This window comes from Ramlibacter sp. WS9 (genome assembly GCF_003797765.1).
In the GTDB taxonomy this organism is placed as follows: domain Bacteria; phylum Pseudomonadota; class Gammaproteobacteria; order Burkholderiales; family Burkholderiaceae_C; genus Ramlibacter.
Genome location: NZ_RKMB01000003.1, coordinates 337,610 through 448,563 on the forward strand (window position 1 = coordinate 337,610; position 110,954 = coordinate 448,563).

At 64.7% G+C, this 110,954-nt stretch carries 112 protein-coding genes and 1 pseudogene (2 of these 113 running past the window's edge); 46 read left to right on the forward strand and 67 right to left on the reverse strand.

Annotated elements, in window-relative coordinates:
• A protein-coding gene (locus EEB15_RS07510; RefSeq protein ID WP_141509188.1) for a Ku protein crosses the window boundary here: on the forward strand, window positions 1–759 show its 3' portion. Its footprint begins 225 nt before the window's first position; the window shows 759 of its 984 coding nt (coding positions 226–984); its start codon lies beyond the left edge, outside the window; the stop codon is at window positions 757–759.
• A 10-nt stretch (window positions 760–769) separates the two neighbouring features.
• Window positions 770–1,162, forward strand: a complete 393-nt coding sequence (locus EEB15_RS07515; protein WP_141509189.1) for a BON domain-containing protein — start codon at window positions 770–772, stop codon at window positions 1,160–1,162.
• Window positions 1,163–1,187: 25 nt separating this feature from the next.
• Here the strand turns inward: EEB15_RS07515 and EEB15_RS07520 are convergent, their stop codons facing one another.
• Window positions 1,188–1,391 (reverse strand): KGG domain-containing protein, encoded by a 204-nt coding sequence (locus EEB15_RS07520; RefSeq protein WP_141509190.1) that lies wholly within the window; start codon window positions 1,389–1,391, stop codon window positions 1,188–1,190.
• 95 nt (window positions 1,392–1,486) lie between these two features.
• Complete coding sequence (locus tag EEB15_RS07525; RefSeq protein ID WP_141509191.1) at window positions 1,487–2,395, reverse strand: acyltransferase; 909 nt, start codon at window positions 2,393–2,395, stop codon at window positions 1,487–1,489.
• A gap of 83 nt (window positions 2,396–2,478) precedes the next feature.
• Here EEB15_RS07525 and EEB15_RS07530 point away from each other — a divergent pair, with 83 nt between their 5' ends.
• Window positions 2,479–2,685, forward strand: a complete 207-nt coding sequence (locus tag EEB15_RS07530) for a hypothetical protein (RefSeq protein WP_141509192.1) — start codon at window positions 2,479–2,481, stop codon at window positions 2,683–2,685.
• Between the two features lie 8 nt (window positions 2,686–2,693).
• Window positions 2,694–3,149: a hypothetical protein gene (locus tag EEB15_RS07535; protein ID WP_141509193.1), complete on the forward strand. Its 456-nt coding sequence runs from the start codon at window positions 2,694–2,696 to the stop codon at window positions 3,147–3,149.
• An 8-nt stretch (window positions 3,150–3,157) separates the two neighbouring features.
• On the opposite strand, the gene EEB15_RS07540 is transcribed toward EEB15_RS07535, so the two are convergent.
• Window positions 3,158–5,476, reverse strand: a complete 2,319-nt coding sequence (locus EEB15_RS07540) for a YgiQ family radical SAM protein (RefSeq protein ID WP_141509194.1) — start codon at window positions 5,474–5,476, stop codon at window positions 3,158–3,160.
• A 100-nt stretch (window positions 5,477–5,576) separates the two neighbouring features.
• Entirely contained in the window at window positions 5,577–5,774 is a 198-nt protein-coding gene (locus EEB15_RS07545) for a hypothetical protein (protein ID WP_141509195.1), read from the reverse strand.
• Between the two features lie 255 nt (window positions 5,775–6,029).
• On the opposite strand from EEB15_RS07545, the gene EEB15_RS07550 reads away from it, so the two are divergent.
• On the forward strand, window positions 6,030–6,926 hold the full coding sequence (locus tag EEB15_RS07550) for a crotonase/enoyl-CoA hydratase family protein (protein ID WP_141509196.1): 897 nt from the start codon (window positions 6,030–6,032) through the stop codon (window positions 6,924–6,926).
• Between the two features lie 22 nt (window positions 6,927–6,948).
• Here the strand turns inward: EEB15_RS07550 and EEB15_RS07555 are convergent, their stop codons facing one another.
• From EEB15_RS07555 to EEB15_RS07570, 4 genes are all read right to left on the reverse strand, one after another.
• Window positions 6,949–7,263, reverse strand: coding sequence for an Ldh family oxidoreductase (locus EEB15_RS07555; RefSeq protein WP_158290031.1), 315 nt, complete (start codon window positions 7,261–7,263; stop codon window positions 6,949–6,951).
• Window positions 7,264–7,437: 174 nt separating this feature from the next.
• A complete protein-coding gene (locus tag EEB15_RS07560; RefSeq protein ID WP_141509198.1) occupies window positions 7,438–8,946 on the reverse strand; it encodes a tripartite tricarboxylate transporter permease in 1,509 nt (502 codons plus the stop codon).
• Between the two features lie 6 nt (window positions 8,947–8,952).
• Window positions 8,953–9,426: a tripartite tricarboxylate transporter TctB family protein gene (locus EEB15_RS07565; RefSeq protein WP_141509199.1), complete on the reverse strand. Its 474-nt coding sequence runs from the start codon at window positions 9,424–9,426 to the stop codon at window positions 8,953–8,955.
• Between the two features lie 60 nt (window positions 9,427–9,486).
• On the reverse strand, window positions 9,487–10,470 hold the full coding sequence (locus tag EEB15_RS07570) for a tripartite tricarboxylate transporter substrate binding protein (protein ID WP_141509200.1): 984 nt from the start codon (window positions 10,468–10,470) through the stop codon (window positions 9,487–9,489).
• 122 nt (window positions 10,471–10,592) lie between these two features.
• Between EEB15_RS07570 and EEB15_RS07575 the strand changes: the two genes are divergently transcribed.
• Window positions 10,593–11,150, forward strand: a complete 558-nt coding sequence (locus EEB15_RS07575; protein WP_141509201.1) for a DUF924 family protein — start codon at window positions 10,593–10,595, stop codon at window positions 11,148–11,150.
• On the opposite strand, the gene EEB15_RS07580 is transcribed toward EEB15_RS07575, so the two are convergent.
• Window positions 11,151–12,056: a LysR family transcriptional regulator gene (locus EEB15_RS07580; RefSeq protein WP_141509202.1), complete on the reverse strand. Its 906-nt coding sequence runs from the start codon at window positions 12,054–12,056 to the stop codon at window positions 11,151–11,153.
• A 113-nt stretch (window positions 12,057–12,169) separates the two neighbouring features.
• On the opposite strand from EEB15_RS07580, the gene EEB15_RS07585 reads away from it, so the two are divergent.
• Window positions 12,170–12,808, forward strand: coding sequence for an NAD(P)-dependent oxidoreductase (locus EEB15_RS07585; RefSeq protein WP_141509203.1), 639 nt, complete (start codon window positions 12,170–12,172; stop codon window positions 12,806–12,808).
• A gap of 17 nt (window positions 12,809–12,825) precedes the next feature.
• On the opposite strand, the gene EEB15_RS07590 is transcribed toward EEB15_RS07585, so the two are convergent.
• The 4 genes from EEB15_RS07590 to xth all read right to left on the reverse strand — a co-directional run bounded on the left by EEB15_RS07590 (window position 12,826) and on the right by xth (window position 16,426).
• On the reverse strand, window positions 12,826–13,863 hold the full coding sequence (locus tag EEB15_RS07590; RefSeq protein ID WP_141509204.1) for a response regulator: 1,038 nt from the start codon (window positions 13,861–13,863) through the stop codon (window positions 12,826–12,828).
• A 94-nt stretch (window positions 13,864–13,957) separates the two neighbouring features.
• Complete coding sequence (locus tag EEB15_RS07595; protein WP_141509205.1) at window positions 13,958–14,689, reverse strand: hypothetical protein; 732 nt, start codon at window positions 14,687–14,689, stop codon at window positions 13,958–13,960.
• A 52-nt stretch (window positions 14,690–14,741) separates the two neighbouring features.
• Window positions 14,742–15,611 (reverse strand): alpha/beta hydrolase, encoded by an 870-nt coding sequence (locus tag EEB15_RS07600; protein WP_141509206.1) that lies wholly within the window; start codon window positions 15,609–15,611, stop codon window positions 14,742–14,744.
• Entirely contained in the window at window positions 15,608–16,426 is an 819-nt protein-coding gene (gene xth / locus EEB15_RS07605) for an exodeoxyribonuclease III (RefSeq protein WP_141509207.1), read from the reverse strand. The genes EEB15_RS07600 and xth overlap by 4 nt, the downstream gene beginning before the upstream one ends.
• A gap of 129 nt (window positions 16,427–16,555) precedes the next feature.
• On the opposite strand from xth, the gene EEB15_RS07610 reads away from it, so the two are divergent.
• The 5 genes from EEB15_RS07610 to EEB15_RS07630 all read left to right on the forward strand — a co-directional run bounded on the left by EEB15_RS07610 (window position 16,556) and on the right by EEB15_RS07630 (window position 19,827).
• A complete protein-coding gene (locus tag EEB15_RS07610; RefSeq protein ID WP_141509208.1) occupies window positions 16,556–16,789 on the forward strand; it encodes a hypothetical protein in 234 nt (77 codons plus the stop codon).
• Window positions 16,790–16,886: 97 nt separating this feature from the next.
• Window positions 16,887–17,363 carry a hypothetical protein gene (locus EEB15_RS07615; protein WP_141509209.1) on the forward strand — a complete coding sequence of 159 codons (477 nt, stop codon included), beginning with the start codon at window positions 16,887–16,889 and terminating at the stop codon, window positions 17,361–17,363.
• A 126-nt stretch (window positions 17,364–17,489) separates the two neighbouring features.
• A complete protein-coding gene (locus EEB15_RS07620; protein WP_141509210.1) occupies window positions 17,490–17,771 on the forward strand; it encodes a hypothetical protein in 282 nt (93 codons plus the stop codon).
• 378 nt (window positions 17,772–18,149) lie between these two features.
• Complete coding sequence (rsgA, locus tag EEB15_RS07625; protein WP_233259392.1) at window positions 18,150–19,217, forward strand: ribosome small subunit-dependent GTPase A; 1,068 nt, start codon at window positions 18,150–18,152, stop codon at window positions 19,215–19,217.
• A 19-nt stretch (window positions 19,218–19,236) separates the two neighbouring features.
• The gene (locus EEB15_RS07630) at window positions 19,237–19,827 is read left to right on the forward strand and encodes a hypothetical protein (protein ID WP_141509211.1); all 591 of its coding nucleotides are present in this window, start codon (window positions 19,237–19,239) and stop codon (window positions 19,825–19,827) included.
• A gap of 18 nt (window positions 19,828–19,845) precedes the next feature.
• On the opposite strand, the gene tagF is transcribed toward EEB15_RS07630, so the two are convergent.
• The 20 genes from tagF to tssA all read right to left on the reverse strand — a co-directional run bounded on the left by tagF (window position 19,846) and on the right by tssA (window position 45,468).
• Window positions 19,846–20,469, reverse strand: a complete 624-nt coding sequence (tagF, locus tag EEB15_RS07635; RefSeq protein ID WP_141509212.1) for a type VI secretion system-associated protein TagF — start codon at window positions 20,467–20,469, stop codon at window positions 19,846–19,848.
• Entirely contained in the window at window positions 20,466–23,975 is a 3,510-nt protein-coding gene (tssM, locus tag EEB15_RS07640) for a type VI secretion system membrane subunit TssM (protein WP_233259405.1), read from the reverse strand. The genes tagF and tssM overlap by 4 nt, the downstream gene beginning before the upstream one ends.
• A gap of 24 nt (window positions 23,976–23,999) precedes the next feature.
• Window positions 24,000–25,301 (reverse strand): type VI secretion system protein TssL, long form, encoded by a 1,302-nt coding sequence (tssL, locus tag EEB15_RS07645; protein WP_141509214.1) that lies wholly within the window; start codon window positions 25,299–25,301, stop codon window positions 24,000–24,002.
• Window positions 25,302–25,335: 34 nt separating this feature from the next.
• Complete coding sequence (gene tssK / locus EEB15_RS07650) at window positions 25,336–26,673, reverse strand: type VI secretion system baseplate subunit TssK (RefSeq protein WP_141509215.1); 1,338 nt, start codon at window positions 26,671–26,673, stop codon at window positions 25,336–25,338.
• 61 nt (window positions 26,674–26,734) lie between these two features.
• Window positions 26,735–27,121, reverse strand: a complete 387-nt coding sequence (locus EEB15_RS07655) for a DUF4280 domain-containing protein (RefSeq protein WP_141509216.1) — start codon at window positions 27,119–27,121, stop codon at window positions 26,735–26,737.
• A gap of 9 nt (window positions 27,122–27,130) precedes the next feature.
• Window positions 27,131–27,886, reverse strand: a complete 756-nt coding sequence (locus EEB15_RS07660) for a PP2C family serine/threonine-protein phosphatase (protein WP_141509217.1) — start codon at window positions 27,884–27,886, stop codon at window positions 27,131–27,133.
• A 9-nt stretch (window positions 27,887–27,895) separates the two neighbouring features.
• The gene (gene tagH, locus EEB15_RS07665; protein ID WP_233259406.1) at window positions 27,896–29,503 is read right to left on the reverse strand and encodes a type VI secretion system-associated FHA domain protein TagH; all 1,608 of its coding nucleotides are present in this window, start codon (window positions 29,501–29,503) and stop codon (window positions 27,896–27,898) included.
• Between the two features lie 53 nt (window positions 29,504–29,556).
• On the reverse strand, window positions 29,557–30,357 hold the full coding sequence (locus EEB15_RS07670) for a hypothetical protein (RefSeq protein ID WP_141509219.1): 801 nt from the start codon (window positions 30,355–30,357) through the stop codon (window positions 29,557–29,559).
• Complete coding sequence (locus EEB15_RS07675) at window positions 30,357–32,045, reverse strand: hypothetical protein (RefSeq protein WP_141509220.1); 1,689 nt, start codon at window positions 32,043–32,045, stop codon at window positions 30,357–30,359. The genes EEB15_RS07670 and EEB15_RS07675 overlap by 1 nt, the downstream gene beginning before the upstream one ends.
• Window positions 32,045–34,009, reverse strand: a complete 1,965-nt coding sequence (locus EEB15_RS07680) for a type VI secretion system Vgr family protein (RefSeq protein ID WP_158290033.1) — start codon at window positions 34,007–34,009, stop codon at window positions 32,045–32,047. The genes EEB15_RS07675 and EEB15_RS07680 overlap by 1 nt, the downstream gene beginning before the upstream one ends.
• 113 nt (window positions 34,010–34,122) lie before the next feature.
• Window positions 34,123–36,867: a type VI secretion system ATPase TssH gene (tssH, locus tag EEB15_RS07685; protein ID WP_141509222.1), complete on the reverse strand. Its 2,745-nt coding sequence runs from the start codon at window positions 36,865–36,867 to the stop codon at window positions 34,123–34,125.
• 21 nt (window positions 36,868–36,888) lie between these two features.
• Entirely contained in the window at window positions 36,889–37,920 is a 1,032-nt protein-coding gene (gene tssG / locus EEB15_RS07690) for a type VI secretion system baseplate subunit TssG (protein WP_233259393.1), read from the reverse strand.
• Window positions 37,917–39,788, reverse strand: a complete 1,872-nt coding sequence (gene tssF, locus EEB15_RS07695) for a type VI secretion system baseplate subunit TssF (protein ID WP_141509224.1) — start codon at window positions 39,786–39,788, stop codon at window positions 37,917–37,919. Before tssF ends, tssG begins: the two co-directional genes overlap by 4 nt.
• 27 nt (window positions 39,789–39,815) lie before the next feature.
• On the reverse strand, window positions 39,816–40,316 hold the full coding sequence (tssE, locus tag EEB15_RS07700; RefSeq protein WP_199236477.1) for a type VI secretion system baseplate subunit TssE: 501 nt from the start codon (window positions 40,314–40,316) through the stop codon (window positions 39,816–39,818).
• A gap of 26 nt (window positions 40,317–40,342) precedes the next feature.
• Complete coding sequence (locus EEB15_RS07705; protein WP_141509226.1) at window positions 40,343–41,149, reverse strand: type VI secretion system accessory protein TagJ; 807 nt, start codon at window positions 41,147–41,149, stop codon at window positions 40,343–40,345.
• Between the two features lie 6 nt (window positions 41,150–41,155).
• Window positions 41,156–41,623, reverse strand: a complete 468-nt coding sequence (locus tag EEB15_RS07710) for a type VI secretion system tube protein Hcp (RefSeq protein WP_158290034.1) — start codon at window positions 41,621–41,623, stop codon at window positions 41,156–41,158.
• A gap of 106 nt (window positions 41,624–41,729) precedes the next feature.
• Window positions 41,730–42,215: a type VI secretion system tube protein Hcp gene (locus tag EEB15_RS07715; RefSeq protein WP_141509228.1), complete on the reverse strand. Its 486-nt coding sequence runs from the start codon at window positions 42,213–42,215 to the stop codon at window positions 41,730–41,732.
• A gap of 93 nt (window positions 42,216–42,308) precedes the next feature.
• A complete protein-coding gene (tssC, locus tag EEB15_RS07720; protein WP_141509229.1) occupies window positions 42,309–43,799 on the reverse strand; it encodes a type VI secretion system contractile sheath large subunit in 1,491 nt (496 codons plus the stop codon).
• Between the two features lie 62 nt (window positions 43,800–43,861).
• On the reverse strand, window positions 43,862–44,368 hold the full coding sequence (gene tssB / locus EEB15_RS07725; RefSeq protein WP_199236478.1) for a type VI secretion system contractile sheath small subunit: 507 nt from the start codon (window positions 44,366–44,368) through the stop codon (window positions 43,862–43,864).
• A gap of 47 nt (window positions 44,369–44,415) precedes the next feature.
• Complete coding sequence (gene tssA, locus EEB15_RS07730; RefSeq protein ID WP_141509231.1) at window positions 44,416–45,468, reverse strand: type VI secretion system protein TssA; 1,053 nt, start codon at window positions 45,466–45,468, stop codon at window positions 44,416–44,418.
• Window positions 45,469–45,604: 136 nt separating this feature from the next.
• On the opposite strand from tssA, the gene EEB15_RS07735 reads away from it, so the two are divergent.
• Window positions 45,605–46,147, forward strand: a complete 543-nt coding sequence (locus tag EEB15_RS07735) for an OmpA family protein (RefSeq protein WP_141509232.1) — start codon at window positions 45,605–45,607, stop codon at window positions 46,145–46,147.
• Window positions 46,148–46,166: 19 nt separating this feature from the next.
• Here the strand turns inward: EEB15_RS07735 and EEB15_RS07740 are convergent, their stop codons facing one another.
• The 4 genes from EEB15_RS07740 to EEB15_RS07755 all read right to left on the reverse strand — a co-directional run bounded on the left by EEB15_RS07740 (window position 46,167) and on the right by EEB15_RS07755 (window position 54,859).
• On the reverse strand, window positions 46,167–47,960 hold the full coding sequence (locus EEB15_RS07740) for a serine/threonine-protein kinase (RefSeq protein WP_141509233.1): 1,794 nt from the start codon (window positions 47,958–47,960) through the stop codon (window positions 46,167–46,169).
• A 9-nt stretch (window positions 47,961–47,969) separates the two neighbouring features.
• Window positions 47,970–52,451: a YDG domain-containing protein gene (locus EEB15_RS07745; protein WP_141509234.1), complete on the reverse strand. Its 4,482-nt coding sequence runs from the start codon at window positions 52,449–52,451 to the stop codon at window positions 47,970–47,972.
• Window positions 52,452–52,521: 70 nt separating this feature from the next.
• Entirely contained in the window at window positions 52,522–54,207 is a 1,686-nt protein-coding gene (locus EEB15_RS07750; RefSeq protein ID WP_141509235.1) for a ShlB/FhaC/HecB family hemolysin secretion/activation protein, read from the reverse strand.
• A 112-nt stretch (window positions 54,208–54,319) separates the two neighbouring features.
• Entirely contained in the window at window positions 54,320–54,859 is a 540-nt protein-coding gene (locus tag EEB15_RS07755; RefSeq protein WP_141509236.1) for a hypothetical protein, read from the reverse strand.
• A gap of 229 nt (window positions 54,860–55,088) precedes the next feature.
• Here EEB15_RS07755 and EEB15_RS07760 point away from each other — a divergent pair, with 229 nt between their 5' ends.
• Window positions 55,089–56,435 carry a tetratricopeptide repeat protein gene (locus EEB15_RS07760; protein ID WP_141509237.1) on the forward strand — a complete coding sequence of 449 codons (1,347 nt, stop codon included), beginning with the start codon at window positions 55,089–55,091 and terminating at the stop codon, window positions 56,433–56,435.
• Window positions 56,436–56,449: 14 nt separating this feature from the next.
• On the opposite strand, the gene EEB15_RS07765 is transcribed toward EEB15_RS07760, so the two are convergent.
• The 8 genes from EEB15_RS07765 to EEB15_RS07800 all read right to left on the reverse strand — a co-directional run bounded on the left by EEB15_RS07765 (window position 56,450) and on the right by EEB15_RS07800 (window position 61,985).
• Window positions 56,450–58,594, reverse strand: a complete 2,145-nt coding sequence (locus tag EEB15_RS07765; RefSeq protein ID WP_141509238.1) for an AAA family ATPase — start codon at window positions 58,592–58,594, stop codon at window positions 56,450–56,452.
• A gap of 422 nt (window positions 58,595–59,016) precedes the next feature.
• Entirely contained in the window at window positions 59,017–59,373 is a 357-nt protein-coding gene (locus EEB15_RS07770) for a hypothetical protein (protein WP_141509239.1), read from the reverse strand.
• Between the two features lie 115 nt (window positions 59,374–59,488).
• The gene (locus EEB15_RS07775; protein ID WP_141509240.1) at window positions 59,489–59,824 is read right to left on the reverse strand and encodes an RcnB family protein; all 336 of its coding nucleotides are present in this window, start codon (window positions 59,822–59,824) and stop codon (window positions 59,489–59,491) included.
• Window positions 59,825–59,910: 86 nt separating this feature from the next.
• Entirely contained in the window at window positions 59,911–60,360 is a 450-nt protein-coding gene (locus EEB15_RS07780; RefSeq protein ID WP_141509241.1) for an SRPBCC domain-containing protein, read from the reverse strand.
• Entirely contained in the window at window positions 60,255–60,695 is a 441-nt protein-coding gene (locus EEB15_RS07785) for a helix-turn-helix transcriptional regulator (protein WP_141509322.1), read from the reverse strand. The genes EEB15_RS07780 and EEB15_RS07785 overlap by 106 nt, the downstream gene beginning before the upstream one ends.
• A gap of 15 nt (window positions 60,696–60,710) precedes the next feature.
• Window positions 60,711–61,112: a VOC family protein gene (locus EEB15_RS07790; RefSeq protein WP_141509242.1), complete on the reverse strand. Its 402-nt coding sequence runs from the start codon at window positions 61,110–61,112 to the stop codon at window positions 60,711–60,713.
• A gap of 13 nt (window positions 61,113–61,125) precedes the next feature.
• Window positions 61,126–61,626 carry a VOC family protein gene (locus EEB15_RS07795; protein WP_141509243.1) on the reverse strand — a complete coding sequence of 167 codons (501 nt, stop codon included), beginning with the start codon at window positions 61,624–61,626 and terminating at the stop codon, window positions 61,126–61,128.
• 11 nt (window positions 61,627–61,637) lie between these two features.
• A complete protein-coding gene (locus tag EEB15_RS07800) occupies window positions 61,638–61,985 on the reverse strand; it encodes a GFA family protein (protein ID WP_141509244.1) in 348 nt (115 codons plus the stop codon).
• 123 nt (window positions 61,986–62,108) lie between these two features.
• Between EEB15_RS07800 and EEB15_RS34450 the strand changes: the two genes are divergently transcribed.
• Window positions 62,109–62,240 (forward strand): hypothetical protein, encoded by a 132-nt coding sequence (locus EEB15_RS34450; protein ID WP_255466301.1) that lies wholly within the window; start codon window positions 62,109–62,111, stop codon window positions 62,238–62,240.
• Here the strand turns inward: EEB15_RS34450 and EEB15_RS07805 are convergent.
• Both EEB15_RS07805 and EEB15_RS07810 read right to left on the reverse strand, forming a co-directional pair.
• On the reverse strand, window positions 62,232–62,831 hold the full coding sequence (locus EEB15_RS07805) for a LysE family translocator (protein ID WP_141509245.1): 600 nt from the start codon (window positions 62,829–62,831) through the stop codon (window positions 62,232–62,234). The two genes, EEB15_RS34450 and EEB15_RS07805, sit on opposite strands and share 9 nt — an antisense overlap.
• A 1-nt stretch (window position 62,832) precedes the next feature.
• Entirely contained in the window at window positions 62,833–64,041 is a 1,209-nt protein-coding gene (locus EEB15_RS07810; protein WP_141509246.1) for an aminotransferase class V-fold PLP-dependent enzyme, read from the reverse strand.
• 91 nt (window positions 64,042–64,132) lie between these two features.
• Between EEB15_RS07810 and EEB15_RS07815 the strand changes: the two genes are divergently transcribed.
• Entirely contained in the window at window positions 64,133–64,924 is a 792-nt protein-coding gene (locus EEB15_RS07815) for an AraC family transcriptional regulator (protein ID WP_141509247.1), read from the forward strand.
• Window positions 64,925–65,084: 160 nt separating this feature from the next.
• On the opposite strand, the gene EEB15_RS07820 is transcribed toward EEB15_RS07815, so the two are convergent.
• Together EEB15_RS07820 and EEB15_RS07825 are read right to left on the reverse strand one after the other, a co-directional pair.
• Window positions 65,085–66,248: an acyl-CoA dehydrogenase family protein gene (locus EEB15_RS07820; protein WP_141509248.1), complete on the reverse strand. Its 1,164-nt coding sequence runs from the start codon at window positions 66,246–66,248 to the stop codon at window positions 65,085–65,087.
• Window positions 66,249–66,265: 17 nt separating this feature from the next.
• Entirely contained in the window at window positions 66,266–67,354 is a 1,089-nt protein-coding gene (locus EEB15_RS07825) for a dipeptidase (protein ID WP_158290035.1), read from the reverse strand.
• 95 nt (window positions 67,355–67,449) lie between these two features.
• On the opposite strand from EEB15_RS07825, the gene EEB15_RS07830 reads away from it, so the two are divergent.
• From EEB15_RS07830 to fabG, 3 genes are all read left to right on the forward strand, one after another.
• On the forward strand, window positions 67,450–68,655 hold the full coding sequence (locus tag EEB15_RS07830) for an acetyl-CoA C-acetyltransferase (RefSeq protein ID WP_141509250.1): 1,206 nt from the start codon (window positions 67,450–67,452) through the stop codon (window positions 68,653–68,655).
• A 4-nt stretch (window positions 68,656–68,659) separates the two neighbouring features.
• Entirely contained in the window at window positions 68,660–70,819 is a 2,160-nt protein-coding gene (locus EEB15_RS07835) for a 3-hydroxyacyl-CoA dehydrogenase NAD-binding domain-containing protein (RefSeq protein ID WP_141509251.1), read from the forward strand.
• Window positions 70,820–70,884: 65 nt separating this feature from the next.
• A complete protein-coding gene (gene fabG / locus EEB15_RS07840) occupies window positions 70,885–71,634 on the forward strand; it encodes a 3-oxoacyl-ACP reductase FabG (RefSeq protein WP_141509252.1) in 750 nt (249 codons plus the stop codon).
• 2 nt (window positions 71,635–71,636) lie between these two features.
• On the opposite strand, the gene EEB15_RS07845 is transcribed toward fabG, so the two are convergent.
• Window positions 71,637–73,319, reverse strand: coding sequence for an FAD-dependent oxidoreductase (locus EEB15_RS07845; RefSeq protein ID WP_141509253.1), 1,683 nt, complete (start codon window positions 73,317–73,319; stop codon window positions 71,637–71,639).
• Between the two features lie 106 nt (window positions 73,320–73,425).
• Here EEB15_RS07845 and EEB15_RS07850 point away from each other — a divergent pair, with 106 nt between their 5' ends.
• The 6 genes from EEB15_RS07850 to EEB15_RS07875 are packed head-to-tail and all read left to right on the forward strand — an operon-like array spanning window position 73,426 to window position 77,851.
• Entirely contained in the window at window positions 73,426–74,367 is a 942-nt protein-coding gene (locus EEB15_RS07850; RefSeq protein ID WP_233259394.1) for a bifunctional helix-turn-helix transcriptional regulator/GNAT family N-acetyltransferase, read from the forward strand.
• Between the two features lie 8 nt (window positions 74,368–74,375).
• Complete coding sequence (locus tag EEB15_RS07855; protein WP_255466302.1) at window positions 74,376–75,287, forward strand: DMT family transporter; 912 nt, start codon at window positions 74,376–74,378, stop codon at window positions 75,285–75,287.
• A gap of 30 nt (window positions 75,288–75,317) precedes the next feature.
• Window positions 75,318–75,782, forward strand: a complete 465-nt coding sequence (locus tag EEB15_RS07860) for a GyrI-like domain-containing protein (protein WP_141509255.1) — start codon at window positions 75,318–75,320, stop codon at window positions 75,780–75,782.
• On the forward strand, window positions 75,779–76,672 hold the full coding sequence (locus EEB15_RS07865; RefSeq protein ID WP_141509256.1) for a GyrI-like domain-containing protein: 894 nt from the start codon (window positions 75,779–75,781) through the stop codon (window positions 76,670–76,672). Before EEB15_RS07860 ends, EEB15_RS07865 begins: the two co-directional genes overlap by 4 nt.
• A 7-nt stretch (window positions 76,673–76,679) precedes the next feature.
• On the forward strand, window positions 76,680–77,282 hold the full coding sequence (locus EEB15_RS07870) for a chromate transporter (RefSeq protein WP_141509257.1): 603 nt from the start codon (window positions 76,680–76,682) through the stop codon (window positions 77,280–77,282).
• Window positions 77,279–77,851, forward strand: coding sequence for a chromate transporter (locus EEB15_RS07875; RefSeq protein WP_141509258.1), 573 nt, complete (start codon window positions 77,279–77,281; stop codon window positions 77,849–77,851). The genes EEB15_RS07870 and EEB15_RS07875 overlap by 4 nt, the downstream gene beginning before the upstream one ends.
• A 3-nt stretch (window positions 77,852–77,854) precedes the next feature.
• On the opposite strand, the gene EEB15_RS07880 is transcribed toward EEB15_RS07875, so the two are convergent.
• From EEB15_RS07880 to EEB15_RS07925, 10 genes are read right to left on the reverse strand one after another with little or no spacing between them, the layout of a single operon-like run.
• Entirely contained in the window at window positions 77,855–78,244 is a 390-nt protein-coding gene (locus tag EEB15_RS07880) for a DUF2784 domain-containing protein (protein WP_141509259.1), read from the reverse strand.
• 18 nt (window positions 78,245–78,262) lie between these two features.
• A complete protein-coding gene (gene pyrF, locus EEB15_RS07885) occupies window positions 78,263–78,967 on the reverse strand; it encodes an orotidine-5'-phosphate decarboxylase (protein WP_141509260.1) in 705 nt (234 codons plus the stop codon).
• A complete protein-coding gene (locus tag EEB15_RS07890; protein ID WP_158290036.1) occupies window positions 78,964–79,497 on the reverse strand; it encodes a GNAT family N-acetyltransferase in 534 nt (177 codons plus the stop codon). The genes pyrF and EEB15_RS07890 overlap by 4 nt, the downstream gene beginning before the upstream one ends.
• A gap of 2 nt (window positions 79,498–79,499) precedes the next feature.
• A complete protein-coding gene (locus EEB15_RS07895; RefSeq protein ID WP_141509262.1) occupies window positions 79,500–79,919 on the reverse strand; it encodes a GFA family protein in 420 nt (139 codons plus the stop codon).
• A 24-nt stretch (window positions 79,920–79,943) separates the two neighbouring features.
• Window positions 79,944–80,906 (reverse strand): GNAT family N-acetyltransferase, encoded by a 963-nt coding sequence (locus EEB15_RS34580; RefSeq protein WP_141509263.1) that lies wholly within the window; start codon window positions 80,904–80,906, stop codon window positions 79,944–79,946.
• A gap of 24 nt (window positions 80,907–80,930) precedes the next feature.
• A complete protein-coding gene (locus EEB15_RS07905; protein WP_141509264.1) occupies window positions 80,931–81,434 on the reverse strand; it encodes a GNAT family N-acetyltransferase in 504 nt (167 codons plus the stop codon).
• A 2-nt stretch (window positions 81,435–81,436) separates the two neighbouring features.
• A complete protein-coding gene (locus EEB15_RS07910) occupies window positions 81,437–81,955 on the reverse strand; it encodes a GNAT family N-acetyltransferase (protein WP_199236480.1) in 519 nt (172 codons plus the stop codon).
• On the reverse strand, window positions 81,952–83,325 hold the full coding sequence (locus tag EEB15_RS07915) for a tetratricopeptide repeat protein (protein WP_141509265.1): 1,374 nt from the start codon (window positions 83,323–83,325) through the stop codon (window positions 81,952–81,954). The genes EEB15_RS07910 and EEB15_RS07915 overlap by 4 nt, the downstream gene beginning before the upstream one ends.
• Window positions 83,326–83,355: 30 nt before the next feature.
• Window positions 83,356–83,826: a DUF3574 domain-containing protein gene (locus EEB15_RS07920; RefSeq protein WP_233259395.1), complete on the reverse strand. Its 471-nt coding sequence runs from the start codon at window positions 83,824–83,826 to the stop codon at window positions 83,356–83,358.
• Entirely contained in the window at window positions 83,799–84,611 is an 813-nt protein-coding gene (locus EEB15_RS07925) for a porin (RefSeq protein ID WP_141509266.1), read from the reverse strand. Before EEB15_RS07925 ends, EEB15_RS07920 begins: the two co-directional genes overlap by 28 nt.
• A gap of 305 nt (window positions 84,612–84,916) precedes the next feature.
• Between EEB15_RS07925 and EEB15_RS33615 the strand changes: the two genes are divergently transcribed.
• The 14 genes from EEB15_RS33615 to EEB15_RS07990 all read left to right on the forward strand — a co-directional run bounded on the left by EEB15_RS33615 (window position 84,917) and on the right by EEB15_RS07990 (window position 101,549).
• Window positions 84,917–85,087 carry a hypothetical protein gene (locus tag EEB15_RS33615; protein WP_158290037.1) on the forward strand — a complete coding sequence of 57 codons (171 nt, stop codon included), beginning with the start codon at window positions 84,917–84,919 and terminating at the stop codon, window positions 85,085–85,087.
• A 14-nt stretch (window positions 85,088–85,101) separates the two neighbouring features.
• Window positions 85,102–87,105, forward strand: a complete 2,004-nt coding sequence (locus tag EEB15_RS07930; RefSeq protein WP_141509267.1) for a proton-conducting transporter membrane subunit — start codon at window positions 85,102–85,104, stop codon at window positions 87,103–87,105.
• Window positions 87,106–87,137: 32 nt separating this feature from the next.
• Entirely contained in the window at window positions 87,138–88,031 is an 894-nt protein-coding gene (locus EEB15_RS07935; RefSeq protein ID WP_158290038.1) for a respiratory chain complex I subunit 1 family protein, read from the forward strand.
• Complete coding sequence (locus tag EEB15_RS07940; protein WP_141509269.1) at window positions 88,028–88,639, forward strand: hypothetical protein; 612 nt, start codon at window positions 88,028–88,030, stop codon at window positions 88,637–88,639. The genes EEB15_RS07935 and EEB15_RS07940 overlap by 4 nt, the downstream gene beginning before the upstream one ends.
• Window positions 88,636–90,069, forward strand: coding sequence for a complex I subunit 5 family protein (locus EEB15_RS07945; RefSeq protein ID WP_141509270.1), 1,434 nt, complete (start codon window positions 88,636–88,638; stop codon window positions 90,067–90,069). Before EEB15_RS07940 ends, EEB15_RS07945 begins: the two co-directional genes overlap by 4 nt.
• Complete coding sequence (locus EEB15_RS07950; protein ID WP_141509271.1) at window positions 90,069–91,550, forward strand: NADH-quinone oxidoreductase subunit C; 1,482 nt, start codon at window positions 90,069–90,071, stop codon at window positions 91,548–91,550. Before EEB15_RS07945 ends, EEB15_RS07950 begins: the two co-directional genes overlap by 1 nt.
• A gap of 79 nt (window positions 91,551–91,629) precedes the next feature.
• The gene (locus EEB15_RS07955; protein ID WP_255466303.1) at window positions 91,630–92,307 is read left to right on the forward strand and encodes a 4Fe-4S dicluster domain-containing protein; all 678 of its coding nucleotides are present in this window, start codon (window positions 91,630–91,632) and stop codon (window positions 92,305–92,307) included.
• Between the two features lie 188 nt (window positions 92,308–92,495).
• Window positions 92,496–94,511, forward strand: coding sequence for a hydrogenase 4 subunit B (gene hyfB, locus EEB15_RS07960; RefSeq protein WP_141509273.1), 2,016 nt, complete (start codon window positions 92,496–92,498; stop codon window positions 94,509–94,511).
• A complete protein-coding gene (locus EEB15_RS07965; protein ID WP_141509274.1) occupies window positions 94,508–95,455 on the forward strand; it encodes a respiratory chain complex I subunit 1 family protein in 948 nt (315 codons plus the stop codon). Before hyfB ends, EEB15_RS07965 begins: the two co-directional genes overlap by 4 nt.
• 1 nt (window position 95,456) lies before the next feature.
• The gene (locus EEB15_RS07970; protein WP_141509275.1) at window positions 95,457–96,116 is read left to right on the forward strand and encodes a formate hydrogenlyase; all 660 of its coding nucleotides are present in this window, start codon (window positions 95,457–95,459) and stop codon (window positions 96,114–96,116) included.
• A 13-nt stretch (window positions 96,117–96,129) separates the two neighbouring features.
• Window positions 96,130–97,587, forward strand: coding sequence for a hydrogenase 4 subunit F (locus EEB15_RS07975; RefSeq protein WP_141509326.1), 1,458 nt, complete (start codon window positions 96,130–96,132; stop codon window positions 97,585–97,587).
• Between the two features lie 4 nt (window positions 97,588–97,591).
• A complete protein-coding gene (locus tag EEB15_RS07980) occupies window positions 97,592–99,142 on the forward strand; it encodes an NADH-quinone oxidoreductase subunit C (protein WP_141509276.1) in 1,551 nt (516 codons plus the stop codon).
• Window positions 99,142–99,672 (forward strand): NADH-quinone oxidoreductase subunit B family protein, encoded by a 531-nt coding sequence (locus EEB15_RS07985; protein ID WP_141509277.1) that lies wholly within the window; start codon window positions 99,142–99,144, stop codon window positions 99,670–99,672. Before EEB15_RS07980 ends, EEB15_RS07985 begins: the two co-directional genes overlap by 1 nt.
• A gap of 2 nt (window positions 99,673–99,674) precedes the next feature.
• Window positions 99,675–101,549 carry a zinc ribbon domain-containing protein gene (locus tag EEB15_RS07990; RefSeq protein ID WP_141509278.1) on the forward strand — a complete coding sequence of 625 codons (1,875 nt, stop codon included), beginning with the start codon at window positions 99,675–99,677 and terminating at the stop codon, window positions 101,547–101,549.
• A gap of 64 nt (window positions 101,550–101,613) precedes the next feature.
• Here EEB15_RS07990 and EEB15_RS34195 read toward each other — a convergent pair whose 3' ends face one another.
• Window positions 101,614–101,853, reverse strand: coding sequence for a CopG family transcriptional regulator (locus tag EEB15_RS34195; protein WP_141509327.1), 240 nt, complete (start codon window positions 101,851–101,853; stop codon window positions 101,614–101,616).
• 331 nt (window positions 101,854–102,184) lie between these two features.
• Between EEB15_RS34195 and EEB15_RS08000 the strand changes: the two genes are divergently transcribed.
• Window positions 102,185–102,796, forward strand: a complete 612-nt coding sequence (locus EEB15_RS08000) for a hypothetical protein (protein WP_141509279.1) — start codon at window positions 102,185–102,187, stop codon at window positions 102,794–102,796.
• 49 nt (window positions 102,797–102,845) lie between these two features.
• Here EEB15_RS08000 and EEB15_RS33960 read toward each other — a convergent pair whose 3' ends face one another.
• Window positions 102,846–103,115, reverse strand: coding sequence for a hypothetical protein (locus EEB15_RS33960; RefSeq protein WP_199236481.1), 270 nt, complete (start codon window positions 103,113–103,115; stop codon window positions 102,846–102,848).
• Between the two features lie 44 nt (window positions 103,116–103,159).
• Here EEB15_RS33960 and EEB15_RS34585 point away from each other — a divergent pair.
• The 3 genes and pseudogenes from EEB15_RS34585 to EEB15_RS08015 form a co-directional block, all read left to right on the forward strand.
• Window positions 103,160–103,309: pseudogene (locus EEB15_RS34585) on the forward strand (phosphate acyltransferase); the annotation flags it as partial.
• A complete protein-coding gene (locus EEB15_RS08010; protein ID WP_141509281.1) occupies window positions 103,302–104,093 on the forward strand; it encodes a fused MFS/spermidine synthase in 792 nt (263 codons plus the stop codon). The pseudogene EEB15_RS34585 and the gene EEB15_RS08010, both read left to right, overlap by 8 nt.
• Before the next feature lie 9 nt (window positions 104,094–104,102).
• Window positions 104,103–104,366, forward strand: coding sequence for a hypothetical protein (locus tag EEB15_RS08015; RefSeq protein ID WP_141509282.1), 264 nt, complete (start codon window positions 104,103–104,105; stop codon window positions 104,364–104,366).
• Between the two features lie 36 nt (window positions 104,367–104,402).
• Here the strand turns inward: EEB15_RS08015 and EEB15_RS08020 are convergent, their stop codons facing one another.
• The gene (locus tag EEB15_RS08020; protein WP_141509283.1) at window positions 104,403–104,864 is read right to left on the reverse strand and encodes a hypothetical protein; all 462 of its coding nucleotides are present in this window, start codon (window positions 104,862–104,864) and stop codon (window positions 104,403–104,405) included.
• A 145-nt stretch (window positions 104,865–105,009) separates the two neighbouring features.
• Between EEB15_RS08020 and EEB15_RS08025 the strand changes: the two genes are divergently transcribed.
• A complete protein-coding gene (locus EEB15_RS08025; protein WP_141509284.1) occupies window positions 105,010–105,474 on the forward strand; it encodes a DUF3237 domain-containing protein in 465 nt (154 codons plus the stop codon).
• A gap of 15 nt (window positions 105,475–105,489) precedes the next feature.
• Here EEB15_RS08025 and EEB15_RS34590 read toward each other — a convergent pair whose 3' ends face one another.
• From EEB15_RS34590 to rlmB, 3 genes are read right to left on the reverse strand one after another with little or no spacing between them, the layout of a single operon-like run.
• On the reverse strand, window positions 105,490–105,897 hold the full coding sequence (locus EEB15_RS34590; protein ID WP_370283447.1) for a hypothetical protein: 408 nt from the start codon (window positions 105,895–105,897) through the stop codon (window positions 105,490–105,492).
• A complete protein-coding gene (locus EEB15_RS08040) occupies window positions 105,898–106,632 on the reverse strand; it encodes an NAD-dependent deacylase (RefSeq protein WP_141509285.1) in 735 nt (244 codons plus the stop codon).
• Window positions 106,633–106,651: 19 nt separating this feature from the next.
• The gene (gene rlmB, locus EEB15_RS08045) at window positions 106,652–107,386 is read right to left on the reverse strand and encodes a 23S rRNA (guanosine(2251)-2'-O)-methyltransferase RlmB (protein ID WP_141509286.1); all 735 of its coding nucleotides are present in this window, start codon (window positions 107,384–107,386) and stop codon (window positions 106,652–106,654) included.
• A gap of 67 nt (window positions 107,387–107,453) precedes the next feature.
• Here rlmB and EEB15_RS08050 point away from each other — a divergent pair, with 67 nt between their 5' ends.
• Window positions 107,454–108,326: a DUF3365 domain-containing protein gene (locus EEB15_RS08050; protein ID WP_141509287.1), complete on the forward strand. Its 873-nt coding sequence runs from the start codon at window positions 107,454–107,456 to the stop codon at window positions 108,324–108,326.
• 13 nt (window positions 108,327–108,339) lie between these two features.
• Window positions 108,340–110,583 carry a protein kinase gene (locus tag EEB15_RS08055; RefSeq protein ID WP_141509288.1) on the forward strand — a complete coding sequence of 748 codons (2,244 nt, stop codon included), beginning with the start codon at window positions 108,340–108,342 and terminating at the stop codon, window positions 110,581–110,583.
• 6 nt (window positions 110,584–110,589) lie between these two features.
• On the opposite strand, the gene EEB15_RS08060 is transcribed toward EEB15_RS08055, so the two are convergent.
• Window positions 110,590–110,954, reverse strand: the 3' portion of a protein-coding gene (locus tag EEB15_RS08060; protein WP_141509289.1) for an ABC transporter ATP-binding protein. 307 nt of this gene lie beyond the right edge of the window; the window shows 365 of its 672 coding nt (coding positions 308–672); its start codon lies beyond the right edge, outside the window — the gene reads right to left on this strand; the stop codon is at window positions 110,590–110,592.

The window sequence follows — 110,954 nt, forward strand, 5'->3', positions numbered from 1 at the left end:
TACGTGGTCGTCTCCCCTGAAGAGATCAAGGCGGCGCTTCCCAAGTCGACCCAGACCATCGAAATCGAGGCCTTCGTCGGCGCCGGCCAGATCCCCAGCACCTACTACCACAAGCCCTACTACGTAGCCCCGGCCGCCAAGGGAAACAAGCCCTACCTGTTGCTGCTGGAGACACTGCGGGCCACGGGCAAGGTGGGCATCGCCAAGGTCGTCATCTCCACGCGCCAACATCTGGCTGCGCTTTTTCCTGCCGAAGAAGGCCTGGTGCTGGAGTTGCTGCGCTGGCATGACGAGGTGCGCGACACCGCAGGGCTGCCCCTGCCGAACAAGAGCGACGCCAAGGTCAGCCCGAAGGAATTGAAGATGGCCGAGCAACTGGTGAACGAGTTGGCCGGCAAATGGAACCCCGAGGAATTCCACGACGAGTTTCGAGAGAAACTCGAACAGGTCGTCGAGGCCAAGGTCAAGGCCGGCAAGGGCGAACACATCGTGAAGCCGATCGAGGGTGAGGAAATGAAGCCACAGGCCGATATCATCGACCTCACTGAATTGCTGCGGCGCAGCTTGCGCAAGGGTGCGGGCAAGGCCGGGGCTGACGAAAACGACGCGCAGGACGAAAAGCAGGCGCCGCGCAAGACCAGCACGCGCCGCAAGGCTGCCAACGACGAGGCTCCGCCTCGCAAGCGGGCGGCCGCGGCCAGGACGCGCGCGCACGCGACGGCCAGCGTCAAGGCGAAACCGCGCAAGAAGGCAGCTTGAGGACAACGCGATGAAACGTGGCTTGAATGTGGGTGCGGCCTTTGTGGCCGGCGCCCTCGCAATGTTTTTGCTGGAACGGTACCTGACGCGCGCGCAGCGCGTGGCTCCGGCGGGCCGCATCGCGCAAGCGCGCTCAGGCCCGGACGACGACGCGCGACTGCGCGAAGAAGTGCGCGCGCGGCTGGGGGGCTGGGTGAGCCACCCCAGGGCGATTGAAGTCGAAGTTCACAACGGCGTTGTCCGCGTCAGCGGGCAGGTGCTGGCCGCGGAAATCGAAGGGTTGCTGATGCAGCTCACCGGCCTGAACGGCGTCCACAAAGTGCACAACGCGCTTTCCGTGCTGCGTGACCCGAGCGGGTTTGCCGAGGCGACGCGAACGGATTCGCCGTCGCCGCTGCACTGACTTCTCAGCGGAAGGCGCAATGCGTTTACGTGGGCTTGTCGGCGTGCTGGTGGCGCTTCTTGCCGGCGGCGCGGGCTTCTTCACTGCTGAACTGGTGAGCCCGGCCACTGGCGTGCGCGGCACGGCCGCCCAGGCTGGCGATCTCGCGTTTCTTTTCAGGCGACATGGCAGCGAAACCACGGAGGCGGCGCTGCTGGGCGGGAACGGTGTCCTGAACGGTTTCTTGCATGGTTTTCTCCGTGTAAAAAATTGAAATGCCATGCTGCTCCAAGCTCAGCCATGCTCGTGTAGGACAAGGCCTTGCCTTGTTGTGCAGCCCATCTGTCAAGGAACGGGCACACGGGCGGTAACCAGTTCCTCCATCTGGCCGTCCTTTTCCGCCCACAAGCGCTCGAGCCACTGCTGGACCTGGCCCCGGAACACAGGGTCGCCCGCGTAGTCGCCAAGGCAGAACTCGGGCGGTATCGGTATCTGCCGCGCCCGGACGACGATTTCGCGCGTGCGCCCGCACAAGAACTCCCAGAACGTCGGCCGCCCACCCGGGTACACGATGGTCACGTCCACCAGCGAACGGAAGCGCGCGCCCATGGCATTCAAGGCGAGCGCCAGCGCGCCCGCCTTGGGTTTGAGCAAATGTCGGTAAGGCGACGCCTGGGCCTCGTGCTTGGCCGGCGTGAAGCGCGTGCCCTCGGCAAAGTTCATCACGCTCGTGGGCACCAGCGAGAATTTCTCGCACGCGCGGCGCGTGGCCTCGGCGTCCTGGGCGCGCAATTCCGGCCGCGCGAGCAACTGGGCCTTGCCGTGCCGCTTCATGAAGGGAAAGTCCAGGGCCCACCAGGCCAGGCCGATCACGGGCACGTAGATCAACTCCTGCTTGAGGAAGAACTTCAGCATCGGGATGCGGCGATTGAGCAGGTGCTGCAAAACGAAGATGTCCACCCACGACTGGTGATTGCAGTTGACGAGGTACCACCCGTCATAGGGCAGCCCCGCTATGCCTTGCACGTCCCAACGAGTCTTCTGCGTGAGGCGCATCCAGCCGCTGTTGCAGGCGATCCAGCACGTGGCGATGGCGTTGAGCACGGGGTCGATGCGCACGCGCACGGCCTGGAAAGGCAGTACCAGCTTGAGAAGCGCGCAGGCAAAGAGCAGCGCGCACCAGAAGAGCGTGTTGGCGGCCAGCAGGGTGAAGGCAATGACGCCGCGCAGGAAGGGAGGCAGGAAGGCGAGCATGACGCATTCTGGTGGGTTCCGCTGGGGGACGCCACTTTGCGGTGGATCATGCGTGCCGCGGCCACCTTGGATTACCATAGAGCATGACTCGCACCGTGGGCCGGCAAGCCCGTTCTGAATTCATTCTCGACCCGGCCGAGGCTTTGCGCCGTGGCCGCGTGCTGGATGGGATGCTCTCCTCGGCGAGCATTCCACGGCTGCGCGGCGTCATGCGCGCGAAGCATCGCGCACTCAATGCGATGGATGACGAGCGACAGCTGGAAACCGCGCGCCGCCTGAACAAGCACTAGCGGGACCCGTGGACCAGGACGCCTTGCTCAAGCTGCTGGCCCGATTCCAGGCCGAGGGCGTGCAGTATGTCCTGGTCGGGGGGCACGCCGTCCGACTCAATGGGTTCGTGCGCGCCACGGAAGACATCGACATCCTGCTTCCGTCTTCCGTGGAAAACGGACGCAGGGTCATTCGCGCGCTGGACTTCCTGGCCTCAAGCAAGGACCTCGACCCGGCGTGGTTCGAGGTGCCACCAGGCGAGCCGGAAAACATCAGGGTGGCCGACGACTTGCTGATCGATTTCCTGTTCGCCGCGAATGGGCAGACATACGAGAGCCTGCACGATCATGTCCGCACACTGCGTATCGAGAATGTGGAAGTCAGGACATTGGACATCGAAGGCCTGCTCAAGACCAAGACCGACTACCGCGACAAGGATCGCATCGATCGAGAAGCGCTGAACCGGCTCAAGAGCCAGCTCTGAACGCCCTCTCAGCGCGGCTTGCGCGCTGCCTTGCCGGCCGGCTTGGCCGAACCTGTCACGCGCGGCGGCAGGCCGGTGTGCTGCGTCAGCATGCGGCCACGCACCGGTTTGGCTGGCGCGCTGACGGCAGCGGCAACCGAGGGCTTGCCCGCAGTCGGCGTCGAATTCTTGCGGCGCGCACTCTGGTAGCTGCCGTCGGTAATCGGTTGGTAGGCCGGGATCAGCTGATGCTTGCCGCTGCCGATCAGGTCGGCGCGGCCCATGGCCTTGAGCGCATCGCGCAGCAGCGGCCAGTTGTTCGCGTCGTGATAGCGCAGGAAGGCCTTGTGCAGGCGCCGGCGCCGCTCGCCGCGGACGATGTCCACGGCCTCGCTGTCGCGCGTGATCTTGCGCAGCGGGTTCTTGTTGCTGTGGTACATCGCCGTGGCCGTAGCCATCGGGCTCGGGTAGAACGTCTGCACCTGGTCGGCGCGAAAGCCGTTCTTCTTGAGCCACAGCGCGAGATTCATCATGTCCTCGTCGCTGGTGCCGGGGTGCGCCGCGATGAAGTACGGTATGAGGTACTGCTTCTTGCCGGCCTCCGCGCTGTACTTCTCGAACAGCGTCTTGAACTTGTCGTAGCTGCCGATGCCCGGCTTCATCATCTTGGTGAGCGGGCCCTGCTCCGTGTGTTCGGGCGCGATCTTGAGATAGCCGCCGACGTGGTGCTGCACCAATTCCTTGACGTACTCGGGCGACTGCACGGCCAGGTCGTAGCGCAGGCCGGAGCCGATCAGGATCTTCTTGACGCCCTTCAACGCGCGCGCGCGGCGGTACATCTTGATGAGCGCCGAGTGGTCGGTGTTCAGGTTCTGGCAAATGCCGGGGTAAACGCAGCTGGGCTTGCGGCAGGCCGACTCGATCTCGGGCGACTTGCAGCCGATACGGTACATGTTGGCCGTGGGGCCGCCCAGGTCAGAGATGACGCCGGTGAATGCGGGGATCTTGTCGCGGATTTCCTCGATCTCGCGAATCACCGAATCTTCGCTGCGGCTCTGGATGATGCGACCCTCGTGCTCGGTGATCGAGCAGAAGGTGCAGCCGCCGAAGCAGCCGCGCATGATGTTGACCGAGAAGCGGATCATTTCCCAGGCGGGAATCTTGGTTGCGTGCTCATGGCTGCCGTTCTCGTCGGCGTACGCCGGGTGCGGGCTGCGTGCATACGGCAGGCCGAAGACGTAGTCCATCTCCGCCGTGGTCAGCGGGATGGGCGGCGGTGTGAGCCACACGTCGCGGTCGCCGTGGGCCTGCACCAGGGCGCGGGCATTGCCGGGATTGGTTTCCAGGTGGAGCACGCGGTTGGCGTGGGCGTACAGCACCGGGTCGCTCTTGACCTGCTCGTAGGCCGGCAGGCGGATCACCGTGCGATCGCGCGGCGGGACCTTGAGTTTGACCTTCGGGTTGGGCACGAAGGTCAGCGGCTGGATGGCGGGATTCGCCTCAGGTACGCCACTGCCCTCTTCCTTCGTGCAGGTCGCACCTTGAGCCTCGGCCTGCTCCTGCGTCGTCTGGTAGGGGTTGATGTGCTCCTCGACCCGGCCCGGCGTGTCGACGCTGGTCGAATCGATCTGGAACCAGCCTTCGGGCTTGGTGCGCTGGATGAATGCGGTGCCGCGAACGTCGGTGATCTCTTGCACCGGCTCTTTCGCCGCCAGCCGGTGGGCGATCTCGACGATGGCGCGCTCGGCATTGCCGTACAGCAGCAGGTCGCACTTGGCGTCCACCAGGATGGCGCGGCGAACCTTGTCCGACCAGTAGTCGTAATGCGCGATGCGGCGCAGCGAGCCTTCGATGCCGCCCATCACGATGGGCACATCGTTGAAGGCCTCGCGGCAGCGCTGCGAGTAGACCAGTGACGCGCGGTCCGGCCGCTTGCCGCCGACGTCGCCGGGGGTATAGGCGTCATCGCTGCGGATCTTGCGATCGGCCGTGTAGCGGTTGATCATCGAATCCATGTTGCCGGCGGTGACGCCGAAGAACAGATTCGGTCTGCCCAGGGCCTTGAACGGGTCGGCGCTTTGCCAGTCGGGTTGGGCGATGATGCCCACGCGAAAACCCTGCGCTTCCAGCGTGCGGCCGATCACGGCCATGCCGAAGCTCGGATGGTCCACGTACGCGTCGCCCGTGACGATGATGATGTCGCAGCTGTCCCAGCCGAGCTCGTCCATCTCCTTGCGGCTCATCGGCAGGAATTTCGACGTGCCGAAACGGCTCGCCCAGTACTTGCGGTAGCTGGTGATCGGCTTCGCGGCGCGCGCGAAAAAGGAAACGTCGACGGGGGCGTTCATTGGGGCGGGTCAGGAGGGGACGCGAGGAGCGTCGGCAGGGGAACCCACGATTTTACGATTTAAGGCCGCAAAGAGCCAGCTTCATGGGTATTGGGCCGGTTCAGCCGTCCTGGTCGACCTCGGCGGCGCATTGCGCGTGGACATGGTCGATGAGGGTGATGACGTCCTCGGCGCGCTCGTAGCGGGCCATGAGCGACAGGCACACCATCGACAGGAAAAGCTCCGACCGGCTCTCGCCCACGCTGGCAAGTGCCTCGCAAAGCGCGGAATAGCTGCGGTCCAGGTCGTCATCGGTCATGGGGGAGGTTCCTTTTGCCCGACCATACCAACTGCCCCCGTTTCGGACAAGCGCGCCGGCCCTCGTTTGCTGGCGCTTGCGCAACTGGGAACGGATCTCGCCGCCGTCCCCGTGCCGCCCGTGTCGGCCGGAAGGAACTTCCTGCGCGCCACCCAGCCTGTTGCGATGCACCGCCCTGCCGCCGCAATGTCACGGAGGGCGCAGGCGGCCAGGCAGGCCAGATGTAGGCTTTGACCGGCACCCCAAGGAGACCCTATGCCCGACTTCAGCACCCTGCGCATCGGCAAGGACGCCGCCAATCCGCGCGTCGCCCGCCTGCTGCTCAACCGTCCCGGGAAACTCAACGCGATCAACGACTCGACGCCGCGCGAAATCCGCGCTGCCGTCGAATGGGCCAACGCCGACGAAGAAATCCACGTGATCGTCGTCGAAGGCGCGGGCAAAGGCTTTTGCGGCGGCTACGACCTGACCGAGTTCGGGCAGGGCCGCATCGACCACCCCTGCCAGCAGGAGCGCCACCCCTGGGACCCGATGGAAGACTACGCTTTGATGAAGCGCAATACCGAGGACTTCATGAGCCTGTGGAAGAGCGCGAAGCCCACCATCGCCAAGGTGCACGGCTACGCAGCCGCCGGGGGCAGCGACATCGCCCTCTGCTGCGATTTGCTCGTGATGGCCGACGACGCGCGCATCGGCTACATGCCCACGCGCGTGTGGGGTTGCCCGACGACGGCGATGTGGACGTACCGGCTGGGGCCGGCGCGCGCCAAGCAGCTCATGTTCACGGGCGACACGATCGACGGCAAGACCGCCGCGCTCTGGGGTCTCGCCAACGAGGTGGTGCCGGCGCCGGAACTGGAGGCGGCGACGATGAAACTCGCCAACCGCATCGCCGGCGTGCCACGCGGGCACCTCGCGATGCACAAGATGGTGGTCAACCAGGTCATGCTCGCCATGGGGCTGGAGCAGAGCCAGCAGATGGCCACGGTGTTCGACGGCATCACCCGCCACAACCCCGAGGGCTTGTGGTTCCGCCGCTATGCCCAGGCCGAAGGCTTCAAGGCCGCGGTGGAATGGCGCGACAGCGGCAGGCCGATCCCGGAAGGAGATGAAGCGCGGGCGATGATTCGCGAGCTCGAACAGAAGCGGTAGAGGGGGCTGTCATTGCCGCCTCTCAAGGCATCGCCACACCCAGTTTCGCAGCCCACGGCTCCAGCATCGGCATGATCGACGGATAGAGCTGCACGCCCGATTTGCGCTGCGTTTCCGCGAGCGCCAGGCCTTTTTCGCCGGGCATGCGCACGGCGACACCCGCGCGCGCGGGTCGCGAGGCGCGACACTGTTCGGTGACCGTGCCCGTCTGGCGCATGAATGTGTCGACGCCCGCGAAGGCGGGCGGATCGATGACCTGCAGGAAAACGGTTGCGCCCCACCCTTCACGCTCGTCCGCACGGCCGTGTCCTGCAAGACCGCCCGTGAGCGCCTCCACGAGAAGAGACAGGCCGTAGCCCTTGTGGCCGGAATCGATGCGCCCAAAGGAAGGATCGTTCCTTTCGGCTCGTTGAACAGTGCGGCCGGCTCGCCATCGCGTGCCATGCCGCCGGATTCGAGTTCAGCCAGGTACGGGCCGAGCAGCGCGAGGCCGTGGGTGTCATGAAAATGTTCAGGCGGCCGCCGGCCCCGACCGCATCGCGCGAAGGCCGCGCATGATCAACGGGAAGAACCATACCAGCAGCGTGATGACGGCCAGCCCCAGCGCGATCGGCCGGGAGAAGAACGCACCCATGTCGCCGTTGGATTTGATCATCGAAGTGATGAAGTTCTCCTCCAGCATGCCGCCCAGCACCACGCCCAGAATCGCGGGAGCGATGGGAAAGCGATTGGCTTCGAGCAGGTAGGCAATGATGCCCGCCACCAGCATCACACCCACCTCGAACACGGTGTTGTTGATGGCGAATGTGCCGACGATGCAGAACAGCAGGATCACCGGCATCAGTATTTCGCGCGGCACCTTGAGAATGCGCCTTGCCACCTTGATGCACAAGATGCCCAGCGGGATCATGATGATGTTGGCGATGATGAACAGCAGGAACACCGCGTAGATGTTCTGCGGATTGGTGGTGAAGAGCGTCGGCCCCGGGTTCATGTTCTTCATGTAGAGGACGCCGATCACGATGGCCGTGATCGAGTCGCCCGGGATGCCGAAGACGAGTGCCGGGATCCACGCGCCGGCCAACGCACTGTTGTTGGCCGAGCCCGATTCGACGATGCCCTCGACGTGGCCGGTGCCGAACTTCTCCGGCTCCTTCGAGAATTTCTTGCTCATCGCATACGACATCCAGGCCGCGATGTCGGCGCCGGCGCCGGGCAAGGCGCCGACGGCAGTACCCAGGACGCTGCCCCGCAAGATCTGCACGGGATACTTCTTCGCGAGCGCCCATTGCCCGGCCATGACGTTGCCCACCTTCTCGACCACCAGTTCCGCCGGCGGACTCGTGTCCACGACGAACCGGATGATCTCGGAAATGGCAAACATGCCGATCATCATCGCGATCATGCCGATGCCGCCGGTCATTTCGGCGTTGCCGAAAGTGAAGCGCGGAAAACCCGCCGGGTTGCCCAGGCCGACACAGGCCACGAGCAGCCCGAGCAGCAGCGTGACCACGCCCTTGAGCGGCTGGTTCGACGTGATGAACACCGCGCACGTGAGACCCAGCAGCACGAGCCAGAAGTACTCGAACGAGCTGAAGTTGAGCGCGAAGTTCGCCAGCGCCGGTGCAGCCACGATGAGCACGGCAGTGCCGAACAAGCCGCCCACCGCGGAGAACACCAATCCGGCGCCGAGCGCCAGCTCGGCCTCGCCTTTGCGCGTCATGGCAAAGGCCTCGTCCGTGTACGCGGCCGAGGCGGGCGTGCCGGGTATTCGCAGCAGGCAGCCCGGGATGTCGCCCGAGAAAATCGCCATCGCCGTCGCAGTCACCATCGCGGCAATGGCCGGGATCGGCGGCATGAAGAAGGTCACCGGCACCAGCAGCGCCGTCGCCATGGTGGCCGTCAGGCCCGGCACGGCGCCGACGAAGAGGCCGAACAGCGACGCGGCGAACATCACCATGATGGTGTTCGGCTCGAACACCATGGCGAAAGCCTGGCCGATCGCGGTCCACGTTCCCATGTGCGGCTACCAGGCGTAAGGCGTCAACAGGCCCCAGGGCAGAGGCACCCTCAGCAGCTTGTAGAACGCAAAGTGGATGACGAAGGTCGCGATCACCGCAATCAGCACGGCGCGGCCCGGCGGCACGCGCAGCACGAGCAGCATCGCGACGAGGATCAACATCGCCGTCGGAAGGAAACCCAGCCAGTTGGCCGCGACGATGTAGAAGACGATGGCGCCGAGAAGAATGCCCAGCGCAAGCACGTGGCGCGGGGAACGCACCCAGTCATCCCACGCGACCCAGGCCTCGCGCGGCCGCTCGCGCAACCCGCTCCAGACGAGCATGGCGCCGCAGACGCACAGGCCCATGGCGATCAAGCCGGGAAAGAGCGCGGGCCCGACCGGCTGGCCGGGGATCTTCGGGAAACCCTGTACCCCGAAAAGCACAGCGGCGCCCAGGGCCAGCAGCACCAGCCCGAAGATGGCGTCGTTGAGTTTCACTTGAGTTTCACGCAACGAGGCCCTGGATCCCCGCCTGCGCGAGGATGACGGCAGGCGCCGTCACTTCACCAGGCCCACGGCCTTCATCGTCGCGCCAAGATCGGTGTCGGACTTGGCCATGAACTTGCCGAAATCATCGGGACCTGCGTAGATGACGCCGAAGCCGCGGCTGGCCATGAAGTCGGTGTAGTCCTTGCTGGCCGCGACCTTGCGCACGGCCGCGGCCAGCTTGTCGCGAATGTCGTTCGGCAGGCCCTTCGGCGCAACGATGCCGCGCCACGCCGCCATGGTCCAGTCGCTACCGATGGCCGACTTCAGCGTCGGCACGTTGGGATACAGCGCAGAAGGCTTGGCATCCATGATCGCGAGGCTCTTCACCTTGTTCGCGTCGATCAGCGAGCGGGCTTCGGGCAGAGACACCGGCGCCACTTCGACGCCGCCGGCCACCATGTCCTGCAGGCCCGGCGCGGCACCGTTGCTCGGCACCCAGGGGAGCGCCGCCGGGTCGATCTTCTGGTCTCGCAGCAGGCCCGCGATGGCCAGGTGCCAGATGCCGCCCTGCCCGGTTCCCGATGCCTTGAACTTGCCAGGGTTGGCCTTGATCGCGGCCAACAAGTCCTGCACGGTCTTGTAGGGCGCGTCGGCGCGCACCTGGATGCCCGCGGGGTCGGCGTTGACGAGGCCGATAGGCGTGTACGACGCCGGCGTGAGTTCGGTCAGGCCCTGCCAGTGCATCATGGCGATCTCCACCGTCGCCAGGCCGAGCGTGTAGCCGTCCGGCGGCGACGACGCGATGGCCGCGTGGCCCACCACGCCGCTCCCACCCGTCCGGTTGACCACGGTGACCGGTTGGCCCAATTCCTTTTCGAGCAGGCTGCCAATGATGCGTGCAGTGGCATCGGTGCCACCGCCTGCGCCCCAGGGAACGATCAGCGTGATCGGCCGCGCCGGGTAGTTCTGCGCGGCAGCAGGTAGCGCACCGGCAGCCAGGGCGACCGCAGCCATCGCGGCGGCAAGCAGGGATCGGCGGGAACGGTTGGACATGGGGTCTCCTTTACAGCTGGTCAGATGGTCAAGTTGTCGGACAACTCACGGAATCTATCGGACGGAGGTCGCCGCGCCCATTAGGGTCAACCATAGATGGCCGCCCACTGCACAATGCCCGGATGAACACTGCCTCCCTCCTGAACGCGACCGCTGCGGATGTGGTTTATTTCTGGCGTGAGGCCGGTCCCAGCCGCTGGTTTCGCAAGGACACCGCTTTCGACGACCAGTTTCGCACGCGCTTTTTGGGCGCGCACGAGGCGGCGCTGCGCGGTGAGCTCGATGGATGGGCGCGCGACGCCTCGGGCGCTCTTGCCTTGCTGATCCTGCTCGACCAATTCCCGCGCAATGCGTTTCGCGGTACCCCGCGCATGTTCGAAAGCGACGCCAAGGCGCTCGGCATCGCGCGTCAGGCCATGGATGCCGGCTTCGACATGCAGGTCGACGAGGCGCTGCGCAACTTCTTCTACCTGCCCTTCATGCATTCGGAGCAACTGGCCGACCAGGATCGTGCCGTCGAGCTCACGCGCAAACTGGGCGACGAGCCGTTGCGCTACGCCGTCCTGCACCGGGACATCATCGAGCGGTTCGGCCGCTTCCCGCATCGCAACGCGGTGCTGGGCCGCACCACCACACCTGAAGAACAGCGGTTCCTCGACGACGGCGGCTTCGCCGGTTGACTACCGGCTGGCCAGCCAGGCGGCGTAAAAGTCGATGAACGCACGGACCTTCGCCGGCACGTAGCGCCCCGGCGGATAGACGGCATACAGGCCGCCACGTGGCAGCGTCCATCCGGGCAGCACGCGCACAAGTCGTCCTGCGCTCACTGCATCGTCGCTGCTGAACTGGTCCATCACTGAAATGCCAAAGCCGCTTTGCAGCAGCCCGCGCAGTGTGCCGACCGAGTCGGTCCGCAACCTTGCGCCCACCCGTACGGTGCGCTTCTGGCCCTTCGCGGAAGTGAAGTTCCACGTCAAAGGCGCGGGCAGCAACGTCAACGCAATCCATTCATGCGCGGCCAGGTCGGACGGATCGGCGATGGGAGGCATCCGCTCCAGGTAGGCCGGTGAGGTCAGCACGTGCTGTTCGAACTCGCCGAGCTTGGCCGCGCGCAGGCTGGAGTCTCGCAGCCAGCCCATGCGCAGCGCCACGTCGATGCCTTCCTTGAGCATGTCGACCACGCGGTCGCTGGTCCGCACGTCGATTTCCAGCCGTGGATGCAAGACCGCGAAAGCGGCGACGGCTGGTGCGACGGTGTGTGCGGCGTAGTCCACCGCCGCACTGATGCGCAGCACACCGCCCAGCTCGCTTTCGCCGCCGGCCTGGGCCAACGCCTCCTGCAAACCTCGCAGCGGGGGGATGCATTGCGCATAGAGCGCCTGCCCTGCTTCCGTCAGCGCGACCCGCCGCGTGGTGCGGGAAAAGAGCGTGACCCCCAGCCGCGCCTCGAGCCGCGCGATGTCCAGGCTGACCTTGGCCTTGGCCACGCCGAGTTGCTGGGCGGCGGCGGTGAAGCCCCCGGCTTCTGCCACTGCAGCAAAGACCGGCAAGGCGTTGAGATCGGAAGCGGTGCTGTTGGCAACCATGGGTTCGATTGTCGCTGAATCCTAAACAATCATTTCAGACAATCGCTGTTTATCGGATCAGGCAAAGGCGCGACCATCGGTGCATCGACCCATCGCCATCAAAAGGATCTCTCATGAAAATCGCACTCATCGGCGCCACCGGCTTCATCGGCTCGGCGCTGCGCCAGGAAGCATTGGCCCGCGGCCACACCGTCACGGCGCTTGTCGGCCGCCCGGAAAAGCTCCCGGCAGCGCCCAACCTGCAAGGTGTCCAGGCAGACGTCCATGACACCGCCCGCCTCGCGGAAGCACTCAAGGGGCACGACGTGGTGTTGAGCGCCTTCAGCGGTCACGCACAAGGCGACGTCGAGGGCTATTACCTCGAGGGCGTCCGCTCGATCATCGCGGCGACGCGCCAGGCCGGCGTCAAGCGCCTGCTGGTGGTCGGCGGCGCGGGCAGCCTGGAAGTCGCGCCCGGCGTGCAGTTGCTGGACACCCCGGGATTTCCGGCCGCGTACAAGGGGACGGCTGAGGGCGCGCGAAAGGCGCTGGCCCTCTTGCGCGAGGACAGCGCGCTCGACTGGTCGATGTTGAGCCCGAGCGCGGTGATTGCTCCCGGCGAGCGCACGGGCCAATTCCGCCTCGGCGGCGACCAGCTTTTGAAGAACGCGCAAGGCGACAGCCGGATCTCGGTTGAAGACTACGCCGTGGCATTTCTGGACGAAGTGGAAAAGCCGGCACACTCGCGCCGGCGGTTCACGGTCGGCTACTGATTGCGTTCATAACTGGCTCAGAACTGGCCCAACCCGGCGAACGTGCTCATGGCCGCGCTGCCCTGCGCCGGCGCCGGCGTGAGGCAGACCTGCGCCAGGTCGCTGTCGTGGAATTCCTCCATCAGCAGGCAGCCTCCGTTGTCGGCGTGCATGTCGTCCTTGACCAGCGCGTAGGTTTCGGGTGACACCGCGATGCTGCCGGTGGCGGCTGTAGCGGCCACCTTCGCCGCCAGCCAGATCTCGTGCCCGATAAGGGTGCAGCCGACCTGGTGGTCGCTGCGGAAGGTGCCGATGTCGCAAACACCGGTGTGGACGCCCATGCGCAGGTGCAGGTCGTTCGCGCTGCGCTGCAGATCCATGGCCATTCGGACGCAAGGGCCCGGTTCGTCGAAGAAGACCGCGGCCGCGCCGTCGATGTAGCGGTCCACCACGCCGTTGTAGCGCATGGCCAGCCATTCGACTTCGGCGGTAAAACTGTCGCGCTCGCGGTCGTTCCAGACGCGCAGCTCGCCCGCCTCTGCATAGAGCACCGTCTGAACTTTCTGCTCGAATTGAATGCCTTCGAGTTCCGGCCCGTGGAACAGCGCTTCCCAGCTCTCGGGCGCCAGGTGCCGGGCCAGCTTTTCGGACAAGGCTTCGACCCGCCGTGCGTGGGCGGTAGCCCGCACGTGCGCCTCGACGCGCTTGACCACCAGTTCAGGATCGACCGGCTTGGTCAGGTAGTCGACCGCTCCCAGGTCCATGCCCAGGCGTTCGTCCTGCTGGCTGGCCAGGGCAGTGAGAAAGATGACGGGGATGTTCGCTGTCGGCGTGTGCTGGCGGATGCGCCTGAGCACCTCGTAGCCATCCATGTCCGGCATCATGATGTCCAGCAGCACCATGTCGGGCGGGTTGGACGACATGACCACCTTCAGCGCTTCCTTGCCCGAGGACGCCTGCACGACCTCATAGCGGTCCTCGAACAGCCCGTTCATCAGGAACAGGTTGTCGGGCATGTCGTCGACAACGAGGATGCGCGGCACGTGGACGTCTTGGGTGGATTCGCTCGGATTCATCAGTGGCCCCTTGGTTGGCTGGGTGTGACTGGATGAGACCACGCAGAGCTTTTCCGCCCGTAGGCAAAACAGAAGGTCGGCTTAGGGGAAATGCCTAGGCCTGGCCGTACAGGCGGTACGCCTGCGACTTCGCCAGCCGCCTGGCGCGAACCAATCCGCCGCCGAGGGCCTCACCGCCCATCGGGTCCACGTAGTCGCGGTCGCCGAACGGTTTCGACGGGTCGACGCGGGCCACGCCGATGTTGAACATGAACACCGGTTCGGTGAGCGCCTTGAACCAATGGATGTTGTCCTTGTCGTCGGAAATGCTGGTGACTTCACCGGGCGCGATCAGCTTGTCCGCCGTTGGCCGGATGACCATGCTTTCGGCGTCGTCCGAAACGCGGTCGAAGTGGCGCGCGTGCGCGCTACCCTTGAGCATCATGTGCATGGTGACCATGTTGTGGTGGCCGTGAGGAACCACTGAAACGCCCTTTTTCAGGGCGAACAGGTATGCGCTGAAATGAAGGGAGTCGGGCAGGCCTTCCTTCCTGTCGAAGTAGATGCGCCTCACAGATTCATGGTCGGCGGGCAGCGGCACGCGTACGGCGCGCTCCGCGAGCTGGTCGAAGCTGATGGCCCTCAGCAGGTCCTTCATGTCGACGCGCTCGAGCAGCGCGCCGATCATGGCTTGCCACTCCACCTGCAGCATGCGGCCAGAGGCCACGGCCGCGCATGCCCCTTCCATGTCGTGCAGCCAGCGCCGCACGAGCGGCTTCACGTTGCCGCCCAGCGCATGCGCTCGGCAAACCGCACCGGCGAGCGCCAGCGTGAGCAGAGAGCCCATCAGACCTCTGGTGAAGTCGCGTCTTGGTTGGTCTTCCATCCCGATCGGGATGTTAGTCGGGTTCCACGGCGAGCGTGCGCGAGCTGCCCACGCCTTCCGTCATCATGCGACGCAGTTCGGTCATCACCGCACGCTCGACACCCACGAACCCGTGCTGCGTCTGCGCCTGGCACGGGTCGCCGCGCACGCCCTTTGCGCCGGTCACACTGACCAGTGTCACGCCGGCCTCCCGCGCGATGCTTTCCGCGCGCTGGTAAGGCGTGGCGACACACGGATCGTCCATGTGATGGACAAAAGCCTGCGCGATGCCGACGCGCCGGTAGTCGAAACGCACCAGGCTGCGCGCGTTCTGGCCACGGTACGGGTCGGTGATGGCCGCCGTATGCAGCACCCCGGCGAATTCGCCCGCGCTCGCATGGGTCGGCATGAACGCGGAGCTGATAGTGCCCAGGCTCGTGCCCACCAGCCACACATGTTTGATGGACGGCAGTTGGGCCCGAGCTGCGGCGATGAGGCGGGCCACGTCCTCATGACGCTGCCTGGAGGCCTGGTACTCGCCGGAGCACAGGTCGCCCTGGTCGGTGCGGCAATCAACCACCAGGGTCGCGACCCCTGTCCCGGCCAAATGCCGGCGCGCCCGGATGAGGAAATTGCCGGTGAGGCGTGAAGCCACCATGCTGCGGCCCTCGACTTGCGGCCGCACCACCGAAGGGTTGCCGGGCAAAAGCACAGCGAGGTGGGTGGGCGCGGTGGCGCCGTCCTTCTGCGACAGCACGCCTTCCTGGCGCACGCCCGGCGCCAACTCCACCGAGACAAGGCGTTCGTCCAGGCCTTGCGCGTGCTGCGGAACATCCGCCGCCCAAGCGCAGGAAACCCAGGCAAGCAACGCTGCAGCGAGCAGGTTGCGCAGTGCGGCGTTCATGCGGCCTTCTTCCGCTTGGCAGCTGGCTTCTTTCCCAGCTTGGACAGATCCAGCCGCACCCACGCCGGCGCATGGTCACTGGCCTTTTCCTGCCCGCGCACCCAGCGATCAACGCCCGCTTCCACCAGGCACGGCGCCAGTTGCGCGTTGAGCAGCAGGTGGTCAATGCGCAAGCCTGCGTCGCGCTCCCAGTGCTTGCGAAAGTAATCCCAAAAAGTGAAGATCGCTTCGTCGGGATGCAGGCTCCGGATCGAGTCCACCCAACCTTGCTTGAGCAGGCGCTGGTAGCACTCGCGGCTCTCCGGCTGCAGCAGCGCGTCCTTCAGCCATGACCGCGGGTTGTAGATGTCGAAGTCGGTCGGCACCACGTTGTAGTCGCCGCACATCGCCACGGGGTGGCCCGATGCGAACAGGCCTGCCGCATGCTTGATGAAGCGCTCGAACCAGGCGAGCTTGTAGTCGAATTTCGGCCCCGGCTGCGGGTTGCCATTGGGCAGGTACAGGCAGGCGACGATGACGCCGTCGACCGCGGCTTCCAGGTAGCGGCTCTGCTCGTCCGACGGATCGCCCGGCAGCTCGCGCCGGATTTCCACAGGCTCCATGCCGCGCGCCAGGATCGCCACACCGTTCCATGAACGCTGCCCTTTCCAGAGCGACTCGTACCCGGCCTCGCGCAGCGCCTCGTGCGGGAATGCCTCATCGAGAGCCTTGAGCTCCTGCAGGCACGCGACGTCCGGCTGTTCGCGCGCAAGCCAATCCAGCAGGTGATGCACCCGCGTCTTGATGCCGTTGACGTTGAAGGTCGCGATCTTCATCCGCGGATCATCGCAAATGCCGAGGCGCCGCGCATAAGGCGCCGTCCTACAGCGAAAGTGCTGGCGCTCGCGCATAGTGGCCTGAACGGGCGCGAGCGCGCCGGCTTCCACACTGCAAGAGACCTCATCATGCCCATCCGATTCAGCACCCAAGCTGCCAACGCCGACCACATGGGGCCAGAGCCGGACGCGCCTGCCGGAATGCCCGACACTGTCGGCGCCGACGGGACACCGCGCGACCGCGCCGACCGCATGCAGCGCGAGCCTCGGTCCGGCGCGCAGGAGACGCCCGATGCGGGCAAAGCCGGCAAGGACATCAACGCGCCGGGCTTCACCAAGGAAAAGGATTCGGACAAGAATTAGCGCTTGACCCGCTTGCGACTGAACGCCTCGCCGTTCCTTCCCCGCGTTGTCGGACGAGGCCCCAAGAACCGAAACGCGCAGGGGCGCTCCAACACGCATGACCTATCGCGCTCTTGCGGCGCTTGTGCTGGTGGCCTCTGCTGCATCGGTGCTGGGCGCTGCTGATCCAGACCCGCTGAAATCGGAAGCCTGCAAGGACGCGCTGGCCGCCATGGAACAGGTTATCGCCGCGCCGGCATCACCCGCGCGGGCCACGCATGTTGCGGCGGCGCGCGAGGAAGCCGCGGTTGCCTGCCTGGGCAGAAGCGCCGGCCGAGCAATGCGCTCCGGCGCACCTGAACCTGCGGTGGTGGTGCGGCCGCCGTCGTTCGCTGGGCCGGGCGTGCCGCCCGCTGTGCCTGCAGCCGCCGCCCCCACGCCCGCGCTGGTGATCCCGCGGCCCACGGTGATCACGATTTGCGATCCGGGCGGCTGCTGGGACAGCGACGGCCGCAGGCTCAACAGCATAGGCCCGCTGCTGATGAGCCCGCGTGGCCCATGCACGGTGCAGGGCGGAATTGCCAACTGCCCCTGAAGGCGCGGTCCCTCAGCACAACCGGTAACCGGCCGACACGCGCTGCCTACATCTCCGACACGGCGCCGATACGCCACGGGCGTTCAATAAGGTATGCGGACCATTCGCCCGCCCAAGGAGATCGTGATGAGAAAGTTGATGTTGCCTCTGTCCCTGGCCGGCGCTGCCGCGCTGACGGGCTGCGTGGGATACGGCGGCGGGGTGTACAGCACCGGTGGTTACTACGACAACTCGCCCTACTACGGTGGCTCTTACTATGGTGGAGCGCCCTATTACGGCAGCGGCGTAGGTGTCGTGATCGAGCAACGCTCGGGCTATCCGTACGGCGGCTACACGCGCCGTGACCGCGACGGCGATGGCGTGCCGGACCGCTACGACACGCGGCCGAACAATCCGCGGCGCTATTGAGACGCCATTGATTGAGCGTGATGAAACGGGCCCGAAGCGGGCCTGTTCTCCGTTGCAAGCCGACATCCTTTGCAAGCCGGCTTGACCCGCCCGTGGAGCGCTGTCACACTCCACCCCTTTCCAACGCACCACAGGAGACAACGCCATGCAGAAAATTGCCCTTACCCTCCTGTCGGCTGCCTGAACTGCGCCCCGCGCCCTTCGTTTCAGATTCCGTTCCCGCTTCCGTTTTCGTTCGCGCTGCGGTAATCCCGGTTCGTTGATTCGCCCGCGTCCTTCGCGGCCGACATTCCCTCTTCTCATTCGTGCCGCGCGCATTGCGCGCCGGCTGTGTTCGCGCGCGCCGCGGACGAAGATTCTGGAATACCAACGTTCATCATGGAAATCAATTTCGAACAACTGCGGCCCATCGGCCTCACGCAATCGATCGCCAATCAGCTCTACACACTGAAAGACCCCCTCCCCGACGGCGCGCGGCTGATGCGCATCACGGAAGTCCAGCGCGACTGGTTCGGGCTGGGCGACGGGCCGCTGGAACATCGGGCCCGCGCCCTTCACAAGTTGTTGCACGACTTGCAGGAATACGGCGACACCCTCACTGTCGGCGACTGGGTACTGGTTGAAGGCAATGCCGGCGGTGAGCTCTGGATCACCGCCCGCCTGCCGCCCGTGACGCAGATCGCGCGCCGGGCCAACGACGGTCGCCGCCAACCACTCGCCAGCAACGTCGACACCGCCTTGCTGGTGATGGGGCTGGACGACGACTTCAATCCGCGCCGCATGGAGCGCTACATCGCGATGGTGCGGGCCAGCGGTGTCGTGCCGGTCGTGGTGCTGACAAAGCGGGACATCGGCCGCGACGTGCAGCAGCGCGTGGAACAACTGCGTCACCGTCTGCCGCCCGACATTGCGATCGTCGCGGTGAACGGGCTCTCAGACGATGCCGCCGAGCAACTGCGACCCTGGCTTTCGCAGGGACAGACGCTCGTGCTACTCGGTTCGTCCGGCGCGGGCAAGTCGACGCTGACGAACACTCTGTTGCAAGAGGACGTGCAGTCGACCGGCGGCGTGCGAAAGGGAGATGGCCGGGGGCGCCACACGACGACGGCGCGCTCGCTGCACCAGAGCCCGGCCGGCGCTTGCATCGTGGACACGCCGGGGCTGCGAACCTGGCGCGCGGACGCCGACGCCGAGGCATTGGCCGCGACGTTCGACGACATCGAGACGTTTGCGTCGCGCTGCCAGTTCCGTGATTGCCGGCACGAGAGCGAGCCCGGCTGTGCCGTGCGCGCCCAGGTGTCGGAAGACCGGCTGCTCAACTATCACAAGCTGTTACGTGACGCGCAGCGGGGGCAGCAAACGCCCATGGAGCGCATGGCGCAGCGGCGGAAGTGGAAGGCGCTGGGCAAAGCCGGCAGTGCCCGCGCCCGGGACAAGCGCGGATGAGGAGCGTTTAAGATGCCCCATGCTGAAAAAATCCATCATCGTCATCGCCCTTGCCGTGGCCGGAGTGACCACCGTCCACGCCCAATCGACCCCCGCCAAGAAGGACTTGGCCGCACGCATCCTGAAGGCGCAGAACGCCGGCATCGAAGCCATGGCCCGCTCCCTGGTCGAGCAGCCCGCCGTGGAGCTGTTGGGCAATGCCGGCAATGTGCTGCCCACCCGCGTGCCGAAGGAAAAGCAGGATGCTGTCGCCAAGGAAATCCAGGGCGACGTGCAGAAGTACCTGGACGAGGCCGTGCCCGTGATCCAGGCTCGGGCCGTCAAGCTCGCGCCCACCACCATCGGCGCCATGCTCGAAGAAAAATTCACCGAAGACGAGCTCAAGCAGATCCTCGGCATCATCGAATCGCCGGTCTACAGCAAGTTCCAGCGCATGGGCGAGGAGATGCAGAAGTCACTCACCGAAAAGCTCGTCGCGGACACGCGGCCCACGATCGAGCCGAAGCTGCGTGCGCTCGAGCAGAGCGTGGCCAAGCGCCTTGGGATCACCACCCCGGCCGCCGCCGGTGCCGGGCCGGCACGCGCGCCCGCCAAGCCGGCGAGCAAGTGACCCTCAAAGCGCCTCGTTTCAGGTGGCCCAGAGGCCGCTGATACTTTCGTGAAGACCGCGCGACCGAAACACGGTCGGCGCGCCGTCGATCTCGCTGTGCCACACGCAACAGGGCCTTTCGGCAGCGGCAAAAAACTCTGCGACTGAGCCCGTGACACGGTTTCCCGAACCCGGCTGCGGATCTCCGCCCTGGGTCGGCAGGCCGAGCCGAAACAGTTCGTTCTCCAGAGCGTCGATCGACCAGTCCTCATCGAGCGCGTCCATCGCAATGTCTTCCAGGCGGTGCAGCCAGGCCCACAGTGCATCCTGCGTGTTCGCATCGATGGGCGCTTCCTGCAGAGGCGCGGCAAGCGTCAGCGGATAGTAGCGCCCGACCCGGTCCACGGATGGCATGAGCACGCCGGTCCATGCGCCGGCATGAAACGGCGCAGGAAGAAACCCGGGTGCGACGAGAAAACGCCAAGTGGGCGCCGCCAGGTACGCGTCGATCCAGCGATCCCCATCGTCGGCACGCATCTTGGCGAGGCCCGCGGACACCCAGCTGTCCCAATGGTCGATGAACCGCGCATCCAGCCGGCGGGATGCGAAGTCACTGACCGTTGGCAATTTACCGTGCCAACCCGCAGCGCCTTCGCGTGTCATAGCGATCCGGGACAACGGAACTGCTGGATTTCCGCCATCCGGAACGGGTTCAGCACGCTGTTGGCGATCACCTCGAGCTTGGCTCGCTTGCCCTCGATGTTGACCACCAGCGCGAATTTCTCCGGCTGCGACGTCGGCTGCATCTCGAAGCGGTCGATGAACCTGAACAGCGCCCAGGGCCCCTCGAAATTCACCGGGGTCGCCCCCGGCACGGCCGACAGGCGGATGCGCGAGGCGACCTTCTGGCTGGGCCACGTGACAACGGTCGACGCGGGATTTCCGGCAATGAATTTGTGCACCTGCCCGTCGACGTCGAGCTGCAGCTCCTTCAATCCCTCACTCATCTCGGCCACCCGGATTTCCATCCTGAAGCTAGGCGCCTTGCCGCCGCTTCGGAAGAACGCTTCCTTGATCCGGGCGGCTCGCTGGAACTCGGCCAACGCGGCGGTGCCGGGTGTCCGTGTGCCATCGGGCAAGGGCTTGTAGCGCCATGGATTCACGCCCGTGTCCACGATCGCGGCCAACCGCCGCTGGTAGAACTCATCGAGCATTCCGCCCACGCCGAACAGTTGGCCGAAATCGTCTGGGAGAACGTCTGCCTGCGAACCCGAGGCAAAGGGATAACGGTTGGTGATGGCACGATTGCAGAAGTCGAACACCGGCTTCAGCTCGCTCGTCAATGCTTCACGCTCGCCCTCGCGGCTGCCCTTGGCGCCCACGTCGGCAAGCGCAGTCACCATGCTCCTGATGGGCTCCGGCAGCGTCGCGCCAGCGGCCTTGACGCGCTCCGCACCGCCCCCCGGCGGTGGCGGGGACTTGCTCTTCATCGCCGAATCCACCGCCTGGAGCTGGCCGAGCACCTCGCCGAACAGCTTGGTCACCTCGTCGATCGGCGCGGGCGAGCCTTGAGCCAGCCGGCGGATCGGGGCGAAGTGGTCGTCGACGATTCGCTCGATGGGGCCGCTGCCGCTTTGAACGGCGGGTTGCACACCGGCCAGGGCTGCCATCTCGGCCTTCTTCTGGGCAGCCTGGTTGGCGAGCGCGCCGGTCACGCTCTGGGTGTCCGGCCCGGATGCCGGGACCAACGTCGTTTCCCGTGCGACGGCCCGAATGTAGGCGGCGAGCGGAGAGTCGACGGCCGCCAGCACACGCGCCACCTCCAGGCTGCTGGTCACGCCGGACACTTTGACCAGCCGCACGTCGGCCAGGTACTTGTCCCACGTCTTGACGTAGTCCTCCAGATACAGCCGCTTCACGCGTTCGCCCAGGTCGCTGGACGCCAGACCCGTGAGCTTCACGTCAGACGGCCTTCCCAGCACCCACGCCTCCTCGGAAGCAAGCTTCAGCGCGGCAACCTGCACCGAACTCTGGAATGCCTTCTGATAGCCGTCCTTCGAGTAAAAGCCGGACACGCCGCGCGAGAGCGGCTCTCCGCTCGCGCGCTCGAAGACCCGCGGTGCGTTCGGCCCGCCCGCGCCCGCCACGGTGAACTCCGGACGGTCGCCGCGGTACTGCCGCTTGATGCGGCTGTAGACGCGGTATTCGAGCGGGAAGGAAGCCAGCATGTCCCGCGTGGTTTGCACGAGTTGCTTGTCGACCGGCGATGGACTGGCCGGCGCGCCTTGCGCCAGCAACGCGTCCAGGTGTGCGTCGAGGGCCTTGCGTTGCTCCGGGCTCAGTTTCTGCGCGTAGTTGACATCCCAGTCGACAGCGATCCACGCCTTCAACGCATCGGCGTCGAACTTGTCGGGCGTGTACAGCATGAGGTAGTTTTTCAGCGCCTCGTACGCCTGCTCGAGGTTGTTCCTGGACGTGGCCCGAAGCCGCTCTTCGAGCCGGCGCGTCAACCGGGGCAGCAGGGTCTGGTCCAGCAATCGGCGATAGGCGATGGCTGCGGCGGCATCCAGCTTGTCCCCTTGGTAGAGGCCCAGGGTGTTGAGAAGCGGCGGGTCGGCCAGCGCAAAGTCGCTGGGCTCGGCCGCCGCGCGCACGGCCGTCAACGGCGGCGACAGCGGCGCCGCGTCGCCGGAAGGATCGGGCGAGATCGCGTCCACTGCCTTGCGCAATTCGGGGAGCTTTGCGAGGACCTGTCCGGCGTATTCCTGGTTCCGGTTCCAGCTCACAGCCCAGCCGGCAATCATCGCAACGAAAACGATCCCGATGGCCGCGAAACCGGCGCTTCGCAAAATCAGCCGGCGCCGCTCGGAGCGTGCGTTGAACGACACCAGATGCTGCTCGAGAAAGATCACATCCTTGAGCAGGCGGTGCAGGAAGAAACTCTTGCCGCGCCCCACAAGCGACGTGGATTGCGCGGGCAATCCGAAAGAACGGGACAGCGCGCCCAGCACGCGGTCAATGGGCGTGCCCTCTTGCGTGCCACTCGTGAAATAAACACCGCGCAACCGGACGTCTTCGCGCAGCGCACCCGCGCTCGAGAAGACCGCCTGCAGGAATTCGCGCAAGACCGGGCGAAGGCTGGCCACTTCCAATGGGAACTTGAAGATGCTCGCGCGCTTCGAGCCGTCCCGCTCGGCCTGCAATCGCGCAAAGAGACCGCTGTTCAGCCTTTCTTCCAGCGCGCCGAAGTCGGCATCGAAAGTGGCGAGCGGCTCTTTCGCTGCGTCCAGCGCATCGAAGGTGAACCCCCAGACCTGGTCGCGCTGCTCCTTGTTGAACGCGTCGAAGGTTTCGGTGAACCCGGCCAGCAGGTCCGTCTTGGTGATGAGGACGTAAACCGGCGGCGTCACGCCCAGCTTCGACTGCAGTTCGTGCAGCCGCTCCCTCAGCTTCTGGGCGTGCTGGCTGCGTTCCGTGGGCGCCTGCTGCAGCAAATCCTGGATGTTGATCGTCAGCAAGACCCCGTTGATGGGCCTGCGCGGACGGGTCTTTCGCAACAACTGCAGAAAGCGATCCCACGCGCTGGCGTCGACCGCCGAGTCTGACTCCTGCGTGGTGTAGCGGCCAGCGGTGTCGATGAGCACCGCGTCCCTCGTGAACCACCAGTCGCAATTTCGCGTGCCGCCGATCCCTTTGACCGATCCGCCTGACGCTGCGTCCGTCAGGAGAAACTGCAGGCCGGCGTTCTGCAACGCCGTGGTCTTGCCGGACCCGGGCGCGCCGACGAACACATACCAGGGCAGCTCGTAGATCGATCTGCCGCGGCCGAACCAGGAACTGCCACCGCCCTCGCCCTTGAGCTTATGCAGGGCGTCGCGAAAGCGCTGGTTGAGGACTTCGTTCTCGCGGTCGATGGCACTGCCGCTGCCGCTGGAGGACAAGCCTTCCAGAAGCGCCGCATTGGCGCGCCGACGGCGAATGGCACGCCACACCAGCAGCGCAATCCAAGTCAGCCAGATGAGTGCCACCACCACCACGCGGGCCGAGGTGGATTCCAGGGGCCGCCAGCCACCGATGGCCAACAGCGGACCCACCCACCAGACGAGTGCCGACAGGCCGAGCAGCGCCAGCGCCGTCAGGACCCCTTTGATGGAAAACCGTTTGAACATTTGCACGGCGAGCGCATCCTGTTGTTAGGTGGCCTGAGACAGCCTCAGCGTGATCTCCACCCGGCGGTTCTTTGAACGCCCCGCCGGGGTGGCGTTGTCGGCGACAGGCTGGGTGTCGGCCATGCCCTCGGAACGCAGACGTTGGGGTTTGACCTTCACGGCCAGCTTCTCCTTGACGGACTTGGCCCGCTCCTCCGACAGGTGCCAGTTGGACGGGAAGCGCATCGAGCGTATCGGCTGGTTGTCGGTGTGGCCGGTGACCACCACCTGCCCATCGATGCGATCCATCTCCTCGGCAATCCGGTTCAGGAGCGGAAGGAAGCGCGCCTGGACCTCGGCGCTGCCGGGTTCGAAAAAGCCATCGCCCTTGATGATGACGATGGAGCGATCGGCCAGGTCGCGCACTTCCACCAGCTGGGCGTCGATCTCCGGCTTGAGGAAACCGGACAGCCGTGGTGCGACGGCGACTGGCGGTGGCAGAGGCGCGGTTGCCGGCGCCGCCTTCACGTTCAAGGACTGCAACTGCGCAAACACATTGTCCGTGCGGCTCGACATGGCCAGCCGCAAGGCGAGAAAGACCAGCGCCAACAGGAGAGCGGCCGCGGTGGCGATCACCCAGACAGGGATTCCATCCCGCAGACGCTGGCCGACGCCGGCCGCCCCTGCCCATTTGGGCGACAGTTCACCGAGCGGCGTGCCGCTGTGCTGGCGCAGCATCAGGGCCAGCTTCTCGCGCAGGTCTTCCAGGAGGGCGCGGCCGTTGTGGGCCACGCGGTAGCGACCTTCGAAGCCCAGGGAAATGATGCAATAGATCAACTCCAGGAGCGACCGATTCCTGCCGACGTCCTCGGACAGCTTGGCCAGCAGCGCAAAGACCTTCTCGCCACCCCAGGCCTCGTTGTGGAATTGCACGAGCAGGCTCTGCGCCGCCCAGGCGCCGGCGCCGCCCCAGGGCGTGCTGGACGCGCACTCGTCGACGTACGTGCACAGGACGTAGCGGGCAGCCACGATCTGGTCATTGGGCAGGCCGCGCGCACGCGCTTCGCGCTCGACCTTTCGAATGGCTTCAGCGAGCGCGGAGCGCAGGCCCTCGACATTGGCATGGTCCGGCGTCGAGCGAATGCGGGTGGCCGCCGTCAGCAAAGGCGCCGAGATCTGCAGCAACGGGCTTTGGCCCGTGGCGTCGTGCATCTCCGGCAAGGGCGCCACGTCCGCATTGCGAGTTTCAGGCGCCACCGATGGGGCCGTGCGCGCGCCGCGCCCGGCCGACGGCTTGATGATGGTCCGGTCGGTTTCGAAGTCGGAAAACGGATCAAACTCGGCCATCACATCTCCATCATCGGTTCACCTGGGCGCTACATCAAGAGCGGATAGCCCAGAGTTCCAGTTCGAGTGCGGGAAAGTCGCCGGCAAGGTGAATGGCAAGGCCCGCGGACGTCTCCAGTTCGCGCCACATGTCGTTGCCTTGCGTATCGAGCTCGAAGTAGGAAAACCCGGCATGGAACGGGATCTGGCGCGGCGCCACCGGCAAGGGACGCACGCCCACGCCCGGCAACTGCAAGCTGATCAGGTCGCGGAACCGTTCGACCGGCCCGATCTTCACCTGGCCCGGAAAGCGCGCGCGCAGCTGTTCGCTGCTGATCTGAGCGTTGACGGCCAGCACGAACGCCGCCGCTTTCAACAGCTCGAAGTCTGGAATGACGGCAACGCGAATCCCGTGTTTGCGCTCCTGCAACTCGATCGGGATGGCGGACTGCACCCTCACCAGCGAAAGCGATTGGCGCAGGTCGTTCATGAGCGCAATGAAGCAAGGCGCCGGGTCGTCGTGGCTGTAGGGCAGGAGTTCGCTGGGCCGCTTGGTGTCGCTGAAGGTGGCGAGCTCACCGGCAAGCCCCAGCAACACGTTGAACAGGCTTTCCGCATGGAAGACGGGCTGCTGCCGCATGTGCACCAGCTGGGGCTCATACCGGTTGCACACCTGCAGCAAGAGGAAATCGGCGATCTCCCCGACCCCGGCTCGCCCAGGCTGCGCGAGCGTCGCGGCGAGCGCCTCGGCGCGCTGATGAAGCAGGCCGATGATCTCGCGCACGAAGCCGTCGGCGACGGCGTTTTCCACCACGTGCATGAGCGGCGGCATGTAGCGGGTGTCCAGGACCACTCGCCCATCGGCCCGGCGCTCTGTGACGCGCGCGACCCCTATGCAGCTGAACCCGTCGTTAGTGTCCCGCTCCAGCATCAAGCGGAGATTCAGGCGCGCGATCTGCAGCGGCGCTTGACGCAAGCTGGCCGCGTGCCCGTCCGCCACCTCGATCTCGGAAGCCGTGAAACGTGTCGGCATGGATCCGGAGTTGCCTTCGACGTCGCTCTCGGCCACGCCCGGGCGGCTGAGGGCCAGGCACAGCATGACACGCTCGTCCCTCGCGTCTGGCGGAACGTCTATGGCGAGGGGAGACGGATCGTCCATCGGCAAGGCGAACGGCGTGCCGTCCCGGAACACGCCCACCGCCTTGGCCAGCGCGAGCTTGCCCTGGTGCAGGGCTGCTTCGTCGATGGCCAGGGAATGAAAGCCCCACGCGTGGCCCATGCCAAGCCCCACGCGCGCATCGACCAGGCGGCTGACGAACCTGTCCTGCTGCTGAAAATGCTGCGGCTGAAGGAACATGCCTTCAGTCCAGATAACCTTGTTATGCCATGTCATAGCTGCGGTGTGATGGGCTCATTGTCAGGCAAAAAAATGCGAGGGCTCATCAATTTCGAGCCTAGGGGATGTTGTGCGTCATCTGCCCGGCGTCCACGAACATGATGACGCCGCCCCAGATGCACTTCAATGTCGAGACGTTGTCCAGCGCGGGCGCGTTGCACAGCAAAACGTTGGTGGCGCCCGCGATCCACGGCGCCGGCGTCATGGGCAAGCAGGGCGCGGGTGTGGGCGTACCCATTGCGGCCGCCGTCGCGGCGGCGACCATTGGATTGGAAGGCGTGGTGCACATGCCGAACGAAGGAATGTTGGTGATCGGGATGTGGTCGAGGATGTTGGCGGCCACCTTATTGCTGGTCATGACTGGCTTGGGCGTCGGCACCAGCGAACTGGGCGCGAGACCGAAGCTGCACTGCATTGCAGCGCCCATGCAGGTTTGAAGCGGCATAGTGACTCCTCAGGGTGATTCGTCGAGCCACACGGCCAGCGCCGTGTAGTTGTCATGGGTCGCGGCGGACCGCGTGGCTTCCTTGATCGCGTCCCCGATACCCGCCAGCCACGACTGCGGCGTGTCGGCTTGCGTCAAGAGCGACTCCAGCACGTCGTCCGGCACATGTTCCCACACGCCGTCGCTGCACAAGAGAAACGCATCGGTGCCCAGCATCATGGGCGTGAAAAGGCTGGACGCAAGCTCCAGTTCGGCATCTTGCCGGCCCAGCGCTGAGTGCAGGACGCTGCGTTTGGGATGGCCGCGTGTTTTCGACTCCTCGAGCAGCCCGGCGCTGACGAGCGACTGGACCAGGCTGTGGTCGCGCGTGCGCTCGACCAGCTGCTTGTCGCGAAACCAGTACAGCCGCGAGTCGCCGGAATGGGCCCAGTGCGTGCGCCCGTCCACCAGGTCGATGACGAGGCACACGATGGTCGTGTGCATCTGCGCCTGGATGGTGTTTTCCGTCTGGCCGCTCAAGACCGCCTGGTTGGTTTGCCGGACCAGGCTCGCGAGATCGGGCCCGCTCTCGGAGGGCGTCAGCGCAAAGCTCGACAGCAGCGACTGCACGGCCAGCCGCGAAGCCACGTCGCCCCCGCCATGCCCGCCCGCGCCGTCGGCCAGCACAGCGCAAAAAAGCCTTTCCGAGCTCCAGTAGCCGCACGCGTCTTCATTGACCTTGCGACCCCCCGGTTCCGACAACAGTGCAATGCGAAGAGAGATCATGAGAAGCGCCTATTCCCTCGTTGGGGGCGTATCGAGCTGCCCGATGTAGCCTTCATAGGCCTTCAGGAACGCCTGGCCGAACAGCGTATCGAAGTCATCTTCGGCCTCCGCCGCCAGTTGCTGGTAGAGCGCCTCGAACAAGTTCCACAGTTTCGCCTTCCGCGGCGAGGGAATCAGGTCCGCAAGCGAGGAAGACCGATTCAGCTTTCCCTCGAGCATCTTGGGATCGAACCGCAGCAGGACGCCGGCGAGCGCGGCCTTCATCCCTGCCATGACCCCCAGCTCGTGCGCGCGCAGGTCGCGAAATGCATCGCGCATCGCATCGGGCGGTGACATGAAACCCGGCACCTTCGGGCCCAGCATATGGTGCAGCGCGCCTTCGACATTTGGCGAGAATTTCAGCGGGTTGTTTTCGACCGCATTGATGATGGTGACGTCGGCGCGGATCTCCCGTTTCAGGGCGGCGCGGATCGAGAGCAGTTCCACCGTGCCTTGGGTGGCCTCGCGCAAGAGATGCCCCACCTCTCGCATCATCGCCGGTGTCAGGCGCTGAATATCCAGCCCAGGTACCCCGAGCCCATCGATCAACGCGACAAGCAGTTCGTCGTTGGATCCCGCGGCAGATTCTGGCGGCCGATCGGCCGGACTGATGTTCCTGGCTTCGGCTCTTGCAGGTGCGGCAGGGGGTATTGCGGCGGGCCGGGCGACGGGTGGCGCAGCGGAAGGCCTGCCTGCCGAGTCAGGCGCCTGTGCCTTGCCCGCGATCACCGCTTCGTGAAGCCCCGAGTTCCATGACAGAACAGCGCCTCGGGGCAGCGCGATGGTGTCGCTCGCAACGTCGGGGCGCCGGTTCACCCACGGCGCATTCATGTCCGGAACATGGTCTGAGACCGGCCTCGCAACCGGGCCGGCCGGCGCGCTCAAGGACCGTACCGGGTCCGAATGGTTTGCCGTGTTCGGCTGCGCGACAGGCCCGCCGAAAGCCCCGGCCAGCGGGTCGCCGGACTGCTGTTCAAGGCCGAAAAGCGCATCGATGGAGTCTTCCCGGGCCGGCGCCGGCATGTCGCTGATCAGCGGCGCCCCCGGTGCAGCCTGCCCGGCGCCTCGCGGTATCGCGCTTCGCCCGGCATGGCTCCGCTCGAACGGATCCCAGTCTTCAGGGATCCCGCCTTGGGCGCGGGCGGGCGAAATTCCCGCGCGCGGCGCAGGGGCCGGGCTCTGGGGCGGTTGCACGCGCGGCGCGCTCGCCGGCGCGGGCAAGTCGTCCCGCACCTCTTCCTCCTTGCCGAACAACGCGGAGAAGGGATCGCTTTCCTGCGGGGATTCGGTGGGTGTGACCTCCAGGCAATACCCCTCGATCTGGATGCGATCGCCGACGGCCAAGGGCACCTCGCTGCCGACGTTCACCAGCTTGCCGTTGAGCTTGAGCGGGTTGCCGCCGCACGCGATCAGCGCATAGTTCCTGCCGCGAAAGGCGACCTTCGCGTGCACGCGCGAAACGACCCGATCCGGGTCGGGCAAGATCAACTGGTTGGTTTTCGACCGGCCAATCGTTCCTCCCAGCTCGTCAAAGCACGCCGACAAGCCCGCCACCGGAAGCTCGTTGAACGTGATCACCGTCAAGTTGATCATTGATACCTCACGCCTGTCGATTTTCGTCATCCCGCCGTTCAGCGCAAGATGTGGCATTGACCGTTAATCACGGTGAGCCGGGCCGGCCACGCCGACGATACACCGTCTTTGCCGGGCGCCGTCGACAATGCCGGCGCGCCGCCCGGCCCCAGGCACTCCAGGAGCCGGCCGTTCGCGCATTTACGCAACACCAGCTCATCCGCGTTCGGGACAACAAGCCTCAGGCTTTTGGTGGCGTACAGAAGGGCAAGGCGAGACTTGAACCTGGACACCAGTTCGGTCACCGGCTGCTGATAGGCCAGGGCCAGTTCGTCCAGCCGCAAACGGCTCACATTCACCAGGGTGTCCACGTCGCCGCGCATCAAATCCGAAGCGATCTTGTGCAGGAAAGCGGCGACCACGGGCCTTTGAGCGGCGACGTCCTCGATGGGCGGCGCATCGAGCCATCTCCATCGGGGGAATTTGATGGGCAGGACAACGCTTCTTGCAACGAGCACGGGAACACTGTAGACATCGCCATCCGCCGCGGCCCACGTCACTTCAGCGACGGTGCGGGCCTCGGTATCGCTGCCGATCCGGCCCACGCGGGGCAGAAGCAGGCGGACGGTGGCGCCCACCACACCATCCGCCACCTGCACTTGCTGCGACGCGGGCCGGGCGCCCGGCGGGTCGGGCTGGATCACCAGGGTGATCTCGTTCGTGCCCTCCATCAGGTATTCATGCACCGGCAGGCACAACACGCCCTGCGGCGCGAACGCGCGCCCGACCGGAATGTCGTTGACGAGGACTTCAGCCGAGCAGCCTTGGACCTGCAGGCGCATGAACAGGAGGCGCTCCATCAGCCCGAGCTCCAGTCCAGCAGGTTCAATGCCGGCAACAAATTGACCGTTTGGGACGTCTGGCCCAGCAACGGGTCGTGCACGCGGACATAAGCGGAAACGCTCTCGCAAGCCAGCCGCGCGTACCACTGCCATCCGCCGCCGCCGGCGATGCGGGGCCGCAACCCGCATTCGGCGACCATTGAACCCGTGCACGAGAGCACGTCGCTCCACATCGCCCCGCCCTCCAGGGCAATCGGATCGAACTCGATGCGGAACGGGGACCGCCAGCGGCCCACCGTCGGCAGCAACACCTCAGGCAAGGCCCCCCGAAGCACTTTCTCATCGAAGCGGTGCTTCATCTCGCCCCTTCCCTCGACAACGAGCCGCACGCGTGTTCGGGTCGCCCCGAGGACGATTTCTCCGGTGAGGGCGCACTCGATGCCGTTCGCCAGGTCGAAGTCGACGACCAGCCGGGTCACGGGATGGCCGGCCAGACCGGCAGGACTCTCGTGCCATCCCCAGGCCAGGTCGGCTTTGCCTACCAGCAAGTCCGCCGTCAGCGCCATGGCCGCATCGCCGGCCGATTCCGTCCAGGCGGTGAACAGCTCGTCGAAGCCGCGTTGCACGCTGCTGTCCAGGCCCTCGTGAAACGCGGCCACCCATTTCTTGGCCGGCGCGGGCACGCCATCGCGCTCGAGGTGGCACCGCGTGCGCAGCGGCAGCGCCGCTTCCGTTCCTCGCCGCGGCCATTGCAGTTGCGGGCCGGCGTCGCGGTGGAAGATGGAAAGCCATTGATGCGCCGGATACGCAAAGACGAAAGTGTCGAGTGCGCCGAAGGGCACCCCCTCGTCGCGCACCCCGCACGTGCTGATCCGGAGCAGGCTGGGCTGCGGCATCGTCTCTTCGAGCAGCGCCTGCAGAGGCGCACTGGCCAGGGGCGGTGGCGGGTCGCAATGCACCTGCCAGCTCGTCGCCGTGGCGTTGTGGCCGCTCCATGACGACAGGCCATGGGCGCCCGCGTAGGTCAGCTCCGGATGCCGGGCCTGGCTGCACAGCGAATGCTTCAGGCTTCGCGCTTGCAGCCGTGCAGCGACCTTCGCTCCGGCCGGCTGGGTCAGCACCGAGATGCCGGGCGGAATCGCTTCGCGCGAGTTGATTCGCAGCACGAGCGGTTCGGCCGGCAAGGGCATGAGCTTCCACAAGCCTTCTACCTTGTGGTACTCGCGCCGCCACTCCGTCTCCAGCACCCGCAACTCCACCGCCTCGAGATCGCACGAAAGCCGGGCCGCCGCAAAGACTTCGCCGCGCTGCGCGGTTTGCTGCTTGTCCAATCGATCCAGCAACGCCGCGTCGGAAACAAGCAGCTGCGCACTGATGCGCGCGCCGTCCTGCGCGCGCGTGCGCAATTCGACGGCGGCTCGCACCACAAGCTGATGGAGCTTGACCCATTGGCCGAGCCGCTCGTCGGCAAGGATCGCGAGAGCCCACTCGTTGTCGGGCTTGCGGTCGAAGCTGGGACCCAATGCGCAACACAGGTTGACGAAGCGGGCCGCACATCCGGGTTCCCGCAGTTCGTAAGCCACGGCGTTGTTCCACGCGGCCTCGATGAAAACGCCGACGCGCTCGCCCAATTTCGCGCACAGGTCCACCCACTGCGCCTTGGCAAATTCCGCTATTTCAGCCTTTTCCAACAGATCGGGTTCCATCAGGCCAGCGGATCTGCCTTCTTCACGGGATCCTTCGCCGCCAGGGCTGCCTTCGGGCTCGCACCGCTGCCGCCACCCGGGGAACCGCCCGAGTTGATCATGACCATGGCGCCGGTGATCGACACGCCCGACGGGCCGATCACGACCGATGAGCCACCGGCCTTGACCGTGATCATCACGCCCGCTTCGATCACCAGGCTGGCACCGGATTTCACGTGCACGGTGCCGCCCGCGTCCATGGCCAGGTTGCCCCCGACCTTCACGTCGAAGTTCGCCGAGGATTTTTGCGAAATGGAGGCGCCCCCGTCCGTCATGATGTCCTTCGACACCTTCAGGCTGGTCGAGCCTTGCACCTCCGTCACCCAGTCCTTGCCGATGCGGTACTTCACGTCTCCGTCGACTTGCTGGGTCCAGTCGTTCCCGATGAAGCCGTCCTGGTTGTTGGCGATCTCTATCGTCGCGTTGTTCTTCACGAGCTGGTGGAAGTCCTTTTCGGCCTGCAGCCAGAGGTATTCCGAACCTTTCTTGTCCTCGAATCGCAGCTCGTTGGCGTTGGTCGCCCCCCCACCCTTGCTCGACCGGCTTCGTGCGGTGCTCACCGTGGCGTTGTCCGGCAACGTGTAGGGCGGCTTCTGGCTTCCGTTGTAGACCCGGCCCGTGATGATGGGCCGGTCGGCGTCGCCTTCGAGGAAATCGACCACGACTTCCTGCCCGATTCGCGGCAGTGAAATCATGCCCCAGTTCTGGCCTGCCCACGGGCTGGAAACGCGCACCCAGCAAGAGCTCTTTTCGTCCTTCTTGCCGATCCGGTCCCAGTGGAACTGGACTTTGACGCGCCCATGCGCGTCGGTGTAGATCTCATCGCCCGCAGGGCCCACCACCACGGCCGTGTGCAGTCCCGAGACGAAAGGCTTGGGTGTCGTGCGCGGCGGACGGAAGAGCTCGTCGGCGTCCATCGCCGTGAACTGGCATTGGCAAAACGTCCGTTCGGCGCCGGACTCATAACCGCTGAATGCCATCTGCATCCGGGTCGAGAGCACCAGGTGCGCGCGGTTCTGGTCGCTGCGCGCATGTTCCTCGAGCGTGAACCGTGTGCCGCACGTCATCCCTCGAAGCGGCCCGGCCCCGTGGACCCGGGAGAACCGCGCCTGAAGCTCCTCGATGCGAAGGCGGGAATACCTGTCGCCGCCCGGCTTGTCCACATAGTCCCCCGGATAGTCGTAGTGCTCGAGCACCGCCGACACGCCCTTGCGCGTGGCGTCCGCCACCGTTTCGAGATTCGCGCCGGGGTTTTCGAAATCGTAGTCCCGCAGCACCACTTTGGCCGGCTGGATTTCCTTGGTTGTCTGCCACTCGGTGACGGGTTCGAAGTCGAGCTGCGCATCGACGTCGTCCCTGAACTTGAATGTGCCACTCCAGGGATTCGTCTTGTGCGCGCTCGGCGTATTGACGATGACCATGGTGTGCCGTTCGGCCTCGTGGGTGAAGTAGTAGTAGATGCCTTCCTGCTCCATGAGCCGGCTCACGAAGTTGAAGTCGGTCTCGCGGTACTGCACGCAGTACTCGTACTTGGGGAAGGCGCCCTTCAGCTGGAAATCGACCTCCGGACTGAACGGCTCGAATACCTTCTTCAGTATGTCTTCAACCGTCATCGACTGGAAGATCCGGGTGTCGGTGCGGCGCGTCAGCAGCCACAGCCACGGACGCAGGATCAACCGATATCCGAACAGGCGGTTATCGGTACCGGCCGTGCCCATGGCGCAAACCAGGCCGTGGAAGTAGCGCTTCGCGTTGTCCGGCATTTCAAGCGCGACGCTGGCCGGTTTGCCCAGCAAATCTTCGGGCTTGATGGTTCCGCTGTCGGAAAGCGCTTCGACGTCGAACTCGAACAGTTGCCCCAGATGCTCCGCCGCGGACATGCCCTTGAACGCCAGCGCCGTTCCCAGCGGCGTCTTCAGGGTCATGGGCGCGGTTGTCGCGGTCTCAACAGCCATGGCGTGTTCCCTTGATGTTTTCTAGCTCGCGAGCCGGGCGACGTAGACGTGTGCTTGCCGCGGGACCAGCGGAACGTCGTACTTCATACAGGCTCCTTGGCAAAGTCATACTTGAACTCACCATCGGCCACATCCACGTTGACCCCGGCGATCTCCCGCCCTTCCACCATCCGGCCAAGAAACTCACGAGAGATATCCGGCAGCATGGTGTTGGTCAGGATCGCGTCGATCATCCGGCCGCCCGACTCGCTCTCGGTGCAACGCGACACCACCAGCTTCACCACGTCTTCGGTGTAGCCGAACGGAATCTTGTAGCGGGCCTCGACGCGCTTCTTGATCCGGTCGAGCTGCAGCCTGACGATGCGCCCCAGCATTTCGTCCGACAGCGGGAAATACGGAATCGTCACCAGCCGGCCCAGCAACGCAGGCGGGAATATCTTCAGCAAGGGCTCGCGCAGCGCCTTGGCCAGCCCTTCCGCGTCGGGCAGGAGCTCCGGGTCCTTGCACATGCTGGCGATCAGCTCGGTACCGGCGTTCGTGGTCAACAGGATGAGCGTGTTCTTGAAGTCGATGAACCGCCCCTCGCCATCTTCCATGAACCCCTTGTCGAAGACCTGGAAGAACATCTCGTGCACGTCCGGGTGCGCCTTTTCCACTTCATCGAGCAGCACCACCGAGTAGGGCTTCCGCCGCACAGCCTCGGTCATGACGCCACCTTCCCCATAGCCCACGTACCCCGGCGGCGCGCCCTTCAAGGTGGAAACGGTGTGTGCCTCCTGGTACTCGCTCATGTTGATGGTGATGAGGTTCTGCTCACCACCGTACAAAGCCTCCGCCAGGGCCAGCGCGGTTTCTGTTTTGCCCACACCCGAGGTGCCCGCCAGCATGAAGACGCCGATCGGCTTGTTCGGGTTGTCGAGACCGGCGCGCGATGTCTGGATGCGCTTGGCGATCATCTCCATCGCGTGGTCCTGGCCAATCACGCGTTCGCCCAGCAAGGCGCCCACTTTCAGGATGGTCTCCATCTCGTTGCGGGCCATGCGGCCCACCGGAATGCCCGTCCAGTCGCCCACCACGGAGGCGATGGCCTGGTAGTCCACCGTGGCGAGGATCAGCGGCGACTCGCCTTGAAGCGCCGTCAGCTTGTCCTGGACAATTTTCAGCTGGGCAAGCTGGGCTTCACGCTCAGCCGGCGAAGCTGCTTCGGCCTGCGGAGCCGTCTCGGGAATGGCTTTTTCCGCGGCGGCTTCCAGCGCGCTGGCCGTGCCTTCGACGGGGCGAATACCGGCGCGCAGTTTGGCACGCAGTGCCAACAGCTCGTCCACCAATGCGCGCTCCTCGCCCCAGGATTTCTCCAGGCCCGCGAGGCGATCACGTTCGGCCGCAAGTGCCTGCGTGACATCGGCTTCGCGCTTGCCGATGTCGATGCCGATCGCCTTTTCGCGCCCCACGATTCCCAGTTCGACTTCGAGCGACTCGATGCGCTTGCGTGCATCGTCGACTTGCGCCGGTGTGGCATGCAGGCTCACGGCTACGCGCGCGCACGCCGTATCGATCAGGCTGACGGATTTGTCGGGCAACTGCCGCGCGGGTATGTAGCGATGCGACAGCTTGACGGCTGCTTCCAGCGCCTCGTCCAGGATCTGCACCTTGTGGTGCTTTTCCATGGTGGACGCAACCCCACGCATCATCAGGATCGCGCGCGTCTCGCTGGGCTCGTCGACCTGGATGGTCTGGAAGCGCCGCGTCAACGCCGGATCTTTCTCGATGTGCTTCTTGTATTCGGCGAAGGTGGTGGCACCCACCGTGCGCAAGGTGCCGCGCGCAAGCGCCGGCTTGAGCAGGTTCGCGGCATCGCCCGTGCCCGCGGCCCCTCCGGCCCCCACCAGCGTGTGGGTTTCATCGATGAAAAGGATGATGGGCTTGGGGCTGCTTTGCACTTCTTCGATCACCGACCGCAGCCGCTGCTCGAACTCGCCCTTCATGCTCGCGCCCGCTTGCAGCAACCCGACATCGAGCGCGAGCAACTGAACTTCTTTCAGCGCGGGCGGCACGTCGCCCCGCGCAATCCGCTGGGCAAAGCCTTCGACGACGGCCGTCTTGCCCACACCCGCCTCGCCCACCAGGATGGGATTGTTCTGGCGGCGCCGCATCAGGATGTCGACCATCTGCCGGATCTCGTCGTCCCGGCCGACGATCGGGTCCATGCTGCCACCACGCGCCTGCTCGGTCAGGTTGGTGGTGAATTTCTTCAGGGCCTCCTGCTTGCCCATTGCCGCGGGCGCAATGGCTTGACTGCCCTCTCCCGGTCCGGCGCCCACCCCTGACCCGTCACTTGCTGACTGCCCGTCTTCCGGCGAGCCCGCCGTGATCTCGCCGAGCTTGTCGCTCAGGTCGTCGGGCTTGATTTTTTCGAACTGACGCGAAATCGCGAACAAGGCGTTGCGCAGGAACGTGGTCTTGAGCATGCCCAGCAAGACGTAGCCGGAGCGAACCGCGCTGTCGCCAAACAGGAGCGAGCCGTAGACCCAGCCACGCTCCACCGCGTTGGTGATGTTGTCGGAAATGTCGGAGATCGACGTGGCGCCCCGCGGCAGCCTGTCCAGCGCCGCCGTGAGATCACGCGCCAACGCGGAGCTGTCCAACTGGTAGTGCCGGATGATCCGGTGCCAGTCCGAGTCCGGCGACTGGAGGATTTGCGACAACCAATGTTCGAGCTCGACATAGGGATTGCCCCGAAGCTTGCAAAAGACGGCTGCGCCGTCCACCGCCTTGTAAGCCAGCGAATTGAGCTTGCCAAAAACCGCGACGCGACTGATTTCCGCCATGATCTCTTGCCTTTCGAAAGGTTACCGATCCCTGTCCGCGGGTACCGTATGGGCCAGAGGCTCGAGCTGGAGCTCCCCCATCCGTTGTCGATTCTTCATGCCCAGCCAGGTGGTCCAGCCCAGCCTGCCGTGTTTGCCCAGGCGCGCGGGCCTGACCTCCTCGGCTCGCAGATCCAGCTTGAGCTCCCAGGACAGTTCGCGCCCGATGTACTGATCGACCAACGCCGTGACGCCGGGCAACGCGCTGCCTTCGGGCAGCAGGCTCTCGAAGGCCGCGTGATCCAGGGGCCCGATGTGCACCCGGAACTTGTGCTGCCTGTCCCAGACCTTGTCGCCCAGCACGGCACCGCCGCCCAGTTGGGCCACCACGCTGCGCCGCCCGGCGGCTCCGATCCGGGTGCGCTCCCTGCGAGGCAATTCTAGCCACGAACCCACGAATTGAACCACTTTCACAGGGCGGCCCAGGTACCCCGTCAAGATAGATGCAAGGCCTTCCGGCGAGCGGATCTGCGACGAATAGATGCCCGAGAAGTGCAGCTTGGCATGATCGGGCGCCGCGTCCCGCCCGCGCTGTTCCGGCTCTCCAATGCCGATGAGAGCGCCTACGTAGGCCGCGAACCGGTCGTCGTCGGGGCGGTCGAGGCCGACGGTGGGCTGGGCCTGCGCCCAGGCCCTGTAGAACAACAACAGCAGGCGGTGGTGAAAGATGTCGGCGAAGCGGGCAAAGCTGGCGTCGCCGTGATGCAGCAGCCGATTGCGCGCGTGCTCCGTCAGGTGATGGGGAAGCGGGCCATTCGGGCCGAACAAGCCAAAGAAGCGAACTTCGATCCGCGCCTTGCGGTTTGCCGAATCGTGCATGACGGCGTGCAGCGAACTGGGCGCGAAAGACAGATCGGCGGCCTGGCCCAGGCGCACCGGCTCAGCCGACGGTTTGCGCGCGGTGCCGAAACGCGGGTCGTCCTTGAAATAGTTTTCAAGCCAGCGCATGGCGCTGAAGTAGTCGTACCGCCAGGGCTGCGCGGTGATGCGCTCCAGCGGATCGATGCGCGTCATAGCATGGGCCGGGCGCCGCATCGGGGCCGCCCGTTCATGATCACGCCGCGTGTGTACGACTTGACGCGCGTCTCGGTGAACGAGTTGATCGACACGTGACGCGCCAGATAGCGCTCGAGCACGCACCCGAACAGGAATGCGCTCACTCCCTCGAACGCCAGCTCGTCGACGCCAAGCTCCAGCTGGACGCCGCGGCCGAAGGCGATCGGGCCGGGCATGGGCAAGCGGCGCACCACCTGGTGTTGACGCACCGAACGCAGGCCTTCGATCTGCCGCAGGTGCGTGGCATCCTCTTCATGGGCGTAGAGGCGCAGCATCTGGCGCAGCGCGGCGGCGCCCTGCTCCTCGTTCGTGTCGACCAGGGAGATGTGGTTGAGCGTGAGCTGGTTGATCAGGCGCCAGACGGTGCTGCCCCCGGTGGAAGCCGACAAGGGGCGCGAAGGGCCCTTGATCACCTTGATGGACGGCACAGGCGCGGACTGGTCGAGCGTGAGATCGGTTGCGCCGATACCGACCGGCATCAGCAGCGGCAAGTCGCGGTTGGAACACAAGGCGGTGACGCCCAGTTGTTTCAAGTCGTCCGAAAACGGCGCCTCCCTGGGATCGACCAACGAGATGAAAACCTCGCTGCCGATATAGGAAGACCGCGGCCCTTCCCGCCTCTGCGTGGCGGACATCAACCGCGGTTCCCGCTGCATCGAGTAATAGGCTTCGTGCCCCATGTCCTCCATGTGAAATGCGGAATAGAGCGGGCGAAACTCGCGCTCGCTGTCCAGCCCGACACCAAAGCCGGTCACGGCCGTGATCCCATGGATCTCGAAGTCCATCGGGCGGACGCGGTCGGGCACCACGTGAAGCTGCGGTGTTTCGTGCGTGACTTGCACCCGGTCGCAACGGTGCTCGAACAGGTTGACCGCGGGCACGCAGTTCAGCGCGAACGACGTGGCGTCCACCGACTGGAGCAGGTTGGTGTCTCCCCGCGAAAACAGGATGATCAGCTCGGCTTCGGTGCCGCCGACCTGGCGCAGCGCCTCACCGAGGCCGCACACGTCGAAGAAAAGGAAGCGGTGCGGAAAGGCAAAATATTCCTGGATCAGGCGATAGCCTTCGAAACCGCGCAGGGTGACAGGCAGCAGCGCCTCTTCTTCGTCGAACCCGACGGGACGGATCGCATCCGGCTCCAGCGCCCGGAAGTTGGAGGCTGCGCCCTTGCCGGCGACGAACACGCCCAAGGCGTTTCCGCACACCAGCTCGTTGAGCCGGTACGCGACATCATCGGCACCCGAGCAGTAGAAGCGGAGATCGCCCAGGCCGATCGCGCTGAAGTCCAGCCCGGCGGTGGACTTCAGTGAGATGCGGACGCCTCCCGCGTATTTCTTCCAGTCGGGTTTGCTTTCCAGCGGCAGGTTGGTCGCGTGGGTGAAGTAAGTCGCGTTGGCGATCTCCAGCGGCCACAGGGTCGTATCGTGGCCGGTGCGGAACTGGCACTCGGTGGCCCCGCCTTTCGAGGGCATGCCGCGCATCATGCTGCCCCGGTTGATGGTGACGCCGGAGGCCAGGCCCGCGTCGCCCAGGTCGGGCCTGAGCTGCGCGATCAACATCGAAGGGATCGGCGCCAGGAATTGCGGGTACAGGATCTCCGCCATTCGCTGGGTGAACCGCGGAAACTCCGCTTCGAGCTTGAGCTGGACCCGAGCCGTGAGGAAGGCAAAACCTTCCAGCAGCCGCTCCACATACGGGTCGCTCACTTCCAGGCCGTCGATGCGTAAACGGCCGGCAATCTTTGGAAACTGCGCAGCGAACTCCGCACCCATCTCGCGAAGATGAAGCAGTTCCTGGTTGTAGTGGCGTAAAAGACGTGGATCCATGGGCTTCGAGGGTAACGCGCGAGGCGCCTACCTGGCGAGATCCTTGATCTCTACCGCGCCGGTCTCCAGATCGATCTCCGTCTGCAGCAACAATTCGAGCGGCACGGGCTGCGCCCAGAGCTGCCCGCTGATGCGGAAGCTGATCTGGTTGTGGTGCTCGAGTTGCCGGTTCGACATCACGGCCTCGACCTTCAAGGAATGGGCCAGCACGCGCGGCTCGAAGTTGACGATGGTGCTCCTCACGCTTTCCTCCAGCGCCCGCGGGTCCAGCGACGACGCCGTAGTGCCCGAAAGCGCGGGGAGCCCGAAGTTGACGACCGACCGCTGGACCTCGGGGTATTTCGCGAGGTCCCCCGACATGAACGTCGTATTGAGCAACCAGGCCAGGTCTCGCAGGATCGCCGCCCGCATTTTCGCGCGGCTGATGACCCGCATCTCGGCGGGTTCGGCCGGGTTGCCCGGGTCGTCATCCGTCAGGCGATCCAGCAGCGCCGGTTGCAATCTGTCCTGCGCCTTCATCTGGGCCATGATTCAACCAGGTAGGACAGGCTGCTTCAACCCGTGCTTGCGTCGAATGCGATAACGCGGACGTCCAGCAGGCCGCTGTCGCCCGTGTTGGTGGTGAGAAGCTTCTGGCCCACCCCGGTATAGAAACCGGGCGTCGGCTCCAGCCATTCAGTCTTGCGCGCCATGGCCAGGTCGCCGCGGCCGAGGTCCGTCCCGGGGTAACGCACCGGCAGCAAGGCGACCGAGTCGCCGCCATTGGCAAAACTCAATTGCGCCGCGGCCCAGACATGATCGCGCAAATCAGCGGGCGCCTCGATTTCGATCCGGGCGACATGGAACAGCGGTACCCAGTAGTACTTCCCGTTGATGATGGCTTCGAGCACCGGGCCAAGCCGCATGTCGGCGTCGGCGATCCACTCGAAGGGCTTGCCATCGATGAGGCCGGGCGACGCCGGAGCCAGCTCGTGGGCCTCGTCGCGCATTGCCTTCGCTTCCTGGGCGAGGCCCTTGCTGTCCAGCGACAGGGCCTCGATCAGCATGGCCACCCACGCGGCGGGCTCGCCGAGCAATAGCGGTGTGCGCTTGCCGAGGAATACGTCGTTGCGAAGCATTTCGCAGCGGACGGCCTCGCGGTACGTCTCGACCATCGACATGGCCGTGCCGTCGAGTTCGCCGGACACCGTCAATTGGTTCAGCGCCCTCTCCCACGCGCCCTGCACGCACAGGAGTTGAAAGAGGAACACCCGCAAGCTGGCGTCGGCGGGCGCAGCCCTGATCTGCTCTTGCAGCAGCTTCATGGCAAGTTGGGGATTCCCCTGGCGCAGCGCCAGTTCGCATTCTTTTGATGCTGGCATGGCTTGCTAAACCGAACGGACCTCGGCAACGAAGGACGAACCGCCTTTGCGGGCGCCCTTCGAGTCCTGCGCGTGGTATTCCACTTCGATCTCCTCGAAGGCGATGGAAAACTCTTCGGCGACCACCGGACCGGACGGGGCCGAGATGTCGTACGAAGTGATGCGCCCCTTCTTGACCTTGATAATGAGGAAGTCGATCTGGACGCCACCGGCTTTTCGAACCGTCAGCACGGCCTCCTTGATGACATCGTTGGTTCGCATGACCGACATCAACGACGTGGTGGCGGTATCGACGAGTTTGCTGATGCGCAGTTCGGACAACGACGATCTGGATCCCGCACCCGCCCCGCCGATGGTCTGGGAAGTCGTCATGCCCCAAGACCAGCCGAGCACCTCGATCTGGTTGGGGTGAACACTGTCGGTGGACTCGCCCACGACAACGCCTGCGCGCTGGCTTTCGAGCTTCAGGAACATGTCACCGCTGGCCATGGAGAACTCCGTGGGGCAAATTGGCGCCAGGGTACAAGCTGGCGGGCTGCTCACCGCCAGCCGCAGCGGCGATGAGCACAGAACGCGGGTCCTAGACCTTCACGTTGGCTGCGATGTTCCAGCCGGCTTCCTTGGCACCGCCATCGGCCGCACCATCGGCCTTTTGCGGCTGGTAAGCGTACTTGAACTTGGCGAAGTTCAAGGTGATGTTTTCCGTCAACCGGTCTTCGCCGCCGCTGCCGCCGGCGCTGACCGCGGAAATCATGACGTCTTCAAGTTCGATCTTGATGTACTCCAGCGGCGTGCCGCCCGCCTTGCGCACCACCAGGTTTGCCTTGGGAATGTGCTTGCCGTCGCAGCAGTGCATGATCAGCGCGTGCGATGCCGAGTCGGTGTATTTGGTGAAGGAAAGGTCCTGCACGCTGACTTTGCCCGAACCGCCACCACCGCCCATGTGGGCCGTGCCCGAGTTGGACATCCCCCAGCTCCAGGCCAGGACATCGATCTCGCCCTTGTGCGTCTTGTCCTGGGACTCGCCCTTGATGTCGCCCAGCTTCAGGAACATGTCTACAGCCATACTTTTCTCCTTTGAGGTTCTCGACCGAGAAGTAATTAAATGCTGCCCCCGCCTCTACAGGCGGGCTGTCTGCAGCGGGGACTGAATGACGCGCTACGCTGCCTTCTGCGAAGGAAGCTTGGACACAAGACTCAGGGACACCGTCAACCCTTCGAGCTGATAGTGCGGCCTCAACATGAACCTGGACGTGTAGTAACCCGGGTTGCCTTCGACCTCGTCCACGTACACCTCCGCGGCCGCGAGCGGCTTGCGCGCCTTGGTGTTTTCGGAAGAGTGGGCCGGATCCCCATCAACGTACTTGAGAATCCAGTCCTGCAGGAACCGCTGCATGTCGTCGCGTTCCTTGAATGAGCCGATCTTGTCGCGAACGATGCACTTCAGGTAGTGCGCAAAGCGGCACGTCGCGAACAGGTACGGCAGCCGGGCGGCCAGGTTGGCATTGGCCGTTGCGTCCGGGTCGTCGTACTCGGCGGGTTTCTGGAGCGATTGCGCCCCGATGAATGCGGCGAAATCGCTGTTCTTGCGATGGATGAGCGGCATGAACCCGGCTTTGGCGAGCTCGGCTTCGCGGCGGTCGCCGATGGCCACTTCCGTGGGGCATTTCATGTCGACGCCGCCATCGTCCGTCGGAAAGCTGTGCGCCGGGAGGTTTTCCACCGCACCGCCCGACTCGATCCCGCGAATCCGGGAGCACCAGCCGAACTCCTTGAACGACCTGTTGATATTGGTCGCCATCGCATAGGCGGCGTTCGCCCATGTGTACTTGGAGTGATCGGCCGAGCCGGTGTCTTCCTCGAAATCGAATTCTTCGACCGGGTTGGTCTTGGCGCCATAGGGCAGCCGCGACAGGAAGCGTGGCATTGCCAGGCCCACATACTTCGAATCGTCGGAATCGCGCAGCGAACGCCATGCCGCGTATTCGGGCGTGGAGAAGATCTTCGTGAGGTCCCTGGGGTTCGCGAGCTCCTGCCACGAATCCATCTGCATCAGGGTGGGCGATGCCCCGGCGATGAAAGGCGCGAACGACGCGGCCGAAACCTTGGCCATTTCACCCAGCAACTCGACGTCGGGCGCGCTCTGGTCGAAGTGGTAGTCGCCCACCAGGCAACCGAACGGATGGCCGCCGAACTGGTCGTATTCTTCGCCGTAGATCTTCTTGAAGATCGGGCTTTGGTCCCAGGCGGTTCCCTTGAAGCGCTTGAGCGTCCGGCCGAGATCCGCCTTGGAGATGTTCATCACCTTGATCTTGAGGTGCTCATCCGTCTGGGTGTTGTTCACCAGGTGATGCAGCCCTCGCCACGCGCCTTCGAGCTTCTGGAAGTCCTCGTGGTGCATGATCTGGTTGACCTGGTCGGACAGCTTCTTGTCGATCGCCGCGATCATGTCCTGGATGGACTTGACGACGTCCTTGCCAATCAGCTTGGTCTGGGACAAGGCCTGCTGAGCCAGCGTCTGCACCGCCGCCTCGACGGCGCTCTTTGCCTCGTCGGACTTGGGCTTGAATTCCTTCTGGAGCAAGGACGCCAGGTCATTGCCCTCGAGGCTCACGCCCGCAAGAGTGGAACTGGTCTGAAGATCTGCCATCTACTTCTCCTCGTCTGCGCGATGTGTCTGCACCGCGATATTCATGAAGGTCATGCCGAAGCTCATGCCGACGGCTCTTCCGGCGGTTTCGCCGAACTCGCCAGCGAGCTCAGGAGCGCGGGATCTGCCAGCACCTTGGCCACCAGGTCTTCCGCGCCGGTCTTTCCGTCCATGTACGTCACGAGGTTCTGCAACTGCTGGCGCGCATCGAGCAGCTTCTTCAGCGAGTCCACCTTGCGGGCGACGGCCGCGGGCGAAAAGTCGTCCATGCTTTCGAAAGTCAGTTCCACGTTCATGGAACCTTCGCCCGTCAGCGCATTGTTGACCTGGAACGCCGCGCGGGGCTTCATGGCTTTCATCCGCGAATCGAAATTGTCGACATCGATCTCGAGGAACTTCCGGTCGGCGACCGCGGCCAAGGGGTCTTTGGGCTTACCGGAAAGATCGGCCATGACGCCCATCACGAAGGGCAGCTGGATCTTTTTCTGCGCGCCGTAAAGCTCGACGTCGTACTCGATCTGCACCCGCGGTGCCCGGTTGTTGGCAATGAATTTTTGAGCGCTTCCCATCAGAATCTCCGGTCGAATAGTTTATGAGGCTCTGGCAAAAAAAAGAATCAGGCGCCATTCTGAAGGTTGACGCTATCCGGGTCTACCCCCAACACGCGCGCAGCCTCATTGAGCGCTTCGGGCGCGAGCTCCTTGACCAGCTGCAGGAAATCGCGATTGATCAACCGGCGAGCCCTGCGCAACAGGAGTTGGGCCGGATTCGACGGCTCCACGCGATCGAGGTACTCGCAGATCATGTCCAGCGCGCGCAGCACGTCGTCGCGCGACCTGATCCCGCCCAGTCCGGCTCCAGCCAGTGCCGGTCCAGCGGCTCCGTCGGAGCTGCCGCCCGCCTCCGCGCCGGCTTCCGGTGCAGCAGCAGAAGCGGGAAGCAAGCCGTGCACCAACTTGATCATGTCCAGCAGAGGTTTCAGGTCCGGCGCGCTTGCCGCATCGAATTTCTCCTTGAGCGTCGCTTCGAGCGCACGCGCTTGATGCAGGACCGATTGCCATTCATTGACGACCGCCGGGTTCTCCTGGACCGCGGAGGCCACCATCTGCGCAAGCTGCTCCTTGCCATAAGCAGCCTCGTCCGCGCGCGCCACGCTCTGGCCGAACGCGATGGACACAGCGCGGTAACGAATCACCCCCGACCCGCGCAGGCTGAAGAGCGAGCATTGACGAATGTCACCGCACAGCCCCTCCTGGTGCGCAAGCAGCGAGAGCGCGTTGACGCGCGGGTACTGGTCGCCGTCGTCCGGATCGGGCAAGGGGTGCAGCCCTTCCCAGAACGTCGTGAGCAGCCCATCAATGAGTTTCAGGCCCGGCGCGAGCGAGGCGAATCCTTGCAGATGGACATTGGCGCGCGTCCAGTACACGGCGATCCGCAGATCGCGTGTGCGCTCCATGAGCGACTCCGCGCGTTCGCGCACGAAGGGCCAGTTGGGTGGTTCGGCCGCGGCAAATTGCGACTCGGGCTTGCCCTGCGCGCCGCGGATCAGCTCGAGGAACTCGTTCTCGTACTCGAGGTCTGGGCCACACGGCGAGCCCGGTTGGGTCAACGCGTCAAGCCACCCGTGCAAGTCATAGGTGGTGCCGGCGATGGCGGAACTGTCAGTCAACCTTGTCCTCTCGACATTTCACACCCGATCCCCTGATTTTCAATCGGCGAATAATGCCGCAGAAGTCAGCCCGGCACAATAGTTCAAGGCGTACATATGCGCTAACATGAGCATTCCTCCCGCAGGAAGGAATGACATGAAGCTCTCCCCCGTTTTCGCAGCCGTCGTGATGGCCCTCGTGCCCGCGGTATCTCAATCCCAGGGCGACGTCGTCATGAAGGACAAGGACGCAACCGAGTCCGCGCTGATAGAAGCACTGACCCCACAGCGGCCGTTCAGGACGCGGTCCATCCGCATATCACCGGACAACGATGCCGGCGCCGCACCCGTGAAGCGCGCTGCGGCTTCCATGCTGATCACGTTCGAGACCAACTCGGCCGAGCTCAAGCCCCAATCCAAGAAGTTGCTGGACAACCTGGGCCGGGCGATGCAATCCGACAAGCTCCTCAACTTCAAGTTCGCCATCGAGGGCCATGCCGATCCTCGTGGCGGTGAGCAGGTCAACCTGGAACTGTCCCAGAAGCGCGCGGAAATGGTGGTCGCCTATCTCGCAGACACCCATCGGATCGATCCGAGCCGTCTCAGGGCCGTGGGCAAAGGCCAATCCGAGCCGCTCAATGTCAGTCAACCCGATGCCGCCGAAAACCGCCGGGTGACGGTCAAGACGATCGTGGAGTGACTTTGGCGGGGCGGCGGCGCTAGTCGATTTCCACGATCGAGAACGCCGCGGCGCCGTACGCCTTGGAACAGCTCGCGCCCGCGGCGCATTTGGGCACGCCGGCCAATACGGCGTCGCCCGCGCTCGCGTTCGAACGCAGCATCGCCAAGATCTTTTCCTTCGAGAACTCCGCGAAGGCGCCCGCGTTCGCAAGGCCTGCGGTGCTGAAATCGCGCGGCGCCTCGGACACCATGGCGACGAACTGGTTCGTGCCCGCGGGGCCGCCCGCCGTCATGGCCCAGCCCGTGCGCGGCAGGTTGAGCGGTTGATTCGCGACGATCCGGTTGTTGGCGTCCAGCGAATTGGGGAACAGCAGATTGATGTGCTGGTTGTCGGTGCCGATCATGAAGACATACAGGTAGCCGGATTTTTCCGACTGGATGCGAAACCTGAGTTTCTCCTTGCCGATCCGCACCTGCGCCTTGTCTGTGGTGACGCTGACGGCATGGCTCGTATCGCGCAAATCGTGCAGCTGCGTGAGCGCGTCGGTGATGCTCGGCGGCGCTGTTGGGGCCGCAGTCGGCGTCTGGCTTGTGCTGGGCGGCAGCTGTGCTGTCGCAGGCGTTCCGGGCGCATTGGCGGAACCGGCAGCTGGCGGCGATGGCTGTTCAAGCGCGGGCGGCGAAACCTGCGCGGTGGCCGGCGGCGGCTTCGCTGGCGAAGCAGGCTCCCTCAGGAGCAGGTAAGCCCCCACAACGACGATCAGCCCGAGGCCGCCCAACCCCGCCCACAGCATTGCCATGGGGAACACGCGGGGGGCTTTGGCTGTTTTCGGGGCGTGCTGCACCGTTACTTGATCGTCGGCGTCATCGCCCAGCGCCAGCAGCCGCCTGAATTCCGCGATGCTCTGCGGACGGTCTTCCGGCCTGATGGACAGCGCCTTGTCGACGCCCCTCAGGAAGCTGGCGCTATAGGAACCGGCTGCCGCCTTCTCCAGCGGGACCATCGTGTCCTTGATGATTCTGCTGACCGACGGCGGCGGCGCCTTTCCCACGATGGCGTGGTAGACGACGGCGGCCAGCGCGTAGACGTCGGTCCACGCGCCCTGGCGCATGTCCGGCATGTCGGCATATTGCTCGACCGGTGCGAAACCGGGCTTGAGAATGACCGTGAGCGTCTTGGCCTGGTCCTCGATCACGCGCCGGGCCGCGCCGAAGTCCAGTAGCACGGGCCGCCCGGTCTTGAGCAGAAGGACATTGTCGGGTGCGATGTCGCGGTGAAAGCAGCTCTCCCGGTGAAGCAGTTCCAGCGCCCCCATCAGCGGGACCAGCAAGTCTTTCAGCCAACGCTCGGTGGGCGGTTGACCCAGTCCGAGCAGCGCCTGCTTCAAGGTGGGGCCCTGGTAGAACGGCATCACCATGTAGGCGGTGCCATTGGCGTTCCAGAACCTGTACACCTTGACCAAGGATGGGCTGTCGAACTGCGCCAGAAGCCGCGCTTCGTTGATGAAGCTCGACAAGCCGGCCGCGAAGGTGGCGGCGTACCGCTCGGCCTTCACTCTCACGGTGAGCCCATCGTCACGGGATGCGATCGATACCGGCAGGTATTCCTTCAGCGCCACGTCCCTGCCCAGCGAATGATCGTGGGCCAGGTACACGATGCCGAAACCGCCGGCGCCGATGATGCCCTTGACCTCGAATTCGGCGATCTTGCTGCCGACGGGCAGGGCGTTGTGTTCATCGCTCGGGCCGGCCGCATCGACCGGGCCAGACGCAGGCGCGGTGCTGCCCGCGGGCCTGATGACAGTGAGACCATCCTCGTCGGAAGACGACATGCGCGTTGCCTACCTCTGCTCGAAAAGATAATCGCCGCCCTGCTGGTGCCCGGCCGAAGTGACCGACCCGTACTTGGGGGTCTGCGGGAATTCCTTTTTGACGGCGGCCTGCACTTCCTCGAAGACATTGCTGCCCTGGTTCCAATTCTGCACCGAGCGCAAGCTCTTCATGAGGCTCCAGGCGAAGATGGAATGCCCCTCCTTGCCTTCGTCGGACACCGGTTCGTCCCCGCCCGATGACAACACCACCACCGAGCGCTTGGTCAGCACATCGTCGGCGTTGACGCCGCGGCCCACGGACGCCATGCCCTCGCGGGCAAAGGCCCCTGCGTAGCAACTGTCGGTGATCAAGGCCATCTGCCTGGACTGTACGCCGGCCAGCAACCGGGCGACGTCGTTGTTGGAGATCCAGCGGCTGGGATCGTTCACCGGCGCATCCGACGGCAGCCAGTAGCCTTCAGCACGCTTGTCCACCGAGTAGCCGTGGCCCGCGTAGTACACCACCACGCTGTCGGCCGGATTCACCTGCGCGGCCAGTTCATTGAGCGTTCGAATGATGTCGGCCTTGGTGGGGTTGCGCACCACCTTCACTTCATAACCGAGGCGTTCGGCAAACACCTTGGACACGGCGTCGACGTCCGGCAACGCGTTCTCGAGCTTGGGAATCTTCTTGTCGGCGTAGTCGTTGATGCCGAAGAACACGCCGATCTTGCGCTCGATCTGCGGCAACGCTTTCTTCGTGGCCGTTCTTTGCCCCGGCACCGCCTTGACGGACTTGGCGTGCAGTTCCGCTAATTGCTCGGGCGTGTTGCGGCAAAGGCCCGATGCGCCCTCCGCGGCGCTGGCGCAGAGCCTGACGTCGGCCAGACTGGGATCAATCTCCAGCTTGTAGACGGCATCGGCAAACAGCTTGCGCTTGAAGTCCTTGCGCGACTCGAGCAGCCGCAAGAGCTCATCCTGGCTCATGCCGCCGATGTTCACCGGGCCGAATGCGGTGGCCGCGCTAGCTCCCGCCACGTCGAAAACACCGCCGGCGCCGCGCTGGCTGAGCGCGGCGATGGTGGAGGCTGTGGCAGCGGCGATGCTCGACTCGCTGCTTTGGGCGGCTTGCTGCGCCGGGCTGTTCGCGCTGGGCAGGGGCACGGGCGTGATGGTTCCCACGTTACCCGCGGCCGTGCTCGCGCCAACGGTGTAATTGGGCGCGTCTGGCCCGGAAACCTGGAACGCCCCGGTCGCTGTGACCAGCTTCGCGATGCCCACAGCCGGCGTGTCGTACGTGCCTTGCGTGGGACCGCTCACGGAAACCAAGTCGCCCGGCACCACGCCTTGTAACCCGTACTGCGTTGCGGTGAGCGAAGCGGCCGTGGTGCCGTCAAACTCTTTGGCAACCTCGCCTGCGATGTTGATTGTGGCGGGCCTGGGCGTGATGCTGGCGTTTGCTGTGGACACCGCTAGCACATAGTTGGCAGCGTCCGGCCCCGCGAGCGCGCCGCCAGAAACCGTCACAAGCTTGTTCACCCCGACGTTCTTGTCGTCGAAAGTTCCGGTAGCGCCGTTGAGGTTCACCACATCACCTGGCACGACCCCGCCAGACAGCGAGCCGGACACAGCAGCAGTTCGCGTCCCGTCATAAACCTTGTCCGCGGCGGTGATGCTACCGGCCGACAGCACCTTGGGGGCCAGGTCGCCGATGAACGACATGGTGCTGCCGAAGACGGGTTTGGACGTGTCTGTGGTGACGGTAAATTTGCTGCCGTTGTACGTGACGGGTTTGTTGAGAGCCGCGTTCTTGTCCGCAAACGACCCTTGCTCTACTGAATTGTTTTGCTGCGCCAGAACAATAAAGCCCGGAGCGTTGTAAGACAGCGAAGTCGAGAACGGAGCGGTGAGCGTTCCGTCATAGCTTTTTAGAATGTCCAGCTTGACCTGAACATCGAGCGGCTGCGTGTAGCGCAACCCGTTAGTACTCAGCGCAGGGGCGCTTCCAAACGGCGCGTTGAATTGGACGAAGTCGTAGGGCAACGGGCCAATCGCATCAGTGCCAGGGTCGATTGAATGGACGAGCCAGCGACCGTTTTGCGTAACGATGGGGGCGGTGCTCGCGTTGGTAAAGTTGCCCGTGACAATGCTGACGGCGTCGCCGGTTGCAGAACTGGAAATCTGTCCCCCGGCGCCAATTGTTGTGCGGAAGTTGTTGGACACGGTGATCGGCAGCGCGGAACTCAACGAACTGCTGTCGACCTGCAAAAATCGGGTTCTGACGTTGAGCAGTCCCGCCGCATTGACTGTGGAATCAACCAAAGTGAGGTCGCGATAAAACCCGTCCTGAATGTCAAAATTGAACACTATGCCCCCTGGGGCGCTGAACGAACCTCCGGTAATGCTGTAGTTGGTTATGGACGAGTCACGCACCTCGGTATAGCCATCAATTCTGATTTGATGGCCGAAGATTTCGGAGCCGTCGGCGATACACAGCGTGCAAACGTCGGCCGGAAGGGGTGCTTGCGGTGTTTCTGGCGCCAGCAGATCTATAAAGTCGCCCTGCAGCTCGGATCCGGCGATGCGAATTGCAGGGCCTGACACCGGCGTGCCGATCAGCCGGATCTGCCCCTGGGCGGCGCCACCCCCAGCAAAGAGAACGCTGTCTTGAATAAGAATGCCAGGATTGCCACCAGCGGAAACCGCGGCTCCGATCGCGCCACCACCCCGCATGGTGATGTTCCCACCGTCGGTGCTGATCTCGGCCTGCAAGACCGAAATGGAACCGGTGTTGTTTCCGTCACTGTCCGCGATGAATGTCACCGGCATCGGACCGGTGTTCGATCGGATGCTGACTCCTGGGTTGACTCTGATGTTTCGATGCGCCTGCAGGGTCAGGGAGCCGGGAGATCTGCCGTACTCGCCGGCGGGCACGATACTCGCGGCGACGACGATGTCGCCCTGTTGTGCCGTCACGCCCGGACCGGGGTCCGTTGTTTGAACAATGACGTTCGTTCCGCTGTCCAGGAAATAGCTGATGCTTTCCGCCGCAACCGTTGTGTTGTCGCTGGCCGGCTGAAAGATGGTTTCACTGTCTTCGCTCGGAGGTATTCCACCGGAACTCGGGGGGTTGCTGACGATGGTGATGTTGTAGGGATCGAGCAGCCACGTACCGCCCTTGCCGTTTGGCGCCGCGAGGTTGATCGACTTCGGCCTGGCGTCGAGATACCCGCCCGACGTCTCCACAAACCCGCCATCTCCCCCTTGGGCGCCGCCCGTCGCCTCGATCATGCCGTAAACCCGGGCGGCATCGTTCCCCCAGACAATCACTTTCCCGCCGTCCCCACTGTCGGTGGCATTGGCCTTGACCGTGGCGCCCCGGCCGAGATAAGTTGCCGTGGCGTTAGCGACCGCCGGGTTCTTGCCCTGGTAGTCGCCCCCCACCAGCACTTCACCGCCGCCCGTCGCGCCCGATGCATCCGCCAGGGCTTCACGGATCAGGCCGACGTTCTTTCCGAGCAGTTGAATATGCCCGCCGGCGCCGTCTGTGCTCGACGCCAAGACCTGCCCGCTGACGGACGTTGTTCCCGCGCGGGATTCCACTGCGACGCTGCCCGCCCTCCCCGCTCCGCCGCTGCTGGCGCTCGTGACGCTTGCATCACCGAGCCGGACGTCACCTTGCGCCTTGATGACCACGCGTCCGGCCGCGTCCGTGCCCACACTGTCTGCGCGAACGATGCCCTGCTGGTTCACGATGCCGCCATGCAGATCGATACTGCCACCCGATGACGCGATCAAGCTGCCCAGGTTGATGGCTTCGTTGGCTGGCGCCGTGACGCGCACGACGACGTTCGGCAAGCCGGAGTCCACGACCTCGATGCTCTTGCCCGCTGCCAGCACGATGCTTCCACCGGGCGTGCGGACGAGGCCTTCGTTGGCAACCGAATCTCCGATGAGCCAGACGCGTCCGCCGAAGCTGGTATTGATCTCGCCTTGGTTGAGCACGCGAGCGGCGGACGTGCCATCGAGGCCTTCGAACTTGAAGCGGTTCGCAAGAAAATCGCCGTTCGTGATGCCGAGCGTGGATGCCACCAGGCCACCCACGTCGACTCGCGCATCCTTGCCGAAGAGCACGCCATGCGGGTTGACGAGCCAGACGCGGCCGTTCGAGGTGAGGCTGCCGAGAATGCTCGACGGGTCATTGCCCACCACCCTGTTCAAGACCTGGCTGGATGCGCTCTGCTGATCGAACCGCACACCGTTCGTGGCCCCGATCGAGAAACTCTGCCAATTCAAGATGGCGTTCGGGCTGTTGGTGATCGTCATCTGGCTGCCGTTGGTGGCGATACCCGCGCTTCCGTTGACCACAACGGGCCCCGAGGGCAGTTGCGCCCACACCGTCGTGGAAACGGAAAGAAATGCCGAGGCAACCGCAGCGGCAACAGGCCGTCGCGCGAAGGCGCGTCTGCTGGAATCGATCCTGCCCGTGTGGTGAACGCCGAGATGCTTCATGGTTCAGTTCCTCTCACGATGCGCCTGGCCGCGTGCATGTGCGCTACATGCAGGCTCCGGCAGGAAATCTTCAGTACACGACGTTGATCGACACGTGGGCTCGATAGTCGCCCTTGCTCGTGCTGATGGCGTTATCCAGCGCGCGCCCTACTTCGACGCTGGCACTGGCATGCTTGCCCATGTTCAGACGCGCACCCAAGCCGACGCCGCTCAGGCTGCACGAGGTTTCAGCGGTGCCTCTGCACGGCAGACCCTTGTGGTTGCTCACCCTGCCGTGATCGACGAAGACCAGCGGGCGTGCGCGAAACCCCTCGCTCGCGCCCACACCCAGCATTGGCCCGAGCACTTCAAACCGCGCGCCCACACCGTAGTCGCCGGACAACTCGCGCTCCTCGTAGCCGCGCACGCTGCCGGCGCCGCCCAGCCCGAACTTCTCGCCGGAGATGAGCGCGTGCGGCGTGTATTGCGCGTCGGCTCGACCTGCCAGGGCGAAACCTCCGGCCAGGCCCACCTCGGCAAAGCCCGAGAGCCGCGTCAGCACATAGTGTTTTCTCGCGCCGGGACGGGCGGCTTCGAAAGTGTCCGCGGAACTTCCGCCGGCGTTCGCGGCCAGCGACGCGTTGATTCCCCAGGCCAGCTGCGGCCCCTGCTTCTGCCCGGTGTAGGCCACCATGACAGGAGCGACCGAAATGCTGACGCCAGCCGATCCGCACGCCGCAGGGCCGAAGTTCCCGAGCGCGCAGTCATTCTGGTAGTCCTTGAAATCCACGCCGAGCGTCACACGATGGTCGTACTCGCCGATGCGATCGAGGTTGCGGTTGCCGCGCAGGCCCAGCACTTCGCCCTTGCCGGCGAATGTGAGCGGCCCGGCAGGCGTCGATGTCGTGCCGTTGCGGACGTTCGAATGGGCATAGAACGCGTCGACGGAGCCCGCCCAGTCGTACAGGGGAACGTGATAGCCGACGCTGAATACCTGCACCTGGCTCGGATGCTCGGGCGAGGTCTGGTATTGAATCGTTGCGACGTGATCGCGGCCAAACAGATTGGAATGCTGGGCACCCACGCTCAGCCGATGCCTGCCGGTCTGCTCGTTGCCGGTATTGTTGTAGCCAAGCAGGACTTGAAGCGGATCACGCTCGCTGACATTCACTTCAGCGTCCACGTCGCCCGGCTTGCTACCCGCCGTCAGCGTGACCTTCAACTCTTTGGCGGGGTTTTCGTTGGAAAGCTGAATGTCGCGGTCGATGGCGCGAACCACAGGGGTCGCGCCCTCACGCAAATTGGGCAGACCCGCGCGGACATTGGCCGTGGTGAAGTGGCTGTTGCCCGTCACGCGCACGGCAGCCAACTTGCCTTCGACGACCCGCACGACCACATTGCCGGAAGTCACGTCCTGTTCCGGCACGAACGCCACCACGCCGCCAAACCCTGCGTCCCGGTACGCGTTCTGTATTCGAGTGGCCAGCAGATTGAGCTCAGACAAAGTGCGGTCCGGACCTTGAACGCCGGACACCATTCCCGCAAGCACGCCTTCGGGCAACAGGGTATTGCCTTCCACGCGGATCGAAGTGATGTTGATTTTTTGGGCCGGGGACTTGGCGGCCGGCGCCGTTTGACCCTGCACTGCCCCGGACTGCAGAGCCAGCGTGACGGCGATGGCCGCACAAGAGAATGCCAGCTTGCCGTCACGTGCTTCATACCTCCGTATCTCATCTCTGCAGATCGTCGACAAGAAGCGGAAGTCTTTGAGGTTCATAGTCTGGCCTGACCCAAAGGAACGTAACAGAATGATATCCAGGTTTCTGGATGTTCAGCTTTTTCTTTGACCTCTCCTTTGACCTCTCCCTCCGAACGCCTGAGGCGTGCCTTCAGTTGGAATCGAACCACCCGCTGCTCGAAACGGTGACGAACGTGCGTGGTTTGATCAGCTTGAATTGGGGAATGCCGCTTCGCTTGACTCCATCCAGCACCGTCGCATCCGGATACTGCATCCAGGACTCGTGGGTCCATCGGGGCAACACCTTTGCAGGGGTGTTCCCCTTCTGCTTGCGAAAGAAAGCCGCCACCTTGGCTTTCAACGCATCGACGTTCTGGCCTCTGTCCGAAAGCAGCTCGCGAGCGTTGCCGGCGACGAGCGTTCCTGCTTCGAGCTCCCCATCGCCGCCCGCGGTAATTCTTCCCCCGGACCACCGCGTCGATGCACCCAGCTCGAAGTCGTCCGGCTGCAGTGCTTCGCCCGGCGCGAGCGCCACGATCTGGAAGCCGAACGACAGCCTTCCAGCTTCGAACCCGACGTGCCGCTCCAGCTCCGCGGCGCTCCGATTCAGCAAGTACTTGAGCATCGTGAAGTCGCCCTTGACCAGCAAGGACGCGGGCGACGGCTCGTCGATGGGAGGGCAGCCGACCATCCCGGGTGAAGCGTACCGAAGCAACGCGCGCGGCTGCCCCTGCGCATGTGTTTGATGGCTGAACCCGACAGGTCCGGGTATTCGGCTCGCGGGCATTCGGGAGTCTCCAGCGGATTCGGCGCCCGCGCATCAAGAATGACCGGGCCTTGAATACTACAGCCGCGGCTGCCTGCTTGGCAATCGCGTGATGCCCGCACGACTCTCGTCCGCCCTGCTCACATAATCATGGATGCCCGCCAAGAGACCCCCGTCGTTGCCCGGCCGCACGACGCAGCACGTCTTTCTGAAAGACGCGTTGCCCATCGCCATCCGGCTGCACCAGGAGGGCCAGCTGGAGCCCGCGCGAAAAATGTACGAGCGCATTCTCGAGGCGGCACCCGGCGATGCCAATGCGGTTCATTTTCTTGGCGTGCTGCACCATCAGATGGGCCACAGCGACCAGGCCGCCGCGTACATCAAGCGCTCCATCGAACTCGACCCCACGGTGCCGGGCTGGTACAACAACCTGGGCAACGTGTTGCTGGAATCGAGGCGCCTGGCCGAGGCTGCCGATGCGTACGAGAAGGCGGCCGCGATGTCGCCGCGCGACGCGACCCTGCTGAACAACCTGGGCGCCCTGCGCCGCGCGCAAGAGCGGCACGCCGACGCCGAGGCGGCGTACCGGCAGGCCATGGCGCTCGACCCCAAGCTGCCGGAGGCGCACAACAACCTGGGCAACCTGTACCGGTCGATGGGCCGCACGCAGGATGCGTTGGCGCACTACTGCGAAGCGCTCATCCTCAATCCCAAACAGCACCAGGCCCGCAAGATGCTGGGCATTGCGTACTACACCCTCCGGCGTTTTGATGAGGCGGCCAAGGTCTACCGCGAATGGCTGGCCGAAGAGCCCGACAACCCGGTACCCAAGCACTATCTGGCCGGGTGCACCGGCGAGGCGGTTCCGGCCAGGGCCGCGGACGCGTATGTGGAAATCACCTTCGACGCATTCGCGGAGAGCTTCGATGCCAACCTGGAAAACCTCACTTACCGAGCGCCCCAATACGTGGCCTCCGCGGTTGAACGCCTATGCGGTGAAGCGGCTGGGACGCTGCACGTGCTGGACGCCGGTTGCGGCACGGGCCTGTGCGGCCCGCTGATCACGGGCTATGCGAAGCGCCTGGTGGGCGTCGACCTGTCGGCGAAGATGCTGGCGAAGGCCCGGCCAAGGCAGGTGTACGACGAACTCGTCAAGGCCGAACTCACCACGTACCTGCAGTCGGTGAACCAAGGCTTCGACCTGGTTATCTCTGCCGATACCTTGTGCTACTTCGGCGAGCTCGAATCAGCGCTGCAGGCCGCGCACGGCGCGCTGCGCAGTGGCGGCTGGCTGGTGTTCACGCTGGAACGCCTGGACACCGATGCCCCTGACCAGCGCTCGCGCCTCAATCCGCATGGCCGCTACAGCCACAGCCGCGCCTATGTCGAAAACGTGCTGACGCAAGCGGGATTCGACCACGTCGCCGCCGATGCGGTCCACCTTCGCAACGAGGGCGGCGTGCCCGTGCAAGGCTGGTTGATGTCGGCGCGGCGTCCTTGAACCCCGGCCGGCGTTCAGTTGGCGCTGGCCAAGCCTACGCGGTTGCCGAATTCGAAGCACGCCGCTTCGAAGCTCCGGATCTCGAACAGCGCTTCTTTCAGGCTCATCTCGCCGGCGTCCATCAGCTTGCCCGCCAGGTGCTCGGTGAGCGGCTTCAGGCGCCCGAGCACCGCGCGGGTTTCGCCGTAAAGCCGCTCGCTCTGGGCTTCCATGATGCCGCGCGTCTCGTCGTCGAGGTTGCGGCTCGCGCCCTGGCCGTCGTTGGACAGCGCTCCGAAATTCAGGCGGGTCTTGCGGTACATGCCCATCTCGGCCACGGCGTGGTGCAGCAATTTGGTGACGCGCGTGATGTCGTTGTGCGCACCGTTGGTGGTGCCTTCCTCGCCGAAGAACAACTCCTCGTTGGCCATGCCGCCCAGGAGCACGCGCACGTCGTGCTCGATGTCGCCCTTGGTCTTGAGCAGGTTGGCGCCCTGCTTGTGGAACACGAAGCCCAGCGCGTTGTTGCGCGGGTTGGCCTTGAGCGAGATCTTGATGGTCTTCATCTCGGCCTGGATCTTGTCCCAGTCGCCGCCGGCCTGCTTGCGTTCGCGCTCGAAGTCCACCAGGAAGTGGCCCCACTCGTGAATGGCGATGATGCGCCTGTCCCTCTCCCGCTCCTTCGTCGTATTCGTATTGACGTTGCCGACCAGCACGCGTTCGGCGGCCTGCATCAGCGTCTCGGTGCCGATCATGTCGCCGGCCTGCACCGCGCTGATGCCGGCCTGGTTGACGATGGTTTCCAGGTCGGCCGGGCTGCGGCCTTCGGTCACTTCCACCAGGTGGCGCAGGTCCAGCTCCGGCAGCACCTTGTCGGCGCGCTGGTCGAGGTAGTGGCCGAAAATGGCCAGGCGCTCTTCCTTGTTGGGCATGCGGAAGTCCACCTTCATCTGGAAGCGGCGCAGCATGGCCTCGTCCATCTGCATGGATTCGCTGTTGAAGTTGGAAGCGACGATCCAGATGATCTCGGCTTCGCTCTTGGTGCGCACGCCATCCAGGATGGCGAGCAGCGAGTTCTGCGTGTCGTCGTCGAATTTGCGGTGGCCGCCGCGCTTCATGAAGAGGTCTTGCGCCTCGTCCAGGAAGACGATGCAGCGCTTGCGGCGCTTGGCCATCGACGCGATTCGGGCCAGCGTGTTGGAACCGCCCGCGACGAAGCCCGTCTCCAGGTTGGCGGCGGAATGGAACAGGATGGGCAGGCCCAGCTCCTTGGCCAGGTAGCTGGCGAGCTTGGTCTTGCCGGTGCCAGCCGGGCCGCTGAACATCACGTTGAACGGCTTGCTGATGCCGTACTCCGCGTACTCGGCGCGGCGCATGTACTGGTCCTTGATCTGCGCGACCTCGGACTTGATGTCGTCCATGCCCACCAGGTCATGGATGCTGCCGTGGATCTGCGAGGGCTCCAGGAACTTGAGCGTCTTGAACTGGCCCTTGAGCTGGAAGAACAGGAAGCCGAGCAGGCCCACGGTCAGCGCGGCCGACAGCAGGCCGCTGACGCCGGCTTTCCAGCCGTCCTTCTCGGACTGCGGGCGCGCACCAGCGAAGCGATTGTCCAGGCGCTCCAGCATCTCGATGCTGGCCTTGTCCACATCGGCGCGCGGCACGAAGGCAAGCTTGCTGCCCCAGCGCGCGGTAACCGCCTTGTCGGCAAAGATCTTGGTTTCCATGTCGCTGGGGTAATACGCGTACTGCTTGCCCTGCGACTCGACCAGGATGAAGCGTTCGGACACGTTCCACATCAGCGGCTTGTAGATCACGGTGATGCGGTCCACCGCGTTGGTGTCGAGGAAACTCAGCACTGAGCCGGTGCCGAACACCACGGGCAGCTTCTGGTTGAAGCTCCAGGTGGCGTCGCCCGGCTGGTCGGCGGCTGCCATGGTCTTGACCTGCTCGGCCACGGCTGCCTGCTTCTGCAGCGTCGCCGCGGAATAGATGGCTGTGGCGGGAATGAGGATGACCATGATGACGACCATCGTCTTCCTGGTCATCGACTGGATGGCGAACCAGTCCTGCAGGCGCGAGACGGCCTTCTTGACGGCCTCGCGCAGGCTGGGCGCGGAGGCTCCGGACGCGGCTCCGTTGGGAGTGGGGGTCTGGGGACTGGGCGACAGATCCGACATTGCTTGGGCTTTCTTGGTGGGCAACACCCGGACCACGCCCGGCGCTGGACGTGATGGAGCGCTGCTCGAAATAAAAATTCGGGAAGCTCAGACCGGCGAACGCCGCGGCTGTTGTTGTTGCTCTACCGCTTCATGGCCAAATTGCACCGGGCCTCGAACCTCTTGTCAGTGCAATCCTACAGAGACATGGCGCGGCAGGCCAGCAACATGAGTATGGTTGTCACGCTGAGGTCTCGGGCCGTGACAAATTCACGCTTGTAGGACAAGGCCTTGTCGGCGCGACCCGCAGGAACTGGGGACCCAGAGACGGACTCCAACGAAATGGCCGGGTTTTCTTCAAGTTTCTTCCCCTGGCCCTTCAATCCCTCGGCGTGAAATCCGAGGGATTTTTTCTGCCCACAGCCACGCTCTTGAAACGCGCTTTACTTGCTGAGCCAGTCAAGGGCGTCGCGCTCGGCGCCGAACAACGCGATGTCCGGGCATTGAGCCAGGCTCATCGACACACACTCCGTGTCCACCAGCTCGGGCGTGGCCACCAGCACCACCTTCGTCTTGGGCGTGAGCGCGCGGCGCAGGCGATCGCAGATCAGGAACTTGCCCTTGGCCTCGGGCGGCGTGTCGACACGCCGCAGGTCGATGAGGACATGGTCCTGACGCACCCGCGCCACCGCGGCCTTCACCATGTACGCCAGCTTGAGCGCGTCGCCGTTGTGCCAAAGGCCTTCGACATCGAAACGCATCATGAGCTGGTCATGGCTGGAAGCGACAGAAAGATTCATGGCAACGGTGGCATGGAGTTGGGACAAGTCGAGAGTGCCACAGCCATTTGTACCGATGCGGATACAACCGCATCAGTAGTTGCCAACGGTGACTGAGCCGTTGGCTCGGCCGACTTCAGCGGTTCGGATAGAACTGCCGTACCCTGCCCGAGTTGTTGTCCACGAGGGCGTATTCGCCGCCGATTTGCACCCAGTGATAGCCCCGGGGCGGTGCACTCAGCCGATGCCCGCGCCAGTCCTCGACCCGGTACTGGCGAGTGCGGTCCAAAGGAATGCGGTCGCCACGGCGGAAATAGCCCTGCTCCCATTCCAGCCGCCGCATGTCCCGCTTGAGCTGGCGCGTGGCTTCCTTCTGGGCCGCCAGGTCACCGTCACCCTGCGCCAGGGCTGCGCCCTGGAAAACCGTGAGCGACATCGCGAGGGCTGCGAGGAAGATGGCATGACGTTTCATGATGAGCTCCGATCCGTGGGAAGTGCTGCTCCCAGTTTAGGGCCACGGAAGGAATTCGGGTTCCCTCAGAAACCGGAGATGATCGTTCAGCGCTGCAGAAATGCGTCGAGCTTGATGAAAGTGCCGGTCCAGCCGCGCTCGTGGTTGTCACGCGCCTGCTGGTCGAAGAAGCGATCGTGGCGAAAGCGCAGCTCGCAGCCGCCGTCCTTGGGTTCGAGCTCGATGGCGACGAGCGATACGCGGTCCGGCGTGCTCTGCCAGGCCCAGGTGAATCTGAGGCGGCGCAGCGGCGCCACCTCCTGGTAGACCCCGGACACGCGGTGCTCCTCCCCATCCGCGGTGCGAAATGCGATGGAGTAGCGGCCTCCCACGCGCACATCGAGCTCGGCGCTGGTGACCGACTCAGTGTCCGCGGGGCCGAACCAGCGGCTCAGCGCTTGCGGCTCGGTCCAGGCCCGCCAGACTTTTTCGGGCGGGACGGCGTAGTGCCGGGTGATGCTGAGGCTGGGCCGGTCTTGCGTGGGGCTTTGGGCCATGGATTCACTTCCTCTTCGTGATACAGGTAGCGGCCGAGCGAATCGAGCTGCGCGCTCCAGAACTGCTCATAGTGGGCAAGCCACATCGCGGCCTCCTGCATCGGTTGGGCTGCCAGTTCACAGCGCACCACCCGCCCCTCTTTCAGCCGGGTCACCAGGCCCGCGTCTTCCAGCACGCGCAGATGCTTCATGAAGCCCGGCAGCGACATGCCGTGCGGCTGCGCCAGTTCGGTCACGGTGGCGCCGCCCTGCCCCAGCTGGCGCAGCACGTCGCGCCGCGTGGCGTCGGACAGGGCCGCGAACACCTGGTTCAGGATGGCCGGGTCAGCTTCCACGCTCGGCACCACGGGCTAAGGCTTGCCGGTCATCGGAAGCGGCTGCAGCAGGCTCAGGCGATTCTGCTCGGTGTCGTAGAACGAGACATAGCGGCCGACAGTCGGAATGTCCATCGGCTCACCCAGCAGCTTGCCGCCGGCGGCGACGACCTTGTCCATGGAGGATTCGATCTTCTCCACGGCGATCACGACCGACGGGTATTGGGCGGGCCAGTCGGCTTTGCGCGGGAAAAAGCCGCCGCCGATCGCGCCGGCCGGCGCGCCGGGTTTGGCGTCGGCCTTGGCGGTCGTGGCGACCACGTAGTTGCCCATCTCCTCGCCGTACTGCTGCAGTTCCCAGCCGAAAACGGATTGATAGAAACGGACGATGCGTTCGCGGTCGTCATAGGGCAGTTCGAAATGAACGACGGGATCCATAGAGTTTCTCCTTTCAGTTGCCGTTGAATGCGCGCTGCAGAGCGGGAAGGTCGAGCTTCTTCATGTCCATCATGGCGCCGAAGGCGCGCTCGATCGCGGCCGTGTCCTTCGACGTCATCATCTCGAGGAAGGCCTTGGGGATCACCTGCCACGACAGGCCGTAGCGATCTTTCACCCAGCCGCACTGCTGGGCTTCGACAGGACCGCCTGCCGCCAGAGCGTTCCAGAAGTGGTCGACCTCCTTCTGGTCCTCACACATGATCTGCAGCGAGACCGCCTCGTTGAACTTGAAGTGCGGCCCGCCGTTGAGCGCCGTGAAGGCCTGCCCGGCCAGCTCGAACGACACGGTCATCACGCTACCGGGCTTGCGCCCGTGCACTTCCTTGCCGGCCTCGCCGTAACGGGCGATGTGCGTGATGCGGGAATTGGGAAACAGCTCCGTGTAGAAGCGGGCGGCGTCCTCACCCTGGCTGTCGAACCAGAGGCAGGGAACGATCTTCGAGGTGAATTGCATTCTTCTCTCCTTTACTTGGAACGGCCATCGAAATGCTGGACAGGAACCGTTGCCAGGTCGAGGCCTTCCAGGCAGCGGATGTTGATCGCGGCGATGCGGTTGCCTTTGGGGTCGACGCCTTCGCCATAAGGATGCATGCCGCACACCGGGCAGAAACGGTGCTTGATGACGTGCTTGTTGAACGTGTAGCTTGCGGCCGCGTCCGGCGGCGTCTTGAGCTGCAACTTCTCGTGCGGCACGAACCACAAGAGCGACCCCTTGCGCTGGCAGATCGAGCAGTTGCACGACAGCGCGCCGTCGATCTCGCCTTCAACCTCGAACCTGATCCTGCCGCAGTGGCAACTGCCTGTGTGGAGCATGAAACACCTTTTCGAGCCGAACTCATCACTTAACCACTCGGTTCAGTATACCGGCGTTTTGGGGCTTGTCAACGAAACAGGAGGTAAGGCATTTACAGGCTGTAAGGCGGTGCGGGGCGCTTTATGGTTGGATGCCTGCCCGCCATCGCCGAGCTACTGGCCGGCATGGGCTGGCGTAGCGTGGTGGCGTTCAACGACGAAGACTTTGGCTCCCGCAGCCTGCTGGGGCGCAGCGACAAATCCGAGTCACGCTGACCACATTGGAATGACCGATGCTGCGAGCAGCGCGCCCAACGTTGCGTTGGCCGCATGCCAGTGCCGCTTTGTCCGCAGCAGCCTTGCGAGCACAAGTCCGGCAGCGCACCAGATCGACAGGGATACCGCCGCCGCTAGACCGAAGACGGCGCCGAGCAGCACGGCAAGCTGAACAGGATGCATCGACGGCGCGGCGAAGGACGCTGCCGCGCCAGTGACCATGGCCCAGGCCTTCGGATTCATCCAGAGCAAGCCCGCGCCGCCAGCGAACCCAAGCGGGATCGCCATATTCGTGCGCAGATCGGGTGGCCCACTCTTTCCCAACTGCCATGCGAGCCAAAGCAGGTAACCCGTTCCGACGATCTTCATGGCCAACTGTAATGAAGGCGCGGCCATCAGTAGCCCCGACAAACCCGCTCCGGCAACGGATGCCAGGGCTGCCAAACCGGCGCTGATTCCGACCATCAACGGAATGGAGCGACGAAAGCCAAACTGCGCACCCGACGTGGTTGCCAACGTGGTTGCGCCTCCTGGCGTGATGGTGGATGTGAACGCGAACAGGGCAAGCGGCAAGAGCGAATCGGTCGCCATGCTATTGCCGCTTCACCTGGGTGGGCGCCAGCTGCGCGAGCGCATCCGCCAGTTGCTCCAGATCGTACTCATCGTTGTAGACATGAGGCGAGACGCGCACCGCATTGCCGCGCACCGCCACATGAATTTGTTGCCGCGCAAGATGCCGGCGGCAGGCCTCGGGGTCCATGCCGGCGGGCAACTTCACACCGAAGAGGTTCGCGCATCGTTCGGCCTCGTCAGCGACTTCGAAACCAAGCGAGCGCATGCGCTCGACGGATTGGCGTTCGATTTGCAGCAAGTAGTCGCGAACTCGACCGGGCTGCCAGTCGATCAGCAAGCGGCACGCTGCCTCCAACATGGCGATCAAGACGGGGTTGGCGCGCAGACTTGTGTCGAAGCGCCGCATTCCCTGCGCGTAGTGGTCTTCATAGTCGACCAGGCGTGCAAAATTCTCGCTGCCGGATCGCATCAACCAGCTCTCCTCCAACGGGCTGCCTTCGAGGAACCGGTCGCTGAAAACCGCGAAGCCGAGACCGTAGTTCGCCAGCATCGACTTGTAGCTGTGCACCACCAAGGCATCTGGCTGGACGCGCCGCACGTCGAATGGCATTGCCCCTACCGTTTGGGTGGCGTCGATGACCAATGCAGCGCCCACCTCTCGGCAACGCCGCCCGATTCTGTCGAGATCAAAGAGCGTCCCGTCGGTCCAGTGCGCAGGCTCGACGGCGACGAGCAAAGTGTCGGCATCGATTGCGGCTACGACTGCGGCGTTCCAGAGTGCTGCTCGACTCGTGCCGATCGACTCAGAAGACCATGGAGCCGCAGGCGCAAGGACCGTGCGCATCTCAACGTTCTCAGCTCGCCAGTTGCGCCAGGCGTAGACATTGCTGGGAAACATATCGCCGAGCATGACGACGTTCTGTCCTGATCTCGGGCGCAGATTCCTGGCGACGATGGCAATGGCGTAGGCCGCCGTGGGGACGAACGCGACGCGTTCGGGGTCCGCGTTGACGAGTCGCGCAAACAATCCGCGTGTCCGTTCGGCGGGTTCAAAGAAGTCCTTCGGCGTCAGATCGATAGGTGAGGCGCGCGCGGTGAGCGCTGCCACGCCGGCCTGCTCCACGAGCCGCGGCAACGGACCCATGAACGCGCTGTTCAGGTAGCAATGGCCGTCGGGAAGCGAGAACAGGTCTCGCTGGCAGCGCAGTGGCGAAGAGGGTGTTGGCATCGGTCGAAGGTGGGTTGTTGCATGCTTCGCCCTATGATCGTCGGGTGACGTTCTCGCATCTATCAAGAAATTTCAAACGAGGCTGCGCGCCATGAAGTCGGACTTCGACTGGGGTCGCGTTTCACTGCTGCCATCGGCGCCGTACTCGATCCGCGACGAGTCGCGCGCGTATGTGCTGGGCCTTGCATTCGAGCGGCAACAGGGGGTGCATGCGGTGGGCGGTGATCGGCGTCGGGATTTCGACGCATGGCCTGGTGAGCTGGCCTTCACCTCCCCCGATGTGGAGATGTTCTCGGAATCGGGGAGTGGCGGCGAGTACCTGGCCTTACACGTACAGTGCGCCGCGCTGGGCCTTAAACGCGGGAGCCCGCTGGCCGTGCCACGCGCCGTTTTTCGCGGAGACCGGAGGGCCGTGCTGTTGGGCAAACAGTTGCGCCGCTCGATGCTGGCGTCGCACCCCCAGCCACAGGTCATCGAGGATCAGGCGATGGAGCTGCTGGATCATGGACTGTCGCTGCTCGCACTCCCGCGTAGGGCGCCTGGCGGCTACGAGCATGATCGACAGGCGCATGCACGAGTACTGGAGTACATCGATGCCGGAATCGATGGCCCGCTGAGCCTGGACGAGATTGCGCGTGTTGCAGGGATGCCGGTGCTGCGCTTGCTGCGCAGTTTCTCGATTGCCACGGGAAGTACGCCCCACGCCTACGTCACCGAGCGAAGAATGCAGCGTGCCCGCGCGCTGTTGGGCGCAACCGACGACCCCATCGCGGACATTGCAGCCTGCTGCGGGTTCACGCATCAGTCGCATCTTGGCGCCGTGTTCAAGGATCGGTTGGGGCTGAGTCCGCGTCAGTACAGAGTCCTTGCCGGGCGATCTTGAAGTCTCAAGATCAAGAGTGTGCTGATGTCGGTCTGGCTTTGCTTGCCGGCAAAGGCTGCGCCGAGGCGGCGCCTATGGACAGGACGAAATTCTCAGCCGATCACAAAGGGGGTTCGAGCATTTCTGCAGGCGGCAGATCGATAGCCGGACGGTTCACTGATCATTTCCCGCCGAGCCCCATCGCCCGGGTGATCACTTCCTTCATGATCTCGTTGGTGCCGCCGTAGATGCGCTGCACGCGCGCGTCGGCGTAGGCGCGCGTGATCGGGTACTCCCACATGTACCCGTACCCGCCGTGCAGCTGCAGGCATTCGTCCATCACCTTGCATTGCAGGTCGGTGGTCCAGTACTTGGCCATGCTGGCAGTGGCGGTGTCGAGCTTGTCCTGGCACACGAGCTCCAGGCACTTGTCGACGAAGACACGGGCGATCTGCACTTCGGTCTGCAGCTCGGCCAGGGTAAAGCGCGTGTTCTGGTAGGACGCCACGGGCTGGCCGAACACCTTGCGTTCCTTGGTGTACTGCACCGTCCAGTCGATGGCGGCCTGGGCCGAAGCCACAGCTGTGACGGCGATCTGCATGCGCTCCCAGGGCAACTGCTCCATGAGGCAGATGAAGCCCTTGTTGCGAAAGGCTTCCCCACCCAGCAGGTTCGCGGCGGGAACCAGCACGTTGTCGAAAAACAGTTCTGCCGTGTCCTGCGCCTTCAGGCCCAGCTTCTTCAGGCGCTTGCCGTGCTCGAAGCCCTTCATGCCACGCTCCACCAGCAACAGGCTGGTTCCTTTGGCTCCCGCTGCCGGGTCGGTCTTGGCAACCACGATCACCAGGTCCGCATGCCAGCCATTGGTGATGAAGGTCTTGCTGCCGTTGAGCAGGTAGCTGCCGTCGGCCTGCTGGATGGCGGTGCTCTTCACACCTTGAAGGTCGCTGCCCGCCGCCGGCTCGCTCATCGCAATCGCACCGATCATCTCGCCGCTGGCCAGCTTCGGCAGGTACCGCAGCTTCTGCTCTTCAGTACCGTAGTGGAGGATGTACGGCGCGACGATCTCGCTGTGCAGGCTGTACCCGATGCCGCTGAAGCCGCCGCGCGCGAGCTCTTCCATCTGCACGACGGAATACAGCTTGTCGGCGCCTGAGCCGCCGTATTCCTCCGGCAGCGTCGCGCACAGGTAACCGTTTTCGCCGGCCTTGCTCCAGACGGCACGGTCGACGTAGCCCTGCTCCTCCCACTCCGAATGGAACGGCGCGATCTCCTTGTCCACGAAACGGCGGAAACTGTCGCGGAAGGACTCGTGGTCTGCGCTGAAAAGCGTGCGTTCGATCATGGTGTCTCCGGTGATGCTCAGGCAATGGGCGATGCACCGCGCATCGCCTGCTTGACGATGCGCGCATAGTTGCCGATGAAGATGCCGTTTAACGTGGATTCGTCCAGACCGCGTTGGGCCAGGTTGTCCGCGACCTCGCGCAAGTCCACGTAGTTGGACAGGATGGGGCCCGGGCCCGCGCCTTCCATGTCCGTGCCGAAGGCGACATGCGCAGGCCCGATCAATTCGCACATGCGCATGGTTTCGTCGGCGAAAGTCCGGACGCTGTGAACGGGGTAGGCCGGATCGCGATTCACCCTCACCGTCCACAGCCCGACTGCGCCGCCCCGGGCAGCGATCTTGCGCGCGGAGGCCGGCGAGAGCGATCGGGCGATGTAGCCCGGATCTTGCCAGTTGCCGCCTTGCGGACTGATCCACGAATGCGACCAGACCATCGCGCTGTCGGCGGCGTCCAGCGCCCCGTCGACGAACGCCGGCGTGCTGTGCGCCAGGTCCACCACGATGCCGTGCCGCTTGCACTCGGCAATGACTTGCGCCCCCACCGGCGTGAGGCCGCCATGGCGCGGCTCCGCCGTCTGGTGATCGCCCAGCGGGCTCTGGATGAAGTGCACCATCTGCATGTGGCGCACGCCCCAGGCATGAGCCTGCGCGACGCGTTCCGGCCGGCCCTCGAGGAAATTGGCAGCTTCCGTTGCCAGCAGCACACGCGGCTCACCTGCAAGCGCAGCATCCACGTCCGCGGGCGTCAACGCCTTGGCGACACCCCATGTGTTGAGCTTTGCTTCGTTGTCGGCGAGCCGCTTCTGGAAAGAATCCCAGAGCTCGCCGGGCTCCGGCTGGCGCGACTGACGCCACCCTTGAGGCGTTCGGCTGATCCACCGATGGTCATCCGTGACGGCCCACGCCATCAGCATGGTGCCGGACTCTCGCATGTGCTGGCGCAGGTCGAGCCCGAACAGGCGTGGCATGAACATCCCGTAGTGGGAATGCATGTCGGCCAGGAACGGGCCTTTGTGCTGCTGCGCGCGCGCCGGGAGCACCTGGCCGGCCAGGAAAGCCGCGCCTATTGCGGCGATGCGGCGTCTCGATATCGCGGTTGCGTTCATGCTTTTTTCCGAGGCTGCTGTCGCCATTTTTACAGAGCAATTGCTTGGTGAAATGAATATACTGGCTTTTTCGTCTTTGGCACCTGGAGCCCATCATGACCGAAGCCTATGTTTACGACGCCATCCGCACGCCGCGCGGCAAGGGCAAGAAGGACGGAAGCCTGCACGAAGTCAAGCCCGTCAACCTGCTCGCCGGTGTGCTGACCGAGCTGCAGCGTCGCAATGATTTCGACACCGGCCAGGTGGACGACGTGGTGATGGGCGTGGTCTCGCCCATCGGCGAACAGGGCTCGGTGATCGCCAAGGTGGCGGCACTCAAAGCCGGCTGGGACTGGCGTTGCTCCGGCGTCCAGCTCAACCGCTTTTGCGCCTCCGGCCTGGAAGCCGTGAACATGGCGGCGCAGAAGGTGCGCTCGGGCTGGGAAGACCTCGTCGTCGCGGGCGGCGTCGAAAGCATGAGCCGTGTGCCGATCGGCTCCGACGGCGGCGCCTGGGCGCAAGACCCGGAAACCAATTCCGCCACCAACTTCGTGCCGCAGGGTGTGGGGGCGGACCTCATCGCCACATTGGAAGGCTTCTCGCGCGAAGACGTCGACGCCTTCGCCATGGAAAGCCAGAAGCGCGCGGCCAAGGCGCGCGAAGGCGGCTTCTTCGCCGGCTCCATCGTGCCGGTGAAGGACTTCCTGGACCAGACCATCCTGGGCGAGGACGAATTCATCAAGCCGCGCACCACCATGGAAGGCCTGGCGGCGCTCCGGCCCGCGTTCGACCAGCTGGGCGCGATGGGCTTCGATGCCGTCGCCATCGCGCGCTACCCGCAGGTGGAGCGCATCAACCACGTCCACCATGCGGGCAACTCGTCGGGTATCGTCGACGGCGCCGCGGCGATCCTCATCGGCAGCGAGGCCGCGGGCAAGACGCACGGCTTCAAGCCGCGTGCGCGCATCGTCGCCGCCGCGCTCTCTGGGGCCGACCCGACCATCATGCTCACCGGGCCCATGCCCGCGGCGCGCAAGGCCTTGGCCAAAGCGGGCCTCACGATCGACCAGATCGACCTGTTCGAGGTGAACGAAGCCTTTGCCGCCGTCCCCATGCGCTTCATGAAAGAGCTGGGCGTGCCGCACGACAAGGTCAACGTCAACGGCGGCGCCATCGCGATGGGCCACCCGCTCGGGGCCACCGGCGCGATGATCCTGAACACGCTGATCGATGAATTGCATCGCCGCAAGCTGCGCTACGGCATGGCGACGCTCTGCGTGGGCGGCGGCATGGGCATCGCGACGATCGTTGAAAGAATCTAAGGCCATGAAGACCCTCAAGTACGAACTCGCCGACGGCATCGCCACCATCACCTTCGATGAGGAAGGTTCGCCCGTCAACACCATGTGCCAGCAATGGCAAGACGACCTGACCGAAGTCACGGCGCAGGTGGTGAAGGACAAAGACGCGATCCGTGGCCTCGTCCTGGCATCGAACAAGACGACCTTCTTTGCGGGCGCCGATCTCAAGGGCACGATGCGGTTGCAAGCGTCCGACGCGCCGCAGGTGTTCCGCGGGATCGAGCAAACCAAGAAGAACTTCCGCACGTTGGAAACGCTGGGCAAGCCGGTGGTGAGCTGCCTCAACGGCACGGCTTTGGGCGGCGGCTGGGAGGTGGCGCTGATCGGGCATTACCGTGTCGCGATCGACGACCCCAAGATCCAGTTCGGCCTGCCGGAGATCACGCTGGGCCTCATTCCCGGCGCGTCTGGCATCACCAAGATGACGCGCCTGCTCGGCCTGATGGGCGCGCAGCCCTACATCCTGGAAAGCAAGCTGTTCGGCCCGCGCGAGGCGCTGGAGCTGGGCCTGGTGCACGAGCTGGTGCCCGATGCCGCCGCGCTGCGCCCGTCCGCCCTCGCCTACATCGACAAACACGCCAGCGGCACGGCGCCGTCCCATCAGCCGTGGGACGCACAGTCCTACAAGATGCCCGGCGGCACGCCCAGCAACCCGAAGATCGCCGGCATGCTGAGCGTGGCGCCCGCTGTGTTGAAGCAGAAGACGCGCGGCCTGTACCCTGCCCCCGAGTACGCGCTGGCCGCGATGGTGGAAGGCGCGCAAGTCGACTTCGACACGGCCCTGCGGATCGAGTCGCGCTACCTCGCCAAGCTGATCACCAGCCCGGTCGCGAAGAACATGATCAACACGTTCTTCTTCAACATGAACGCGATCAAGTCCGGGCAGTCGCGCCCGAAGGACGTGCCGAGATACAAGCCGCAGAAGGTCGGCATCCTCGGCGCCGGCATGATGGGCGCCGGCATCGCGTATGCGCAATCCAGCCGCGGCATTGCCACGGTGTTGAAGGATGTGTCGATCGACAAGGCCGAGGCAGGCAAGGCCTACAGCGCGAAGATCACGCAGCCCCGCGTCGACAAGGGCAGGATGAGCCCGCACGACCAGGCGGCGCTGCTGGCGCGCATCACCCCCACCGATTCGGCCGAAGCGCTGCGCGGCTGCGACCTCATCATCGAGGCTGTGTTCGAGAACCGCGAGCTCAAGGCGCGTGTGACTCAGGAGGCCGAGCCGATGCTCGCGCCCGGCGGCTTCTTCGCGAGCAACACCTCCACCCTGCCGATCAGCGGCCTGGCGAAGGCCAGCGCGCGGCCCGACAAGTACGTCGGCATCCACTTCTTCAGCCCGGTCGACAAGATGAAGCTGGTGGAGATCATCCGCGGCAAGCAGACCGACGACGAGAGCGTGGCGCGCGCTTTCGACTACGTGCAGTCGCTCGGCAAGATCCCCATCGTCGTCAACGACTCGCGCGGCTTCTTCACCTCGCGCGTGTTCGGCACCTTCGTGATGGAAGGCGCCGCGATGGTCGGCGAAGGGCTTCCCGCCGCCGTGGTCGAACAGGCCGGCATCCAGGCCGGCATGCCGGTGGGGCCGCTCGCCGTGCTCGATGAAACCGCGCTGTCGTTGTCCGTCCACGTGCTGGACCAGACCCGCACCGACTACCGGGCCGAGGGCGGCACCTACATCGCGACGCCCGGGGAGTTGCTGGTGGAGCGGATGGTGAAGGAGTTCGATCGCAACGGCCGCGCGGCCGGGGCCGGGTTCTATGACTATCCCGAGGAAAGAGGAGCGAAGAAATTCCTGTGGCCGGAACTGAAGAACCTGTTCGAGAAGCCGGGCGCCGCGTGGGACATGCAGGAGCTCAAGGACAGGCTCTTGTACCGCCAGGCCGTCGAAACCGCGCGCTGCCTCTCCGAGGGCGTGCTGACCACGGTGCACGACGCCAACATCGGCTCGATCTTCGGCATCGGCTTTCCGGCATGGACCGGCGGAGCGCTGCAATTCATCTATGGCATGGGCATCGAAGCGTTCTGTGCGCGCGCCGCGCAGCTGGCGGAAAAGCATGGCCCCGGCTTCGCCGTGACGCCGGCGATCCACGCCGCTCTTGGCAAGCACCAGCCGCAGTACTGACGCGGCAAACCCCCGCCAGCGCCGTGGTATGTTCGCGGCTTTGATTTTTGCCGCGCGCACCTGCCATGACATCCACTCGACTCAAGGACAAAGTCTGCATCGTCACCGGTTCCGCGCAAGGCATCGGCCTTGCCACGGCGCTGAAGTTCGCGAATGAAGGCGCGAGCATCGCCGTCTGGGACCTCACGCAGGCCGGCATCGACGAAGCCGTGCGCCAGTGCCGCGAAGCCGGCGCGCAGGCCGAGGGTTACGTCGTGGACGTCACGCAGCGCGAGATGGTGGACGCCGCCGTGTTGCGCGTGAAGGAGCGCTTCGGCCGCATCGACGTGCTGGTGAACAACGCCGGCATCACCAAGGACGCGCGGCTGCAGAAGATGACCATCGAGCAGTTCGACCGCGTGATCGACGTCAATCTGCGCGGTGTCTTCCATTGCGCGCAAGCCGTGTCGCACACCATGGTCGAACAAGGCCATGGCGTCATCCTCAACGCCAGCTCGGTCGTCGGCCTGTACGGCAACTTCGGCCAGACCAACTATGCCGCGACAAAGTTCGGCGTGCTGGGCTTCACCAAGACCTGGAGCCGTGAGCTCGGCCCCAAAGGCGTCCGCGTCAACGCCGTCGCCCCCGGCTTCATCAAGACCCACATCCTGGACAGCATCCCGGACAAGGTGCTGGAAGACATGAAGCACCGCGTGCCGCTGCACCGCCTGGGCACGCCGGAAGAGATCGCCAACGTCTACTGCTTCCTGGCCAGCGACGAGGCCAGCTACGTCAACGGCGCGGTGATCGAGGTGTCGGGCGGCATGACGGTTTAACCTCAGGCCACCCAGTCCATCAATCGCCGCGTCTCGGGCGAGCGCTCCAGTTCCGACACCAAGGTCGGGCGTTTGCCGGTGACTTGCAGCACCGCGTGTTCGCTGGAAAGAAAAGCCCCTTCCTGCCAGCCGGGCAGCGGCGAGACCTGGTCGCCGATCACGAAGAAGCGGCCGTCCGGCGCCAGCAGCCGCTGGTAGGCGCGGTTGTCGTCCGCCTTGTGCGGATCCCACAAGGCGACGCCGCCGCTCTGGCCCTCGGCCTGGTTCCACGCGATGCTCACCGCCTTGGATGAAGGCACCAACTCCTCGCTGGAGAACTCCTTGTGCATTCGCACCGCGTCACGCCGCCCGGCCTGGATGCGCTCGGCCAATGTCATGCGGCCGTAGGCTTCGGCCTGGTCGAGGTAGCTGTACGAGCCGGCGATGATGCCCTTGCGGCTCATGTAGTCGTTCGAGGGATACCACATCTGCGTGATCGGCCTGTCGGTATAGCTGATGCCCCCGAAGATGTTGTAGGGCGGCTCTTCCCAGAACCGGCGATTGGCCTGCCACGCCAGCTTGTACAAGGCGCCTATGCGCGCGTACTCCACTGCCTTCTTGAAGTCGTCCGAGAGGTTGGTCTTGATCGCGGCCAGCTTGGGCAGCGGCATGTTGGACAGGCAATAGTCGGCGCGCACCAGCGAGACCTTGCCGGTCTTGCGGTGGCGCCATGCCACCTCCACGCCATCCGGCTTGTTGACGATCTCCACGGCCTGGGCGTTGTACTGGATCTTTCCGATGCGCTTGACGAAAGCGTCGACGATCTTGTCCATGCCGCCCACGGGCTGGAACAGGCTGGGCTGCCACTCGCCGTCGAGCGGCTGGTTGAAGCGGTACTGCCAGAAGGTCGACTTCAGCAGTTCGGGCAGCGGCAGGCGCGGGTTGCCGGTGCACAGGGCCTCCACCGTCATCGGTGTGAGGCAGCCGTTGCGCGGTGTTTCCGAACCCACGATGCCGCCGCCGCCCGCCGAGGGCAGGTCACCGAACGAGCGCAGCATGTCCAGGAACAGCTTGCGGTCGTCCGGGGTCAGGCCGGTGTCGAGCGCGCCCTGGTTCACCGCCTTGGAGAGCAGTTCCGCGATGTGGCTGTCGCTGTCGTTGCCCAGCCGAAAGCGCGGCATGGCCTGGCCGCCGAACGCCTTGTCCGTCTGAAACAGGTTGGCCGTCGTGGACATGACGTACACCTCGAGCGGAATGGCGAATTCCTTGCAGTAGTGCATGAGGCGCGGGTGGTGGAACGGCAGCCGCGCCGGCCCGAGGTTCATGTACAGGCCCTCGTCGAAAGCGCAGGTCTGCACGGTGCGGCCGTGCGGACCGGCGTCTTCCACCACGCGCGTTCCGCGACGGGCCGTGAAGTTGCGCCCACCCGGTCGGTCGAGTGCTTCCAGGATGATGCAGCGGTAGCCGGCCTTCTGCAGCTCGTAGGCGGCGGCCATGCCGGCGATGCCCGCGCCGAGGATGGCCACCGTCTTGCCCTTGCCGTGGCCCGCGGGAAGCGCAGCGGGCCCGGCCCAGGCCGTGGGCACTTGCAGCATGCCCATGGCGACCATGGTCTCGTAGAGCGCACCCGCGCCCGCGAGCTTGCCGATGGAATGCAGGAATCCGCGGCGCGACGGTGCGCTGTCGGGTGTGGCCGTTTGGCTCATTGGAATCTCCTCCCCAAGGATGAGCTTGCATTATGGGTTTCTCAGCCTCGGATGGGAAGTCGTTAATTATTTGACTTCGGCAAGCAATCGGATGACGATGTCAGATATGAAGGATGATTCCCCGCCTGTCGCACCGGCCCAAGTCAAGGCCGTGCGTGGCTTCAACCGCTTCTACACGCAGCGCATCGGCGTGCTGGACCCGTACCTGGGCAGCCAGTTTTCCCTGACGGAAGTGCGGGTGCTGTACGAGCTTGCGCACCGTGACCAGCCCACCGCCGCCGAACTGGGTCGCGACCTGGCGCTGGATGCGGGTTACCTGAGCCGCATCCTCCGCCGGTTCGAAACGCGCGGCTGGCTTGCCCGCGTCCCTTCTCCGGCAGACGCCCGGCAAAGCCTGCTGCGGCTGACCGACGCGGGGCATGCCGCGTTCGCGCCGCTGCAGCAGAAGTCGCGGGACGAGGCGGCCGCCCTGCTGGCCGCCCTGCCCGCGCCCAAGCGCGACCAGCTGATTGATGCGATGTCGGCGGTGCAGCAATTGCTGGATCCGCAACCGCAACGCGCGGCCAGCCGCACCGTGCTCTTGCGCGACCCGCGCCCGGGCGACATGGGCTGGGTCGTGATGCAGCACGCCGAGATCTACTGGCGCGAGTACCGTTTTACCCAGGAGTTCGAAGGCCTGGTGGCGGAGATCGCCGGCAAGTTCATCATGAACTTCGACCCGGCGTGGGAAAAGGGCTGGATAGCCGAGATCGACGGCGAGCGTGTGGGCTCGGTCTTCGTCGTGCGGCGTTCCGCCACCGTGGCGCAGTTGCGCCTGCTGATCCTCACGCCCGGCGCGCGCGGCCACGGACTGGGCGCGCGGCTCACCGACGAGTGCATCGCATTCGCGCGGAGCAAGGGCTATCGCAAGATGATGCTCTGGACACAGAGCAACCTGGATGCGGCCCGGGCGATCTACAAGGCACGAGGCTTCGAGTTGACGAAGAGCGAGGCGAACAACGCGTACGGCCAGAAACTGGTCGGCGAAATCTGGGAGCTGAAGCTATAAACCTTGCCCTGCTCGCCGCCGCGGCATCCGGCGTGCAGGTCGGCGCTGCCATCGTCGCCTCGCGGTTCGCGGTGGCCGAGGTGCCGCCGCTGACGCTCGCGATGCTGCGCTATGCAATCGGCTTCGCCTGCCTGCTGCCGTTCGCATGGATGTCGCTATCCACCGCGCCAGGAGCGTCAAGGCCTCCCGCGGTCGGCACAAGCCGCGCGGCAGACCTGCTCGCGATGGCGGCACTCGGCATCGGGCAGTTCGGCGTGCTGATCGCCCTTCTCAACTTCGGGCTGCGCCACGTTGGCGCGGCGCAGGCCGCGCTGATCTTCAGCCTCCTGCCCCTGCTCACGTTGTCCCTTGGCGCCGTGCTGGGGCGCGAGCGCGTGACGGCGCCGCTGGTGCTGGGCGTGCTCCTGTCGATCGCCGGCGTGGCGCTCTCGCTGGCGCCCAAGCTGGGTCAGGCGCAAGCGGCACATTGGTGGGGCGAGGCCGCGGTAGCCGGCGCCGCTTGCACCGGCGCGCTTTGCAGCGTCCTTTATCGGCCCTACCTGCAGCGCTACCCCATGGTCCCGGTGTCCGCATTCGCGATGGCGTCGTCGGTGGTGGTGCTCGCGATGCTTGCGTTGGGGGAGCAATGGCCGGCACGCGTATTCACGTTCAGCGGCCAGGCCTGGGCGGCAACGGGCTTCATCGGCGTGTCGAGCGGCATCGGCTACTTCTTGTGGCTGTATGCGCTGAAGCACGAGTCGCCAACGCGCGTGACGGTGTTCCTCGCCCTGAACCCCCTGACGGCCGCGCTGCTGGGTTGGGCCTGGTTGAACGAGCCGTTGCAGCCGGTGGCACTGTACGCGCTCGGCCTGATCGCGGCCGGTCTGTGGTTGGCCACGCTCAGGCCAACTGCGCAAGAATTGTCAGGCCCCCGGCCGTAGATTGGAGCCTTCATCAACGAAGGATCCCTCATGAAAACCATCGACCTGGATCAAGCGATTCACGTGATCGGCATCGAACTGCGAACCACCAACGAAGAGGCGTTCCAGACCATCCCGTTGCACTGGAAGCGCTTTACCGAAGAAGATGTTTCCGGCCGCATCGCGGGCAAGCAGTCGGGCGACGTCTACGCCGTCTACACCCATTTCCAGAACGCCGGGCAAAACAACCAGGGCCTCTATTCGCTGGTGCTCGGCGTGCCGGTCGATGCCGCGGCCGCCGTGCCGCAAGGGTTCACACGGGTGGTGGTGCCGGCCTCGCTTCGCGCCGTGTTCCCCGTGCAAAAAGGCCGCTTCGACCTCGTCGGAGCCACGTGGCAGGAGATCTGGCAGCAGGGCGACCTGGCAAAGACCTTCATCGCCGACGTCGAGCGCTACCGGCCCGGCGGCGAGATCGATATCCTCATCGGTATCGAAAGGGAAGCTGCCATCGCATGAACAGGGAACACGGCTGGACCGACTACCAGGAGCGGCTGGGCCGCGTCATCGCGTACATCCACGACCACCTGGATGGGCCGCTCGAGCTGGACCGGCTGGCCGAGGTGGCCCATCTCTCGCCCTACCACTGGCACCGCGTCTACCACGCCCTGCACGGTGAAACCATCGCGGCCACCGTGCGGCGCCTGCGCCTGCACCGGGCCACGGGCTACCTGGCCAACACCCCGCTGGCCATAGCCGACGTGGCGCGCAAGTGCGGCTACCCGAATGTGCAGTCGTTCGCGCGCGCGTTCCGCTCGGTCTATGCGATGAGCCCCACCCAGTACCGCGCGCAGGGCAGCCACGCAGTGTTCCACGCCGCACAGGCGCAGCCGGAGGCCGCCGGCTACGCCGTCGACATCCGCGACGTGCCCGCTGTGCAACTGGCGGGCATTGCCCATCGAGGCTCGTACATGCTGGTCGGCAAGGCCTTAGCAACCGCCTACATGCGCCTGGCCGCGCAGGGCCTGGCGCGGCCCGAGGCGCGCTGGATGGCGGTGTACGACGACGACCCTTTTGCCGTTCCCGAGAAGCAGCTCAGCTCGCGCGCCGGCCTGTCGCTGCCGCCGGGCGCGCAGGCGCAGCCGCCGCTCATGCCCTTCACGCTGGGCGGCGGCCCTTGCGCCGTGCTGCGTCACCGCGGCCCCTATTCGACGATGCGCGCCGCCTACCAGTGGCTCTACGGAAGTTGGCTGGTGCAGTCGGGCCTGGAAGCAGCCGATCAGCCGGTCTTCGAAGAGTACCTGAACAATCCGCGCGACACGCGGCCGGCCGACTTGCTGACGGATATCTTTCTGCCCCTCGCGGGCCCGGCAGTTTTGACCGGGAAGCATGCAAACACGGGACGATAATCGCTGCATGAGTTCCTTGCCTCCGGCCCCCGCATCCGACGCGGAACAACGCCCCCAGCCGCGCTCCCTGGGTGACCTGTTCTGGTCGTTCACCTGGCTGGCCCTGCAAGGTTTTGGCGGCGTGCTGGCGGTGGTGCAGCGCGAGATGGTCGAGAAGAAGCGCTGGATGACGCGCGAAGAATTCGTCGAGGAATGGGCCGTGGCGCAGATCATGCCCGGACCCAACGTGGTGAACCTCTCCTTGATGATCGGCGGCCGCTACTTCGGATTGCGCGGCGCCATGACGGCGCTGGCCGGCATGCTGGCCGTGCCGCTGCTGGTCGTGCTGGCGCTGGCGCTGGTGTACGCGCAGGTCGCGGACAACCCGCACGTGGCCGGTGCCTTGCGCGGGATGGGCGCGGTCGCGGCGGGGCTGATCACGGCCACCGGCCTCAAGCTGATGAGCGCATTGAAGAAGCATCCTTTGGGTGTGCCGGCCTGCACCGTCTTCGGCATCGCCACTTTCGCCGCCATCGCGCTGCTGCGCTGGCCGCTCGCCTACGTGCTGCTGGGCCTGGGCGGGCTCGCATGCGTCTTGACCTACCGCAAGATGGGAAAGGCGGGCGCATGACGATCACCATGACCGGCGCCGACTGGCTCTCGCTGTTCGTGCACTACCTGTCGCTGTCGCTGCTGTCGGTGGGCGGCGCCATCACCACCGCGCCGGACATGCACCGCTTCCTGGTCGACGGCAAGGGCTGGTTGACCGATCCGCAATACAGCGCATCGATCGCCATCGCGCAGGCCGCGCCGGGCCCGAACGTTCTGTTCGTCGCCTTGATGGGATGGAACGTCGGCCTGAACGCGGGCGGCCTGCCCACTGCGCTGTTCGGCATGACGGTGGCCATGGTCGGCATCATGATCCCCAGCACCACCCTCACCTATTTGGCCGCGACCTGGGGCCACGCCAACCGCGAGCTGCGCGGCGTGCGCGCGTTCAAGCAGGGCATGGCACCCATCGTGATCGCACTCCTCGTCGCAACGGGCTGGATCCTGGCTACGGGCAGCAATTACGTGACGCGCAACTGGCCGATCTGGCTGCTGGCCGTCGCCGCCGCCGTCATCGTCTGGCGCACCAGGATCCACCTGCTGTGGCTGCTGGGCGCGGGCGCGGTGCTGGGATGGGTCGGCTGGGTCTGAGTATCAGCGCTTGCGCCGCGGCGGAAACAACCACCATGTGGCCAGCACGGCCAGACCGAAGAGCGAATAGACGAGCGTGAACACCCAACCCGGCGCATCGTAGTAGAGCAAGTACTGCAGCCAGTGCTCGATGAAGCCGCCGGCATAGGTAGGGCCGCCGCCCTTGGCGCGCAACCACATCTCCAACGTGGTCAACGGACACAGCATCCCGAACCATGACTCCGCGACAACGACCGCAATCGCAGCCAGGTGGGCGAGCCTGAACCACAGGCGGTTGACCCAGCCCCACCTTCGCAGATTGCCGGCCACCACCACGATGAGACCCAGCAAGACGAACGCCGCGATGGCCACGTGCAGCGCCAGCACGGCATCGGCGAGCAATCGGTAGGGCATGGTGGTTGCCCGCGTGGCTTACTTGTTGCAGTGGTCGCAGATCGCCACGAACGCAGCGAGCGGATCAGGCGCCTTTGTCACGCCGCGGCCCACGACCAAATGCGTCGCGCCGGCGCGCAGGGCCTCGACTGGCGTGGCGATTCTCGCTTGGTCATTGCCTTTCTCGCCGGGCATTTGCGTGCCCGGCGCGATGATCAACATGTCGAGCGGCAGGGCTTGGCGCAAAAATGCGGCTTCCTGGGGCGAGGCGACGACGCCATGGCAACCGGCTCGCGCCGCAAGCTGCGCCAGCCGGAGGACCTGCTGCTTCACCGTCGCGCCTACGCCGATCTCAGCCAAATCTTCGTCCCGCAGGCTGGTGATCACCGTGAGCGCCAGCACGCGCAGCTGCGGAAAGGGCCGGGCAGCATCCACGGCGGCACGCAGCACTGCCGAACCTCCGGAAGCGTGCACTGTCACGAAGGACACGCCCAGGGCGCCGCAAGCTGCGACGGCACCGGCCACCGAGTTCGGGATCTCGTGCAGCTTGAGGTCCAGGAACACCTGCTTTCCTGCGGTGATCAGTTCCCGCACCACGGCGGGCCCTTCGGCCGTCAACAACTGCAAGCCAATCTTGTAAAACGACGCGTGCTCGCCCAACCGCTCCACCAGGCAGCGCGCCGCGGCCGCGCTGTCGAAGTCGAGCGCGACGATTATTCGGTCCTCGACACGCGTGGAGTTCATCGGCATCGTGCGTACATGTAGCTGGGCCCGGGCTCAGGGCTGATGTTCGGGTGCACGACGAAGCGCTCCAGCCGCCCTTCGCGTGTGAACCCGGCCTTTTCCAGAACCCGCGCCGAGTTGCGATTGTTCACGTCGCAGGTGGCTTGCAAACGAAAAAACGCGGGCACAGCAAGCGCTGCTCCGGCCAGTGCATCGACCGCTTCGGGCATCAGTCCGCGGCCCCAGTACGCCTGCGCCAGGACGTAGCCGATGTCCACCGTGTACCCGGATGCGCGGGCCTCCAGCATGCCGATGGGCGCATCAGGCGCATCGTGCAGTGCCAGGATGTACGGCCACCGCGCGCCCTCGCCGAACAATGCGATGCACTCCGCGATGAAGGCCTCGGTTTGCGCCACGGCCGCATGCGGGCGCCAGACCATGTAGCGCGCCGCCTCTGCCGATTGCGTATAGGCGTCGAATATCTTGCGCGCATCCGCAGGCTGCGGTGCACGAAGGAGCAGACGGCGCGTGGCGAGCTCGTTCGGCAGCACGTTCAGCCCGGCGCCGGCTTGCGCGGCAAGTGATCGCCCAGCGTCACCCAGTCGACATGGGTGTCGAAGTACGCATGGACCTGCGGTTCACGGCCGACGGGGTCGGTGAACAGCGCTCGGGCGATGTGCAGCTCGCCCGGCCAGGCCGGTGCCTTGAAGAACATCGGGCTTCCGCATGTCGAGCAGAACCCGCGGCTGCCGCCTTCCGGCGCGTCATACCAGCGCAGCAGTTGCACCGGGTCGTCGAGCTCCACCTGAGCCGAGCCCACGCTCACCCAGGTGACGAAGGCGCTGCCGTGCGCGCGCCGGCAGCGCGTGCAGTGGCAATGCGCGACCCATTTGGGTGGCAGGCCGGCCTTGAAGGACACGCCGCCGCACAGGCAGGCGCCACGCGCGAGTGAAGCATCGGAGTTGGAAGGCATCTCATCTCCTGGTTGCAGGATTGTCTAACGCGCGCGCAGATCGCGCACCATCAACAGTTCATCGGGCTCGACTTCCAGCGGCTTGTAAAGGCTGGCCGACGCCGGAGCAAAGTCCAAGCGCTCCAGCAGCCTCAGGGAACGCGTGTTGCTGCGCTTGAGCACTGCCGACAGAGTGCGCACTTCATGGCTGCGCTCCAGTTCAGAGATCATCGCTTCCACAGCCTGGCGTGCCAGGCCACGGCCCCAGTACCGGCTGCCCAGAACGTAAGCGATGGCGGCCCTGCCATCGGCATGCACAGTCGCCTGCACGTAGCCGATCAGTTCAGAGGACGGCAGGCGGATCACCCAGTTGAGCCATTGCTCACGGCCATCAGGCGAGCGCCGGCTTTCCAGGCGCGCGAACCGCTGGCGCAGCCACTCCAGGGACTGCGGCGGTTCATTCTCATGTTCGTAGACCGCGGGATCGCAAAGGACTTCGAACATCTCGTCCGCGTGGGAAGCGAGCTGCGGTTCGAGGGAAACCGCAGCCGAGTCGCGACACGCTCGGGCGTAATAGTTGTCCCACTCGGAGGTCTCCACCAACTCGAAGCCATGCCGCTGATAGAAGCGATTGGAGTCGCTGCCACGCAATGCCCCGACTCGCAGTGGCTTTGCCTGCGCATCCGCTTGCGCGAACACGCCGGCCAGCACCACCGCGCCAATGCCGCGCCGTTGAAACGCCGGTGCGATGTAGAGATGGTCCAGCAACACGCCGTCCTCGATCGGCTTGACCACCACGAAGCCGACGCGCTCGCCCGCTACCACGATGTGACGTGTGTGCTCAGGCGCGAACCCGCCCAGGAAGCGCTCGCGCGCCCGCACGGGGTCGAAGCGGCCGATACGCTCCAGGCTCTCGCGCATGGCTGCAACGCGCAGCGCGGCCAGCGCTTCTGCATCTTCGGCGCGGGCGTTTTCGAAGGCAACATCGGTCTCGCGGTACTGGGGCATGCCGCGATTTTGCCAGTGGCCGGCTCAGCGCGCGACGATCGCCCAGCGCTCGTGGTCGCGCCAGCGGCCGCGAATTTTCAGGTAGCGCGGCGAGTAGCCTTCCTGCTCGAAACCGCAGGATCGCACCAGCGCGATCGACGGCAGGTTGCCGGGCTGGATGTTGGCCTCGAGCCGGTGGAGCTTGAGTTCAGTGAACGCCTTTCGCACAGCCAGGCGCAGGCCCGCCCGCATCAGCCCTTGCTGCTCGTGGCCCGTGAATGCGTAGTAGGCGAGATAGGCGCTCAAGAAAACGCCGCGGACGATGTTGGTGATGTCTATGAAGCCGACCAGCGCATCCGTGGTGGCGTCACGCACGGCAAAGCCGAAGTTGTTGGGCCCCTGCGAGCGCGCAGCCAATGCCTGGAACGCCGCGCGCGTCGTGGGCGGCGAAACCCAGGGGCCGTGCAGCTTCCGGCTGCGCGCCACGGCGGCGAGGAACTCGGCTTCGTCGATCGGCCGCAGCAGGACAAGGCGGACAGATGCGCCCATGATCAGCCCAACACCTTGAGGTAGACCCGGTTCTCGTAGTGATCGTTCTCGAACACATAGTCGGTTGCGCCCACGTCGACGTAGCCCTGCTTCGGATAGAACCCAATGGCCCGGGCATTGCCGACCCAGGCCGTGAGCCACAGGGCATCGGCGCCGCGCGCTGCGGCCGACTTCTCGGCGCGACGCAGCAGTGCCTTGCCGATGCCCTGGCCGGTGAATCGTTCGTGCACGTACAGCCTGTTGACCTCCGATGTCGCCCCATGCGACACCAGCGCATGACGCGCCCCGTGTGTGACTTGCACGAAGCCCACCAGGTGGCCATCGTTCTCTGCCAGGATGAACTCTGTCGATTCGTCCTCCAGCAGGGATTCGATCTTCGCTGGCGCGAAGTGCTCAACGACCTCTCTTGCCAACGCAGCCCGCATCCCGGCCGGCGCGTACGTGTCCAGAAACACGTGCGTGCCGAGCATACCGATGCACAGGGCGTCTGCCGCGGAGCCCGCGCGAAACGACGGGGTCACTTCTTCGATGCGGCGAGCTTCGCCGCGTAGGCATCTGCACGCGTGGCATCACCTGCCGCGCGGTACAGGTGCTCGAGCTCCTCGAACACATACGGATCCGGCTCGCCGGCCTGCTCCCACTCGCGCTCCAGGCGCAGCTGGATGTCGATCGCCTCGTGGAGCTTGCCCTGGGCCCGCAACGTCCACGCGATCATCCAGTAGGCGATGCGCACGTTTTTGGTCTTGCCCGCGCGTTCGTGCGCGGCAAGCGAAAGCTTGAACTGCGTCAGGGCCTCATCGTATTGCCCGAGCAGGTGCTTGGCATAGCCCACGTTGTTGCGCAGCGAGGCTTCCCATTTTTTTGCCGCCGGCTGCGACGAGCCCTCGAGGTAGTCCAGCGCCTTCAGGTCCCATTCGAGCTGCGCCTTCGGGTCAGGGTCGGCCATCGGCATCATGTGCAGCGCATCGATGGCCAGGTAATCGAGTTGGGCGTGCCTGGCGGTTTCGAAGGCTTGCAGATACAGCGATCGTGCCTGCTGCCTGGCTTCGGCCGTCAACAACGCTTTGGGGTGGGCCGGAGACGCGTACGTGCGGCCCAACTCGAGCAGGTAATTGACCTGCGCCTCTGCCGAGGCCTTCTTCACCGGTTCGCCGATCGATGCGAGGATCTCGCGGGCGCGAACGAAGTCCTTGCGCAGCCCCCAGGTGCGGGCGATCTGCGTCTGCAGGATCAGCGCTTCGTCGTCCGTCGCTGTGGCCAAGGCATCGCGAAACCGCTGCTCGCTGAGCGCCGGCTTGCTGTAGTCCCACAGGCCCAAGATGTCGAGCGGCATGGCGTTCCTTTCTTTGCTTGAAATACGCAGCCATAGCTGCGCGTCGAACGGCACGAGCACAGGGCCCGCGTTCCTGCCCGATGAATGCTCGTCGGCCCTGCCGAACAGGATTTTCTCGAAGCTTACCCGTGTGACCGCGTAGGGCGTGCCCTCGAATGCAACGGCAAGCCGGCGCAGAAGCGCCGGGTCGCCCAGCACGTCCGCCGCGAGCTTATCGCGCTCTCCTCCCCTGGCGCGCGAAATGCGCGCAGCCCAGCCGGGTGCCGCAAGCGCCGAGTCGGCGATGTGGGCGGACAGCCACGGATAGGAGACGGCGCGTCCCAAAGACAGCGCCGAAATTCCGGCGGGCCAGCTGCGTAGCCATTCGGAGACCACGCGCCGGTATGTGGGCTCGTCGATCGTGCAGCGCTCGAATGCCGACGCATCCGGGCGGAGCGTGGCTGAGGTGCCGGAAGCGTGAACCTCGACGAAAGGACTGCAGGCGCTGGTCAAGCCAGGCGCCAAGGCCAAACCCGACACGAAGACAGCGCGCAGCATTGCCGATGCGATGGCGCTCATGGACCGACCACGATGTGCATTGCACTCCCCTCAAAAGGAAATGCAGGCCGGGGCTTTGACGCGAAGCACCGCTTCCTGCTGGAACCTCGCCTTGTACTCCACAACGATCTCGACGACCGCCTTCTCACTCGCGGCGTCATCCGGGTGCAGCAGGTTGAGCACGCGGGACGCTTCGCGAACGATCGCGCCGTCCCCGCCGCGCCATTGGCCGGCCGCTTCCCAAACGGTCAAGCCTTGCGGAAAGCGCGGACTGACGACCTTGTTCAGAAAATCGGCCCACTCGCCCGGCGTGACAATCCCGACCGGCTTGGCCGTGCCGAAGTAAAGCGAGTCCTGGATGAAAGCCTGCTCCTCACCCGTGCAGGCTGGTGAGTGGAACGACGCGCAACCAGTGAGCGCCAGCAAGACGACCATCACCATCGCCGACGCCGATGGGCGAAACGCGGCGAGGCTTCGCAGCGCTTCGACCGGCTTCAGCGCGCCACGCCCGGCTGGATGCACACCGACACCGTGACACTTCCGGCGAGAGGCCTGCTGGCTGCCACGCGCGCATCGTTGTATATCAAACGCTGAAACGACGGGCTGCCAAAGTCAGTCGTGACCACGAGCCCGGTGCCATAGGTGTACGGCCCGCTGACGAATGACTGATTGCCGTCCACGATGTAGAAGGAATCGATGTTGGGATAAGCGGCCGTCGCGCTGACAGCGTAGGCCGCCGGCATGTTGAGGATTCGTGAATTCGCGACACAGCCGATGGGGAGCATGCCGTTGCCGAAGGGCGGGCTGATCGATCCATTCCCGATGTTCTGCACCTCGGTCGGGTCGACAGAGCGCACACAAAGACCGTCCATGCCGTTGGTGCCACGGCGGTTCAGCAAGCGCGGATCGGAGAAGCCACCGCTCATGATGACCTTGGAGACGAATTCGCCCCGGTTCACGGGCACGGGGACGGTGCGCGTCTGCATGCGCTGCCATGCGTTGAGGAAGAAGTCATTGCTCGAAAACGTCCCCAATGTCACGGTGCGTCCCGGCAAACACTCCAGCAGCGGCGGCGTTGTGACCCATTTGCCCTCCGGGTACGGCACCAGCGAGCGCCAGGTTCCGCCCTCCGTCTGCTGCCGCGTGTCGCCCGTGGTGGTGTTGGTGCAGGTGTCCGTTCCGGGCACGTAATGGAAACCGGCGCCATACAGCGTGCAGATCCTCACGTACTCCACGGCCGCGACACTTGCCGGGGCAATGAGCAGGAGCCCGGCGCATGTGGCAAACGACAACAAGTGCTTGTTCATTGGGCTCCTTGGCGGGGTCGGTACACCGGGCACCATGAGCAGCCCGTACGCGTGCGGAGTATAGCGGTCGTACTGCAGAGTTCAAACCCGCGCGCCGCCGCTTAGTAAGCCCGCGATTTCCAGATCCGCCAGGGGCGGAAAGGCCCTTGCGCCGAGCGCCGACTTCAATGCAAGTTTCAGCATCATTTCATTAGCATATAATTTCAACTTGGTGCATCGCACTTCCTGAGAGACCTGCGGCCCACGACGCGCCGGCATCATCCGGTCGCGAATGCCAAGGCAAGCGCACAAGTTGGAGGGGTCAGATGAGTTCGCCGAATCACGCGCATGCCCACGTGGGCAACCCATCCCACGCTCATGCGCGGCCGACCGGTTGGCGGCGCTGGGTCTACGCCACAAACCACAAGGACATCGGCACGCTCAACGAGGACGCCACCAAGCTGGCCTGGGGCGAACCTGTGGCGGCAATCCGGTAGAGGCCCGCCAAAAGATGTCCGCACTGTCCGTCGCCGTATTCGTGCTGTTGTGGGGCGCGGGTGCCTGTCTGTTGCCGATGCGAAGTGCGCTACAGGCGGCCATTGCGCTCATCACCCAGCTGGTGGCGATGATCGCCATCGGGGAAGCGGTTGTGGGTGTGCTGTTCGGAGGCCCGCCGGTGGCGGGTCAGCTGGCATGGGCGTATCCCATCGGCAATTTGAGCGTGCGCCTCGATGCGCTGGGCGCTTTCTTCCTGGCGTGGTCACTGCCGATGACGTTCCTTGGCAGCGTGTATGCCGTGGGCTATCTTCGCTCCCACTTCGGCTCAAAGCGGCATCTGGGCGTGCATTTCTCGCTGCTCAATCTGACGTCGCTTGCGTTTGTGCTGGTGTACACGGCCGATCATGCCCTTATCTTTCTGCTGGGCTGGGAGGTGGCCGCGCTGGCTGCATGGCTGTTGGTGATCTGGGACTACACGAATCAAAAGGTCCGATTCGCGGGATTCAACTACCTGGTCTCCACGCATATCGGCCTGGTGTTCCTGATCGCCGGATTCATGATCCTCTACGCCCACTCGGGCTCCTGGTCCATAGCTGCGTTCGGCGAGTGGTTGCGCGACCATCCGGGCGGCGAGCGCGACTTGGTGTTCCTGCTTCTCGTGGCGAGCTTCGCGCTCAAATCGGCATTCTTTCCCTTCCACTCATGGCTTCCGCGCGCGCATGCAGCCGCACCGGCCCATGTCTCGGCACTGATGTCTGGTGTCATCCACAAGGCAGGGCTGTATGCGTTGGTCCGGTTTGTCATCCTCATCGGCACGCCCGACGAGTGGATGGGCTGGTTTCTCATCGGGTTCTCGGCGTTGTCGGCAGTCGTGGGCGCGCTCTATACGGTCGGCCAGCGTGACCTGAAGCGCCTGCTGGGGTACTCGTCCACGGAGAACGTCGGCATCGCAGGCATCGGCTTGGGCATCGGCTGCCTGGGGCTGGCGTGGAAGAACCCAGTGCTGGCGACGTTCGGGTTCGGCGGCGGCCTTCTGCACATCCTGAACCACGCATTCTTCAAGTGCCAGCTGTTCTACGCCGCGGGTGCGGTGTACCAGGCCACACACACCGTGGATATGGAAAAGCTGGGCGGCATTTCGCGGCTGATGCCTTGGACAGCCATGAGCTTCCTGCTGGGCGGACTCGCGATTTCCGGCTTGCCGCCGCTCAATGGCTTCACGAGCGAGTTCGTGATCTATTCGGGCCTGTTCACCGGCGAGGCGATCGGAGTCGGCGCCAAGGTCGCGCTCTGCCTGGCCGGGGCGGCGCTGGCCTTCGTGGGCGCAGTCTCCGCTTTGAGCATCACACGCGCATTCGGCGTCGTCTTCCTGGGGACTGCGCGCGACCCTGAGATCACGAGTTCGGGAGAGGCAAGCCGGTGGATGCTGGTGCCGGTGGGGCTGCATGCCTTGGGCGTCGTCTTGCTTGGCGTCGTCCCTGCCCTGGGCGTCGCGCTCGTGGAGTGGCCCGTCAAGCTAGCGCTGGAGCAAAGCCTGCCGGCTGCTGCCAACGTGCTGCCTGGGCTTGCCGCCGCACTCACCCGAATCGGCCTGATCTCCGGCGGTCTGGCCCTGCTGGTCATGGTTCTGGTGTGGCTGCGATACAGGGCCGTGGCCGCCCCCGGGAAGCGCCACGTCACCTGGGGCTGCGGCTACACCGCCGTTAACCCACGCATGCAGTACACAGGGGCGGGCTTCTCAGCCGATTTCAGCGAATATTTTCGCGGCGTGATGGTCCTGCTGCGCCGGCGCAAGGCGCCAGCGGGGTACTTCCCGGATGACAGCTATCTCGTCACCGACTGCGTGGACGCCGTCGAGCGCCGGCTCTACTCAGTCATCAATCATGGGGACGCCTCGGCGGCGCAGATGTCCTCCCGACTCAAGGAGGACGATCCCCGCCTGGGCTTTGCTGCCGCGCTGGTGGCAATTCTGGTGATCGCCGGGCTGGCACTGCTGTCGGGAGGCCCACTTCAATGAGGGGGCTGCTCCTGACGACGCATGTCCTCGCAGTGCTCGCCATGCCGGTGCTCATGGTCGGGGTGGTGAATCGGACAAAATCGCTATGGGCCGGGCGTAAGGGCCCAAGGCTTCTTCAGTTCGCCTGGGACCTCCAACGCCTGATGCACAAGCGTCCGGTCTACAGCGTCGTGTCCACGCCATTGTTCATTGCGGGGTCGTGGGTCGTCCTGTCTGCGTCGCTGCTCGCTGCAGTGATCGCGCCCATCTTCGGCGACGTCTCCCCGCTGCAGTTCGAACGAGATTTCATCGTGTTCGCCTACACGCTGGGCCTGGCGCGGATCTTCCTCATGCTGTCCGCCATGGATGTAGGCAGCGCGTTCGAAGGCATGGGTGCCGCGCGAGAGGCTTCGTTCACGGCATTTATCGAACCGGCCCTGTTCTTGCTCATCGGCTCAGCCGGCGTGGCCACGGGGCACACCAGCTTCGCCGGGCTGCTGGGACATCTGCACGCGAGCGCGCTGTTCCCGGTGCTGGCGGCCCCGGTCGTGCTTGTCCTCTTCGTGCTGTTGCAAGCAGAGGCTTCCAGGGTTCCCGTCGACGACCCATTGACGCACCTGGAGCTGACCATGGTTCACGAGGTGATGATTCTCGATCACAGCGGCCCCGAACTTGCCGCCATGCAATTCGCCTCGGCCGTCAAGATGACCACCTACGCGGGATTGATCGCCGCAGTGGTCAATCCATTCGAGATCGCGGGGTCGCCTGTTCTGGGTGTGCTGTCCTCGATCTTGCTCATGGTCGGCGTCGCCGTGGCCATCGGTTGCGTTGAGTCGCTCACGGCCCGGTTGCCTCTGCGTCATGTGCCGCGCTACCTTATGCTGGCTTCGTTGGTGGCCCTGACGTGTTTGGGCGCCACCGCATGGATGGCGGGAGTCAGAAATTGACGCCCGCCCTGATCCTGTTTCTCGCGGCGGTCGTGCTGCCGATCTTCTTTTCGAAGATCAACGCCGCACCTTTCTGGCTCGTTGCGCAGGCTGTCGCGCTTGCCTGGACCATCGGGCGGCACGCGGAGTTTTCGGCTCACACTCTGCTGGCTGTCGGCGAAGTCCTCCTGGTGCGTGCGGTGGCGGTCCCTTGGCTGCTAAGCCGTGCCATCGCCAGGCACGAAGATGCCGGCAAGGACCTCATGCCTTCGAATCTGTTCGCGTGGGCGGTCGGCATCACCCTGCTTGTGCTCGCGTTCCAGTTCGTGACGCCCGCCGGGGCCGATCCGCACACGTTGACACTCGGGGTCGTTGGATCGACGGTGGTGATGGCGCTGCTGGTGCTGTCGACGAACGAGTCCCCGGGGGCGCAGCTGGTAGCGGTCCTGTTCATGGAAAACGCGCTGGTCCTGTTTGAGTCCTTATCCCCGCAGCCCTGGCCCCTGCCGATCCATGCCGCCCTGGGCGTCGTCTACGTGCTCACCGTGGCCGTCGGCGCCTGGCTGATCGGAACACCCGATCCGCTGCCAGCTGGCGGGGATCGGGAACACCAGGAGAGACGCGCGTGAGCGGCGCGCTTGCCGCGCCCACGCGCGACCCTGCTTTCCAGCCGAGCGCCCATGGATGGCTCGGCTCGGCATTGGTGCTCGTCGCGCTGGGCGCGGTCGTCCTTTGGGTGACCATTTTCGTGCGCACGCCCATTGGCGAACTTCCAGTGCACTTCGCTCAAGGCTACTTTGTGCTCGACGCCACGTCTATGCTGTTTCTGCTGGTCATCAACCTCGTGTTCCTGGGGATCAGCGTGTACATGTGGTCGCGAATTCGGACCTCCGCAATCCTCGCGCGGACCATCGGGAGCCGCGCCACGCTCTCCTTGGCATTCATGGTTGCGATGAACCTGGGCACGCTGTCCAACAATCTGCTGCTCCTGTGGGCCTTCGTTGAATTGACGACGCTTTGCGCCGTGCCACTCGTGGCGCAAGGAGTTGCGCTGCGGCCCCGGCGGGTGGCTTGGCAATACATGCTCTATTCGAGCATGGCCTTGGCGCTGACGTTTCTGGGTATTTTGTGTCTGGCACGCTCGGCCCAACTTCATGGGCTCGAAATCAACTTCGCCCTGGATCAAATGTCCCAGGGTCTCGCGACACCAGGCGATGGCTGGCAGCGGCTCGGGCTTGCGTTGATGCTGCTGGGCCTTGGCAGCAAGCTCGGGCTGGCCCCGTTGTACAGCTGGTTGCCCGAGACCTACGAAGCCGCACCTACCAGCACCAGCGCTCTATTGGCCGCGGTCCAGTTCAACATCAGTGTGGTGGCCGTCTTGCGGATCCTGCAAGTGTTTCGCGGGCATGACATCGCGTTCGTGATGAATATCCTGTTGGTCATGGGCTGCCTGTCCCTGCTGGTGGCGGCTGTTCAGGTGATGGCCGCCCGCAGCTACAAGCGCCTCATCGCCTATGCCTGCGTGAGCTCCTCGGGGGTTATTGCGATCGGTCTGTCGGTGGGCAAGGCGGCGGCCTACGGCGTGCTGCTTTACATCGTCAGCAACGCCTTCGTCAAGGCATTGCTGTTCCTCACGGCCGGGCGGCTACGAGCCGTCTATCGCACGAACGAGTCCAAGGCGCTCGGCGGCGCGATTCGCGTCCTTCCCTTCTCGGGTGGGCTCTTCACGGTGGGTGTGTTCGCGCTTCTCGGGTTTCCGCCGTTCGGTGGCTTCATGGCCGAAATGCTCATCCTGTCAGGGACAGTGCAGGCCGGCAACCTGCTCGCCTTCACCGTGATGTGTACGATGCTCACGGTCATCTTCGTCGCCACGGGGCGATCGATCTTTCCCATGATCTGGGGCCGTTCCGAGGTGCATGTCGCGGCGGTCAAGGAGAACTGGATGACGGCACTGCCCAAGCTGGGCTTCGTGGTCGCGCTGGTGCTACTGGGAATCTATACGCCCGCGCCAGTCAGCCGCTTGCTGGTGCTCGTGGCGCAATCAATCGGGGGCCATTGATGTTGCAGGCCACGTCTGTCGCCATGAGGCTGACGCGGGAGATCGAACCGGCGAGCCTGGATGATTGGGTCGCCGGCTGCGACCGGGCCCTCGCGCGAGGCGCCCGGATGCTGACACTCTTTGGACGCGAGGATGGGACCGGCCGAGTCGTCACCACGGCTGTTTTGCTCCCAGAGCACGGCTCAATTGAGATCCTGAGGGGGCATGGAGTACCCAACCAGCGCTACCAAGCGCTTACGTCGAACCACCCCGCCGTGCACATGTTTGAACGCGAGTTGTGGGAGCAGACTGGCCTGGTTCCCGAGGGCCATCCATGGCTGAAGCCCGTACGCTACGAAGGCGCCCGCCAGCAGCAGATGCACGGGCATCCGTATTTCAACGTGCGCGGGCATGGCATCCACGAAGTCGGCGTCGGCCCTATTCACGCAAGCGTGATCGAGCCAGGGCATTTCCGCTTCATGTGTCACGGCGAGACCGTGCATCACCTGGAGATCCAGCTTGGCTATCAGCACCGCGGCGTCGAGGCCTTGCTGCTGCGCCGCAATCCGTTGGGCCTGGCGCCGTTGGTCGAAACCATCGTGGGCGACTCTTCCATTGCCTACGCCTGGGGTTACTGCGCGGCGGTCGAGGCCCTCTCAGATACCCAGGTGAATCTGCAGACGGACATCGTGCGCGGTATCGCGCTCGAATTGGAGCGCATCGGCATGCACCTCGTGGCACTCACGGGTCTGGCAACCGACATTGCCTTCCTGCAGGGCGGCGCGACGTATGGCAGGCTGCGCACGGCGATCATCAATGCGACCATGCGCGCATGCGGCAGCCGATTCGGTCGGGGATGGCTGCGTCCCGGCGACGCGCGTTTTGGCATCGACGATGCGCGGCGCGCGGACCTGGTGCAAACGATCGCTGGCCTGTTGAAGGACATGGCCGAAGTGAACGATCTCATGCTCGGTGCCCGCAGCGTCAAGGCCCGTTTCCAGGGCGTAGGCACCGTCGATGCCCAGTCGGCACGCGGTATTGGGCTCACTGGCCTGGTGGCACGCGCGAGCGGACTGCCGTTCGACACGCGTTCGCGTCTGCCCGGCAAGCTGTACACCGCACATCCTGTTCCCACGCTCGTGGAGGACACCGGCGACTGCTGGGCGCGCTTCAGGTTGCGCATGAGGGAGGCGGAAGCCTCCGCCCGATGGATTGCAAAGGCCTTGCAGGTGCCCGATCTTGCTTTGCCGCCGCACCAGGCCGCCGCACCAGGGCGATTGTGGCCGCGGACGCTGTGCGTCTCCGTTCGCGAGGGGTTCCGCGGACCTGTGATCCAGGCCCTCGAAACCGGCGAGGACGGCAGCTTGCTGCACTACAAGGTCCAGGACCCGTCGATGCAGAACTGGTACGGCCTGGCGCTGGCGCTGCGCGAGAACGAAATCTCGGACTTTCCGATCTGCAACAAGAGCTTTGATCTTTCCTATTGCGGAAACGATCTGTAAGGGACCCGTGCTCAAGTCAATCGCCGTGAGGGTGTCGCAGGGCTCCCAATACATCAAAGACCCGCGCAAGGCGGATCCCGTGGGCTTTCGCGGCTTGCCCGTCATTGGCAAGGAACTCTGCGAAGCAGATTGCCGCAGGTGCGCCGACGCTTGCCCCACTCAGGCGATCGATGTGGACCCTGTGCGCATCGATCTGGGGCGCTGCATCATGTGCGGCGACTGCGCGCCGGTTTGTCCCTCGAAGAAGATTTCGTACTCCAGCCAGTTTCAACTGGCCGCCACATCTCGAGACGGATTGGTGATCAGTCAGGCTCGGCCGCGTCCGGACCCCGTGAAGGTGTCGCAAGCCTTGCACCGGCGATTCGGCCGCTCGATGAAGTTGAGGTCCGTTTCCGCAGGCGGCTGCAATGGCTGCGAGTTGGAGGTCAACGCGTTGACGAACGTGAACTTCGATATTGGACGCTACGGCATCGACATCGTCGCTTCGCCGCGCCACGCGGATGGCCTGATCCTCACCGGCCCCATCACACTCAACATGGCTCTTGCTCTGCAGCTTTGCTGGGATGCCATGCCGGAGCCCAAGATCGTCATTGCCGTGGGCGCATGCGCGATCTCCGCCGGCCTGTTCGAGAATGCGGCGGGTGTCGAGCGCAGCTTCCTCGAGCGATTCAAACCGACACTGTTCGTGCCTGGCTGTCCTGCGCATCCCTTGACGATGGTGTGCGGGATCCTGGATCTGCTCGGGATTGAGAGCTGACGCTGTCCAGGGCCGCCGCGCCGCGCGGCGGTGCTCCAGTGTTGAATCTCATTAATGTAAGATGTGCATAAGATGTAATTGCCACTCTGCGTTGTCGAGGATATCCATGGCGCTGAAGACCGCGAGGTTGATGCTGCCTCGTCCCTTGCAGGACCGTGGTCGGCGCCCCCGCGCACTCGAAGTCGGCCATGGCTAGCCCGGCGCAATGGCTGGCACTTGACTGGATCCTGGTGATCCTGGGCGCGTGGCTTGCGGTGGGGATCGTCGGAGTCCTCTTCTTGCGGCGCCTGGCCTTCGTTGCACATGTGCTCTTCCCGGCCGGCGCGGTGCTCAGCCTGGGCCTCTTTGCGGTCGCGGCGATAGCGCTGGCGGCGACACCCGAAGTTGCCGTGCTTCCCATTGGGCTTCCCGCGCTGCCATTTCACCTCCGGCTCGACAGCCTTTCAGCGTTCTTCCTGATGGTCATCGGGGCGGCCTCGGCGGGCATCTCGACTTTTGCGGCCGGCTATTTCCGCCGGGGCGAAGGCACGCCCCCCGGCTTGCTTTGCCTGGAATACCACGTCTTCCTGGTCAGCATGGCGGGCGTGCTCCTGGCAGACGACGCCTATTCCTTCATGGTGATGTGGGAGACGATGGCCCTGTCGTCCTTCTTCCTGGTGACGGCCAACCACCGTGTCCCCGAAGTGCGCAGTGCCGGCTATCTCTACATCACCATGGCCCGGATCGGAGCAATAGCGATCCTGCTGTGCTTTGGCGTGTTGCAGGCGAACACAGGCGACTACACGTTCGCCAACATGCGAGCCCAATCGTTGTCGCCGTTCTGGGCATCGATAGGGTTTCTGCTGGCACTCTTCGGGTTCGGTGCCAAGGCCGGCGTCCTGCCGCTGCACGTCTGGCTGCCCGAAGCGCATCCGGCCGCGCCGTCGCCGGTGTCAGCATTGATGAGTGGCGTGATGCTGAATACCGCGATCTATGGCTTGCTGCGAGTCACCTTGGACCTGCTTCACCTCAGATTGTGGTGGTGGGGAGGGTTGCTGCTGGCCGTCGGGCTTGCCACGGCGCTGTTCGGCGTCGTATTTGCTTCCGTCCAGACCGACATGAAGCGCCTGCTCGCCTATTCCTCGATCGAGAACATGGGCCTCGTTTTTGTCGGGCTGGGTTTGACTCTGATCTTCGCTGGCTACGAAATGAAGCCAATGGCCGCGCTCTCACTGACGGCGACCCTGTACCACGTAGCCAGCCACTCCTTCTTCAAGAGCCTGCTCTTCCTGGGTACCGGATCTGTCCTGCACGCCACCTCTGAACGCAATCTGGGGAAGCTGGGCGGGTTGATCCGCACGATGCCTTGGGTCGGCTGGTTGACATTGCTCGGCGTGCTCGCCAGCGCGGGCCTGCCTCCGCTCGGCGGGTTCATATCGGAGTGGCTGCTGCTGCAAAGCTTCCTGTTCACACCGAGCCTGCCGGTGCCATTGCTGACCATGCTCATCCCCGTGGTCGCCGCGCTGATCGCATTGGTGGCAGCCCTGGCCGGCTACACGATGGTCAAGTTCTTCGGGGTCATCTTCCTGGGCCAACCCCGCGAAGAGAAACTGGCCCGCGCGCACGACGCGGGCGGCTGGGAGCGCGCCGGCATGCTCTGGCTGGCGCTCGGCTGCGTCGTGCTTGGGTTGCTGCCGACGCACTTCATCCGCTTGATCGATCACGTCACGCTGACACTGGTCGGCGCCGGCCTGGGCAGCCGCCTCGGCGAAAACGGCTGGCTGCTGGCCCCCAATGGCCTGGAGCAGGCCAGTTATGGACCGGTCATCTTCCTGTTGGGCATCCTGGCAAGCTTTGCGCTGGCCTACCTGCTGGTGCGCGCGCTGTACCACGGGCGCATGCGGCGCGCACGGCCATGGGCCTGCGGTTTCCCATGGGGCACGGCGCGCATGCAGGACACCGCCGAGGGCTTCGGCCAGCCGATCCGGCAGATTTTCGAGGCGTTCTTCGTCATGAAGCGCGAACTGCCGACGCCCTTCGATGCGAACCCGCGCTACCGCGTCACCGTGGAGGACCATTTCTGGCGTTGGCTTTATGTGCCCATCATGGACCTGGCCAACTACCTTGCCCGATTGGCGGGGAAGATGCAGCAGGGACGAATCTCGGTCTACCTGTTGTACAGCTTCCTCACCCTTGCGGCGACGCTCCTGGCGGTGATGCGATGAATGCCTCGGGCGTGCTCTCGCAGCTTCTGGAGATCCTGATCGCGGTTGCGCTGGCGCCGCTTTTGAGCGGCTGGGTGAATCAGTGGCGCTCGTGGCTGCAGAACAAGTCGGCACCGAGCATCTGGCAGCCGTATCGGATGCTCCATAAGTTGTTCAACAAAGAGTCCATGGTCGCGGACAATGCCTCGCGGTTGTTCCGCACCGCACCGTACGTCGTGTTCGGCTGCATGGTGCTGGCCTGCTCGATCATTCCGACGGTCTCGACCGATCTGCCCTTGGCGCCGGCCGCCGACGCGATCGCGCTGGTGGGTCTTTTCGCGCTGGCACGGGTTTTCATATCGCTCGCGGCCATGGATATCGGTACCGCCTTCGGCACCATGGGCGCCCGGCGGGAAATGCTCATCGGCTTCTTGGCGGAGCCGGCGCTGCTGATGGTGCTGTTCTCGGCCTCGCTCATTTCGCAGTCGACGTCGCTGACCACCATCGTGGAAACACTGGCGCACCGAGAACTCGCCATCTACCCTGGCCTGGCCTTCGCGGGTGTCGCCTTCACGATGGTGTCGCTCGCGGAGAACGCCCGGGTGCCGGTCGATAACCCGGCAACGCACCTCGAACTGACCATGATCCACGAGGCGCTGATCCTCGAATACTCCGGGCGCCACCTGGCACTGCTCGAATGGGCCGCCAGCCTGAAACTGTTCGCCTACTCGTGCATTGGCCTGGCGCTGTTCGTTCCCTGGGGCGTGGCGCAGGCCCAGGCGCCCACGGCCTTGTTGTTGGCCATCCCGGTGCTGGTCTTGAAGCTCGCGGTGGGCGGTTTCCTGCTCGCGGCTCTGGAGACGTTGAGCGCGAAGATGCGGATCTTCCGGGTGCCGGAATTCCTGGCGACGGCCTTCCTGCTTGCTGTGCTCGGAATGCTGGTCCACCTGCTGCTGGCCCGATGACATGAGCACCTTGCTGACCCAGTTCGTGAACCTGCTCGGCGCCATGCTGCTGATGCTGGCCTTCGCCATGATCTCGCAGCGCCGCATTCTGTCCCTGATCTACCTGTTCACCCTGCAGGGCGCAACGCTCGCATTGGCCACAGCCGTCGTGGGCTATGTGACGAACCAGCACCACTTGTACTTGTCCGCGGCGCTGACCTTCCTGCTGAAGGTGCTGCTGATTCCGTTCTTGCTCCACCGGGTGATCGATCGCCTGGGGATTCGCAGGGACGTCGAAACCCTGATCAATATCCCGACGACCATGCTGATCGGGATCGTCGTTGTCATTTTCTCTTTCAATCTGGCGATCCCGATCTCACAGCTTTCCTCAACGCTGGCCAGGGGGACCTTGGGCATCGCGCTGGCATGCGTCCTGCTGTCCTTCCTGATGATGATCACGCGCGCGAAGGCGGTTCCTCAGGTCATCGGCTTCCTCGCAATGGAGAACGGCTTGTTCTTCGCGGCAACCGCGGCGACCTACGGCATGCCGATGGTGGTTGAACTGGGCATCGCCCTGGACGTCCTGGTCGGCGTGCTCATCCTGGGTGTCTTCATGTTCCAGATCCGCGAGCAGTTCGACAGCCTGGACATCCGCAATCTCGAGAAACTGAAGGACGACTAACTTGGACCTCGAGCTGAACGCCCTGGCATTCCTTCTGGCCTGCCCCCTGGCCGGCGGCCTGGTGCTGGCCCTCATCGGCCATCATGACAACGCCCGGGACGTGAATGTCGCCTTCAGCGCCGGCACGTTTCTGGCGGCGTGCTTCCTGACTGCCCGGATCATCGATGGCGGGCCGATGCTGGTGTGGAATCGCGAGTTCTACATCGATGCGCTGAACGTCTTCCTGGTGGCGTTGACGGCGTTCGTGGCCCTCACCACGTCGATATTTTCGCGGCCCTACATGCGGGTGGAGCGCGACCACGGCAAGATGACGCCACCACGGATGCGCCTGTACCACAGCATGTACCAGCTGTTCAGCTTCACGATGCTGCTGGCGCTGACGACCAACAATATGGGCATCATCTGGGTGTCGATGGAGGCGGCGACCCTGACGACCGTGTTGCTGGTGTCCGTCTATCGCACCGCCGCCAGTCTGGAAGCGGCCTGGAAGTACTTCATCCTCTGCGGCGTGGGGATCGCCCAGGCCCTGTTCGGAACCGTGCTGCTGTACATGGCTGCCGAGCGGGTGATCGGGCCGGAAGGCGGCGCGCTGCTATGGACCAACCTGGACGCTGTCAAAGGCCAGCTCGATCCCAACGTGATCACCTTGGCCTTTGCGTTCCTCTTCATCGGTTACGGCACCAAGGTGGGTCTGGTGCCTGTGCACAACTGGCTGCCCGACGCCCACGCCGAAGGGCCGACACCCGTGTCTGCGGTGCTGTCGGGCCTGCTGCTGAACGTCGCCCTCTATGCGGTTCTGCGTTGCAAGGTCCTCACGGACGGCGCCCTGCACAGCAGCGTGCTCTCCGGCGCCCTGATGATGGGATTCGGGCTGCTGTCGGTCGTCGCGGCCGTCTTCTTCCTCATACGGCAACGGGACGTCAAGCGCATGTTCGCGTATTCGTCGATCGAGCATATGGGCATGATGACCTTCGCCTTTGGGATGGCCGGCCCGATCGCCAGCTACGCAGGCCTGCTGCACATGACCGTGCATTCACTCATCAAGTCCGCTATCTTTTTCGCCGTGGGGCATGCGACCCAGAAGGCCGGCACCCAGATCATGGAAAACATCCGTGGATTGATCACGGTCAGTCCCACCGTGGCGTGGGGACTGATGCTGGGCGCGCTGGCGATCCTCGGCATGCCGCCGTTTGGCGTATTCGCCAGTGAGTTCCTCATCGTCACGACAGCGATGCGCGAACAACCGTGGGCGACGCCGTTCCTGCTCATCGCACTCGGGCTGGCGTTCGCGTCGGTGTTCAGCCGGGTCCAGCCCATGGTGTTCGGTGAGACGAATGTGAAGCCGCTGGCGCATCCACCTGCGTTGATCCCCGTGTTTGTGCATCTTGCGCTGGGGTTGATGTTGGGCCTGTACGTGCCGCCCTATCTGGACTCTTGGTATCGCCAGGCGGCCGCCATGCTGGGACGTTGACGCTATGGTGCTGTCAAATCTTGGACTCGAACTGCAGCCGCTGGCCGCGCCCCTGCCGGTCTGGTATTTAACGGTCGATCGCGAGCTCTGGACAACTGCCGCCCGGGCCATCAAGGCTGAAGGGGGGCGCCTGGTTTCAATGTGGGGTGTGGATCGCAACAGCGGCCTCAGAGCGAGGTCGGCCTGCGCAGCCTATGCGATCGAGCAGGGCCTGGTGTGGCTGGATTTGCAACTGGCACCCTCCGGCACAGATTTTCCCGATCTATCCGGGGTGTTTTCCTGCGCGGCGCGCATGCAGCGCACGATGGCCGACCTATCGGGCCTGCGCGCCGATGGCGCGATGGACCATCGGCCTTGGCTCGATCATGGCCTGTGGGATCTCACTGGACCGCCGCTCCAGCAAGGCATCCAGACTCAACCCGGGCCGCCTGCGCGCCTGCCAGCCGAGTACCCGTTCGTTCGAGTCGAGGGGGACGGTGTGCACGAGATCGCGGTGGGTCCAGTGCATGCGGGCATCATCGAACCTGGCCATTTCCGATTCTCGGCGGTCGGCGAGAAGGTGTTGCGGCTGGAGGAGCGGTTTGGCTACGTACACAAGGGCATAGAACGCCGGTTCACCGAGCTGCCTGCGCTGGAGGCTCATCGGCTTGCGGGCCGGGTCTCGGGGGACAGCACGGTCTCGTTCGCCTGGGCCTATTGCATGGCACTGGAGTGCGCGCTCGATTGCAGCGTGCCCGCTCGGGCGACTTGGCTGCGCGCGCTGATGCTGGAACGGGAGCGGGTCGCCAATCACCTGGGGGACCTGGGCGCCCTGGGCAACGACGCCGCTCTGTCCTTCGGATTGGCACAGTTCTCCCGGCTGCGCGAGGATTGGCTGCGCTTGTCCGGCGAGTCTTTCGGCCATCGCCTCATGATGGACGCGGTGGTCCCGGGCGGTGTTGCGCCGAATCCTTCGCCGACCGTGCTGGAAGGACTGCGGCAACAGTGTGACGATATCGAACGCGAGGTCCGCGTCTTGAAGGTTGTGTATGACGAGCATGCGGGCCTGCAGGACCGTTTCCTCACAACCGGACGCGTCGAGCCGGCGCTGGCCGAGCAACTCGGCCTCACGGGACTGGCCGGGCGAGCCAGCGGACAGGCCTTCGATCTGCGCCATGACCACCGGTGGGCCCCCTACGACCAGTTCGAGGTCGCCGTCGCGTCGAGCAGAAACGGCGATGTCGCCGCCCGCGTCGCTGTCCGTTTCGAGGAAGTGTTCGAGTCCCTGAGGCTGATCCGTCTGTTGTGTGAAGGGATGCCAGAAGGCAGCGTGCGGGCGACGCTGCAGGTGAAGCACGAGGCCTCCCGTGGCGCGGGCTGGGTCGAGGGCTGGCGCGGGCAAATCCTGGTAACACTGGAGCTGCACGCCGACGGACGCATCGTGCGCTGCCACTGCCACGATCCGTCCTGGCAAAACTGGCCCGTGCTGGAACATGCCGTGATCGGCAATATCGTTCCCGACTTCCCTTTGATCAACAAGTCCTTCAATCTGAGCTATTCGGGACACGACCTCTGATGTGGCACATCCTCAAACAAATCGTGCGCACCGGCATCGTCACCGAGCCGGTGCCGCAGCCCTTGGAGTCAGATCCGGTCGTGATCCAGCGCCTTCAGGCTGAAATCCTGGATATCCTGGGCCAGGCGCTGACCATCCGCCATGTGGATGCTGGATCGTGCAACGGCTGTGAGCTGGAAATCCAGGCCCTCAACAATCCTTACTACAACCTCGAAGGGCTGGGCATCAAGTTCGTCGCCAGTCCGCGGCATGCCGATATGTTGTTGGTGACCGGGCCAGTTTCTCGGCACATGGAAGAAGCTCTGCGCCGCACCTATGTGGCGACACCCGATCCCAAACTGGTCGTCGCGCTCGGCGACTGCGCCTGTACCGGGGGCATCTTCGGCGAGGGCTATGCCACGTGCGGCAAGGTGGAGAACGTCATTGCCGTGGACGTTACGGTGCCCGGCTGCCCACCGCCCCCTGTCGATATCCTGCGCGGCATCCTCAGCGCGGTCGCAAGGCGTCGCACTGGTTCGAAGGCGCGCTAACGATGCTGGGCCCCAGTTCGTCAGCGTGGGACGTTGCAGGCGGTCACGAGAGCGCCTCCGGTCATGCGGTGCAGATCAACCCTTTGGTTTCACCGCCCCCCGATGTCCTGGTGTACGAGTTCGGAGCCCGCCTCGACGACGAGTGCGCTGGCGCCGTATTCGAACAGATCCGCAAGGCTCGGTTCTTGTACAACTCCCTGGTGGAGCGCATCCGTTTCATCCACGAAGAGATGAACGCGTGGGTCTTGGAACGCGCCGGGCCTGACGCCCGCGATCTGCAGACACGGCTTACCGGGTGCGAACACGACATTGGCGCAGCAAGGTCGCGTTCGGACGTGGCAGCCTTGCGGCTTCTGTCGCCGCTGCGGGTGGAGCTCGGTAAGGAACTGACGCCGCTGTTGCGGCCGGTGCGGGAACAACATCGCGCGGCGATCAAGTCCCTGTTTTTTTCGCGCGTCGGCAACACCAGGGCGACGGAGACCTACCAGCTGCGTTGCCAAGCGGTTGCTGATGGTCTCGGCTGGGCCACGGCGACGATGGTGCTCGACAGCGCGCTCCTGGCCTGGAAGAGAACACTGGTCATGGGCCGCGCACCGAAGGCTGCCGATCAAGGCCGCCATCTGCAAGACACGCTCGTCCTGCAATTCACGGACAAGGGCGGCCTGCCGGCGGAGCGGGTCCTGGACGGTTCCAACCGTGAGATCCACCTGTGCGCCCCGGAAGTGGCGCGCCGCCGGGCCTACGGGCGATTCCGGTTCCGATTGGGACTGGCGAAAGACAACGTCTATGCCACCGGAGGCTGGCAATATCACCGTCCCTTACCCAGCGCGGCCCACGTGTCCAGCGCCCGGCTCGTGCACCGGCGCGTCGCCGACCAGGATCGCTGGGTCCTTCAGCTGGTGCTGCGTCTGCCCGAACCCATACATCTTCCAAGTGCGCCGGTGGCCGATCTCGCCTGCCTGCACTTTGGGTGGATGAAGTCCGGTAAGGGCCGCCGCGTGGTGACGGTTGCGCGCTCTGCCGATCCTGGCGCGGTCGAGTGTGTGGAACTCGCCGCATCCGTGGAGGATGATTTGCAGCGCTACGCTGCATTGCAGAGCGGACGCGCCAAGTCGCGCGCCGCCCTTGTGCCGAAAATAGCCGCACTGGCGAGTTCGAACCGGCTTCCCGCCGGCGCGATCGCCGCAGAAGTCGATGCGATGGTGTTGCAGGGTGATCGTGTCGCGCCCGGGAAAATCTATCGCCTGCAGACGGATCTCGCGAATGTCGGCATCCGCCGCGCCTGGCTGGACCAATGGGTGAGCGACGACAGGAAGAAATGGCAGGCGGCCGTCATGCTCGCGCGGCGGGCGCGCGGACGCAGGCGGGATTTCTACCGGGTGACGGCACTGCGCCTGGCCAGGGACCATCGCGCCATCGTGGTTGAGCCGCTGGACCTCAAGGCGGCCAGCAAGTCCCAGAACCCTCAAACAGGTGGCTGGGCCGATTTTTCACATCACGCACGTGCGGGCCGGGTCATAGCCGCCTTGCACGAATTCGAGGCAGCGATACGCTGGGCTTGTGTTCGGCACGGCACCCCGGTGTTTGAACTCAAGGCAATGACGTCGCAAACCTGCGCTGTGTGTGGGTCGGCCGGTGTTACCGCTGCGCCCGGCCACCCAAGGGCTATGCGCTGCGCCGCCTGCGGGGCCAGCCATGACCGCCATGCCAACGCCGCGGCCTGCGCATGGCAATGGGCACATCAGGGGTTGGACATTCGGCTCGAGTCCTACCGGTCCGAGGCGCAGGCACAGCAATCGGCTTCGAAAGCCCGCGCGGATGCAATCAAGGAGGCGGTTGCAAGCAAGCGCTGGTCAGTCAAGGAGGAAGGCCCATAGAGTGAGCGGTACCGAAACGCGAACCCGATTCAGCCATCGCCGGGGCTTCGTTCCAGCGACATCGTCATCGTTTAGCTCGGGTCGCCTTCTTCGGACTTGCCACACTGCTTTCATTTGGGCCGCTCTTGCGCTTGGGCAAGCTGCCGCTCGGGACAAAGGACACTGAATTTTCCGCGAGATAAGTGCGGATGAGGCTGCGCACCAACTGCGACGGTGTCATGTCTTGCATGGCGCACAGATCTTCCAGGGCCTTCTTCTTGGCCGGGTCGATCAGCACCGTGAGCCGCGCAGTTTTAAGTTCCATCATCGCTCCTTTGTGAATCACATTATAATTGTCCTCGCATGCAAAACAAATCAGCATTGCGCTGCCTCTGGCAGAAATGCTGTCGAGCCCGTCGCGCATTGGCTCGCGAGACCCGCAGGGCTGCAACGCTGATTGTGGCCGACGAAGCACGACGGCAGGCAATGCGATGAACCGTTCGCTTTCCCAAACCCCCATCAAGTTGCTAAGGTACACGCCCCGATCCGGCGGAAAGTGCCGCATTTTCGGAGCCGTCTGGAAGCGCAAGGATGGCGTGCACTGGGCATCGCCTATCGTCAACAGGACTGGTTTCGGCTTCGACCCGCAGCCCTTCATGAGTCGATTCCCGGATGCGGCATTCGAGGTCGAACATTTCGAGGCTGCCGTAGCCTGGCTTGACTCGGTCTGCTTTGCAGCCCGGGAGCCCATCGAAGTCGCGCGGGCCTGCGCGACGGAGGTCGACCTCGGGCTGAGCTGCGTGCCCTATGGCGGGCCCCAGCGGGACGGCGACTTGGCCAGTCTGCTGTCGGCCGACCCCGCGCACGGGGCCTGGGACGACGACCTGATGCGTTCCAGCGTGATCGTTTCCCTTACTCACCTGGTCAAAGACCATCCCGTACTGCGCGGGCTTCCACTCGACGTGGCGAGGGACGGTGCACAGGAGTGCGCCTGGCTGCACCTGGCCGATGAACGAGTGGTCCGAATCAAGGTCGACTCTCAAACCGAGTCCGCTCACGTGATCGACGTCCTGCTTGCCGAGCATGACCGGCTTGCCACCTCGGGCCAGGGCAACGAGCACACCTTCATCGTGTTTCCACGGCTGCGCAGCGCGCTGCCCGTGACGTTGACCCAACGGGTGACCGGCAGCGGCATCAAGTACCCGCATATCGCCAACGGCCTCGTTCGGCTGGTGTGGGGCGTGGGCCGCGATCCGGCAAGCGACTAGGTCCTGAACGGATAGTCAAACCTTTGCGTTGTTTGATCGATCGCGGGCGTCAGCGCATGCGCGGCGAATCGCTTTGTAATGGCATTACAATGTTTGTCAAATGGCATTTGACGAAACCAACCTGGACTTCCGAGTACTCGGGGTCCATGTGTGTGGCCAAAAACCCAGTGGCGGCGCTCATGGCCGCAAAGGAACCGCTATGACGACGAGCGCGGCTGATAAGCGACTCCAGCCGCGACAGGTCGCGCTGGAGTATCACGAACAGTCGCCGCCCGGCAAGTTGGCCGTCGTCCCGACGAAGCAGTTGCTGAATCAGCACGACCTGGCGCTCGCGTACTCGCCTGGGGTCGCGGCGGCTTGCGACCCATCCTGCTGGGGGCGGCGAAGCCCATTCATATCCTCACCCCGGGCGCCACTGTCAGGCGCATCGTCAACATGAGCGCGCTGACCGCAGTCGAGGCGAAGGCTTGGCCGTCTCCGTCGCTCGTCGAACGGGAGCAGCGCCGTGGGTGATCGGTTTCACATCCTCCAAGGCCTGGAGCTGGACGGGCATGTCCGACCGCTGGTCTTCGACATCGGCGATGCCCGGTCGCTGTACTTCAATTTCGATGGACTCCAAAGCAGTATGAAACGGGGACAACCGTGGGTGCTTGACGTCGACTACACGAAGACGATGATGGGATTCATGCTCGCCAAGCCGCAGCCCGAGCACATCCTCATGATCGGCTTGGGTGGCGGATCGCTGCCGAAGTTCTGTTATCACAATCTGGCTTCGCGCATCACAGTCGTCGAAGTCAACCCCCACGTCATCGCATTGCGCGACGAGTTCGAGGTGCCGGCCGATGATGACCGCTTCCGTGTTGTACGTGCGGATGGGGCCGCATACGTGCAAAACCTTCCTCCCATTTTCGACGTCATGATGGTTGATGGCTTCGATGAGGTGGGGCAGCCACCGCAGCTGTGTTCTCACGAGTTCTACCAAGACTGCTACCAAGCGCTGAAGCCCGGTGGCCTGATGGTGGTGAACCTCCACTTCAACCCGACCTTTGCGCCTATCCGCCAGTCCATCAGCGAAGTATTTGAAGCCTGCGTCGAATCCGTCGACGCTGTCGAGGAGGGCAATTGCATCGTATTTGCGTCGAAGCGCGCGTCTCTCTCGACCCGATCGATGAGCCTGAGTTGGACGCTCCAAAACCTGAACGAGCGGGCCAGAGAGCAGCTCGCAGCGGAGTTTCAGCGCATTTTGGCGATGTTGAAGACCACCGAAGGACAGCGGCGGTTGGCGAATTTAGATTGAAGGAATCTCATGCAAGCAGTGTTAGATCTGGACTTCTTTAAGGGGCTACTGGACGCCGGCATGCGCCAAGCCTCGACCATGCAAGATGACGAGGTTTCGGTGAAATTTCGGCGGCGGCTCGCAGCCGCGAAGGACAGGCTGGAGCTTGGTTTGTACGGCACCTGTTGCGCCTGCAAGGAGCCCATTGCTCAAGCCGTGCTTGTGAAGGACGTGTCCTCGCCGTTTTGCGGCGACTGCCAGGAAGACTTCGATTTTCGGCGGGTTGGGCGCTAAAGTGCCGGCAACGCCTTGATTCATGACACAGTAAGATTAGTAAGTCGGCGGCTTCGCAACCCAGGGGGCGGATTTGCCGGACGCGGCCAGATCGGCTTCGCCGTCTCTCACCCCCGCTTCCTTGGCGGCCATCTGCAGCAAGGTGAGCTTTGACGTTGGCTTGTTGGGATTGTGCTGAGGCGTCACGCCGGCCATCTTGCCGATGTCGTAGACGTGGTTCATGGCGCGCATCTGCCAGGCGGGGAACTTGCCGGTTCCGACCCAGCAGCGGCAAAGAAAGTAGTGTTCTACGGCCGCCATCATCGTGTCGTCGGGGTCGACGAGATCAGGCGGCCAGTCGCCGATGGACGGATTGCCCTCCCATCCGGCGTTTCGCACCTGATAGAGGTCGGTCTTCAGTTGGCAATACAGCTCCGGGACGACGAGGGCGACGCGGAAAGTCTTCCATTTCGCAATGAGTTCGTTCAGTCGATCAACCTGGGGATTCGGCGTGGTCATGGGGCGTCTCCTTGTGGGCAGTGTGGCGCTCGACTCTGAATCGCGAATAAATTGCGAGCAAATTAAGCCACAAAGCCCGCGGTGCCTCCAGCGGATTGGTGTGACATTTGCACCGCTCCCACGCTTCGCTGCCGATAATTGCCCGATGGCCCTCCCCACCCCACCGCTGAATTTCTTCGCCGACCTTTCAGTCCAGGTCGGCACGCCCCAGGACGCCGGACGCACCGTGCACGGCCTGCGCCGGCTCATTCCCATACTGGGTGGTGAAGCCATGGGCAATGGATGGAAAGCGCGCGTGCTGCCCGGTGGCGCCGACTTCCAGCTGGTGGTGAACGACACGCTGGCCGAACTGGACGCTCGCTATGTGCTCGAGACCGACGGCGGCGACCTGATCTACGTGCAGAACCGCGCCGTGCGATCCGGCGCGCCGGAGCTGATGGCGCGGCTGGTGCGCGGGGAGCCGGTCGATCCAGCCTCGATCTACTTTCGCTGCAGCCCGAGCTTCGAGACGGCGTCCGCGGCGCTCGGCTGGATCAGCGAGCGCATGTTCCTCGGCACGGGCGCGCGCCACCCGGACAAAGTGGTGATGACTTTCTTCGAGGTCGGCTGAACATGACAACCTTCTTTAACGCGGGTTCTCGAAGAACACGTAGTTCGTGAAGTCGCTGACCTCGAAATACACCTTCTTCTCCCCGGGGTCGGCGATGAAGTTCAGGTTCTCGTCCAGCACGCCGTAGCCGAAGCGATAAGCGCGCACCATCTTGTCGTCCGTGCCCAGCGCGGTGCTGACCTTGTCGACCTTGATGAAACGGCGTACCAGCTTGTCGCCGGCATACACCTCCAGCACGCCGTTGGTGCCGGTCCAGTTCTGGATGTCCCGGCCCAGTTTGTTCTGTTGTTCCTGCGTGCAGGAACTCAATACCACAACCGCCAATGCGGCCAAGGCCAGGGACACCGCGGAACCGGCTTTGCCGGGCCGCTGGTGTCGCCCCCTTGAGGGGGAGGCGCCGAAGGCGCTTCGGGGGTGTTTCATCTATTCCTCCAAGAGTAGTTGGGGCAGCACTTGCGCCGCCTTGCCGCGCAGCACGATGTCAGCCGCGTCGTCGAGTTCTGTGGGCTCGGGGTTGATGATGACGACTTGGCCGGCGGTGGTGCGGGCCAGGCCCGCAGCCGGGTAGACCGCCCCCGACGTGCCGACGACCAGCATCAGGTCGCAAGCCCGGGCCGCTACCTGGGCCGCGTCCAGCGCTCGCATGGGCAGCGCTTCGCCGAACCACACCACACCGGGCCGCATCAGGTTGCCGCAGCGGTCGCAGTACGGCGGGCTGCCGGCCGCGGCCGCGTCGGCATTGCAGCAAGGCTTGGGCGTGTCCAGCCATTGGTCGTCGAAGATGTTGCCATGCAAGGCCAGCACGCCTTCACTGCCCGCTTTCTGGTGCAGGCCGTCGACGTTCTGTGTGACCAGTGTCAGCCGGCCCGGATGGCGGCTCGCGAACTCGGCCAACGCCCGGTGCCCGGCATTCGGGGACACCTTGCCGATCAGTTCGCGGCGAAAGACATACCAATCCCAGACCATCCGCGGGTTGGCGCGGAACGCCTCTTCCGTCGCGAGCTGCTGGGGATCGAATTTCGCCCACAGACCGGTCTGCGCGTCGCGGAATGTCGGCACCCCGGACTCGGCGCTGATGCCCGCGCCCGTCAGCACCACGATGCGGCTCGTCGCACGCAAATGCCCGCGCACCGCGCGCAGCGAACTCTCATCGATCATGGCTGGATGTGTCCCATCCTCAGGACCGCTGGCGCAGCGCCTCGTACAGGCAGACGCCGCTGGCCACCGACACATTCAGGCTTTCGACGGCGCCGCGCATGGGGATGCCGACCAGCTCATCGCAGGTCTTGCGGGTCAGCTGGCGCATGCCCACGCCTTCGGCGCCCAGCACCAGCGCCACCGGGCCCTTCAGGTCCGTCTGGTAGACGGTCTTGGGCGCATCGTCGCTGGTGCCTATGCACCAGATGCTGCGCTCCTTCAATTCGCCCAGCGTCCGCGCCAGGTTGGTCACCATGAAGTACGGAACGGTTTCGGCCGCGCCGCTGGCAACCTTGGCCACCGTCGCGTTGATGCCGGCGGCATGGTCCTTGGGCGCGATGACCGCGTGCGCCCCCGCGCCGTCCGCGACGCGCAAGCAGGCGCCCAGGTTGTGCGGGTCGGTCACACCGTCCAGCACCAGGAGCAACGGCGGGCCCTGCACCTGGTCGAGCAAGTCGTCCAGCGAATGCGCGGCAGGCAGGGCCTCGACCCGAGCCGCCACGCCCTGGTGGCCATGGCTGCCGGCCAGCTTGGCCAGGCGCATGCCGTCGGCGTCGATGACGCGCGCGCCCGCCTCGTGGGCCCGCTCCAAAAACTGACGCATCCGTGCATCTTTTCGCGTCGGATCGGCGTATATCTCGATAATGGAACGGGGAGCAGTTTTCAGGCGGACGCCGACGGCGTGAAATCCGAACAGGACTTTGGGTGAGGACATCACAGGATTATCCCGTGGTCCCGCGCCCACCCTTGTATAAAATAGTCTGCATCACAAGGAGAGAAGTATGGGACTGCGCCTCAAGTTCAACTTGGTGCTGATCGTCGTGTTCTTGGCGGGCTTTGCCGCCGCCGGCTTCGTCTCGCGCCAGCTGCTGCAGGAAAACGCACGCGACGAGGTCATTCGCGACGCCCGGCTGATGCTCGAATCGGCCAGTTCGATGCGCGCGTACACCGTGGACCAGATCCGCCCTCACCTGATCAAGCAGATGGACGAGGTGTTCCTGCCGCAGACGGTGCCCGCCTACGCCGCCACCGAAACCATCAACACGCTGCGCAAGAAGTACGCTGAATACAGCTACAAGGAAGCCACGCTCAACCCCACCAACCCGCGCAACCGCACGGCCGACTGGGAAGCCGACGTCGTCAACCGCTTCCGCAACTATCCGGACGTGAAGGAAGTCGTGGCCGAAAGGCAGTCGTCCACGGGTCGCAGCCTCTTTATCGCCAAGCCGATCCAGATCACCAACCCGGCCTGCCTGCAATGCCACAGCACGGCCGCCGCCGCGCCCCCCACCATGATCAAGATCTACGGCGAGGCCAACGGCTTCGGCTGGAAGCACAACGAGATCGTCGGCGCCCAGATGGTCACCGTGCCGATGGAAGTCCCGCTGCAGAAGGCCGAACGCGCCTTCACCACCTTCATGGGCTCCCTGGCGGCCGTGTTCGTCGCGGTCTTCATCGTGCTCAACATCATGCTCAGCTGGCTGATCGTGCGGCCCATCCGCAGAATGTCCCAGTCGGCCGACAAGATCAGCACCGGCGAGTTCGGCGAACCCGAGTTCAATGAAAAGGGCGGCGACGAAGTCGCCGTGCTCGGCAGCTCGTTCAACCGGATGCGCCGCAGCCTCGAAAAGGCAATGCAGATGATCGGCGAGTAAGGTGTCCGAACCGATGGCCACTGACGCGGCACCTCCGCAACCGACGGCCCCGCCGGCGGATGCGGCGACGCTGCCCGCCGGCTATCGCATCAATGAATACCAGATCGAAAGACCGCTCGGCGGCGGCGGCTTCGGCATCACCTACCTGGCGCGCGATAGCAACCTGCAGCTGCCGGTCGCCATCAAGGAATATTTCCCCAGCGACCTCGTGACCCGCGGGGCCAACCAGGTGGTGCAGGTGCGCGGCGGCAGTTCGAACGAGCACCAGGAGCAGTACGACTGGGGCCTGGAGCGCTTCCTCGACGAAGCGCGAGCGCTGGCCACCTTCCGCCACCCCAACATCGTCCGCGTGCTGCGCTATTTCCGCGACAACGGCACGGCCTACATCGTCATGGAATACGAGTCGGGCCTGGCGCTCAAGCGCTGGGTGCCGCAGAACGCGCCGTTGTCGCAGCGATCGCTGCTGTCCATCATCTACCCCGTGCTGGACGGGCTGGAGGCCGTGCACAAGACGGGTTTCCTGCACCGCGACATCAAACCCGACAACATCTACGTGCGCGCCGACGGCACACCGGTCCTGCTGGACTTCGGCGCCGCCCGCCGCGTCACGGCCAACCGGGACATGACCAACATCGTCAGCCCGGGCTTTGCGCCCTTCGAGCAATACCACTCGCAGGGCAACCAGGGGCCGTGGACCGACATCTATTCGCTCGGCGCCGTGATGTACTGGATGACCACGGGGAAGAAGCCGGTCGAGTCGGCCGCCCGCGTCAGGCACGACACGTTGGTGCCCGCGGCCGAACTGGCCGAAGTGGGTGTCTTCGGCTCCGCGCTCCTGGACGCCATCGATTGGGCGATGCAGCCGGATGAAAGCCGCCGGCCGCAGTCCGTCACGCTGCTGCGAGCCGCGATCCTCGGCTCGGAGCGGACGGCGGTCATCCCATCCTCCGCGTTGCCGGACCGGCACGGCATCGCCGCCGCCGGCTCGGCGCCCTCGATCCCCGGCTCGACACCGACGACACCCAGTGCCGCCCAGCGGCGCAACGTGCTGTGCACCATCATGTTCCTGGACCTGGTGGGCTACTCGATCCGCTCCGTGGACGACCAGGTTTCCATCAAGAAGCTGTTCAACGAGCTGATCGCCAAGGCCGTGCGGGGCGTGCCGGAAGAAACCCGGATCGCCATCGATACCGGAGACGGCGCCGCCATCTGCTTCATGGGCGATCCCGAGGAAGCCCTGCACTCGGCCATGCTGCTGCGCGACCTGCTCGGTCAGCGCTACGGCTCGGTGATGTCGGTGCGCATCGGGCTGCACATGGGCCCGGTTCGGATCGTTTCCGACATCAATGACCGCGTCAACGTGGTCGGCGACGGCATCAACGTCGCGCAGCGCATCATGGACTTCGCCCAGGGCAACCAGGTGCTGGTATCGCGCGCCTACTACGAGGTGATCTCCCGCATCACCGATGACACCGCGGACTTGTTCCAGTACATGGGCCAGTACGAAGACAAGCACGGGCGCCTGCACGAGGTCTATGCGGCGCAGCGTCGCCAGCCCAATCCCCCGGACGCGACGCGGAAGGTGGGTCCCTCCACCGGTTATACGCAGACGTTGCCCGTCAAGTCGACGAAAGCACTCGAGCCGGAAGAAGTCCATGAGGTGGAAGTCGACCTCGCCCGGTTGATCGGCCCGCTGGCACGCATCCTGGTGAGCAAGGCCGCACCGCTCGCGGCCACCATTCCCGCCCTGCGCGCGGCGCTTGCCTCCACCATCCAGGAGCCGAAGGCCCGTGAAGCCTTCGTCGCCGGCAGCACCAGCCACCGCCCTGGCCAGAGCCACCCGGTCAGCAAGCCGCCGTCCAGCACCAGCAGGTCCGGCGCCAGCCAGCCCAGCAGCAGCCAGTTCGGCCCGCTTGGACCTTCGTCCAAGGGCATGCCCGACAGTTTCCGCCCCTCCCAGCCCAGCCAGTTGGCGGCCCGCAGCCAGCCGCTGAGCCAGCCCATCGGCCCGTCTTCGCGCAGCGGCGCGACCGGCCGGGCGATTGCCGATGTATCGGCCGAGGAAGTCACCAGCATCGAGCAGGCGCTCAGCAAGTTCATCGGCCCCATGGCCAAGATGTTGGTGCGAAAAGAGATGGCGCGGCACGCGACGTTCAGGGAGTTGATCAACGCCGTGGCCGACAACATCGACCAGCCGGCGCAGCGCGAACAGTTCCTGCAAACGCTGAAGCGCGCCCTGCCCCGCCGGCAGCAGTAGATAAGCCTACGCCGCGATCCGCCCCGCCTCGATCGTGATCCTGCGTTCGCAGCGCTGCGCGATCGCGCGGTCATGCGTCACCAGCACCAGCGTCGTGCCCTGTTCGCGGTTCAGGTCGAACATGAGCTCCATCACCGTCTCGCCCGTGGCGAAGTCCAGGCTGCCGGTGGGCTCGTCCGCCAGCAGCACGGCCGGCTGGACCACGAACGCGCGCGCCAGCGCCACGCGCTGCTGCTCGCCACCCGACAGGACGCGAGGATAGTGCCCCAGGCGCTGCGACAGCCCCACGCGGCTCATCATCTCGGTGGCGGCCTTGCGCGAGTCCTTGCGGCCGGCCAGTTCCAGCGGCAGCATCACGTTTTCGAGCGCGG

What these genes read in the sequence shown, in the direction of transcription:
- EEB15_RS07610 (WP_141509208.1), top strand. Translation starts at nt 16,556, where the DNA reads ATGCCCATCCGATTCAGCACCCAAGCTGCCAACGCCGACCACATGGGG.
- EEB15_RS07580 (WP_141509202.1), bottom strand. Translation starts at nt 12,056, where the DNA reads ATGGTTGCCAACAGCACCGCTTCCGATCTCAACGCCTTGCCGGTCTTT.
- EEB15_RS07985 (WP_141509277.1), top strand. Translation starts at nt 99,142, where the DNA reads ATGTGGCACATCCTCAAACAAATCGTGCGCACCGGCATCGTCACCGAG.
- EEB15_RS07800 (WP_141509244.1), bottom strand. Translation starts at nt 61,985, where the DNA reads ATGCTCCACACAGGCAGTTGCCACTGCGGCAGGATCAGGTTCGAGGTT.
- EEB15_RS07705 (WP_141509226.1), bottom strand. Translation starts at nt 41,149, where the DNA reads ATGCCAGCATCAAAAGAATGCGAACTGGCGCTGCGCCAGGGGAATCCC.
- EEB15_RS07540 (WP_141509194.1), bottom strand. Translation starts at nt 5,476, where the DNA reads ATGAACGCCCCCGTCGACGTTTCCTTTTTCGCGCGCGCCGCGAAGCCG.
- EEB15_RS07930 (WP_141509267.1), top strand. Translation starts at nt 85,102, where the DNA reads ATGTCCGCACTGTCCGTCGCCGTATTCGTGCTGTTGTGGGGCGCGGGT.
- EEB15_RS07780 (WP_141509241.1), bottom strand. Translation starts at nt 60,360, where the DNA reads ATGGCCCAAAGCCCCACGCAAGACCGGCCCAGCCTCAGCATCACCCGG.
- rlmB (WP_141509286.1), bottom strand. Translation starts at nt 107,386, where the DNA reads ATGTCCTCACCCAAAGTCCTGTTCGGATTTCACGCCGTCGGCGTCCGC.
- EEB15_RS34580 (WP_141509263.1), bottom strand. Translation starts at nt 80,906, where the DNA reads ATGCCCCAGTACCGCGAGACCGATGTTGCCTTCGAAAACGCCCGCGCC.
- EEB15_RS07680 (WP_158290033.1), bottom strand. Translation starts at nt 34,009, where the DNA reads ATGACCCTGAAGACGCCGCTGGGAACGGCGCTGGCGTTCAAGGGCATG.
- EEB15_RS07670 (WP_141509219.1), bottom strand. Translation starts at nt 30,357, where the DNA reads ATGGAGCGCCTCCTGTTCATGCGCCTGCAGGTCCAAGGCTGCTCGGCT.
- tssC (WP_141509229.1), bottom strand. Translation starts at nt 43,799, where the DNA reads ATGGCAGATCTTCAGACCAGTTCCACTCTTGCGGGCGTGAGCCTCGAG.
- xth (WP_141509207.1), bottom strand. Translation starts at nt 16,426, where the DNA reads ATGAAGATCGCGACCTTCAACGTCAACGGCATCAAGACGCGGGTGCAT.
- EEB15_RS07865 (WP_141509256.1), top strand. Translation starts at nt 75,779, where the DNA reads ATGAACAGGGAACACGGCTGGACCGACTACCAGGAGCGGCTGGGCCGC.
- EEB15_RS07585 (WP_141509203.1), top strand. Translation starts at nt 12,170, where the DNA reads ATGAAAATCGCACTCATCGGCGCCACCGGCTTCATCGGCTCGGCGCTG.
- EEB15_RS08015 (WP_141509282.1), top strand. Translation starts at nt 104,103, where the DNA reads ATGCAAGCAGTGTTAGATCTGGACTTCTTTAAGGGGCTACTGGACGCC.
- EEB15_RS07675 (WP_141509220.1), bottom strand. Translation starts at nt 32,045, where the DNA reads ATGGAACCCGATCTGTTGGAAAAGGCTGAAATAGCGGAATTTGCCAAG.
- EEB15_RS34590 (WP_370283447.1), bottom strand. Translation starts at nt 105,897, where the DNA reads ATGAAACACCCCCGAAGCGCCTTCGGCGCCTCCCCCTCAAGGGGGCGA.
- EEB15_RS07815 (WP_141509247.1), top strand. Translation starts at nt 64,133, where the DNA reads ATGAAGTCGGACTTCGACTGGGGTCGCGTTTCACTGCTGCCATCGGCG.
- EEB15_RS07795 (WP_141509243.1), bottom strand. Translation starts at nt 61,626, where the DNA reads ATGCAATTCACCTCGAAGATCGTTCCCTGCCTCTGGTTCGACAGCCAG.
- rsgA (WP_233259392.1), top strand. Translation starts at nt 18,150, where the DNA reads ATGGAAATCAATTTCGAACAACTGCGGCCCATCGGCCTCACGCAATCG.
- EEB15_RS34450 (WP_255466301.1), top strand. Translation starts at nt 62,109, where the DNA reads ATGGTTGGATGCCTGCCCGCCATCGCCGAGCTACTGGCCGGCATGGGC.
- EEB15_RS07925 (WP_141509266.1), bottom strand. Translation starts at nt 84,611, where the DNA reads ATGAACAAGCACTTGTTGTCGTTTGCCACATGCGCCGGGCTCCTGCTC.
- EEB15_RS07915 (WP_141509265.1), bottom strand. Translation starts at nt 83,325, where the DNA reads ATGAGCGCCATCGCATCGGCAATGCTGCGCGCTGTCTTCGTGTCGGGT.
- EEB15_RS07750 (WP_141509235.1), bottom strand. Translation starts at nt 54,207, where the DNA reads ATGAACCTCAAAGACTTCCGCTTCTTGTCGACGATCTGCAGAGATGAG.
- EEB15_RS07520 (WP_141509190.1), bottom strand. Translation starts at nt 1,391, where the DNA reads ATGCAAGAAACCGTTCAGGACACCGTTCCCGCCCAGCAGCGCCGCCTC.
- EEB15_RS08055 (WP_141509288.1), top strand. Translation starts at nt 108,340, where the DNA reads ATGGCCACTGACGCGGCACCTCCGCAACCGACGGCCCCGCCGGCGGAT.
- EEB15_RS07595 (WP_141509205.1), bottom strand. Translation starts at nt 14,689, where the DNA reads ATGGGCTCTCTGCTCACGCTGGCGCTCGCCGGTGCGGTTTGCCGAGCG.
- EEB15_RS07950 (WP_141509271.1), top strand. Translation starts at nt 90,069, where the DNA reads ATGTTGCAGGCCACGTCTGTCGCCATGAGGCTGACGCGGGAGATCGAA.
- EEB15_RS07770 (WP_141509239.1), bottom strand. Translation starts at nt 59,373, where the DNA reads ATGAATCTTTCTGTCGCTTCCAGCCATGACCAGCTCATGATGCGTTTC.
- tssM (WP_233259405.1), bottom strand. Translation starts at nt 23,975, where the DNA reads ATGTTCAAACGGTTTTCCATCAAAGGGGTCCTGACGGCGCTGGCGCTG.
- EEB15_RS07870 (WP_141509257.1), top strand. Translation starts at nt 76,680, where the DNA reads ATGAGTTCCTTGCCTCCGGCCCCCGCATCCGACGCGGAACAACGCCCC.
- EEB15_RS08050 (WP_141509287.1), top strand. Translation starts at nt 107,454, where the DNA reads ATGGGACTGCGCCTCAAGTTCAACTTGGTGCTGATCGTCGTGTTCTTG.
- EEB15_RS07570 (WP_141509200.1), bottom strand. Translation starts at nt 10,470, where the DNA reads ATGTCCAACCGTTCCCGCCGATCCCTGCTTGCCGCCGCGATGGCTGCG.
- EEB15_RS34195 (WP_141509327.1), bottom strand. Translation starts at nt 101,853, where the DNA reads ATGGAACTTAAAACTGCGCGGCTCACGGTGCTGATCGACCCGGCCAAG.
- EEB15_RS07755 (WP_141509236.1), bottom strand. Translation starts at nt 54,859, where the DNA reads ATGGTCGGCTGCCCTCCCATCGACGAGCCGTCGCCCGCGTCCTTGCTG.
- tssE (WP_199236477.1), bottom strand. Translation starts at nt 40,316, where the DNA reads ATGGCCCAGATGAAGGCGCAGGACAGATTGCAACCGGCGCTGCTGGAT.
- EEB15_RS07845 (WP_141509253.1), bottom strand. Translation starts at nt 73,319, where the DNA reads ATGAGCCAAACGGCCACACCCGACAGCGCACCGTCGCGCCGCGGATTC.
- EEB15_RS07575 (WP_141509201.1), top strand. Translation starts at nt 10,593, where the DNA reads ATGAACACTGCCTCCCTCCTGAACGCGACCGCTGCGGATGTGGTTTAT.
- EEB15_RS08000 (WP_141509279.1), top strand. Translation starts at nt 102,185, where the DNA reads ATGAGTCGATTCCCGGATGCGGCATTCGAGGTCGAACATTTCGAGGCT.
- EEB15_RS07965 (WP_141509274.1), top strand. Translation starts at nt 94,508, where the DNA reads ATGAATGCCTCGGGCGTGCTCTCGCAGCTTCTGGAGATCCTGATCGCG.
- EEB15_RS07825 (WP_158290035.1), bottom strand. Translation starts at nt 67,354, where the DNA reads ATGAACGCAACCGCGATATCGAGACGCCGCATCGCCGCAATAGGCGCG.
- tssG (WP_233259393.1), bottom strand. Translation starts at nt 37,920, where the DNA reads ATGACGCGCATCGATCCGCTGGAGCGCATCACCGCGCAGCCCTGGCGG.
- EEB15_RS07525 (WP_141509191.1), bottom strand. Translation starts at nt 2,395, where the DNA reads ATGCTCGCCTTCCTGCCTCCCTTCCTGCGCGGCGTCATTGCCTTCACC.
- tssB (WP_199236478.1), bottom strand. Translation starts at nt 44,368, where the DNA reads ATGGGAAGCGCTCAAAAATTCATTGCCAACAACCGGGCACCGCGGGTG.
- EEB15_RS08025 (WP_141509284.1), top strand. Translation starts at nt 105,010, where the DNA reads ATGGCCCTCCCCACCCCACCGCTGAATTTCTTCGCCGACCTTTCAGTC.
- tssF (WP_141509224.1), bottom strand. Translation starts at nt 39,788, where the DNA reads ATGGATCCACGTCTTTTACGCCACTACAACCAGGAACTGCTTCATCTT.
- EEB15_RS07715 (WP_141509228.1), bottom strand. Translation starts at nt 42,215, where the DNA reads ATGGCTGTAGACATGTTCCTGAAGCTGGGCGACATCAAGGGCGAGTCC.
- EEB15_RS07630 (WP_141509211.1), top strand. Translation starts at nt 19,237, where the DNA reads ATGCTGAAAAAATCCATCATCGTCATCGCCCTTGCCGTGGCCGGAGTG.
- EEB15_RS07875 (WP_141509258.1), top strand. Translation starts at nt 77,279, where the DNA reads ATGACGATCACCATGACCGGCGCCGACTGGCTCTCGCTGTTCGTGCAC.
- EEB15_RS07850 (WP_233259394.1), top strand. Translation starts at nt 73,426, where the DNA reads ATGAAGGATGATTCCCCGCCTGTCGCACCGGCCCAAGTCAAGGCCGTG.
- EEB15_RS07620 (WP_141509210.1), top strand. Translation starts at nt 17,490, where the DNA reads ATGAGAAAGTTGATGTTGCCTCTGTCCCTGGCCGGCGCTGCCGCGCTG.
- tssL (WP_141509214.1), bottom strand. Translation starts at nt 25,301, where the DNA reads ATGGCCGAGTTTGATCCGTTTTCCGACTTCGAAACCGACCGGACCATC.
- EEB15_RS07860 (WP_141509255.1), top strand. Translation starts at nt 75,318, where the DNA reads ATGAAAACCATCGACCTGGATCAAGCGATTCACGTGATCGGCATCGAA.
- EEB15_RS07530 (WP_141509192.1), top strand. Translation starts at nt 2,479, where the DNA reads ATGACTCGCACCGTGGGCCGGCAAGCCCGTTCTGAATTCATTCTCGAC.
- tssH (WP_141509222.1), bottom strand. Translation starts at nt 36,867, where the DNA reads ATGGCGGAAATCAGTCGCGTCGCGGTTTTTGGCAAGCTCAATTCGCTG.
- fabG (WP_141509252.1), top strand. Translation starts at nt 70,885, where the DNA reads ATGACATCCACTCGACTCAAGGACAAAGTCTGCATCGTCACCGGTTCC.
- EEB15_RS07615 (WP_141509209.1), top strand. Translation starts at nt 16,887, where the DNA reads ATGACCTATCGCGCTCTTGCGGCGCTTGTGCTGGTGGCCTCTGCTGCA.
- EEB15_RS33615 (WP_158290037.1), top strand. Translation starts at nt 84,917, where the DNA reads ATGAGTTCGCCGAATCACGCGCATGCCCACGTGGGCAACCCATCCCAC.
- EEB15_RS07660 (WP_141509217.1), bottom strand. Translation starts at nt 27,886, where the DNA reads ATGATCTCTCTTCGCATTGCACTGTTGTCGGAACCGGGGGGTCGCAAG.
- EEB15_RS07830 (WP_141509250.1), top strand. Translation starts at nt 67,450, where the DNA reads ATGACCGAAGCCTATGTTTACGACGCCATCCGCACGCCGCGCGGCAAG.
- EEB15_RS07980 (WP_141509276.1), top strand. Translation starts at nt 97,592, where the DNA reads ATGGTGCTGTCAAATCTTGGACTCGAACTGCAGCCGCTGGCCGCGCCC.
- hyfB (WP_141509273.1), top strand. Translation starts at nt 92,496, where the DNA reads ATGGCTAGCCCGGCGCAATGGCTGGCACTTGACTGGATCCTGGTGATC.
- EEB15_RS08040 (WP_141509285.1), bottom strand. Translation starts at nt 106,632, where the DNA reads ATGATCGATGAGAGTTCGCTGCGCGCGGTGCGCGGGCATTTGCGTGCG.
- EEB15_RS07895 (WP_141509262.1), bottom strand. Translation starts at nt 79,919, where the DNA reads ATGCCTTCCAACTCCGATGCTTCACTCGCGCGTGGCGCCTGCCTGTGC.
- EEB15_RS07760 (WP_141509237.1), top strand. Translation starts at nt 55,089, where the DNA reads ATGCCCGCCAAGAGACCCCCGTCGTTGCCCGGCCGCACGACGCAGCAC.
- EEB15_RS07600 (WP_141509206.1), bottom strand. Translation starts at nt 15,611, where the DNA reads ATGAACGCCGCACTGCGCAACCTGCTCGCTGCAGCGTTGCTTGCCTGG.
- EEB15_RS07735 (WP_141509232.1), top strand. Translation starts at nt 45,605, where the DNA reads ATGAAGCTCTCCCCCGTTTTCGCAGCCGTCGTGATGGCCCTCGTGCCC.
- EEB15_RS07765 (WP_141509238.1), bottom strand. Translation starts at nt 58,594, where the DNA reads ATGTCGGATCTGTCGCCCAGTCCCCAGACCCCCACTCCCAACGGAGCC.
- EEB15_RS07740 (WP_141509233.1), bottom strand. Translation starts at nt 47,960, where the DNA reads ATGTCGTCTTCCGACGAGGATGGTCTCACTGTCATCAGGCCCGCGGGC.
- EEB15_RS08020 (WP_141509283.1), bottom strand. Translation starts at nt 104,864, where the DNA reads ATGACCACGCCGAATCCCCAGGTTGATCGACTGAACGAACTCATTGCG.
- EEB15_RS07590 (WP_141509204.1), bottom strand. Translation starts at nt 13,863, where the DNA reads ATGAATCCGAGCGAATCCACCCAAGACGTCCACGTGCCGCGCATCCTC.
- pyrF (WP_141509260.1), bottom strand. Translation starts at nt 78,967, where the DNA reads ATGAACTCCACGCGTGTCGAGGACCGAATAATCGTCGCGCTCGACTTC.
- tssK (WP_141509215.1), bottom strand. Translation starts at nt 26,673, where the DNA reads ATGACATGGCATAACAAGGTTATCTGGACTGAAGGCATGTTCCTTCAG.
- EEB15_RS07810 (WP_141509246.1), bottom strand. Translation starts at nt 64,041, where the DNA reads ATGCCAACACCCTCTTCGCCACTGCGCTGCCAGCGAGACCTGTTCTCG.
- EEB15_RS07560 (WP_141509198.1), bottom strand. Translation starts at nt 8,946, where the DNA reads ATGGGAACGTGGACCGCGATCGGCCAGGCTTTCGCCATGGTGTTCGAG.
- EEB15_RS07790 (WP_141509242.1), bottom strand. Translation starts at nt 61,112, where the DNA reads ATGGATCCCGTCGTTCATTTCGAACTGCCCTATGACGACCGCGAACGC.
- EEB15_RS07820 (WP_141509248.1), bottom strand. Translation starts at nt 66,248, where the DNA reads ATGATCGAACGCACGCTTTTCAGCGCAGACCACGAGTCCTTCCGCGAC.
- EEB15_RS07835 (WP_141509251.1), top strand. Translation starts at nt 68,660, where the DNA reads ATGAAGACCCTCAAGTACGAACTCGCCGACGGCATCGCCACCATCACC.
- EEB15_RS07745 (WP_141509234.1), bottom strand. Translation starts at nt 52,451, where the DNA reads ATGAAGCATCTCGGCGTTCACCACACGGGCAGGATCGATTCCAGCAGA.
- EEB15_RS07905 (WP_141509264.1), bottom strand. Translation starts at nt 81,434, where the DNA reads ATGGGCGCATCTGTCCGCCTTGTCCTGCTGCGGCCGATCGACGAAGCC.
- EEB15_RS07515 (WP_141509189.1), top strand. Translation starts at nt 770, where the DNA reads ATGAAACGTGGCTTGAATGTGGGTGCGGCCTTTGTGGCCGGCGCCCTC.
- EEB15_RS07990 (WP_141509278.1), top strand. Translation starts at nt 99,675, where the DNA reads ATGCTGGGCCCCAGTTCGTCAGCGTGGGACGTTGCAGGCGGTCACGAG.
- EEB15_RS07545 (WP_141509195.1), bottom strand. Translation starts at nt 5,774, where the DNA reads ATGACCGATGACGACCTGGACCGCAGCTATTCCGCGCTTTGCGAGGCA.
- EEB15_RS07775 (WP_141509240.1), bottom strand. Translation starts at nt 59,824, where the DNA reads ATGAAACGTCATGCCATCTTCCTCGCAGCCCTCGCGATGTCGCTCACG.
- EEB15_RS07655 (WP_141509216.1), bottom strand. Translation starts at nt 27,121, where the DNA reads ATGCCGCTTCAAACCTGCATGGGCGCTGCAATGCAGTGCAGCTTCGGT.
- EEB15_RS07805 (WP_141509245.1), bottom strand. Translation starts at nt 62,831, where the DNA reads ATGGCGACCGATTCGCTCTTGCCGCTTGCCCTGTTCGCGTTCACATCC.
- EEB15_RS07970 (WP_141509275.1), top strand. Translation starts at nt 95,457, where the DNA reads ATGAGCACCTTGCTGACCCAGTTCGTGAACCTGCTCGGCGCCATGCTG.
- EEB15_RS07880 (WP_141509259.1), bottom strand. Translation starts at nt 78,244, where the DNA reads ATGCCCTACCGATTGCTCGCCGATGCCGTGCTGGCGCTGCACGTGGCC.
- EEB15_RS07710 (WP_158290034.1), bottom strand. Translation starts at nt 41,623, where the DNA reads ATGTTCCTGAAGCTCGAAAGCCAGCGCGCAGGCGTTGTCGTGGGCGAG.
- EEB15_RS07550 (WP_141509196.1), top strand. Translation starts at nt 6,030, where the DNA reads ATGCCCGACTTCAGCACCCTGCGCATCGGCAAGGACGCCGCCAATCCG.
- tagF (WP_141509212.1), bottom strand. Translation starts at nt 20,469, where the DNA reads ATGACACGCGAAGGCGCTGCGGGTTGGCACGGTAAATTGCCAACGGTC.